Here is a 115,343-nt window from a genome sequence, read left to right as displayed (position 1 = left end):
TTCCCGCCGTCCAGCAGTGTTCTCTTGTTCGGGTTCTCGTACGTTCAGCCCCGTTTTGGGAGTGTAATTGCCGGTAAACTATAGGCTCCCAAGGTCCACATACCGATTTCCTTCTGCCTGAGGTAACTATGGGCGAGAAACTTGCCACACCACCGCGACTAATCGACACTCCCACCTTTAAGGAGTGGTTTGCTGGTAGCAAATTGCAGGATGCTCTGGGTAACCCTCTGGTGCTCTATCATGGCACTCGCCCGGGAACCGATATCACGGAGTTTGAGGCCCGCCACGAAACGGATGGCATTTATTTTACGCCGGACCCATTGTACGCCGAAGGTTTTACCAATGAGTTATTCACGGATGATGAGCGGGCCGGCGCAATCTTTCCCGTGTACCTGTCCATCAAGAATCCAAAGGTTGTGGTTGCCGATGATGGGGATGATGATTGGCTTGCGTTCGTGGATAGGGGCTTTAACCGCCTCGATTTGATTGAGCAAGGATTCGACGGCGCCATCCTGGTAGAAGCTTCCACGGGCATTATTGACCAGGTTCAGGCCTATTACCCCCATCAGATTAAGTCAGCAATCGGGAACAGTGGCACCTTCGACCCGAGCGTGGCCGATATCCGCTATTCACGCCAGGATCCGCGATACTTGTTTGCTGGCCCCCAGGCGGAAACGTCTGATCTATTGATGCTTGATAAAGCCCGCCTCATGGAACAGAACAAAAGGCCGGCCCCATACATTTTCAAGGAAACCGGTTGGCTTAGAGGCCCGGATGGCCAGTGGCGGTATGAGATTTCCGATCACGATGCCCGGCTAAAGATCGGCATTCCCCAAGCGATCAAGGATGATGCATTCAATCGTGTATACCAGGAAGCTGAGTTCGAGCAAGACACTCATGCAATCAAGGCCATCTATCACCGCAACGATTCAGATTACCTGGCAACGTGGGGGCGCACGAAAGAAGAAGCCGCCATCAACCTGGCCGACGCATTAGCCAAGCGCGATTTCACTGGGTATCGCAGCGTTGCTGATGTCGAGAATGAGATTGTCGAGCTTGGCGATATTCTGGACCACCCCCGGCTGTTTGCCGCCTACCCTCGGCTTCGCGACCTGCTGGTTCACTTCGATCCGAACATGAGCGATGCCGAAAAAGGCGAGTTCAGCTGGGGCCGCGGTATCACTGTTAATGCCCGAATGTCAGCTGGCGAGATTCTCTCTACGCTGCTGCATGAAGTGCAACACAGCATCCAGAGTGCGGAAGGTTTTGCCCGTGGCGGCAGCCCAGAAGAGCGGTTTACCGGGAACGTGAAGTCCATGCTCACTGAGCTGAGCACCGAGCACCGCCGACAGGTAGACCAGTGGATAACGTCCAACATTTTTGTTCTGGACGCTCACCAAAAGGCCAGCGATTTGTTGACCTATGGTTTGATGTATCAGTCCGCTCGTCGCCTTAGAGAGTATGCAAATCGGGACCGCCCCAGCGGTGTACTGCGCCTCATCAAAGATGAGTGCTCCTGGGCATACCACGATATGGTCCGCCAGCATCCTGAGGTTCGACGAAAGTTCGATGAGCTGGACCGAAACTGGATGAGCTTGCCAAAAAGGCACCGCCAAGTAGCCAGGAACCTGTTTATTCGAGAGCAATGCAGCGAAGCTGCTGATCTTTTGGACCAGGTGATACCTGCTGAGGTTTTGAAAAATTTCCGTGCCGACGAACGGCAACTGCGAAGTATGATCAAGGCGCTCGAGCGCGAAGCCAGCCGTGCCCGCGAAAAACTCGCCCCCCTGCGCGAACTTGAGAAAGCTGAACGAGCAGCCAAAGCTCTCAAAGAGCGACACGAATACAGCACGGGATTCCAGATCTATAGATCACTGGCCGGCGAGATCGAAGCCCGTAATACCCAGACACGACAAATTATGACCCCGGAGGAACGGAGGCAAACACCACCAGAGCTCACCGCTGACATCAAACGCGATGAAGCCATTGTCGTTATGCGCGGTCGCGAAGGCTCCACCGTTGAGATTCCCCATCAGATGGCGAATGTGACACCGCTGGGCTATCTGAGATCGGCATCAACTGGCGGCAACCGGTTAACGGTGGAGGATGCGCAATACTGGTGTAATCGGCTACTGGGCAGCTGGAAGGGGCGCCCGGACATTCATGTGGTCAGTCGCATTAGCGAACTGCCGACTCCCTTGCAGAAGGATATCTGGACCCAGAGGGCAGCCCGAGATGTTCGAGCGGCTTTCTGGAAAGACAACATCTACATCCTCGCTCCCCGCATTGAAAACCGAAACAAGCTCGAAGAAGTGCTCCTGCATGAGATTGTTGGGCACTACGGACTGCGGGCACTTCTCGGGGATCACCTGGAGCCGACGTTAGAGCGGATTTACCAGGATATGGGTACCGATCCCATTGCCGAGCAAATCAAAGCCATCTATTTTGGCAATCCGCCATTCGATGCGACGAACCCGGAACACCGCCAGCTGGTCGCAGAGGAAATGATGGCCAAGCTCGCTGAAACCGCCGAATACCGGGCGATTTCGGAATGGGAGCGCTTTGAGAGCCAGACACGAAATGGACTCCGCCAAATGGGTTTCCAGCTGCCTTTGCAGAAAGCGGATCTGCTCAATATCCTTTATGGAGCTGAGCAGGTAGTTCGTAATGGTGGCCTATCTCTCCAGTCATCCGACTATATCCCGCAAACCCAAACGCCCGCGTTTCGCCAGTGGTTCGGTCAGAGCAAGGTGGTGGATGAAGCAGGCCTTCCCCTAGTGGTTTACCACGGCACCGGTTCCGATTTTTCGGTATTCAAACCCTCCGAAGGCGGTACTTTAGGCGGCGGCATGTACTTCACGTCAAGCCCGGAGAAGGCTTCCGAGTTTGCCCAGCACAAAGCTGCGCCAGACATCGTGGATACAGACGACGGTGGTTTCGAGTTAGTTGAAACCGATCAGTCCGCCGCCGTCATGCCGGTCTATCTGAAGATGGAAAACCCGATTTACGCCCGGGACATGGCCCTGACAGATGGTATTGCCGAAGTTAAAGCAAAAGGTCACGATGGCATTATTTTCAATGACTACTTCGTGGTCTTTGAACCTGAGCAAGTCAAATCAGCCATCGGGAACAGCGGCAGCTTTCAACCTGACAACCCGGATATCCGGTTCCTACGCACATTCCACGGGTCACCCCACAAATTCGATCGCTTCAGCCTGGCCGCTATTGGCTCCGGCGAAGGCGCTCAAGGCTACGGTTGGGGGCTGTATTTCGCTGGGAACCGCGAGATCGCTGAATATTACAGAGAGGTTCTCAAGGGCCACCCGCAGATTAAAGTCCGTGATCAACTGTATCGTAGTTTTGGCGAGCTTTTCCCTGAGGCATCCGGAATTGCCAAGGGCAAAGCTGCCTCAGCTTTCAAAAGAGCGAACGGTGATATCGATGAGACGCTTCGACTCCTTCACGAGAATTATGAAATTGCCCGGGACCTGGGAACTCCAGAGAGGGTTCAACGGGCAAAGGACATCCTTGATGAAGCCGTAGAGATTGTTGGGAAAGCTCAAGCGATGGGAGCCGAGGTGGTTGCACCCGATTCGTACCTCTATGAAGTCGAGATACCGGATGACAGCGACCTGCTGGACCGGGACGCACCGCTGAGCCAACAGCCGGATTCGGTCAAAGAGAAGCTGGCCACCATCGACTTTCCTCTTACCTCGACAAGCTCGTACGCAGAGCAGATTGGTCTGGGGCTGGACCCATTCGACCCGAACACGATCAATGCCGGAACCGGCGCGGACCTTCAAGCTGCGATCGCGAAGGCCGCCGATGAGCAGACGTTCAACCGGGAAGGGCCTATCTGGGATATGGTAAAGGATGATCCCAATCGCCTGAACTACAACCTGTCGCAACTGACATCCATGTATTTGAACAGTGTCGGGATTCCGGGCCTTCGATACCGCGATGGCGGAAGTCGTACACGCGAAGCAGATGCAACCTTCAACTACGTCATTTGGGATGAATCGGTTGTGTCGGTTCAAGCCGTGAACGACGAAATGTTGCAGGCTGAGCACCAAGCCCGCCATGACGTTGTTCGGTATAGTCGAACAGGCAGTCCTAGCAGCTGGATACCGGAATACGCAGAGCGTCGCATCCAAGAGCTTGCAGATCAGGTCGAATCCGCTTATGCCTCTGGCGACCTGGAACTTGCCGAAACGCTGGATGCAGAGCTGGAAGAATCCTATGACGCCTTGGAACATTATCTCCTGCAGGCCGAAGAGGACGGGGTAGCTGAACTCGCAACCAATTTTGGCCAACAGCACCCTTCCATGGCACGGTGGCTCCATTACACCGGTTCGGTAGACGATGCGGAGGTGAGCTTGTCTGATGTTCTTGCAGACACTTACGAGCAGTTTGTTGATCCTGCGTGCTGGCTTGATCGTGATGCCGCGATCACCAACGGCCGGTCGAATATTGAGTTGTTCGGTGGCTCCACTCAGGGTGTCAGCGATGACCAAGTCCTTGACGCCATGAAAGACGCATACGAGCACTCCGGTGCTCGATTGGCCGCCAAACGTCCATCGGCACAGAGCGCGTTTGGGCGAGATACCAACAGCTTCCTGTCCTCCTTAAAGGTTGGTCACAATTCCGGTTTCCGGGCTACCGACCCCATGGCTAATTCAATCCTTGCTCACATGGACGATACCGAGATTCGTATGATGCTCAAGGAAGAAAAGGGTATCGATGCGGCCGGATTGACTCGGGGGAACCTGGTCATACTTGCTGAACAGCATGGCATTCACACAATCCAGAACGATTTATTCCGCGATCTCATCCAGATTTCGCTGGACCGTTGGGCAGCCGGAAGGGATAGCGCAACGGAGGCGTTGTCGATGATTGAGAGCAAGATCTCCCAAGGTGCCTATGATTACGACGAGCTGGCGGTCGAGAAGCTAAGGCAGGCAGTTAAGCTCCAGCAGGCCCTGGCGAGTCCTGCGATAAATGATCCGGCACATCCATCACCTGAAGCGTGCTTCCGGGCTTTCCTGAATCAAGAGTTGGCCTACCAGGAGTCATGCCTTGAAGTTGCCGTTCAAGACTCCCAGGCCGATATGGTCAGCGCTCGCCGGGAACAAAAAGCCTATAAAGATGAGATTGCGAGTTTACGTCGCCACCTCGGAATGCTGGATGCCGGGATGACAGTTGAACAGATTAGAGTCAATGGCCTTCAGAACGATAGGCGGTCACCGAGCATCAACAGTTCAGCAGTACAAGTTTCACTGATTGAGGATCATCTCAAAAAACAGGCTGCGTATCACTCAGCCATAACACCCGGCGAGGAGGAGTCAGCAGGCCCCCGCAACTCCGGCCCCTGAATAATCAGGGGCTCAACTCTAAAGTCCGATATATCGAACAAGGCACCGCCTACCCCATCCCTATTCGCGCTGGATACCGTATTCTATGTTCAAAATATGGTATCCAATGCGGCAACTATTGCGTTGCCTCATATTGCACGGAGTATGGCTATGACGATTAACTGGGTGTGCGCAAAATCAGGCAAAGATTTAACCAATCAACTTGTCCACCTATACCTTCCAGGCGGACAACGTATCACCGGTATCTTTGATGGCGCTCGGTACCTAATGATTGTCACTGCGCACCGCGCTGGACACTCATCTCATGTAAGCACTCAGATCGCCCCGGAGAAGCTGGCCGTTTGCAGAAAGGCGGGCACCGACTCAATGGACACATTCATGGCCGTTGCTGGCTCGCCCGTAGGAGCAGAGCTCTGGAACACTCGGGAGCTTGCCGAAGGCCTGGTGGGTGAATACAAGGTGGTTCTGGATCGCTTCTTCAGTTCTGGTGACACCTATGCTTCGCTCCAGGCAAGCAACTTGACCCACCTCCCCCTTCAAGTCGCCGCATAGGAGCTATATACATGGGTACCGTCTCCTGGTTGTGCGCAAAATCGCGGAAAAGCATACCGGCTCCGGAAGCGGCGCCGAATCCTATGAAGGACTGCCGGGTTCATCTGTTTTTGCCAAACGAAGTGCGGATTACCGGGCACCTCACCGGATATGGACTTCTTTCAGTAGATCGCGCCTTTAACGAGCAAGGTCACCCGATCCTGATTCCCTACGAAATAAATGTGCCGGAATACATAGCGGAGATTGAGGGTTGCGATCAGGAAGCAGCGTTTGAGCACGTAAAAGTGATTCGCGATGACCAATTTACCGGTTCAGAGAGCTATACGCGGTTGCCCTACAGCCTACCCTGCCCGTATCAGGGCACCTCTTACCCGCCAGCAATCAAAGCTGAACACCTATATAACGGTGACTATTTCGCTGCCTGGGCCGATGAGTTTGGGAGCCCCTGTATCAATAATCAAGAGCGCGCCTACGAGGTCAAACAGCTGGTCATGGAGTTTATTGAGGAACACCTGTCCAGTACCGAGATTCAGAACTTGATCAACGGCGACAGCACTCTGGTAGAGCTCATGGAAGATCACGAAGCTCGACCATTTATCAGTGCACGCTCTGCTGAGTATGCATTCCTGATGTTATTGCACGACAACGACACCGAAATGCGCTTAACCGAGTTAGCCAACAGCGCCGGCCCAGCACTTTAAGGAACAGCCATGACTGTCAATGTGAAAAATCTACAGGACCATGTACGCCGTGTGATGGAAACTCACGTATCTGAGATTGACCAGGTAACCCTGCTGGCCCAGATCGGTATAAGTCAGGAAATAATCAGAGGCCTTAACCTTCCGGTACCGCCAGCTACTGCGGAAATCGCAATCAGAACAGCAGATGATCTTGAAAACCGCTTACTTCAGCTCGACGAGCCTTGGGAAACGCGATACCGGCTAACGCGTCAACTCGATCGACTGCTGGCGCACGCCATCAAGCACCCCGGTGGCATCAAGCGGTGCCACCGGTTGCACAGCAGCCTCATGGATAATGTGAGACGAACAGCCTTGGCTGACACCCATCAGCTCTCTGTCGTTGGGTTTATGGATAGCAAATACGGTCGCGATGCATTGAAACGCTGGGGTAAAGCAGCCAGAGAAGCCCATCCTGACGACCTGGACAGCTTTCACGCAATGGTGTCCAAGGGCCTGGATGAAGCGCGCATCGTTCAGTTTGAGACCTACATTGATAGTCAGTTTCCGCCCCACAGTGAAGCCCCGCCAACACTATCTGAGGCGGACGCAATCACCCTGGCGCGTGAATACTGCATGCTCTGGATGGCCCAAAACGGAAAGGACTCACTTTCCACAATCTCTGATCCCGAGACCCGAATCTTGCAGGTGATGATCAACGGTATGCGAGAGAATCGATGGGAGCTGCCACTTGTCGAGGGCATTTTGACGCCGGATTACTGGCAAGGGGCCATCAATAACGGCCTCAAAGTTGACCTACCCGACCGCCAGTACATTCTTCGGGAACAATGTCCGCTTCAAACGGTACTCGACGCCTATCAACAGCAAACTCTTGCTGGCGGCCTTGGCGCTAACCGAGGTGATGTTGTGGTCCATTATCTGGATGACCACAACGGGCAACAGTTTGAATTTTGTCCCACCGAGCTTATTGGTGGCGCCGGCAATCATATTGCGGTTATGCGAGGGGTCACCGGCCCCGAAATCGTATACCGATTACACCCCGACGTGGATAACTTTCTCGTCGTAACCGCGCCCAATCGAACCATCGGTGTTATGGATGCTGCGCCATACGTGCGAGATCCAGAGGCCTTGAAGGATGCCATCAGTCGGATAGCAAAGAATCTCCCGTATAAGGCCAAACCTGATCAGCTGGCCAACGAAATTGTTTTGCTCCAGGAAGACCTTGTCAACGCGGGTACCACGGCTGACACGTCTGGCGTGAATCGCTTAATCGAGTTGCAAGGGCGAATCATTGAGGCGGCGAAATGTACCAGGCCAAATCAGCCACAAGCCCTCGAACTGGCGAAACTTGCCCTGGTGGCATCCGGTGGCGACAACTTTGAAAGCAAACAGCTGCAATTTGCTGTTGACCCAAATCTAGGAAACCTGATCCAAGAGAATGGCCCACATGCGGAGTTGATTTTGAGCCAAAACAGCGATGGCTCACTCGATGTGATGATTGCAAAAGCGACAGCTCAGGGTGCATCGAGCAAGGCAGATATTCTTGCTGCGCGAAAAGGTATCTTCCAAGCTGAGCTCACCCCTACCGTCAGTGAGCTGATGAACACACTTGGGCTAGGCTCTATTGGCAAACGAACAACCGGCGTACCAGGCATGAGCGTCGTTGCACCTACAGCGGCAGGGAAAATGGTTCGCGTTGGACATTGGCTGGACGCCCCAGAGCGAGCGGAACTCTCTCAACGGTCAGCCGTTGAAATCCTTGCGCATGCACAGAAGACCCAGGGTGACCGCTTCCGAACAGGCAATCCAGATCAAATCATTCGCATCAAGGAAGGGCTCGTGGGTGCCCTGCATGGAAGTCACACCCATCCGGAAGAACTGAACGACATATATGATGAGCTCGACTTTTCCGGTGACCTGATCATGCCTGCCGAGGCCGGCGACAAAGGAGAGTACAAAGCTATCCACCTTAACCCTTATGTATTCACATGCCTTAATGATCAACAAATCCGTGCGGCCGTGAATCTCAAGGTGCTCCAGGCGGGCCTCTCCAACAATGCTACAAAAGAGATAATTAATACCGTGAACACGGCTGACTGGACAGAAAGTGCAGAGCCTTTTATGAGCAACCCTGCCAGCCCTGGCATGGCATAACAGGAACCACGGCATGTATAAGGAACTCCACCGCAGCGTATTTGTCCGGCCGGAACAGCTGATCGGGGAAACGGTAAATCTCACGCCCAATCTGGGTGTTGCGCTTTATATTGACCCCTCCTACCAGAGCAATCCAGTTCTTGAAATAGCTCAGCTACAGTTGAATCGAACGCGAAATGTCGTAAACAGCTTTCAGGAAGACCGAAAACTGGTGACCTGGGACTCCAAGGAACGGGACGACTTTTATGCTGAAGCTATGCGTACCAACTTGCTCTCGAAGTTCCTTGGCGTTCGCAGACAACACTGGGCCCACGTTAACGCCGGAGTGAACCTGATTTTCTATGACGTGGCCAGCAATGTGACGAGCAACCTTCATCAAATGGCCACAACGCCGTCAAACTTTGCAAAAGAAGTGGACGGGTCAATCATCTGGAAAGCAATTTCGACCACATTTAATAATGAGGCATCCATCGCTGAAAATCTCCTGGTCAGCGGCCTAACACCAGAATCCGCATCAGCCGTTATATCCGGCATCTTTAAGGCCGCCGAGGCACTCCCTGAAGTGTATCGCGATCCCCAAAAATTACAGGCGGTTCTCGATTGGGGGCAGGCATACTCAAGGGAGCTCATAAAAACCGGAAAGACCTATGGCGACTACGTGAACAACGTTCGACTGGACACGTTGCAGCTACAAGCAGCCAAAGATTATTTTGGCCCGCGAATGGATGACATTGAGATCATTGCGGTCACCCCTGCCCCGCAAAGTGAGGTCGACATTTTAACAAACGGAGAACGCGACCCAGATGATTTCTCTGGTTATTTTGCTGTTCGCGGGCACTGGTATGAGGGTGAACACTGCAAAGGCATTCTGGCTCCGACAGATGCACGTAGAGAGGGCTTTAACATAGGGCCGGCATACCTTCGCCAATATCAAAACATCCTCAACAGCATGGTTCAGCACGCAGCGCACGGCGCCCGTCCGACGCTAGGGGGAATCACCGAAGACACCAAGTTACCGATATCCATTGATCTGCCGGTCGAGCTGGCGGAACAGCGGCTGGGATATCTCAAACAGTTTAACCGGGCTGATCGATATCCAGATGCATTTCGCGAGCTTCGAGAAATTGTTACCGCCAGCTCCCTTCAGCGCCCAGTTGATCTGTCCCTATTCAGGGATTGCTCACTGAGACACCCCCCTGCTCTGCGATTCGCTGAAAACTATGACCTTGCGGTGATCGAAAAAGCATGTGCCAAAGCGCAGCGCCACCTGGAAAAAGTACAAGGCAATCCGGATTCCACAGAACGAGACATTGCCAAGGCTGAGCTACTAGCAAATTCTTACGAAACCTGGCGGCAGGCACACCCTGACTACGAGCCGGCAGATCATCCTTATCAGAGCCAAGGTTGATGAGCAGCTCCAGATTCTCGCCGTCAGCGATCTGGAGCCAATCAACAAACTGTCTTCGCGAACCATGATTCATAGTTGACACAATAGGTCGTATAGACCTATACTTAAACCGTAAATCGAGCTGGCCACCGCCAGCGATAACAAGGCAACCGCCAACGCGAGGAAACGACAATGTCAGCCATGACTCCCATTCTTGTGCCCCTGACCCCAGACCAAATTTCCGAATTGGTACTGGCTTGTACTTTTATGGACGCTGAGAACGAAGCTTTTGTCAGCGCCGAATCCCTGCTCAATACTCTTAATCAGGAGCCGCTTACCCGCGAGCAAACATACGTCCGTGACAACTATGGAAAATGTCCCGCATGCCAGAGCACCGACATCGTCGGTGACAGCGTCGAGATTAATGGAAACCTTGCACACCAGGGCGTTAACTGCAACGAGTGCGGAGCTGTCTGGTGTGATGAATACCAGCTCACAAGAGTTATCGATGCTGAGGGGTTCGACCCAGGTGAACCGGTAGACACCGAAGATCAATACAGCGTTCTGATCAAGGCAACAGTCACCAGCATCAAATGGGACGCTGACAACCCCGAAGACACTGCCGATCTGGACGACGCCATGACCGTCGAAGTTCAGGTAGCCGGCGACAACGCCCCACCAGATGAAAGCGACATTGAAGACGCTGTCAGCGATGCGATTACCAACCAAACCGGCTTCTGCCACAAAGGCTTCCAGATGACCTACGAGGTCGCCCCGAAAAAATGAATACCAGGCCAGCGGCTGCGTTGACGCTGCTGGCCACGCCCCCTTACAAACGTAGAGGTGAACCATGAAAGCAACTGACTTTGATCAGCACCCTGAATTGGGTGACAACTTCTGGGGTAGCGATCCGCAATTCCCTGTAGCTGACTGGCAGCAGGAAGTGGCCAACGATGACACGCGGCTTGGGTACTGGGACTGGGTACAGGTCCAGCGCGAGCAAGCCGACGACGAACACGAATGAGGAAACTAGGAATGACGGATCTGATCGTAAAGCTCATCCCACAAGTTCCAACAAAGAACCTGAATCCAAACGATCGCGAACTAGCCTGGGAGGCGATTTCGGTATTTGTGAGTGATGACACTCCGACAGAGAGCCTCGAAGACGAAGCTCTCGACGCTTTTCATGACAAAGTCGCCGTAAAGTGCCTTGAAGACTTTCATTACGAAGTTTGGAAAGGAGGTACTTGCCTCACTGATGCAGAACCCCTTGCCCCTCACATTGAGCAGCAAGTGGATGACGCAGCTTCGCTCCAAAAACTGATCGCAGCAGCCAACGAACTCAACACTCGCGGCTGGAGTAAGCACCGTATTTGCGAGTCGATTCGTTCCCAGTTGACCGACACCAGTTACGCCGATCGACTGAAAGCCTGGGACATCAAGCACCTCGAAATCTTCATTGATGTGGTCAGCGGCGTCAGCATGAATGAGATTCGAGAGAAGCACCAAGCGGCATCCGCGCAACGTTCAGCGTCGCTCTACAAAGGTCTGACGAAGATCGCGAAATATTGCGAGATCGACCAACGACTCCGGAAAACGTTTGCGCGCGGAAAAATCCCAGAGAGTGCAAAACCCGAGTGGGTGGCATTGGCAAAAGAAGCCCTGCAACGGGAGAAACAACCAAAGGAAACCTCCTCCGTTTAAACGAACTAGACGGTAGAACGTCCGCCTACGGACGCTGCAGCATGGTAGCAGTTTATAGTGCGCTCAACACAGATCTGTCGGGCGCATTATAGCCACAAATACTTCGTTCCTCGCTCTTGCAAAGCAGGTCTCATAGCCCTATAATTAATACTACATTGAGCTGGCACCCGCCAGCGATACCAAGGCAACCGCCAACGTGAGGAAAACTCTATGAACAACCGTTCCGTATTCTTCCCTGTTTTTCATCCCAAAAGCGAATTACGCAATGGACTGATTACGACCACCGGCCTGTCAGTCGACCTGGTGGAAACCTATGACTTTGACTCCCGCGAGCACACCAAGGCGATTGAGCTGGCAGCCATCAATAGCAAAGGCAGCGTGTCCACAGGCTTCCTACGCATCCCTGCAGAGGAAGCGGTTCTTCGGGAACTGGCCGCTACGTTTCTGACTGCCGCCGACGAAGTGTCTGGCAAAGATGCGTCGAGCCTTGTTCACCAGTTAACTCAGCAACTCGAAGAAGCCACCGATCGCGAATCCGTGCAGGAGAGTCTGGACGATCTGATCTATGAGGTGGAAGCCAACGACAAACGTGCGTCGTCGATCAACAACCAGGGGATCTACCACCAGGTTTTATACTTAATCAAAAAGGGATACCGCCCCCAGCTGGCCATTATGCTTGAGGAACTGACCGGTGAGCCGGCCCAGGTTGCCTGATCGCCAGCAACCCGTCCGCTGCAGGGCCACCCTGGCCCTGCTCTACTCCACTCAAATTCCAATCGGTGACCCCCATGCCCACACCACATTATAATGTAGCCTTGGCAGACCTGCTTGCGAGCCGCATCCAGGCTGAGAGTAAAGCGGAATTGGCTTCAGCCATCGCCACGGCCCTAACCGATGTATTGACTGACCCCAACACCTGTAATCTCCATCTCGTGCTGGACGTTCTCGCAGACTACGAGATGCTGCTGCACAACAGGCGCATTGATGCAACGGGGCGCCACCCTGCATCCGAGGTAACCAAGGCCCGCATCGCTCTCTCTGCGTTGCTAGAGCCGGGAACCAGTAGCTAACGCAATGCTTGTGGCATACTCCTGAGACGAAGCCTATGGCTGAGTCGATGCTGAGCGGTCAGGGCTCTGCCTGACCGTGAAGGAAGGCCGAAGGCCGCCGCAAGGGCCAAAGGCCCGCACGACTCCCCGAAATACGTTAGACTGGGGATAAAGCGACGATGCATAGACAAATGCACATCGCTTCACCCGCTCAAAGAACAAAGGTCTTTACGTGCTTCTGGCACGGACAGCAGGACTCGATATTGCCACGCAAGCTCATCACAGTCATGCATCATGTGGAACAGCAGGCACCAGTAAGTTATGGCAATTATTCTGTATGAAAAAGGGGATTTATCCTCAGGCTTTTACGGCTATCGCGTTGTGGTTGCTATCCGCGGCAAGCATTATCAAAAATGGTTCACATTGAAGCACCCCAACAATGTTCCTTTTGATATCTGGCACCACTATCAACATACCCGTGCTCGGTATTACGAAGCACGTTGGTTAGCACGCAGCGCAGCTTGTCAGTACATTGATTTCATTTCAACAAATGCACCAACAACAAAGCCCCTGCGCGGACTCGGCTTTCACGGTATGACGATTGGGATCGGCCGGGGTAATCGATGCCATCACGATCAATGTTATTTTCACATTAACAAGAAAGGGAGTGCGACTCGAATCTGGATTACAGAAGATCGGACGTTTTCAGCGGCCTGGGAAATGGGCATCCGTTCGTGGGGCAAATTGTATGAGATTCGCGAGAAGGATATTCAGCAGAAGCTCAACAACCCCCCATCACCAGAGATATTCAAGAAGCTGCGCGTTCACATGAACGAGAACGAAGGAAAGGATTTTCCTCCAAGTGTATTGCGGCACGTTTTCGCGGAGAAGCGACTGCAGATTTCGAACAAGCGCGCCCAGTCGGCACTAGACAAGCCAGTTTCAGACGATGAGATTCTAGGCTTCTATTCCAACCTGGAACGTGAAATTGCTGTGTATAAAGAGTCCGCCCAGAAGCAGTAACACCTTGGAATGAATGATGGATGTGCCTGAATTGATGAACACGCGGCAATCCATAAAAAAGCCCTCTTTCGAGGGCTTCTGACCTTAGCTGATCATGGTCCGCTAGAAACGACCAATTAATCCGATCGCAAATCGGTTGGCTGCAGGCTCAAGATCAAAATCCTGATCTACGCCATCAAAGGTTTCTTCGTCAAAGAATGTTCTGGAATACTGGAAGCGGATAGACAGGTTATCTGCAAGACCGGCTTGTAGACCAACGCCAACGGATGGGCCAGCCAAGGTTTCCTCGGAGCGCTTTGCCCCGCCGGCATTCTGATCGAGAACTTCGATATCCAGGTATTGGTAACCAACCAGACCGTAGATCTCGACACTACTGTTCACTTGAGAAAGTTCATGCCCGAACAGGATCGCGCCACCGTAACCCAAGTCTGATTCGACGGTTCGCTTACTGATATTCGATTCAGCCATGTACTCTGCATTGTCCTGGCCAATGGCGCCCTCGAAGGCCACGAAACCACGATTGATATTGAACCGATAGCCTCCGTAGACGCGGTAGCCGAAACCACTCATTTGATTACTTTCTTCAGTTTCGACGACCTGAACACTGTTTACCGTTGTCTGAGTTGTTGTGTCGAGCCCGATATCCGCCCACCCGGCTTCAGCACCCACGTAAACGCTTCCGGATGAGCGATCGTTAACAAACGTGTAGCCCTGGGCAGCAGCCAGCCCGGATGCACCCATCGCAGACACGGCGAGAACTGAAAGAATAGAAGTTTTGAGCATTTTCATATGGTTGACTCCGTTATCAATTATGGAATGTCCGGCAATTAGATACCGGACAACGCACCTTCAAATTCAGCTGTAAGATCAGTCTCGCCAGCCATGAACAAAGTGAGCGTTCCACTGGACACTGTACCGATAGCGTTGAATGTTTGATTTCGCTCTGCTGCGCTGGCCTCGGGACTCGCCCCGCAATTGGCTGCATCAAATCGTGCTTCAATGAGGTTTATGGCAGGATCTGGGATATGCGCTTGACCCAGGAATACACAACCTGTCGTATCGCTACCAGTCAGCGCACCTTCGGAATCAATCGTGAACTCCGTATTGATGCCACCCGCAGCTGTTTCAACATAAGTGCCAGACAAAGCGCTGAACTCAAGCAGACCCCCATCCGGCAGCGAAGCCGTTTCATCCGGAGATAGCTTGTACCGAACCCGCAAATTGCCTTCGGCATCTTCCAGGCTACCGAAAAGAACCGGGGTACCCGAATCATCCCCTGGAATCATTCTAATGACTGAAACCGGATCAATCTGGGTGTCGATGGAAACCTGAGTCTGGGTAACATCGTCAATGAAAGTGTTGGTTTCATTGACGACACCACGGGAAAAGAACCGACGTTTTGGTGTTGCAGCGAATACTCGGCCGGTAGAGCTTACAAATGCCTTGCCAGTTTCGAGCGGTTCCGATCCACCGGTTACTTCAATTGGAAGATCTTCATAGCCAAAAACGCCCACACTCAATCGAGCTACAACCGAGCTTTCTACAGTAAAGTCGGAGGATACGAATTGGTCCGCATCAATGTCGGGCTCCGGTTCCGGTTCCGGTTCCGGCTCTGGTGCATTGATGTCTTCGCCAGCGAAGCGATGTACCACGTCTTCACTGGCGCCAAACAATGCGAGCGTATACAGCTCAGCATCAAAATATCCCAGAGCGTTATAGCTACCGTCGCGCTGTTGCCCGGTTACAGAGGTAGTGCTCCCACAGTTCGACGCAGTGTAAGCTGCCTCAATGAGGTGGCTTTCAGAATCGGGAGCATAGACTTGGCCGGAATATGTGCATCCCGTCGTATCCGTTCCTGACAACCCTCCTTGGTCATCAATAGTAAGCACAGTCACGATGCCTGCTTCATCGGTAAAACGATAGGTCGTCGCAATATCAGCAATGCTGGCGATGGGGGCTGGCTCAGATTGCTTAACCAGGCGATAGGTCTGCTCAAGGCCGCCATCTTCGTTTTCAATGGTACCCACCAAATTTGTCAACGGGTCTGCACCACTCTCTTGATCGCGCTTGCCAAAAATAGAGAACTGACTGACTCCGTCCGGTTTTGTAAAATCAACGTGTACCAGATCACCAGTGAAGGACGCACCGTTATGCTCAACCCGAGAAAACGCCACAACATCCTCAGTTGCAACGATCATGCGTCCCGTTGTGCTAATTAGGGCAACTCCACTACCGACAACTTCAGGATCACCTAAAACTGTTGTCGGTTGGTAGCCATACACGCCCTGGGCATTGTCAGCAACCAGACTCTCATCGAGGGACATATCTCCACTCAGAAAAACCCTTGGCTCGACAGGAGGCGTGGTTGATTCGAGGTTTTTGGCTTCTTCAGAACTACCACCACAGCCTGAAACGGCTGTGGCAGTGACGATGGCAAGGTATAGCGGTAATCGCCTGTTCGGCATCATGACTTCCCCAATTGGACGCTTGTATGAACTGATAAAAATGATACCAGTCGAAACACGCGATAATTGGGGCTGAACACACTTACGGATTAACCAGGAATACTAGCTCATCGCGGCTAATTAAAGTTTCAGGAAGGCCTGAGCGAGATCCCGCAACCAGATATTGACATGTGGGAGTGTCGAACAATCCGAGCTCGCAAAACGCCGGACTATCTCCACAAGCTCGGCGGAATCGACATTACCTATGGTTCTGAGTTGAGCACCAGCTTTTGCCGGCAGCATGCCCTCTACCCGCTGATCGCTGTATACCGTATCCCAGACGGACAGAATCTTCAGTTGGTAAAGCTTCCGGCGCCCCTCGGTGGTACTGCACACCCCAGTACGATCAAGCTGATCGAGCCTGAAGTATCGGTCAGCCGCTTCGATAGCGTTAGCGATCTCCATTTCTGCCCGAGTTGTTTCTGCGATCTGCGCAAGGCGATCCCTTTGATATGCGGTCTCTCCAGGCTCGTGAGCAGCGATTTCAGCTTCCTCACGCTGCCTGTAGTAGCGTTTTCTCAGTTTGTCAGCTCGACGATTCGCAGATTGCGCCTCTTGGGCCGCCACATGGCAAGCATCAATTTCCGCAATAGCACGGTATTGCTCCGGGAACATGCGGCCGATGCCAGCGGCAATCCATTGGGCCAAAGCTGCACCATTTGGCTCCGTGATTGCCACATCGTATTCGTTCTCCAGCGGCATTGGATTTCGACGCATAAGGACAACGTCCAGCTGGTCTGGATTATGCGTCGGGTCTTTTGATTTCTTTCTCACGGCCGGCAACTCACCATCCCGGCCGGGCTGCAGTTCAAACAAACCTGCAAGGTATGGCTCTAAAGCGCCCGCAAGCCTTTGATCGTCACGATGTTGTCGCTCTTTTGTAGGCCTCCGGCCAATCGACAAGGTTTTCTTCATAAATTAATCACTCCAAAAATAAAACTATCGACGTTGCCGCAAAGAGCTGGCTGGAGATTGATCCGACTTCGCAGCTGAATCTCGGAGCGGAGCGGCAGCCTCAAAAGATGGAACTGACGGATTCCGACCCGGGGCTTTTGAATTTGCCCTTTCATAGGCTCGCAGGGCTACATCCTGACAATCCGAGAGAAACTGACCACCCTTCAGATACCGATCTCCGCGAGACGGAGACTGAATAATGAGGTCAACGGTTTTTGTTAACAGATTGCGAAGCTCAAGATCCGGGAACTCCTTGAAGGTTTCGCGCACTACACCTTTAGGCACAGTATTCTGGCCACTTAATCCAGACAGATCGCGAACCATAACCTGGTAACTTTGGCACATCGAATCCGCATAGGCTCGAGCAAAGTCCTCATCAGAGTAGGGAATCTGAGCCATGACACATGAGGATGACAACAGCAAAGTGGCGACGGAAACAGTGAATCGGTTCATTACAAACTCCGGGCTACAAGACTCTGCAGAAAGAGTATCACGACAGATACCACCTTCTTGGCCAAAACAAGCATCTCTGTAACCTACAGGTATCCCCATCAAGGCCACGAAAGGTCAACGCATCCAAAACTGAACCTGAGTGCCAGGCAGGCCAGCGAGGCATCAATCGGTCACCCGGGGTATTACGAGCGTTACGCCACCCCTCCATCCAGCAACCCTGACAGGGATAACGATCGATGATGACGTGTTTGGATCTTGAGCAGTGAACATGAGAAATCCTCTTAGTGGCATTGGCCTGCTGCCGGTGGATACCAGCGATGAAACCATAATAGGGCATTAAGACCTTCGGATCAACGGGGTTAAGAAACTGTATGTCAAAATGATAACCGCGCTGCACGTCAGCAGGCGGCTGCCTGATCATCCGGAGAACTTGGAGCCAGCTCAAGCAAGGAAAGAAAAAACACCCACAAAGAAAACCATTTCAGGGGGTTAACACACAGACCTGACATCCAATGTAAGAAAAAAATGGTGCCCCAAAAACCAATGTAAGGCTATCGTGCCGACAGAAAAACCATTGCCGGCCGCGAACAGCCAATAAAAAGCGACCAAAATGGCCATATACCATTTGATAATGTATATGATGCGATAACAACAGGCACAAATTGTAACAATCACGGGGAACACTAATCCATAAGCCCCAGAATTGGTTTTTACGTTGCTCTATCGATCTGAAGCCTGACTTTCAGTTCGCAATCATGTAGTTGCAAAGACGACCTAGATACACCATAAGCAATGTAAGAAATAACACCCCCCGGAAAAACCATATACCACTCCAAAACGATCAGATTGATCGAGACATTATTGTGTACGTTTTAATAATAATACCCTATGCGATAAACACGGTTATATTTTGCCCAAACAAAGAAAGATCAACACAAAACATGGTTCTTACCTTGATTGAAACAATTCACGATCAATAATGAATCACACCACCTTCACCCGCCACAGACACAGTCAGACCAAGGGCTCAGAGCAAGGTAAGAAAACAATGGTGCACAAAAAACCATTTGCGTGGACAGATTGAGCAAGGAAAGAAAAGACCACCAGCGAAAAAACCAATGAAAGCCCAGAAAGCATCACGGAAAACCATTTGAGGGTCAAAAGCAGGCCTAAAAAGGAGAAAGCATTGAATATAATTTGATAATCTGGGGTGCCATAAGCCTGGACTAAAGCCCCCACCAGTGATGATGGTTCTTACATTGCCTCAAACTCACCAGTAAGAGCGACAACATGGTTCTTACATTGCCCCGGAAGAGACCGTACCAGCTCAACATGGTTCTTACATTGCCTGAAAGCCGAAAAAAACAGCCACCCACAAGGGTTCACAGAAATTCATGTGAGGAACATGGTTCTTACGTTGCTCCAGGAAGGCCCAGGCCTAAACAGATCACCTAGAGCCGAGATCCATGCAACGAAACATGGTTTTTACATTGCCTCAGCAGATCGGGGATGGTTTTTACATTGCTGACAAATGGTTTTTACATTGCTCAGCACCCAAAAAGCATCCAAAAACGAGCAAATACTGAGCAGTTGGAGCCCTCGAATGGTTTTTACAATGCCCGTGGTTGGTTTTTACCTTGCTCAACTTGTGGATAACTCTGGAAGATGGTTTTACCTTGCAAAAAAGTGGTTTTTACCTTGCTTACAATGGTTTTCCTATTGGTTTTTACAATGCCTCTGGTTGGTTCTTACCTTGCAATAGATGGTTTCTTACCTTGCTCAGCAATTTTTTAACCGTTTGAAATAAAAAAGAAAACAAGACAACGAATGAAGCACGTAATTAGTAGAGCTTTAGATTAGAAAGAGTATATAGAGATTTAATTGCTGTGGATAAAATTTCACCCGGCCACCATATACACCCAGATACAAGGAAAGATGACCACACACACCAAAAAACCAATGAAAGATTCAGCGTCCTACAAAAAACCAAGGTAAGCGTATTGACATCCTGAAAAACCAATGCCAGAGTTCGTCACAACGAAAACACGAACCAGGGCTCTGGGCACCAGGAATATGAGCAAGGAACACAACGGACCTAATCAGAGTTTCTTTGAGATCCCCTTCTCCGTCATCAAAAACAGTGACGAAGTTGAACAATACCTCGATTCCCAAGACTACCTTCGAGCGGCTGACCGCCAAACTTTGTCAGTGCTACTCAGCGTCGCATCAAACAGCCCTGTTGACCAAATGGGCTTTGCTATCGTCTCTCTTTCCGAGATCCAAACAGCGCTACAGAACCACGACTTACCTGCTACTCGCGTTACGGTGATCAACAAGGCCAAGAAATTCGCAGAATATGGTCTATTCAACGTAGCGTCGATTGAAACCATGAAAGGCGGCCAGCCTCGACTAAAGTTCACCATGGCTCCGGTACACAAATCGAACTTCAAATCGGCGATTGAAGAAGAGCTGGAACAACGCATCCAGGGGCGACGAATCACCAGGCGCGCCCGAACCAACAGCAAAAAAATCATCAGCTATTTGCAAGAAAGTGATGCCCAATACCTCAAGGCCCTGGAAGCATCTAAACCCCAATCTGAGAATTTCTTTACCGGCATTCTTGATCGCGCCATGCGCTTTAATACTGCCGAGCACATTGAAGGCAATATTATCCAGAACGAAATTACTCATAACGGCACTCGGATTATCGTTCAATCCACTACACAGACAGGACGCAGCTCTCAGATTGCAGCTCTCCCCGATCAACGTGTCATACGCGCCATCGTTAGTGAAATCGCCGGTTACATCGAAGACCAGATCAAAGGTGCACGCATGGATCTGGAGAAGTCACTGTTCTCGGGCCAACCTTCACTTCTTGAAGCAGTTGAGATCGACGGAAACAACGGCACCGTTAGCCGGCAAGGCCTGGCCGATATTCCTGAATCCGAGATCGAAGACTACGTTCGCACCCACATCAAAAACCGCTGGGTATTTGATGTAGTAAAACTTGCGAAGAAAATGGGGTATGCCCAACCAAACAGTGGCTCAACTCGTGCTCTGATCAACCGAGCGCTGCAACGCCTCTATGAAACGAACTTTCGTATTGCCATACGTGATCAGGACACCGATAAAATCCACGAGCTGATGATGAAGTTCGGGCTGTCAGACCGTAAACAGAATTTCAGGTTTATCACTGACTTAAAATCTCAGTATGAGCAGGAGTTTGCTGAGAATAACTCTGTTCGAGGCACGAGCATAAAAGACTTATTTGCGCCCGAAGACGAGAGCAATATGAGTGACGAGGACGTAATCGACCCTTTCTCAGAAAGCGAACTACGACGTGTTCGCTTCTGGCAAATTTCAATTGATGATTACCTGTTCAACCGTCTTCTGGACAAGGAATCCAGGGCCGTGTTCGCGGCACATAACGAGATCATGCGTGAAAGCAGCGGACTTGCTCAAACTCTGTATAACTTCTGCAATCATCGCATTGGCCGAACAAATCAACGCATTCTTGATCAGGAAGAGAGACGCTACACAAACTACCTCAGCGCTCTTCATAACGAATTGTGGGCTACACGAACCTATGAAGGCTTTGAAAAGCATTTCATCGAACTAATGAAGCGACACATGCCCAAAGAGCAAAAGTTTGACCGGAAAGCTCACCAGAATACCGCAAGAATGTTTGGTTATATTTTTGTCTTGGTTCGCAAACCAGAAGGGTTCTGGCTTAACATTTCCCGGGATCGCCAGGATCAACTCAACGGTGATCGCTCTTACCACAACACTTTGCTGGCCAAAAGCCGGAAGGGAATGGGCACAGTCAAAGCCTTAATCAATGGTTCGTGATTCCACGATAAAAGCTATTCTTCCAAATCTTTGCCTGGAGACTCATCAGCCAACGCATCGGTTAAGTCGTGAATTTGTTGTTCTTGAATCGTTATTCGCGTTTCAGCTTCCACTAAACGCAGTCGAAGGCTGTCTCTCTCCTGCTCAAGCACTTTGCTATCAGCGAGCCATCGTTGTTGCTCATCCTCCAGCTTTTGAGCAAGAGTCTCGCGACGACTTTCCAAGGATTCAATTTTACTCTCATAGGATCCCAATTTGACGCTCATTGCTTCTTCGCGCTTGCGAGCAAGCAACAACTCCTCATCAAATCGCTTGCGGTCGCGTCGCCTTTCTTCCTCAACTTGCGCGCAGCGAGTACGCTCTTGATCGACCTGAAGAATCCAGTGGTCAACCTGTTTCTGATTCCGGGCGTGCTCTGATTCTTCTCGCTTCAAGGCCGACGAAACCTCGGTCTTCAGATGCTCTCTCTCCCTGCCCCACTCTGCCCGCTCATGATCAAATTGGCTTTGCTGTTCTGACAACGCTTTCGCATACTCAGAGCGATCACGTTCGATCTGCTGACCAAGTTGCCGGATTTGTGCTTCAAGTTGTTCTGCCAACTTCAACTGATCTTTTAGCCGGCCCTCCTGATTGATCACCTGGCTCTGTAACGATTCAATTTGGCGATCACGCTGATCCAGAATAGAGACGAGCTCTTGCCGCTCTTCAGCCTCTATGGTCAAGCGATTTTTTAGCTCACTCAATTGGCCTTCAACTTGAGCTCGCTCTTCACTCCAAGCTTCACCGCCCTTATGCAAGGCAAGAGCCCATAGCTCATCGACCAGTGGTACCAGTTCTTTCGGGAGCGACTCGGAAAGAACATTCATTCCATTGGCCCGAAACTCATCAAGGCAGCGATCCCGATACTTCTTAATGGTACCGCGGGAGCATGTACCTCCCAGCTCACGATGCAAATCATCGTACGTTGCTGCAGCTTTAGTACCTACCAACCGGATAAATACCCTTCGGAACTCTGCGTAGCTGACACTTGGGTTTCGACCTGCCATGCCATCACCCTCCTAATCTAGTGGTTGTTCGCCTGACATCGGCCGAGAAACTGCTTGAGAAACGACGCTTCGCTTACCGTCGGTTTGAGACCATAGACTTTGCTGACCCGCGCAAATCGAGCCACATACTGACACTGACCACTCGGAGGCAACCATTCTGACGGGGGCTGGTCTGACTTACTCCGATTCAGTGATGACTCAACCGGCCAAAGGTTTACGCGATCATTCGCAAATTGTTCTCGCGCCTCATCAGACCACTGCCAGGCGCCACGTCGCCATGCCCAGGAGAGTGGAACCACGTGGTCGATATCTATATCGCCTGCATTCTGAATAACCCTTCCGGTGAATGGGCTAACCCACCTACCACGGACAACGCGACATCGCTTGCCAGAAGCGAACTGAACGGGGGTTGTAGAGGTTTCGACGAGGGCTTCAGCGCGGCTGTCCTGACAGTCCCCGTCAACATCGCTCCAACCAGCACCGAAGTACCTTCTATCGTAACGAGGAATCGCTGCAGCGGTATACGTTGAGTCTCCATGACTCAGAGTCAACGCAGCACTTTTTGGCAACCGGCCACCAGCGGCCAGACAGGACTCCAGATCACTAAAGCTCGTATATCGTTGAGTTCGATCGTACCAGGGGCTCTCTCTATCATGACAGATTGAGCTACTACTCAGTTTTACCTCAGGGGAGGACGCGAACACCAGGCTAGGGCCACCCACGATCCATGCGATTAGCGCCAGTACCACAAAGCCACACTTAACCTTGATCATTCCTCAAGAAGCTCCCGACTCAATACCACTGTGAAGTCTTCAAGATGCTCGCCGTTGAAACGATAGCGACCCTCTACCGCCATGAAAGGAATAGCGATAAAGTCCGCGAAGGTAGGGTCACTGAGAATGTTATGCTGAAGCGCCTGCCGGAGCGCGCCGACACCCTGAACTTCGGTATACAGTGCCTGGACAAATTCAAGCGGAACATCCTGGCCTGCCCGACTAGAGACGGACTGCTGAAGCAGCTCGAATAGTTTCGCCTCATCCACCTCATAATTAATGCCCAATATGCATGTGCCTCCCGTGAACCGGATGTCACCACCTTGAAGAACCGTCGCCTCATCAAGCTGCATGGGCGCTGCAGCATCAAGCTCGTCAGCAATGACCTGAAGGTTATCGCAGAATGCCACCTGCTCGGCCGGCGTTAACGACTCGATATCCATATCGTACTTCGCGTTAATCTCAGCGACGGTCGGCAACGCCGCAGCGACAGGCCCACTGAGGACCGTAATTGCGGTGAACAAAAACACCGTAGCGATAACACTCTTTCTCATGATGAACCCCTCAAACTAAGGCCTAAGGCCCGCAGATGACCGATACGACATCAGACAGTCGCATCAAAGTAAGGCGTCCATCAGGACGATAAACGCCAGTATCAATACCTACAACATTCTGGTGGCATGTAACCGAATCAAGAACACAATGCCCCACCACTACGACATCAACGCCCTCCACCCGCGGCCCCCGCGCACGGGCGCCGCCGAACCTGGAACGACTCCAGAGATCGTTCACTGGACTGAATCGCCCCCAAACTCCGCTTGAAACATCAGCGTGAACAATTCCAACCGTACGATCGGAACATGGAACCTCAATAGCCAGCGGCAGGTGACGCAGCTTATCCTCTACGATCATCTGGAGATCCCCGGGATCAATATCCAAACCCCACTGACCACCATTTCTGATCCAGTTGAGGCGATCGGCTACATCACCATCAATCGCATCGATCATCAGCTGCTCGTGATTGCCCCGCACAGGAAAGAACCACTGACGCTGACCCTCGGGAACAAACAGAAGATCAAGAACGCCATGACTGTCAGGCCCGCGGTCGATTAGATCGCCAACTGAAAATAAGCGGTCACGCTGGGCGTTGAAACCCGATGAATCCAGGGCGGCCATCAGCTCCGATAGGTGACCATGAATATCGCCTACAACCCAATCAATACCTTGTTGGTTCTCCGGCATAACGCAAAGCATGGCACCCCCAGCAATTCCGCAACTCTTTCCAGTATAGTATCATATCGTATTACGTACTACATAGTATGAAATGCTATCAACATCATCATAATATTAATTATGGAGAGTACCGGTACGGCAAGATAAAATGCGGCTGCGAGCAGTCACCAGAAAGAAGGGGAAAAGTCAGGTAAAACAGAACCATAGAAGTTGGTCGATCGAGTAGTTTGCGAGGCGCCTATGCACGATATTTCTGCGCATTGAGCCACCAAACGGAGTGCCAAGAGCTGCACGCATGCAGTATCAAATGATACCGATGATGGAATTGACGAATGAAAGCGGGACAGATCCTGAAGGCATTGCGATTAATGAGTACACTGGAAGAAGACATCCCAATTGGGACAGTTATGGCCTTTCTATATTTAATGGACAACCCTGGGGCAACCGCCTCGCAAGTAATGACTGTCACCGGGCTTGGGAAGTCCCGAGTTGGTCGTAACCTTGCGAATCTAACCGCTCGCGCCCGACCAGGTAAGGCCGGCGTCGATGTGTGCTACTTTGAGCTGGATCCGAGCGACCACCGGGTAAAGCGCTGGTATCTAAATGAACATGGAAATGAGCTCGCAAAGCAGATTCGAGCTCTAATAGAGGACTGCTGAACTGATGACCACGTACAGAAGCGCCCTCCCCTCCCCTAGCAAAACGTCAGGATTGGTGGACGATGAGGAATTGCCCTGGGGAACGCCCGGCGAGTTTCCACGGCTACCGGTTGCCAAAGGCTACCTCCGCACCGGGGTAACAACGTTATCCGCAAAAACGGACGCAGAAGCAGTTGCAATATGGCTTGCCGAAAAGGCGCGCGGATCCATGCATACTGCCTCCCGCTATCGCCTGGAGGCTGAGCGCTTCCTTCTATGGTGTGCGGACCAGGGCAAAGCGATCAGCATGCTTAACCGCGAGGATTTTCTCCTATTTGCGAGATTCCTGGAGAATCCCCAACCCTCCGAAAGATGGGTTTCGCCACGAAGGCTGCCAAAGGACGATCCCGGCTGGCGTCCGTTCGTTAAGCAGCCGCTGAACAAGCGAAGCCAGCACGGATGCCTCACGATCATCTACGGAATGATGTCGTGGCTTCACTCCACAGGTTGGCTTGCGGCGAACCCCATGCCGAAGCCAAAAGTGAACATAGGCCGGAAGCATACCGGTGAGATCAAGGCGCTGACCGATCGACACCTTGATGCGATCGCCCACGTTGTAGCGGAGAAGAAGAATCCCATTGCCCGGGCGCGCATGCGCTGGATCATGATGCTCGCCGTATTCCTTGGACCCAGAAGCGCCGACTTTCTGGAGCACGACATGTCCTGCTTTATCCGGGTCGACTCAAAAAGCGACATCAAGTGGGGCTGGTCGATGACAGGTAAGGGCGGCGTTGAGGCGCTACTACCGGTCCCTGATCCCGTGATTGAAGCCCTCAAGGACTTCAGGGAGAGCATCAATCTACCGCCCTACCCCACTCCAAATGAACGGGATATTCCCCTGGTACCGAATATTGCCCGACTTCCCCGTTCAAATTTGAACAGGTATGCGGATCTCGCAAAGTATCATGCCCCTTACCTTTCGATATCTCGGAGCGGCCTTTATAGCGCGACAAAAACGTTATTTCGACAAGCAGCAGATTGGCTGGAGCAGCAACCCGACGGCGCGCACGATGCGAGCAGATTGCGAGAGGCGTCAACACACTGGCTGCGTCACACAGCTCTAAAGAATCACTTTGCTGCGCATAAGAACCTGAACCTGACACGGCTTTTGGGGCGCCACGCAAACATCAACACAACAGCGATCTACGCGGCGTCGGACTTTGATGAATTGGCGAATTCCATGGCAATAGACAAGGCGATATCACCCAGGGACTGAGACGGAGACCTACAGGAAGTGTGTCAGAGCGGAAAACTGGCACTTATCGTGGGTTACGATAAATGTTCAAATTTGAACAACGAGAAACTGCAATGAAGCGACACACGATCAGGCTGCCCTTTAGTACGAAGCCCCACTGGATTGCCGGCGCTCCCGCGATATTTCTGTTCGGCATGGCATGGGCCCTTCTGGAGATAGGGCTTGCCGCAGGATTTAAAGGCCAGCATGAAAGCCTGCTGTCAGCCATCACATTGACTATCATCGGGTTCGGCGTTTATGAAGCGCTGAAAACAATGCTCTGGATTCATCGCACCCGCCTCACACTGACGGAGTCAGGCCTCTTGTGGGAGAGCGGCATTATCAAGAAACGGCTTCCGACTAGCGTGGACTACGCCGATATAATCAACGTCAATGCAGTAGTTCACCCAGTAGGACAACTTTTCGATTACGGGTTCTTGCGGGTGGACACTATCGACGGCCGCCCTCTTCCACTTTTTCCAGTGACCAACATTTCCCTTGTAACAGAAATCCTTGAGCACAAACGCTCTGAATCGCGCAAAAGCAAACGTTCAAATTTGAACGAATAGCCTTACCTACTCTTGCCCGCTTTCTTGGGCGCCTTGATTAGCCGGCCATCCTCATCGAACTCCATGGCGCTCAAGTCGAACCCCTCACGGTCCAGCAGCACGAGTAACTGGGGCGCCAGCACTTCGGCCTGAGAAACCGCACGAGCAGACGGCATATGCGGATCAGCCAACTTCTTCCGAATATTAGCTTCAAGCTTCAGGCTTCCACAGCCGATTATCCGAGCGTATACACGATCCGACAGGTCGGGCAAACTTTCACGAGCTTCTTTGTATATGGTACGAGCGACAGTCTGTTCTGTGGCCATTTTGGTCATCCTCAGTTTGGTTGAAACACCAGGGCTTCGCGTTGGCGAAACCGTATCACGAAATCAAGTCTAGGTCACATAGACCTTTACAGGCAAGCAAAATTTTATGCCCTGCAACAACGGAAGTAATAAGGTGGCGTTCAAATTTGAACATTAGGGCTTGCGCGGTAGGGCGGTAAGACCTATAATGATCACATGAATTGAGCTGGCCCCGGCCGGCGATAACAAGGCAAACGCCAACGCGAGGAATCAAATATGACCACAGTAGTAGCTACCCACATTATGGTTCACCGAGGCAAGAACCGGATCTGGCTGCAAGGCCCTCGCTTGCAACGTGCAGGGTTTGAGATGGGTCAGCAATACACAGGCACGATGAAGAAAGGTGCTCTGCACCTGTTCGTAACACCTGATGGCCCAACAAAGGTCTCCGGTCGAAAGGCTACCAAAGAACCAATTCTTGACTGCAAAAGCGACGAAGTTGCCAAGTTCTTCCAGCCCGGCGAGAAGATCATCGCCATCATGCGCAAGGGCCGCATCATCATCAAACGGATGGCACAGGCGTTCCGTAACAAAAGCCGTGTGCAACGCATTCTAGGCAAACTCCAACTAAAGCAAAAGCTCGATGTGGGCTGCATTTTCCACGGCGGCGGAGTCATGGCCAGATCAATTCACGAAGGCCTAGCAGCCCGTGGAATCCGGTCAAGACTCGGCTTGGTTGTTGAGGTTGACGGCCGGTACGTCGACGCCAGCCTGAGAGCCAACGCCAATCTGTTCGATTCTGAATCACTGATCATCAACGCGCCCATTCAGGACGTGATGATCGGCAAGGTGCCGCAGCTGGATTTGCTACACGCAGGAATCCCGTGTACCGGCGCCAGCGTTAGCGGCATGGCTCGCTGCGGAAACGAGTACGCAGAGAGCCATGAAGATGCTGGTGCGATGTTCTTCTATTTGATGCAGTGGATTCAGGCAACTAATCCTGCAGTGATCGTTCTGGAGTGCGTTAAGCAATACCTGAAAACAGCATCGATGGCCGTGATTCGCAACCTTCTAAAAACTTGGGGCTATCGCATCAGCGAGGCGGTACTCAACGGAAACGACTTTGGTGCCTTTGAACGACGCGAACGTATGGTTGTGGTCGCATACAGCGAAGAGCTGGGCGACATGATGGGAGAGTTCAAATTTGAACAGTTACCTGTATTCCACAAGAAGGCGGATGCGCTGGGCGAGCTTCTGGATGATGTGGCCTTCGACTCACCTGACTGGCACGACCACGCTTACCTTGTTGCAAAAGAGCAGGAAGATGCGAAGAAGGGGAATTCATTCAAACGCCAGCTGTTCACCGAGGCTTCGCAGTACATCGGCACCATCACCCGCGGCTACGACAAGAGACGCAGCACCGACTGCCACATCCTGCAGAAGGAGACCGGTAAGACTCGGCTGCTTTCAAACAACGAACATGCTCGGGTTAAGCAAATTCCAACTGAGTGGGTACAGAAGCTAGGCGTTGCGAAGGGTGTTGCGCATCAGATCATGGGTCAAGGGGTTATCTGGAGCAAGTTTATGTCCGTTGCCGGGGGCATTGCGGACTGGCTGAAAGCTGGCTCTATCGCGGTCTCAAACAACGACAACTTCCAAGACTGGATGGTGGCCTAAGGGTCACCGTTCAAATTTGAACAGAGGATTGACTGATGAAACAGAACACCAGGTATTTGCTCACTGCTGGACTGGCCTTTGCGTCTGGGCTTTTCGGGTCAGCCTTTATCGGAAGTGACAGTTTAGAGGGTAGGGGAGGGGAGGGCAGTATCACCGTCTCTGAGGTCGTCCAGAAGACCGATAAATCGCCCACACAGGAGCACCTGAGTGACTTGCCCACTGAAGCTGCTATTCACGAGCTTTCCGAGTCAACGAAGGGCTGGGTTGCGTCATTGAAGGCGTGCTATGAACTTAGTGGCGCCAGCCGCCAGATTGATGCTTGCTTGTCGGATGCCCGCCACGCCATGGCGTCGACGGCCAATGGATTGAGTTTGGAGTCCGCGCAGGCGACGAGGATCTTCCAGACGGTTGAACAATTGAGTAGCTCCCTTGTCACCGGGTCCGAGCCAACAATGCGGACAATGAGACAGTTTCTGGATCCATGGCTCAAGGCACAATAGATCAAGGCGAAGCGCTTGGCTGAGCCGATACTGAGCGGTCAGGCTCTGCCTGACCGTGAAGAAAGGCCGAAGGCCGCTGCAAGGGCCAAAGGCCCGCACGACCCCCCCCCGAGGCGCTGGCCGGTACCACCAGCCCCGACCACCCCACCAAGCTCCACACCCTCTCCCCGTTAAATGCAAAAAAACCGTTCAAATTTGAACAAAAAAAGCCGGCGCTGCCGGCTTATCAATTTGTATATGCGTTGAGATATCGTGCCGCTATACCCTCTTCTGAACAATGAGCGTATACAGCTCGTCCATGCGCCTGGGCTCTGGCAGCTCCCAGCAACCATACCTTACGCCCAGCAGCCATAGATCGGTCCACTCAAGGTTCATTCGTTGAGCGATCACTCTGATGGGAACGAGCCGTTCGCGGTACAGGCGCTGCGCATGCCTTACGGCAACGGTCGCAAGGTGAGGATCTCTGAGGACGAGCTGGTTAATGGGATGGTTCAGCTTTGAATGTGCAGGCTCTTGAATGCCCTTTGCACGAGCGTACTTCGCAAAGTAGGGGGACTCCTGGCAAAGAATCTGACCCACAGCATCAAGCGATACTGGGTGACGATCAAGGAGGCGCTGAACTAACCCCAAGTCGGTTTCACCAGGAGATAGATAGCCGGCGTTGCGAATATAGTTGCTAATGTAGCGGCGATACCCGGTTTGACGCAACTCATCGTAGAAGCGTTCCAACGGGTCGTCAGCGTGATCGCAGGGGTCGTATTCATCATCTACTGGAAGGGAGGAGGTGCGGTTGAGATTGTCTTGCTTCGGTGTCGGCCAGTCATACAAGGTTTGCCAGACGAGCAGTATCGAAGAGTCTATTTGTAGTGTCGCTGCAACGTGCTCAGCAAGATCAGAACATGATATAAAATGTGATAACTGGGATTCCCAAAGAAGAAGCGCCTTTTTACGGATATGATGGGGCTCCGACGTGCGCGGTTGCGCAACTTTGATCCGAGGCGTGTTCAGTGGAACAAGAAGATCAAGTTGTCGTGATGCTGTGGTCATCATGGTGGGCTCTGCCTTTGCAAATAATAGCCTATGTGATAACCGGCGAATGTACGTTATATGAGCAGGCATGTCAAAAGTTTAACCTGGTTGACTGCCTGCGAGCTTGGTCCGATCCGACGACTATCAATCGTTGATTGTCACGCCTTCCTTGTTGCGAAGGTGGTACAGGATGGCGGCTCGAAAAACACCACTTGTCTCCAGATCCTCATGTGGAAACTGCTTGCGGAAGTCTGTGAGCATAGATCGAAGTTGTCTCTGGGAAATTTGCGATAAACGGACCGAGAGATGCGTCAGCTTTCCCGTGCGTAAACGCCCGTCAGCCAGAAGCATAGTGTTGCGTTGTTCAGCGTCACAGGCCGCGAACGAAGCTATTGCATCAGCTATCCATCGTGAGCGGCCTCGTGGTGGGCAAACGGCACCAAGGCGATCCTTTGCCAACTCAGGAACCAAATACTTGGTCAGATAGCCATCCGCTTTGCCGGGAAGATCAATTCGTTTCCGCTCCACAATCACTCCCCATCAACTGACAGGGCAGCTGCCTTTTGGATGAATGCCAGAACCTCATCCGCGGACTGAATTTGCTCCAGGTCGTCAGCCAAACGCTGGTAGTCAGAGCCATTGATGCTATGAGCATCCAGGCATGCCTTGGCAAGCCAGTCACGAATTGTGTCCCAGGAACTTGGCTCTGGGGAAACCGGGGTGTTATTGGGCGCAGAGGGCTCAACCTGAGCGTTCAGCGTGGAAGCGGTGATGCCAGCTTCGTCTTGCTGGGGCTGGCCCTCATCTGTGGTCTGCGCTTTGAACTTTGGTCGGGAAACGTCGCTTTCGGCCTCTCCAGCTTTGGCTTGAGGCTGAACGGGATCCTTTGGGCGTGAAAAAGAGGATGTATTTCCGTCCGTAGGCCTTGATTCAAGCTGGCGCAGCGCCTCGTCAACCGGGGTTTGCGAGGATGCTTGAGCACTGGGTCCCGGGTTGGGCATTTCCGCTGCCTTTAACTCATCAAGAATTTTCTTGATGTGATAGGGCTTGGTCGCTTCCCCGGACTGAATCGCCTTGTGAACCGGATGATCGAGCGGAAGATTCAACGCTTGCTGAACGTAAGAGGCGCCGCCGCGACTGTATGACCCAAGACGCATGACCTGAGTGACCGTAAAGGGCTTCTCCGCTTCTGCCTGCATGGAAATCAGGGTGGTTACGGTGGCACGGAATGACAGGTCGCTTCGCTGAGTGTTTTCAATCAGGGCATGAGCAGATGCCTCAGAGTCGTTTTGAACACGGACAATGGCATGCACCGATTTGAGGTTGCCCAGCCAGGACGCAAGAAATCGGCGCTCCCCGGAAATAAGAGTCGCAACGCTATCACTTGGATCAACCAGGCGAACTGCAACGGGCTGATTAAGCCCATCTTCTGTAATGGAGACAGCAAGACTGAGAAGCTTGTACCACTCTGACTTTGCCTTCTGGTCCAGATGAGAACTGTCGTTAATCCAAGCTTCCACACGGTCGTGAAAGTCCTCAAGCGACTCGCCCTCTCTCCGCATTTGCGCCTTTACCGCATCGAGGGTCAGGCCGTAGCTCTCGAGGTCTTCGCGGCGAGGGTTATATGGATTCGGCCGAATAGAATTCAGGCTGTAGTTCGGCTGCAGCCGCATGTTACCCATGCTGACCAGGCCTGGCTGAGATTCTGGCAGCGACACCTTAATTTGACGGCGCTTCATATTCACTGACCTCCCTCATATTGTTGACCCGGAGCTTCCGAGTCAGGATCAAACGATTGGCCGTTACGAAAGTCGAGGCTCCAGTTTGCAAATTGAGGCACACGCTCAAAAATAGTCCTGCAGAATGCTTCAGCACTTCGGAGCACATGGCTGTGCGTCTTGCTGGGATAATCAAAGATATCTCCCGGCAACGTCGTTTTTGCGTCCGTCTCAGTGAAAGCCGCGAGATGTTTCAGCTCCACAGGCAACATAAACTTCCCGAAGGACGGGTGCGCCAAAAGAGCTTCTTTGTAGCTGGCGTAAATCGTGGCGTTGCTCGACGGAACGTCGTTCGCGACGATCCCAAGGAAGTTCAGGGCAGGGTAGTCGTTACCGGTGCGACTCATCATTTCAGAATCAATGAAATGAAGCATCGCATCCATGCCAGCAATGGGGTGGGGCTCGTACTTCACTGGAACAAATACCTGCGTAGCGGCAGCGAGAGCGGCTTGTGTCATTAGGCCCTTGCTCGGCGGCGTATCGATAAAGACTGCGCAGTATTCCTCCGCAATCTCTGGTTGCTGTAGCCACTGACGAATACCAAGGAGATGGAACTGGTCCGGGTTTTTCGCCAGTTCGTCCATCGCGATCTCTCGAGCGGGCACGATATCAATTTTTGGATTCGGGGTAGCGTAGGGTGCCGGCGCGACTTTCTGCAACCAGATATCGGTGATGTCGGAACGATCCCCCTCCAGCTCCGGATGAATGGGCGGCATCTTTCCCATCAATCGATCGCGAGTCTCTGCCTCCATCGGCAGCCATCGCTCGGATGTATTTGCCTGGGGATCACAATCAACGACGAGCACTTTACGGCGCTCCCCATTAAGTTCGAGAACCCGAACAAGTGCCTGGTACAGCAATCGAAGAGTGAAGCTTTTTCCCACGCCGCCTTTATGGGCTGGAGAGGTAAATACGTCTACAGGCTTTGTCATCACTGACCTCGCAAGCAAAGTTAAATGTAAGTGGCATCATGCAACATGAAAAGTAGCATAATGCAACATGGAGTGGTGTCAAGGCTAAAATTGCTTGATTCTTGTACTTTGGCGTTTAGAATGACATATAACATGTGATAACACCGGGGAAAGTTGATGTCTTCGCGAAAAGAGCATAACTACGAGCAGATCGCCCAAGCTCTGCGAGTGAACTATTTATGCCTCGCTATGTTCGATGCTGTGGGCAAAGAATTTAATGTCAGCAACCGCATGGACATACCAAAAGCGATGGCTCAAGCAGAGACAAGGCTGCAGGAATATTGGAAAACGGGTGCAATTAACTATATCGATATCCAGCCTGTCATGAAAACGGCAGCGCGGGCAGGCCATGAGCTTTGGAGCCCGCAAGCCGACACATTTACTCAGAGAGCATCGGTACACGCAGTTAATATGGACGCAAGGGCTTGGCAGCACGACGCCGTCATTCGTGATGAACCCTACATCAATGAGCCAGATAACGTCGTGGACTTTGACGAAGAATTATTGGCAGCTTATGAAGTTGTCCGTGAACGCTTTGACCTTGGCTCGCCAGACTCTCTGGCCCGCCTGGACCTTAAAGCCATCTCCAATGCGCTGGATGCTCGACAAACATTAGCAACTCTCCAGAACGAAACTCAGCGGATTGAGAATCCCGCACTCAGGAACCATGGATCGCTCTCCGGAATAAATCCAATCACCGCAACCCATTCGTCGGTCTCGGCATGGCTGCATCATCTGGCAGCGCAAGAAGCGTTGCCGTCGGCCAAGACAATTGAACCGCTACTGCGCAGTCAGTTTGGCGATGAGGGAGATGGGGTCGACACCAACCTGGTCAAACGTACTGCAGATGAGTGGAACAACGAGCTGAATTCCGCACCCGAAGGGTGGGCGGAGCAGTCAATTAACAGCTTGGTGGACATCCTGGTTACAGACAAGCTCAGGGACAATTATCGGTCCTCCGTAGAAGCGCTCACAGACATTTTGAGCGAGGCAGCAGCACAGAAGGGCTATAGAGCTGCAGAGTTCAATACGCTTCGGAATGAGATCTCAACCCATCGCCACCTGAAAGCCGAAATGGAGACTGCTCGCAAGGCTGGCGCTGACATTAATTCAGCGATTGAGTTGCTGCGAACCGCGATTCAAAGCGCATCGGCCGTAAGATTTGGACGCAGTTTCGAGACCAATAGCAAAGCCGAGCGGCAAATGGCGAGCGAGCTGGACTTAGTAAAGGAACAGCTGATCAAAAAGCTTGAGAATCTGCCAGAGAGCTTTGATGAGTTGATTACTGACATTGTAGATGCCGGGATTACTCCAGAAGAACAACACCAGGGGTGGGCCGGCGAATTGAAGTTTGGATAGCGACAATAGAAGGGAAGGGGAGGCTTTGCCTCCCCTGGAATTATGAATGCCGGAGAATGTCTCTGGCGGATCGGTCACCATCAACTGCACCAAGGGGCGGCTCATCCAGAAGGTCATCATTCACCTGGCTTACAGAGTTGACAGGAAGAATGACTTCCCGGGCCTTGTGGGCTTTACCATCCTCAATGGCTTGCGCGAGCTCAGCGTCGGTTATCGCTGAGACTTCGGATAGATGATCCGCGGTAACGCAGACTTGATATTCACGAGTTACCAGAAAAACAGGCATAGACGGTCTCCTTCATTTGGATTTACTCAGTCTAACGTCAAATTCACCCGATAAACGCTTGCGGGATTACTTATGGCCAGATTTACAGCAACGCAGGAACAAGAAGCGATCTTTGATGCCAGCAGCAGTGGGCGCAATGTCGTTGTGCAAGCAAGAGCAGGCTCCGGGAAAACATCCACCGTGGAAGAAGACGCCCGGCGCAATAAGCGTGAAGCCCTGTACCTGGTCTATAACACCGCGAACAAGAAAGAGGCGGAGGCAAGGTTCCCGCGCCATGTGAGGCCTGCAACAGGGCACTCATTAGCATTCAGGCCAATCGTGGGGATGAACGCGGACTATCGGAGGAAGTTTGAGGCTGCTCGTGGCGGAAGACGGATTCAGCCATGGGACCTGGCGAGCTCAGCCGGTATTACCAGTTGCTGTGGGGTAGACTCGACTCGCCTGGCTGCTGCGGTTTTGAAGACGGTAGGCGCTTTCCAGAACTCTGCTGACGATAAAGTGCTCCGTCATCATGTAGCAGAAGATGCACTGCCAAAGAAAGTAATGTCTGGCGACGACGAAGGGATGAAGGACGAACTCGTTTCTCAAGTGCATCGTTACGCCCAGAAAGTCTGGGACATGATGGCTGACCCGGGCAATGCCATGCCGATTCTTCACGATAGCTATTTGAAGCTGTACCAACTCTCCCGACCTAAGCTGCGGGACAATCTTATTTATGCCGACGAATTCCAGGACGCCAACCCTGTCATCAGCTCTATCCTCAATAATCAGGATCATGCACAGAAGATTCTGATCGGCGATGAGTTTCAGGCAATCTATGGCTGGCGGGGAGCGGTCAATGCTCTCCAGGACGCAGAAAGGAGTGGTTATGATGTCCGCCACTTGAGCATTTCGTTTCGTTTTGGCAACCACATTGCCGCGCTTGCGAACATAATTCTGGGCATCCGGGGCGAGATGGTGGGTATGCGCGGGGCCGGACCACACATTCAGGAGTTTGACCCCCAGTATAAGCAAACCGTTATTGCTCGAAATAACATGACGTTGTTTGAGCATGCGGTGGAAGCGATCGAAAACAAATCTCCGTTCACCATCGTTGGTGGATCTCAAGACCTGGTGAAACTTATCGAGTCTGGTTACGCCTTATATCGCGATGACCTTTTCAACGTGCGGGATGAAGATCTCAAATTGTATGAGTCGTGGGATCAGCTTAAAGAGCTGACCGAGATTACCGGTGACGCCACGATGAAACGATTGACGCAGTTGATCGAGAAGTATCGCGCTCGCTCTCTGGATTTCATTGACGATCTCCAGGCAGCCGATCGGCGGGAAGAGTCAGAATCCAGCATCATTCTGACCACGGCGCACAAATCGAAAGGACGGCAGTGGCCGCAAGTGCACTTGTGTGAAGATCTCTCTCTGGGGGATGAACTGCTGGCCAAGATTAATGCAAACAAAGAACCCCTTACCGGTACCGAAATTGAGCAATTAAACCTGCTGTACGTTGCAGTGACGCGCCCCGAGATTGCAATCAAGCTGGCGCCGGACGTAAGAACAGACTTGAAGTACCTCAACGCAATACTGAAGGATCGGCGAGCAGAAATGACTGATCATCAATCATCCTCACCCACCATGGCTCCAGGATGAGGTCCACGAGAATGCCAGGAAAGATTGCGAACGCCCTCACAGGGTTGCTTGTAGCGACAATTTTGGTCACTCCGCCAGCGAAAGCGGATGACATCGCTGTAGCGTGGGAGAGGGCCTGTAACGCCTCCAGTCGAGTCCAAAAAATCATTGGGCCCTTACCGTCAGGAGCAATCGATAAGGCCCTTGAGGCGTACCAGAAAGCGGGGCTTGGTGATCGACTTCGGCAGCTTACCCCGTTTGAAGTGTGTACTTCGCTCGCAGCAACCTCAGAAGCAGAGGTTCCCGTATTTGTCATCGATAGATCACCCGAGTCTTTGCCACGGGAGCCGGTGGGCATGCCAGTCCCCGGACTGCCAGAGCTCCCTGTCCAGAAAGCTATAGAAAAAAAACTTCGGAACCTGAATCTCGGGTATCAACGCCTTGCTTCGGAAGACCCTAGCGCTGGCCTGGACATACGCACGCAGCTGCAAAATCAAAGTGTTGAGCAGACCAGCTTTGCACTCCAAGTTAACACCAGAAAGCGTTCGTTCTCAGCTCACTATGATGACTATTGCCTCATCAGTCATGATGATGAGCCACTGGCAACTTATTCGCGCTACACCATCGACCCTGCCTTACTGGATGGGCTGAAACCCGGTGAATGGGAATGGTTGGAACAATACGGCGATGCCATGGAGTTCTGGCATGAGGTTGCGCATTGTGAGTATCCCTTGCGACCCTTGCCGGCTAAACCGGAAAGTGAGGACGGGCTGGTCGGGATGGAAGATGCCTTGAAGGAAACCGGAACACAGACCTGTAATGCAAGTTCGGCGCCGGGCAATGTATACGGACTAACTGAGTCTGACCTGGATCCATTCATCTTAGATGGCGTAATCCTTTACAGGGTGGGTCTTGAGGCCTATGCGGATTACTACGGCATGGGACAATTGGTTAAGCGATTTGGCGTAGGCTCCCCGGGCTGCAGAGGCGATGGCACTGTCGAGTTGACCCCGTGGCTAAAGTATCGGCTCGTACTTTCCGTGTATAACCCCGACTTGAACTACATGACATGGCTTGAACCATTCTTGAGAGGCTATCCCCTGCCAACGCAGGCAGCCAGCCTGGCCGATGCGTGGGATGCCATAAATCGGATAGCCTTCGGCAAATATGCAGGCATATCCCGCCCTCGAATTACTCAGCAGGTCATCTATGGCGACTCTGATCTTTATTCACCGAGCCAAGCCCCGGACACCATCAGATCGGCCCAGTGGCAAGCATGGATTGAAGACAACATTGGCGCTCGTCATGACGGCCAGTGGACGAACAAAGATTGATAGCATGAGTTGAGCGCGCTCATGCAACATGAGCCGAAAGTTGCAGCGCAGCAAGTTGGCGCCCCAGACACCCTATGCGTTAATGGCCCTGACCCTCAGCAAGCATTGTTGCCCAGTCAGCCCACGCTTGATAGATAAACGCATAATCATAGGCAAACCTGAGTGTTGTCATCTGGCCGGGCTCCGCACCCCCAGGAAAGTTGTCATTCCAGACCCGACGCTCCGCAAGAGTATCCGATACTGTCACTAATGGTTGCCGAAGGTCCGGGTCGACCAACCCGAGTCGCTTGTCGTTCATATAACCTAGAATTGGCAGCGAGCGCACCTCGTTTTCGTGCAACGGATTCGCGGAACCAATGACGACCTGATAAGGCAGCTCGTCCTGGCTCATAATCCCCGGAAAGACAGAGACGCGCTGAACATGAGGGAAGGTCGCTTGCATGGCTGACAAAATGCCTGGGGCACCATAATCTGCGCCAAACCGATTATCCATCCAGAAAGCAAAAACGCCATCTGGTCGGAGTACAGATTTTGCTGCTTCAAAAAACTCCCTGGTATAGAGCATGGCCGAAAACTGGTAACCAGCCCCAGTCACCGTGGAAAAAATAATGTCGTACTGTTTACCTTGATGGGCCTGCTCGGCGACGAACGAAAGGGCATCCTGTTGGTGAAGATCCACCATGCCGGCGACCTTGTCGTTTAGAGGCTCGAAATAGTAGAGGTGATCCCCCGTATCGGGGCTTATGTCGACCAGATCTGTATCTGCGAAGTGCTCCGCGATGAGCCGCGCACTAACCCCTGTGCCGGCGCCAAGGACGAGAGCCGTGGAATGACCTGAAGTGAAGAATGCAGGCAATGCGGCCGCCATTGATTCCGCGAACACGGTATGCGCTTTATCGGCCATTTGCAGGCTCTGGAAGCCTCCAATCACCAGGTAATCCCTGCTATCAATCAGCTGGCGGTCGTCGGGGGCATTGGCCCACAGGTTGATCCGCACATGCTCTGTTGCCCATCCATAGGTATTCCAGCTTTTGACAACCTTGAACTCAAGATCAGTTTTGTCGGATCCCGGATATAGCTGGAATTGGGCATCGTGGATAAGGCGATGATGGAGGATTTGGTGGTGAAGTGCCGGATAGAAGGCTCCAAGGGTTGTCATTACTGCTACAAGGCCAACAGGGGCGACGATCCATGCCAGACGCCAGCTTGTCGCCAGAACCGAGACACCGACCATCAGCGCTAATGCGATCGCATCCACGTTGAAACTGGCGGTCAGAATGTTGATCCAATACCCAAGGGCATTACCCACGGAAACGACGAAAAGGGCCAGGGCAGAAGGGACACCAAGCCGGACGGCCGAAGGAATAGAAATCCCGATCAGCGCATAAATCGGAACAATGAAGAGCAGTCCCACCAAGGCATGAATCAACCAAACGGGCCAACCCAGCACGACGACCCACTCAGCAATTATCGGGGTAACGGGGCCGGCAATGAACAGCAAGGCAATCCCAAGCCCAGTCACGGCAATGATCTCACGAAACTGGAAGCGGAAACTTCGTGCAATGATGGCTGCAAGGCTGAGGCCCACAAATACCATTGCTGTTACGACCGTGTAGTTTCGAATATTTGGGCCTACCAGGTAATCAAAGGCCTTGTACGTGATGATGCCGAAATAGCCCGTGGCAATTGATAGGCCAAGTAACCACCAAACTAGGCGCTTCACTGCTTGCTGGCGGATTTCTGATTGGCGAAGGTCGCTGCAGTATGTCTCACCGGAAACACCGACAGCTGACAACCCGTTCATCAATGAGAGTGATCCGAGAATGCAGCCGACCAGAGGCCAGCCAAGAATTGGAAAACCATACTGCTCGATGAATAGAAGCGAGGCAGCTCCACCAACATGGAAGACGATATAAACCGGGAGGAATGACGAGAAATCCGAACGCTCACCAGACATCAAGCTTGTCCGAGTTTGGTGCATTGGAATCAACATGCCGGAAACTATGGCTATCGGAGATACCACAGCCAGAAAGATTGACAGCTTCGTAGTTGCGGATAATGCGCCCGAAGTGGCAACGATTGTATCGATACCCAGGGCGCTCACTGCACCAAATAAAACGATTCCGTAAATACCAAGCAATGACTCCCATAACCCGGTTTGCCCAGGCTCGATACGAGAGCCAATCAGAGCTCCAACACCGGAGAGCGCAACGAAGGCGGTTAGACTTATGGCCACCGAGATTGCATCACCCAGGCCGGAAATGCTGATTAGCTTGAAGCTCACGATCTGATAGGCGAGGGCGGCGAACCCAGCAAAGAAGAACTGGAGCTTGTGCAGATCAGGAAATGAGGGTGCCCAGGACGAAAGGTGCACGCGAAGATGGTTCATGGATGGTACCGCCAATGATAAAATAGTAGGCACTATTCTATCAGCACAATGGCAGCTAATTTCCCGCTGGGAACGGTGGGAAAGAAAGGTTAGAGTGCGCGAATGTAGGCTTTGAACGAGGCAACAGAGTCGCGTATTCGTTGCCAGTCTATGGGACCAACTGGGCAAAGCTGTATTTGTTGGCTGTTAGCCCACCGCTCCCATTGGTCAGGATGATGAGATGGGCACGAAGGATCCGGGCAGGCAGAACCTGGTACCAGGTTACCCTCTGAAAGATCAACTTGTATGCCGCAATCGGTGCAGTGACCAACTGGGCTCAAGACGCCACCCAATATCATTGAAAATTTCATCCTATGTCATAGAAACCCATCAGCGATGAGCGTACAACTTTCATATATCCATAACGGGTATGGTGCTGTCAAGCAAATTATCATATAGTATGCCATAAGATTAAGAAATATGGATTGTAAAACGATGGGTTCGCAGCCGACAAACGCCAGAAAACCTCTGGTTTGGATGCATAAAAGCGAGTATTACGCCGAGAAAATAATCTCCCTTGCCGGCTCCGATCATGTGGATACGGGACGGATATTACGCAGCCTTCGGATCCATCCAGCCTGGGGTGGCGATCCGATACCGTTGCGGATACGGCTCTCTGCAAGTGCCAGTGATCCGCTTGCAAAGATAGCACTTCCGCGAGATGGCTCAGCATTCCTGTGCACAGCTCGAAAGGTGTCTCCGCGTGAAACTGAGTATGCAGTGTTTTGCCTGGTGGGTTACGCCATCATGGGTTACATCCGGCCGGGGCAATCGGTCACGATGCACTGGCATGCCGAGAATCAGGAAGCTATTGACGCCCGATTGTTTGCGGCTCACCTGTCTGCGCGGATCCATGGTGGTTCAGCAAAGTCCTACCTTCCGCCAGCACACCACCTCAAGCTCGTTTAAGCAGAAAGGCCAGGCACTCTAAACAGTTCGGTTCTGGCCAATTTTCCTGCTGGTGAAAAGCTCCCCGAATTAACAGTGCATGGCCTCCGAAGAGAGCCCCAGAAAGCCCGCCGTTTGCGGGTTTTCGTCGTTTTCAGGCACAGAAAAATGTTGCAAAACAGGGCGTAAAGACCTATAATTAAATCATGAATTGAGCTGGCACCCGCCAGCGATAACAAGGCAGACGCCAACGCGAGGAAGACATCATGAGCCAGCAAATCGCCCTGTTCGATATCACAGAACCCGCCACAGTTGCCTTTGGCACTCCCGACCTGGACACGTACGACTTCGTGGTTGTGTTTTTCTCTGGCGGCAAAGATTCCGTTGCGGCGGTCCTGGATCTGCTGGATCGGGGTGTTCCCCGGGACAAGATCGAGCTGCATCACCATCGCGTTGATGGGGCGGAGGGCAGCGACCTGTTTGACTGGCCTGTAACGGATGCCTATGTCGCAGCCTTTGCGAAGGCGTTCGGTTTGAAGCTGTACTTCAGCTGGAAGGAAGGCGGGCTGGAAGGGGAAATGCTGCGCAACAATGAGCTCACCAAGCCGGCCTGGTTCACCACGCCCGATGGCGAGCTGGTCAAAAGTGGCGGAGAGTCCGGCAAGTTGGGTACCCGGCTCAAGTTTCCGGCCGTGACTGCTTCACTCCAGAGCAGGTGGTGTTCCGCGTACGGAAAAATCGATATTGGCAGCAAGGTTATCACTGGTCAGACCCGTTTTTGCGGTAAGAGAACGCTCGTGATTACCGGCGAAAGAGCGCAGGAGAGCGCCGCCAGAGCCAAATACGAAACCTTCATGCCTCACCGTGCCGATCGCCGAAACGGCCGTCTGGCGCGTCATGTGGACCACTGGCGTTCGGTTCACAGCTGGGACGAAACCCGCGTGTGGGAGATCATCGAGAAGTACAAGGTTCGGGCCCACCCGGCTTATTTCCTTGGATTCGGTCGTTGCAGCTGTCAGTTCTGCATTTTCGGCTCCAAAGACCAGTGGGCCACCGTGCGTCACATCAGCCCGAAGCGCTTTGCCCGGATTGCCAATTATGAGCGGATGTTCAATCACACCATCCAGAACGGCAAGAGCGTTATCGAAATGGCCGACCAGGGCACTGTATATGCAGCAGCCACGCCAGAGCGCGCTGAGATCGCCCTGAGCACTGAATACAGCCTGCCAATCATCATGGACACCTGGGAGCAACCCGCAGGCGCATACGGCGAGAACGCCGGCCCCATGTGAGGGCCGGCCCTCCGGCTACCCCAGAACGACGCCGAACAGACGGGAGAAGCACCATGGCCATCGCCGCACTCTGTAGGCCGCTGCGGCCTTACATCGCAGGAGGCAGTCTTGAGGCGAAGCCTGTGGCTGAGCCGTTACTGAGCGGCCAGGCTCCGCCTGGCCGTGAAGGAAGGCCGGAGGCCGCCGCAAGGGCCAAAGGCCCGCACGACTCCCCGCGAGGCGCTGGCCCGTACCGCCAGCCCAGATCGCACCACGAAGCCCCGCGCATTCTCCCCATTCAAAGAATCATTTTTTCGTAGGAGTGGCTTTGAGCTTGGAGGTCGGTGCAGACAGACCTGCCATCATCTTCTCAATCATATCGCGCTGATAAGAAATCGTACGCCTGGCCCGGGTCAAACCGGTATACAGGGTGCTGATCATGGTGCCACGGTTTACAACATCACCGTAATGCCCATAACGCACATCCGATGTAATGAGCACGTGGTCGTATTCCCGATTCTTGGCATGCTCGACGAGACCTACACCCACAGCTCGTTCGTGGTGATCAGACACCGTAGCAACAGCTTTTGTCATGGACTGATTGAAATGCGTTGAGGTAAATCCCCGCGCAAAGAGATTCTCCAATGCGAGAATGGCTGAGCCAGCTTGACGCCGGAGGTTATCCCAGGAGCGATGGTTAATGAGCATTGGGTGGGTAATGAATTCGGAGCTGTCCTTAAAGAGCCTCTCGGCATCGGCGATTAGCAGCTGCAGATCGCCGGCATGGCCGGTGTAGAAGAATGGTATGTCGGCAGCAGCCAGTCGCTGAATGGTTGTAGCCACGGTCCAGATATAACCGGTCAGAATGATCCGAGTACCTTTCCGTCCAACAAAATCCTCAAGGGTGTCTTGATCAAGCCGTTCGTAACGTAGCTCGTTGAGCTTGGTTTGTGGATTCCCTACAAATTCCGTGGTTGGCGCCTGAGGATGATGGATAAGCACATCGTTCAAGAGGTTGCCAACCTGCCTATCTGTCCGCACCGATTGGCGGAATTGGCGAGCCCGGATGTGATTTGCTCTGCGGGGCGCAAAATTTTCACCAAAATACTGAAAGCGGTCACCAAGCGATATAACAGCGGCTGGACTCGCATCAAGAATGGACAACATAGTGGGCGGAATATCGTGCGCTTCGTCGATGAGTATGTGGGAAGCCATCCGCTTTGGTACCGGAATTCGATGGAGATTTAGCCACTTCATAATGTGGTAACCCCTCACCGGCAGGGCATTGCTCGGTGTCGGATCACCTAAGGTAGCCCCCCACAGCTTCTCTGCGAGCCCAACGAGAACGCTGGCCTCCATGGGAGAGAGGGTCGTGCGCAGACTGCGAGGCAATAGGGAGTCCGAGAAAGTTTCGTGTCGCCGGTAGCAAAACTGACGGACGATGGACGTTGCTGCTTGCGCAACCTGGACCGGGGACAGCGAGCCGACTGATTGGTAGCCCATTAGGGTTGCGATCTGTGTATGCGAAAGGGAATAGCCCGCACGAAACCGGGTGCCGAGGTTCCCTTGAGGTAGATTATTAGCCTGCACATAAAGTCGACGGGACAGCTCTGCAAATGTGATCCCGGAGAACCCGGGTACACGACGCTTCAACGCTTCCAGCTGCAATGGTGTCTGAGCCAACAATAAAGTCGTTCTGGGATTGAGGATGTTGGATAACAAGCTGGTGAAGGTTGTCTTTCCTGTTCCCGAGAAGCCCTCAATGCAGAGCGATTCATCGCGTTCCGCAGCCACAATCCGAAGACTCCGTTCATGCTCGCTGGTTACCCTCCATTGGGTTCCGGTACCAGGAATCTCGGCCTCATAAAGCGTCGGTGGCTGACTAATATCATCAAGCTCAGCGAATAACCCATGAACCCTCCCATTATGAACCAGAAGCTCCAGATCCATTTCATGCAGGACAGCAGTTGCTGCCTCGCGGGCCTCTACGGGATTCTTGGAGAGTTGAGATTTGAGCTGGTTGTAAACTCGGCCGGCAGCTGACAGGGCCGAAGTCGACCAGTGTTGCTGGTGCAGGGAGGCCAAAAGAAGAATAGCGACAGCATCATCGAATGATAGGGATATCTCATCCGGTTTCTTGATGAACCGTAGGAGCCTGTTGTGGTCGATTGGTAGAGACATCAATGACTCCCCCGCGAGTTCAGGTTGGTTGCTCAATAAGTCGACAACGGCATCGGTGCCGGTTTGGAATCAGACTCATTAAAAGTCAGTCTGTGCCAGAGATTCTGCGGTGTGGGATGCTCAGTAATGATAAGCATATCTCTGTGTAGGGGCACCCTGCGAGTCATGGCCTGGCGAATGGTGTCAATGATCATCGCCTGTTGATTCAAAGCCTGGCCGTGGGACACATTGATGACAAGCCAATTCCGAGCAGCAAAATACATTTCCCGTATGCGGTCATCGTGATGATCGTCAAGGCTTTTGCCGTGATGGGTCCAGCCCTGAATTTCCACGGAGATAAGGTACCGGGGAAAACAGAGATCAGCTCTGTACCGATTCTCAGAAAATGGCATTAGCTCTCTAACAAGCTCGCCACCCTGCTTCCAGCATCCGAATTCACGCAGCAGCGCAACATTCAGAGCTTCCTCTCCTTCAGAACCAAGTTGCCTTACTACGGATGCCAGTTGGCGAGCTGCAGGAGCACCCTTGTGCTTTTTTGTCCTGGCCTGCTTCTGTGCAGATTCCAGGGCATGCTCAAGCTGCGCCGATACTCGAGGTGAGATCGACTGCTGTTTCTGGAGCTGCTTCAGTTGGGCTTGGTTTTTGATATGCACGATTAATCGAACTTTATTGCGTCGAAAGATGCTCTCGAAAAGGTGTATACTTGTCAACAGTATATACTATGCGAAAACCGAGGTTTTACGATGTCCACATTCCCTTCGTTCTGGCCGCGCATTGAAAATGAGAGTTGGAAACTTCGATTGTTACGAAACGGCGATCGCTGGCTGAGTTTATTGCAGCATGTAGGTGAGGGGGTATCGGACCCGAATATTGAAGTCAGCTTATTCCGGATGGGCTTCCAAAAAGGATCGTCTGGTCGCTACTTCTTGCCGGCGCTCTTGAGCGAGTCACAATCAAAGGCCATCTGCCGGATTTTTGGTGCGGAAATGGACGTGCTGGACCCTCAGAATGTCGTTTATCTGGAGGGGGCGGAGCGAGTTGAGCCCGCTATCCCTTTTGAACTCCGTGACGGCATAGCCTGGTGGTGGGCCAACAATCGAAAGGCCTTGATCAACGAAATCCGCCTCTCGATCGCGACCGGCCAAAGCGATGAGTACCAGCTTTGGCGAGAAAAGCTGACGGAAGAACAGTGGCGAAATCCTGACCGTCTCAAAGGGTGGGTAGATGAGGCCCTGAGCGGAGAGGTTTCCCCTGTAACGGAACCAATACTTGGGCTTGGCCTTGCCCACGCACAGAAGCCATACACTGACGGACTTCCTTCGGACCTGCAGGAATGGGCAGATCGGCTGGCAGATTTCCGTGGTGATTCGCCAGAACTTGAGCCGGTTGATGCGATCAGATCGGTAATACCGGATTCAAAGCCGGATCAACGCCCCAGAGTAGGTGAGCGCATTCAGTGGACCACTGAGACTGGAAGCCATGAGTCGGGGGTGGTAACCACGCTTTCAAGTGAGGACCGTGAAGTATTGTGGGCCGTCCCGGATAAGCCGACCTACATTGAGGGCATTGTGGCCCCGTCACGTCAGCGGGTGCACGTTACCCAGTTGGCCGGGTACAAGGCACCGGACCACACCTATCTGGAGACAAAGGCCTATATTGCCCCATCCAGCCAGAGCAAATGGGTTAAGCATGAGGTCACCGTTGACGATATCGACAATGATGAGATTCGGAACTTCCAATCTAATGGCTACCTGAACGACGCCGCTCGCCGAATGATACGTGGCTTGTATAAGTCCGGAAAGCTGGGGGGAGTGCACCCTTTATCAGCCAGGGCTCCGTATATCTCTGCCAGTCAGTTTGTTTCTCACTGGCCATTCATGCAGTCGGTTCTCAATGTCGACATGATGGGTGAGACCCCAGAAGTCCACGATGCTCGCGCCTTTACTCGGGATATGTTGTTGGCGGAATTCAACGAAGCGCAGCCGGAGTGGCCTGAAGGTGTTGAACCCATGCTGGCGGTTATTCCGGTCTCACAGAGTAATCCTGTTCCCGGCTCCATGATGACGAGTACAGAGGTCCAGGAGCGGCTGGACAAGGAAACTGTTTTCGGCATTGGCTTCCATCCGCAATTTATTCAGAAGCTTGATGATTGGATTTCAGATTTGTTCGATGAGATCCCCGAGGGTAGCGCTACCATTTACAAACAGGCGCTGAAATCATTTATCCAGCCCCTAACCCAATCGCAGATCAGCCTTTCCAACCATATTCCGGGAGCAGACTACATCCCGGTGAGAAAGCTTCGCATTGAGATGGGTCAGGCCGAACGCGATGAGTTCAGTGAAATCGTGCGGAGACTGTCTGGCGGACAACTGTTTGCAACCGCAGAGGAAGCACAGGCAGCTTTGCGCGATCGCTTCATGCTGGGCAAGGGTGCGCCCCAGGAAATACTGGCTGACAACCAGGAAATTTATACCTCATTGGCCGAGCTATCTGGACAGTCTCTGCAATATCTGGATCGGCTGAAACACCCACTTTGCTTGCTACTTGATGAGTTGGTTAAAGCCGGCGGTGCGCCGTCTATGACTAAACCAGAGCTCTTCGCATGCATGGGCATCAATCTCAAACAACTGCCCGTGTTGACCGGGCAGCTCGGCGCATTAGCCGGCCTGGAACTGCCCCTATTTGAATCCAATACCTTCATGGCCGAACAGGCGAACGGGGAAAGGACCATAGGTGAAGCGTCCTGCGGAATCCTTCGCAATCTGGATGGAGAGAGAGCTTTCTCCTTTGGTTCGTTGATCTCGAATCTTGATGAACACGCAAGGGGCGGCCCGTACATGCAGCGAATGGCGCTAATGACGGACGACGCCAACTCAGTGTTTTACGCGTCAGGTATCGGGCTTCTGGTTGAGCTGAATGCCATGAAGCGCTTGCCCCTCACTTCGGAGGTGGTCAACACGGTACTTAAAGAAAGCCACCTGAATGAGCTGGAACCTCTTTGGTTCGGAGGTTCAGCGAAAACACGCGGGCAAGATTTCGGCTTCAACATTAAGCGTGGTGTGACTGAGGCGGGAATGATCCCAGCCAGTAGCCTTGCGGAGATCACTGATCAACAAGCGGTGGTGAAAGCGGCAATGGAGTCAGCTGGAAAAGCTCAGCTGGGCGTCATACATAAAGCTGATCAACGCTGGGACCGAGACCAGGATGCCGAAAATCTGGTCCGAGCTGCCATCAAGGTTTTGGTGGCCGGCAACAAGGTGCTCAAGAACCTGGCGAACTCCGATCGAGTGGAGACTGGTCTTTTAGGAACGCTGAAGGAAACCCGGCCGGAAATGCTGGTGGTCATTGCAAAGAATCGGGGTCGGTCCATTGCATGGAAAGCGTATCCGGTTACTCAGAAGGAGCTGGCCGAAGCCAATTACGACAGAACCGCCGCTGCAGAAATGGTCATCTATAAGGCAAAGGAGCGCAACGGAAGGGGATGGGTACCCAGTGTTCTCGATATGCTTTCGATTACCCGGCCTGAAGCCCTGGCCTATCTTAATGAGACCAAAGATCAGGAAGAGCGAAGCGCCAAGCTTGAGGCCGTCAAGGAAACCAATAAACGCGGAGCCAGGCAGAGTCGCGGCGTTGTTGCCGGGTTATCCGCTAAAGATCTTCGGGGAAAGGCGTCCGATGTCATTGCAAATCTGACAAACGCCACGCTGGCGGACCAGGCCAAAGTTGTTAGCAAAACTAAGCTTTGGGAGGCCCCAGACTGGGCTACCCTGCGTTCGCCGGAGGATGGCAGCACGGCAATGGAGCCAGTCGTAGCAGCGTGGTTTGCCGAAGTCCGGAAAAAACTCCCAGGTAAACCGCCAGCAAACATTGAAGGGCTGAACGTTCTCTTTGCGCAAACCATGCTCGCACTTCGAGATGGTATCTCTACAGTTCGTACAATGGACCAGCTTGAAGAGTTCATACAGACGGATTTTCTGCCTCAGCTACAAACAGTCATCCGGGAATGTGATCAGTATAGTGTGACTCCCAAGGCCATTATTGGCGACTTTTCTTGGGCGCCAGACTATATCCTGAATACGGTTATGCAGAAAGCAAACCGACTGTCGTATAAGAATACCCTCTGGCCAAACTCTATTGGAAACAGCAGGGCCGCCGCGAAGCGCACAGAGCGGGATGAAACAGGCGCAATGCCTATGCTGACTCGACTGGAGAGAATTGGAGGCGATGATTACCGAAAAGGTTTCGATATCGATGAGGAAACCCTTATCAAGACTTTCGGATTCTCAGGCGTTGAGTATGGGGAGTCCATGCCCCAAAAGGAACGAACCGAATATCTGAACTATGCCTACGATGGCTTTATGGACCTATCCCGTGCGCTCGGGGTGTCTCCCCAAACTTTGAGCTTGGGCGGAACACTCGGGTTGGCTTTTGGTTCCCGAGGGCGGGGCGGCCGTAATCCAGCTTTGGCTCATTTTGAACCCGGTAACAATGCGATCAACCTGACGCGGATGCGCGGCGCCGGCTCTATGGCCCATGAGTTCGGGCATGCGTTGGCAAACTATTTTGCTCGCCAGGTTACCGGGGCCGCTCGCGGCCCGGGTGATCTCTCAGAGACAGTAAGTGCTGGCGGTAGAATAGCGGAACTCAACGCTGAGAAACTTGGAGGCCTTAGGAAAGAAGTGTACGACAGCTTCTCCCTGATTATGGGTACGCTCAAGTATGAGTCGAAGAAAATGGCTGAAGCCGAGCTGCCAGGGTTCGATGATTTCGTCGAGTCCTACAAGCTTCGCAACACAACTTTCCTGCAGGGAGCAAAGCAGGCGGACGGACGAAAGAAGGAACCTTATTGGAGCACCCCAGCTGAATTATTTGCTCGCGCTTTTGAGACCTGGGTAAATGAGGCCCTGAAATCTAAGGATCCGACATACCGTAATGACTTCCTGGTTCGCCCCGACAAGCTCAAAGCATGGGGGAAGTCGGCAGAACAGCAGGATCAGGAAAGCAAAACTGCAGGATCCAGAGCAACACACCGGGCTCAGCTGTATCCGTCTGGTACACACCTATTAAGGGTGAGCAAAGCGTTCCGGAATTTATTCGATACCGTTTTGGAGGGTACAAAGACAGTCCGCCATGAGCACCTTGGCGATGTTGAAATGCCGTATCTGTACTCTCATGACGTGGGGATTCAGCGCCTTTCTGTAGAAGACATGCGCCCTCTAGCACAGTGCGTTCTGGGCGAGGTAGCACGCATGTGCGGAGACCAGGTTGATGTGCTCTGGAAGAAGGAACTCCGAGATAGCGAAGGGCACGACGCTGCCGCCCGCTTCTCTGTCATTGAAGGGACACCCGATGCACCTGGTCGCGGTATCCGTGGGCTCATTGAAATTGCCTACAATGCAAACCTGACGGCTGTGTACCACGAGGCGTTCCACTATGCTCAGGAGATCCTGTTTACCGAAGACGAACGAGCACGACTTGACCGTGATTTTCAGCCTGGGACAGAACTGCACGAGCGGTTGATTCGCTGCCTCATGAATCAGGGCAAAAGTCATCTGATTGAGCACTGCTCCCATCCCCGGGAAGCTCAGGCTTACGCATACCAGGAATGGGTTAAAGGGAATCTGGATCTGCGAATTGAGGAAGAGCCTCGGTCTTTGTTCGGACAGCTCAAGAACTTCTTCGGCAAACTTTTTGGTGTTGGGAGAGAGGTTGGGTTCACAACACCTGAAAGCCTGTTCCAAGCCTTCTATGACGGCAGGCTGGCAGCCCGAGCGAATCTATATGAGGCTCAGGCAGAAGCTGAGACTATGGCCGAACAGCAGGCGATGAAAGGGGAAGATGACACCGATAGGATGCCATCAAGCTCTACTTCGTCGGCGCCGGCCGAGGAAGATCTCGCCGAGGACCACACGGAAACGTTGAAGACAACCTGAAAGTTCGGGCTTCCGAACAATCGGCGCGACGATGAATTATTGGGCCCACAAGCTGGTATTGTAGGCGGGTCGATAGAGTAGAGCAGAGTGATGAAACAGACCAGCAAGCCGAGATTTTTGTGGGTTGATAACCGAAAACAGCTGATGCAAAGCATCGTCCTTTGTATTCGGTTTCCTTTGCTCGACCCATTGAGTCGACATCAAGGCCCAAAATTTACAGCACAACTCCGTAAGATGATCGAGCGCCGGGTTGCAAAGGTCACCGAAGATACAACGGTGTTTTGGTCAGACTCATGCGTGATCGTGCCAGTCGCAAAATCTGTCAGTCGCTCCATGCTGGATACGATGCTTGAGGGACTATACGAGCGTTTGATTGCCCCGTTCGTCATTCAGCAAGGCAAGGACCGGATTGGGCCAACGGATTGGTACCTGACTCCATTTATTGGAGTGAAGTTCCCACCTCACTTGGATTATGACGACGCGATTCGGTGCTCAAAGGCAGCAGCCCATAGAGCAACAGCGGAAGACATGGCTACTGCATGCCTCTATGATCCCTTGCTGGAATCGCAGGAAGCGATGGAACTCCTTCAGCATCAATTTTTGCTAAAGGCAATTCGGGAAGAGAGGCTCGGTTTCCACTACCAACCTCAGATCGAAATGGAAACAGGAATCCTGCGCGGCTTTGAAGTGCTCATCCGGCCGGCGCCAACCAGAGATCCACGCCTGGCCTCAATGTCAGCAAAACAAATGATCAATCTGGCTGCTGAATCCAATCTTTTGATTCCATTGACGGAATTTGTCGTGCGCTCTGCACTTCGGACTGCCGAACAGTGGAGTGCCTTAACCCAAGGCACTTTCCGGCTTTCGATCAATATTGATCCCTATACTCTCTTGGCCGGATGGGAAAGACTCAAAGAGATCTTGATGGGCTCACCATTTCGGCATTCCCTGGTTATTGAGATCACCGAGATTGCCCGAGGTGGTAGTAGTTACGATATGGTTGGCCTCAAAGACAGGTTAAGGCAGCTTCAGATGATGGACATCGAGGTATCCATAGACGACTTCGGTTCCGGTCTTGCCAACCTGGATCGGATAGCTGAACTTCCGTTTGATGAGCTGAAGCTAGACAGACAAATTGTTCAGCGAGCCCCAACGAACTCTATTGATGCAGCCGTTGTTCAGGCGGTTGTTGCCACGAATCAAATGAAAGGTTGTCGAGTGGTTGCCGAGGGAATAGAAACACCTGAGCAGTGGGACTTCTGCAAATCGATCGGGTGCGATATTGGCCAGGGCTACCTTCTTGGTAGGCCCCAGCCCGGATACCAGGCTCTTCAGATTCTCCAGCGTCAAGTGCAACGAGAACATAGAGCCTGGGAGTCCGTTGATGCTTGGATGGCCGAGCAAAAAATTTAAGACCTTATGTTCAGAATATTGTAGTGCACGCGACAATTTAGGGAGTGAGCTATATGTCCGTTCAATCGCTGTTTGCCACGATCAATGAGGCAGCTAAAACCGAAGAATACGAAGAGGATCTGGATGATCTCGCAGAACTGTCCGAGCCGGATCAACCCACTGCGGAGCAGAAAGACGAGGAAAGCTCCGCCACGTCGCCGCAAGAAACCGCGGACTCTGTGGCCGTCGCACCATATCGCCCGGTCATCATTGGTAAAGACGCAGAATTGCTGACAGTAAACTCAGATTCAGGCGCCATCGAACCAAAGCCTGGCTCTGAAATTGCCGTCATCGGACTAAAAGACCAACTCGACGCCTACGTGCTAGTTCCAGGAGCGAACTTTGCTCGCCAGCTGTCGTGGGATCCTGCGTCCAACAAGATTCGCGAGCAGAGAGAAGGAAAGCAGATCTCAATTGCGCCAGCAAATGATGCAGAAATTGATTTCAGTAAGCTGACTATCGTAAAGCCTGCCGACAACCTAGACCGGGTCAAGCGTATTACTGCAATGCCGAAAGAGCCCGAGGTGCAAGACGATCCTACGCCAAAGAAGGCAGAGCAGGTATCGGATGACGAGCCTGGCCCGATCCCCGAACTGAATAATGACGACGACGCGACGGAAGATTCTGTCGACACTGCAAACCGTCAAGGGGCTGCAGGATTTCCACCAGAGATGGATCCCGGGCACGCAGGGCCCACCGGAATGACTCGGCGGGGGGAACTACTAAGCCAATATGGGCCCGGAGGCGCAGTTGCCATGGGGCTTATTGGTGGTGCAATTGATGGCACCATGTACGCGGCCGATCGTACTGTGCGTCTTGCAGGTAAACTGACCAGTGATGGGGTTAAGGGAACCATTAAGACCTGCCAAGAGGTGATCGATCAGCTCAAAGCGCGTTCCCAGCGGCTTAACGAAGTGACTCAGGCGAACCAGTCCAAGATTACGGATCTTAATCTGAAATCCGGTCCGTCTTTGGCAGATCTGGACGGCCCCGGAGAACTGTCGTCGGTGGTGAACAAAGTTGTTGATGGCTCGGACATGCAAGAGCGGGTTAGTGAGCTGCAGATTGCTGATACCAGCAGTCAGGCGTGGCTATCTAACATTAAGGAAGGGTTTGGCAAAGCCTTTAACAGTCAGCTAGACATTGTCCACAAGGCTATGAACCTGGATGACATCAATGCCCCGAGTTCTCCTGAGGAATTCGATGCAGCACTGGCTGAGCTGCCTGATGAGCACCGTGAGGCGGTAACTGGCGCCATTGATAAGATGAAGAAGAACTGCGAAAAACTGGGCGAGCAGCTGGGCGATTGGCTGAACGACAAGAAAGGCAGTAAGTTCAGTACGATGACGCTGGAAGACCGGAAAGAAGCTGTCGAAACCATTGAAGAGTGGACACAAGACCCATCGAAGCTCGCAGATCCGAAGTACAAGGATCTTATTGACAACCTTGGAACGGAAGGAAAGACCTTCAAAGACCAAATTTCCGGTGTCTTCGATGGCTTGCGTTCCATGATTGACCGGATTATGACCAAGCTGAAAACGTTGATAGGCGTGCAGGAACAAGCACACGAAGTTCACCAGGAAGAAAGCCAGAATACCGGCATGCGAATGGGCTAAGGACCGGAGATTGGATGTGGCAAAAATTGATAGCGGCATGCTGAAAGAACGATTTGATAGAGCGTCCGACATTTACTGGAACAGAAACCGCGTTCCTGGTGGGTTTTCAGGAAGGACAGCCCTTTTGCTTGCTAACGATGTAAGTGAGTCTTCACCTGAGCATGCGGTTACCACCAATATGTTTCGAGGTGGTCTTGGCTCCCAGGATGAGGTGGGCGGCCGTCGCTTGGTAAATGCTGTCAAAGAGGATCGCGACAGTATTCTTGCCAGTCCGGCACCCTGGATTGCAATCACAGCACCAAAAGGCGATCTGTTAAATTCGCTTCCCCATCCGCTTGCTGCTGATAAGAGCCCCGAGGCTCTATTGCCACACACCAATACATGGGCTCAATCGCTGTACTTGGCTACGGTATTCCGACTCAATCAACTGAGAGACTGGACGGAGGCGCACTATCCAGAATGGCTCGACGAAAACGGAAATATCAGCCCGTACTCAATGGCAGAACCGCTTGAAGACGCCGATGCTGACCAGCAAAGACATTGGTTGCTCGCAGAACTGAGCTTTCTAAGAGACCTGGAAAAACATGGGCAGCTCTTTATAGACCACCACTCGTCTGGTAGGGGAGCTTTCGTGTTCTCCGGTATCGGAGACAACCTTCAGCTCTCAGATCATCCGACGAGCGCCCAGATTAATTATTGGCAGCGCACAAGTGCTGGAGAGGCTGAACTCTTTCGGACCCCGGTACCGGGTGGAAACTCCGGAAATGATCAAAGACTCTATACCCAGCAAACTCAGGTTTTGGCTTGGCTGGCGGATTTGAAGAAGATTTCCATGGAGCAGGCGTTGTATCAAGATTCGGACAACTCCGAGCGCAACCTTTTGCTCTTCCGTAGTGATTGGGTTACCGCTGAGCGGGTTCTTCTTCTTGATCGGTTGCTAACACGGTATGTAGTCGACGGAGGACTGAGGAAAGATGTTGATTGTTACACGGGGATGCGTGGAGACAGCGAGATGTCCAGTTCGCCACAATCGATCGCTGAGCCCTCTACAATTAAGGCGGTGATTGAAGCCGGATTGGCCCAGGCCAACATCGTATTGCAACACCTTGGACGACACGTTAAAGGTAAACCGGCAACGGACCTAGCCTATCATTATCTGTTAAGTGAAAGGCAGGGGGTAACCTCCATCGTTCCTGTGAGAAATGCCGTTACCCAGGTGGAGAGGTTTGGGCTGTCGGTGAACCCAAACCGCATTGAGGCAGGTCTGGCGCAAAAGTTATCTGAGATTACGGTCTCACGCAACAAACTTACATTGAACCGTGGTTATCAGCCTTGGTCTCAGGCTGAGATTAGAAAAGTCGCAGTTGAGCAAGGGCATCTCAGTAATGCAGTAGGTAAGGAAATCGGATTAACGGTAACCGATAAGATTCGGAAACAGGAAGAGCTTATCCATAATGTTCAACGGACTTCGATCGAACAGACGAAAGAGCTAGAAAAACTGAACGCATCCATTCAGGATCTCAGGCTGCGGGAGCAAGAGATTCGGAACTACGCTCAGCGCATGGAGCAGTGGTCCGAATCAGCAAAGAGCCAGAATCAACAGCTACGACGTGAGATTTTTGAGAAGCGCGTAATGATTGGTCTGCTATCCGATATGCTTACCGAGTCTCGCCTCCTATTTAATCAACAGGCCGCTGACTTCATGGGGGAGAAAATCTCCCAGAGCCCGGAGAAGAGTCACTTGGCCGAAGTGTTGCTGCAAGAGGGCTTCGATGTGGACCCAAACTCGATGTTGATTACAGGAATGCCTACTTCTGAAGAATCATTTGGGCGAATGGAGAGCCAGAGAGAGCAGCAAGTTGAACAAGTGCTGGCGATGGCTGCGCAGGCTGGCTCAATATCCCAGGACTTCGCCAAAGGAGCCATTGGGGCTACCAAGAGCATGATGGATGATTTGATGATCGGTAAGAAGAAGCCTGGCTTTTTCCGTTCGCTGTTCACGGGTGACGACGAATCGGATTCCAGTAGAGCTACACCAAGGTTTATGTGAACAGAAAAGGGCGCATCTAATCGGCGCCCTTTTGCTAGCGGTCGAAATAGGTGACCGTCAATGTGACTCTTTGACGTTCGCAATGTAGCCGCGAGGCGGAATGCCATCTTCAATCACGAGCCTGCCTTCCGTATTTTCATAGATGATCAATGGCGTTTCCGGAATCGCCATAGTCATAACGGCAGTATTCTTGACGACATCGGGAATAAACTCCCGGAAATCGTTGCCAGCTTGGTCCAACTCGGCATAAAGCATATCGGCCTGACCATGAGTACGCATGACGCGACCGAGGGCGGTGAGCGCCGCCATATCTTCTCCCCGCCTGACCAGATCAATCAGGTGAGCGCTGACAGCAATACCCGAAGTTTGGCTGGGCAGCACCACAGAGGGGATCCAGTGCACGGTGACCTGACCAGCCAGCACATCCGCAGCTAATTGCTGATAATAGTTGTGGCACGCCGGACAGTTGGGGTCGAAGAATACATACAAATGGCGAGAGCCCTGGCCCTGGCTAACGGCCGGCAAAGCACGAACCAGGTTGAGAAACGCTTTCTGCTGACCCTCAGGTTCCTGGATTACTCGAACGGCTTCGATATCAGTGTCGTTGTTCCGGGCATCTTTGATTAGCTGCGTAAATTCTTTCTCATTGGGCAAAAGGGACATCCGATCCGCCTGCGCAACCGGAGTAGCCGCTTTTGGTTCATTGGCCAAATTGACTGGGTCTGGCTCGGCATATTCCGTCACCCTTTCCGTACCCAGTACGGGCTGCGGAATTGAAGCGGTAGACTGCGTTGGCACAGGGGGTGGAGGCAGCTCAACGTTTGTCCTTGGAAGCTGGGGCGCAACCGGTGCTGTGGTCGCCGGCTCAACCTTAGGAGCTTCTACAGCGGCTTGAGCTGGCGGAGCAATACTCTTCTGTTGACCGCGAAGCATCGCAAGCAGTGCTTCCTTATCCTGGCGCGGGGCCGAAATATCAAGAGATGGATTGCCTGTTGGATAGGTTATTTGCCCACCCGGAACGGCGGTTGCCTGGAGCTTTGGCAGCACAAAGCCTGAGAGGACGGTCTGACCATCCGAGAGCACATAAACCGACTGCATGTTCATCACACCGGGAATCTGGATAAACACCTCAGTTGTGCCGGCAGGGCCATCTTTTTGCCCGAGAATGGCTACCTGAGGCAAGTGGGAAAGAACCGCTTCTGCCGCAGAGCCGGGCCTATATTCCTCGCTGGACGCGAAGCCATCTGTTTGGCTGGAGGGCGACGAAAAGTGTAGATATCCAAGTAAGGGGATCGTAACACCTACCGCCAGTCCCGCTGCTTGCAGAGCCAATTCTGCAAAGGGCTTTTTCTGCACGTTATCTCTCCAATCTCAAGTTATCACATGGGATATACTTTAACACACAAACTTTGGGAAATTTAGTGATGAACCGGGTCACCTTTGGAGGATGGTGCAAGACGGTACAAGGCCAAATTTGGGGTTGTGTCAGGGGTAAAATGGCCACTAAACATCACCGGACCCATGCCTGAAAGGTTGTTGAATTAAGGAAGCATCCAGGAATGACTGAGAAAAAAGCGCCACCCAAACCGGCCCTGCGGCCGTCGACTCAACAAGGACGGCCGGCGCCACAGAAGAAATCTGAAGGGGCGCGCCCGACGAAACCTGCAGCCCAGCCGAATGGCAAGCAGAGCCTTCATGGCGCCGAGGCCGTTGCAGCGCTCGTGGTTGTTAGCACGAATTTTTCGCGCTTCAAGAATTGGATGATCCTGCTTTTGGTTGCCGTAACTCTGTTCTCGTTGGCATGGAACTCGGTTCAGTTCGCAACTCAGCCAGAGCCGAAGCTTTTGGGAATGACATCGGATGGTCGAATCCAGGAGCTGCCACTGCTGGATGCGCCAATTGATAGCAGATCCGTCATTATCGAGTGGGCGGGGAGAAACATACCGAAGCTGTATGACTTCAACTATGTCAATTACCGAGGACAGCTGAATAAGTCCCTGGAATTCACGGCACAGAACACACTCCTCAGCTTCCAGCGAATGCTGGATCAGTCCGGAATTTTGCCCAAAGTGAGAGATGAGTTTCTTATTCTGCGTGCAGTGGTTGAAAACGAGCCAGTTGTCCTTGGGGAAGACGTAATCAAAGGCGTGCGCGTTTGGCTTGTAGAGCTGCCAATCAATCTCATCTATGACTCGGGTGCGACTGAAGCGGACAACAAGCGTCGCCGGCAAATCACACAAAAGATCATTTTCCGTGCATGGATAGCGCGGGCCAGCCCTCTTGAGTATGACGGCGGCCTAATGCTTGCCAAGTTCGTTGTTCAGCCGAGAAAGGATTAAGTGATGAGACACCAATTATTCATGTTGGCACTCTGGTTGCCCGTCATTGCTTTTGTGCCTGCTGCCACGGCCAATGATGCTTCTGCGGCTGATAGAGACGCGGTTACTGTAAGAGAGCCGACAGTCATTGATCTAAGGGAGTTGCCGTCGGACCTTGATGCGCTATTCCCGATCACGCCGAAGGAGAGAGTGCTGATACGGGAGCGCCAGCTCAGAGACCAGAATGCTACTTACCAGCCTCTCAGAGAAGTCACGCCCATCAGAAACATGGACCGAATGTCGAAGCAGGCTGAAATTATCCCCGAAATCTATGTAACGCCAGACTATCCGACATCGGTTGTCTTTACGGACCTAATGGGGAATCCCTGGCCGATACAGTTCATAGGTCAAACGGGAAGTCTCGCAGACGTAGAGCAGCCAGAAGGCTCGGTCAGTAGTTTTGTGCTGCACGCCAAGAATGGTGCCGGAAAGAAGAGCCTTGCAGTCTACCTGAAGGATATGTTGATCCCGGTGACAATTACAGTGGTGGGGCAGAACGATAAATACCATGCGCTCAAGCACATCCGGATTGAAGAGCGAGGCCCGATCTCCAAGCAAGAGAACGCCACGGCCACAAGCAACCTGTCTCGCCAGGTTGCATCCTCTGTTGAAACTGCATCGGGAATTTCGCTCGACGATGTAATCAATAAGCTCGCCTACAAGGTGACCCCGGAAGGGTTTGCGAAGATCAAGGTGAATGATCCCGCTGTTGATGCCTGGATTGACCGACAGGATCCCGAAACCATGTATGTAATGACAGATTACACGATCGTATCACCAGCACCGATTAATGGCGGTCGCTCAGTGATGGCGTTACAAGATGGTGTGCGGGTCTATGTTATTCCGCGGATTAACCCAGTGATGGCATTGGATAAGAGCGGACAACGCATCTACTTAGCCTTTCAGGAGTGACGCAAGCCATGAGCGATAGCATGAGCACTAAAGAGTTTCTTTTATCGAAGGAGTCGCGCCCACTGCTGATTGGCATTTTGGTACTTCTTCTTTTCTTTGGCGGCATCTTCTACTGGGCAATATCTTCTCTGTTCAGCTCTCCAGAACGCCCGGACCCGGACTCGCTGGCAACTGGAGGTGGTAGCACTATTGAGGCCCCGCGAAAAGAGCAGGGTGGCTCATCAAATCTGACTTCGGATTCCTTAAATGATGAGGCGCAACAAGCTGCAAGAGATTACAACGAGCTAACAGCGTCTGACGACTCGCTGCACCCTGTACCGCTGTTTGATGATGTAGCTTACATCCCGATTGGCGACAACGACGATGAGACTGATCAGAATAGTGCTTTGGAATTGCCATCAGGCATTCCGGAGCAACGATACACTTACACACCACCTGCAATCCCAGAGGGAGCAACAAGCAACAGAAGCCGGGATCTTGAGCGAGAGCGCAGAGAGCGGGAGGCTCGACTCAAAGCCCGTGAGGATGCGGCACGAGCAATCATGCAGACTTACGATGCCGCGCCTGCAATCGCGAGCTTCACAATGAAACCCCTGAAAACTGGGGAAGCTGATGCCCAGGGTGATCTGAGCCGTGTGGGGGTTGATGGAAATAATGGCGGTCGTCCGTCGTTTGTTGAGGGGAATGAAAATGCCGCAGAAGGGCAGTGCAAGGCGCCGCTGGTTAAAGGTGGGCAAATTGCCTATGCCAACAACGACATTGCGCTAAACACAGACTTTGCAGGCCCTGTCCGCGCAACATTTCTTGGTGGCGAGCTTAACGGCTGGACCGGCATGGGGACATTTGAGCTGAATGAGTTTGGCGCAAAAATGAAGCCAATGCTGAATAAACTGATTTCGCCGGCAGGGACAGAGTATACGGTTCGGGGATACGTGCTGGATCCCGACACCACCCTTTGGGCGATCCGATCGGATGTCGACTACCACATTATTTACCGTTACGGAGGTTTCGGGTTGGCAACGATTTTGTCTGGCTTTCAAGAGCTGGCCGAAGCAAGGTCTGTTATCTCTGAGCGCACTGGCATCAATGGTGAAACAACCAATGAGTATCGTGAGCCGGATGGCAAGCAGATCACCTGGACGTTATTGGGTGCATTCAGCGAACTGTGGAGGGAAGCATTTGCCGACAACATAAACCGCCCAATCACTGTAACGCTCGATCCAAATGTGCAGGTTGGGGTTCTCTTTGAGTCCACTGTCTGCAAGGTGGAATCCGAAACTGAAAAAGCCTGGGCCGAAAACGAGGCTAAGCGCCAGGCAGGATTCATCGACCCTGTGAAGAAGTCAACCTGACCCATCACAAAACAAGATGGGACAGCACCGAAAACCAATGATCGCACAATATATAATGTGTCAAACAGCTCACGTTAGTCAGGAATAAAATCACATGAGTAGAGACGACGACGATCTGATCAAGGGGGGAGATGGTGAAGACTTTTCCTTCGAGGAAAGCGAAGAATTCTCCATTCCCGAGACGCCCTATGCAGATGACGAAGATGGCATTGAGAGCGAACTGCCCATGGATGACATGGAATTCTCGGTGGATGCCACGGCTGCCGCTGGGGAAGACTTTGAAATTCCTGACATTGAGCTGGAGGGCGAAGAATACGTCGGCGAGCAGACCTATGGTCACGAAGAAGGGTATCAGGAGCAATTCTCCGGAGAAGTCGCATCGGGGCCTGAGGGTTACGAGCCAAATGTGAACGAGCCTTCTGAGGATGAGGAAAAGGCCAAGCCTGGCTGGATGCTCTGGGCTGGCTTTGGCGCGTTTCTGCTCGTATCGATTGGTGCAATGGTGTTCTTCGTGCTGCCTATGTTCGGTGGCGGCAACTCCGGCGCCCCAAAGCCAGATGCAATGGCAAACATGCCAATGGCGCAACAGTCGACCTCTCAGACCGAAACCAACTCCGTCGGCGGCTTTGGTGGAGATGGATCCGGAGAGGGCAGTGGCTATGGTGGAAGCGGCGGTGCGCCCAACGATGGGGCTCCGGTACAAGTAAGCGCATTCCCTGTAGATGATGGAGCGGATGCCCAGGAAGGTTGGGTCGCCGAGCCAACGATGAATGAAACTGCATCAGCACCGATTCCGGATCCACAAGCTGACGTCGCGCAACCAGAGGGGCGATTTAATTATGACGAGACTCGAACCCAGTTGCTGAGCGATCGGGCAGCAGAAGAGCTGGAAGGCAAGCTTGTTGCAAAGTCCGAGTTTCAAGGCTTGAAGCAGTCTGTTCGGGAGAATCTTGAGCAGCTGGACAGCTTGGCGGTGACAGTTGGCAAAACCGAGAAGGATATTGCAGATCTTGATCGCAGGGTCAGCGTTCTTGAAAGGAAGGTAGAGAGCGGTTACCCGGGCACCAAGACAGCAGCGCATGCCAAAGGCGAGAAGCACCCTATTCTGTCAGAACCAGAAAAAGTAAAAGACATGCAGCGGAAACTGGCAGAAAAAAACTACCGCCCCGGCAATATCGACGGGATTTTTGGAACGCAAACGCAATGGGCGATCAAGCGTGCGCAAAAAGAGCATGGTCTTGAGGTCACTGGCAGACTTGATGATGCAACGATCAAAATGCTGGACGACTTGAAACTCTATACCGGTTCCTATCCAAAGGCAGAGCGCAACCGTCCAGCCATGGCAAAGAATCACTCGAAAGGTACAGTCGCTGCTAATGGATGGTTTCTCCGCGGGCTTACTGCAGAACGAGCCATTGTCTATCGCAAGAGTGGAGAATCGTATCCGGTTTCGGTCGGTACCGAAGTTCCTGGAATGGGCCAAGTTCTGGCGCTGCACCCAGACAAGCATGAGGTTGTCACAGCCCATGGAATCATAAGGCGGCAATAATATGCTCGACACCAATATCGTCATTGATGCCATAACGAGCGGCGCAACCGGCATGCTGGAGTACCTCATTAATTTTGGGGGAGAACTCCAGGTTATTGAGACCGTCCTGATTTTTATTATTGCTCCGGCGATCGGGATCCTGATTTCAATATGGGGTGTCTGGGATCTGATTCAGCTGAAGAAACGGAATTCTGGCAGCAACGCGACGGGGCTGGGGATCGTAATTAAGTTCTGCGTTGGTCCCGCGACAATACAGTTGGTGCTGCTGATGAAGGCGATCTCAGAGTCGATCTTCGGTGAGCGCCACATACGAATCCATGAAGGACTGGCAACTAGCTACGTGGATGCTGCTCAAGGGCAGCAGGGTGACCCGGTAGCGGCAGGCCTTTTGATCATTGTCGCATTCCTGGTGATTGTTGGATGGATATCGGCGCTGCGATCAATGATGGCATTCGCTCGGATGGGCAACCCACAGGAGAATGGATACCAGCTTTTTCGGGCAGGTTCTGCGCGCCTCATCGCGGCAACCTTCTTGTGTATGTTCCAGTTTTTCATGGACGACATGTTCGAGACGGCTAGTGGGCAGGCTGGCCAGTTCTCAAGCAGCTTGAATCTGCCAAATTCTTAATCAAAACCTGCATAGTGAGAGTAGTACCGATGAAAAAAATTAAAGCGCGTCTGGACAACACTGTAGAGAAGAAAATTCTGCCATTTCTCTTTGCTGTCTTTCCGTTTCTTTTTATACCGAATATGGCACATGCGAAGATTAGTGACTGGGTAGCCAATATTGGGAGCGAGGTGTCGATCATCGTAGGCTGGATCGTCATCATCCTGGGGGCATTTGGCATCGCCCTTAGTGGGTTTGGTGTCATTAGCGCGGTATTTGCGAAAAAGAACCGCGAACCACTCAGCTACCAGACATGGTTCATTTTGGGCGGCGTTGTTTGCGTTTTGCTGATTCCCCTGGTTATTGCACTGGGTTCCTCCGTGTCTGGTGCCGATCCCACCAGTACCGTCAACGGCCTGCTTGAGCAGTCGTAATTCCTGTCGGGAGGCAAGAGGTCAGCCGATGCAGCGTCCACGCTTTTTCTCACACCCGCAAGAGCAGGCCTTGCTGCCAGAAGTGATGGGCGTGGAACGCTTTGCCCTGCAGGCTGCGCCTCTGATCAAACACAGAAAATACAAGTGTGAGATCAGCGGGTTTCAGAGCTTTGGAGGTCAAATGAATCGTTCGGCCTCCGGGTTTATGCTGTTAGAGTTTCGTGACCCGAGACTGCAAGGACCGGATGCCAGAAAGTCCGGAAATCTCCGAGTCGTTGATGAGCTTTACTACTGGTCGCGACACGTTGACCTGGCAATAAAACATAAAAAGGGCGATCTGATATTTGCGCCTTGGTTTTCCCAAGCAGAAATTATCAGCCTCTTCAGAATAGGTGCCGTGATTCAAGAGCAGAGCGCAGACGAATCAGAGTCAAAACAGTTTGCCAATAGTGTCCTGGATGTTCTGAACAGTCTGCGCAACGGTGAACTTATGGTCAGCGCTCTTGGACTGGAGGGTGAAGTTGCGAATTGGGACCAGGCTCAATGGCTAAAGAGCCTTCAAATGATGCAGCCAAAGCAAAAGAAGCAATACATGGAGCTGTTCGGATGCAACCTGCGATTTCTTCCATCGGTACCAGCATTCCGGGAAGCTATAATTCATTGGGGTTCTGAAACCCCAGACAGTTCACTGTTTCGGATTAAAGCGGCAAGCATTCTTGCCAAATTCAAGAAGCACCAATCTGTAGCGGCATAGGCCAACCGGCAATGGCGAATAGGGTATGCATTGTGGTGGACGCCAAGGATGCATCGAACCAGGGGCTTCAGGTTGCTTATTCAAGCAAAACTCCGATGACCCCCGGCATCAAGTCCGCCAGATTCTTTGGAACAACCCCCCAACAGCTCGGTCAAGAGCTCGGAATCTCACGCGAGACACCAGCCAAACAGGCGTCCTTACTTTCCGATATCTATACATCAGCCATGCACATTGCCGCGAAGCTGACTCCGTTCCAAACAAATAGTGTTTGTGCTGAGAATGTCGTCCGGCTGGATAGCTTTCAGTCTTCCAGCGTCAATACTCCCGCTCCTTGCCCACTGACATGTGGACTGAATAGCACTCGCTATCTGAAGCTCGACTCCCTCAATCCGGGTGAGACGATAGTTACCTTTCAGGTCGACCGAAACGATTGGTTTCAGCAGATCCTTAACACCGGTATTCCCCAGGGACGGGTGATTTCCCTTGACGCAGCCGTAATGCATGGTGATGTCCAGGAACGATGGGAATGGGTTCAAGGGCTTGGTGTACCCTTTTCGGTCAAAGGAAATGCGCGCCTGAAGCAAGGCTCCTTGAATGAATGGGGCAGAGGGTGCCAAAGATTCTCTCATCATGAATGCAAGCTACTTGCCAGCGCGGGCGATCACCTGGATATCAAAGAACTGCAGATGGCAGACAGTATATGGATGCGCCCACAATGGGCTACCCCGACATATAGTTCACTGAGCGTTGCCTGGGGTGTGGCTCTTGAAGCGATCTATGGTATGGCAACGGCTTGCCCGCGATCAGGCCAGTGGAGCATTAACGTTGGTCTTGTCGGCGCTCTAAAAGCAGCGAACCTCCTACGTGAGCGAGGATGTAAGCTAATTGGGGCTGGGCATGGCAAGGTACACATAGGAACCCCCTCTCCAAACGAAATGCCAGCGATTATCGTCTGCGAAGGCATTACTTGGCGACGTGTCGGAGCCAATCATCACGACACCTTGTTACAAAAGAAAATTGGCGAACAAGACTACATGGCGATACTAAGCGCTGACCAAATGGTAGTCACCGAACTTAATAGTTAAAAATATATTGCACATTATGATAATCGGCGTATACTTATAGGTGTGAGATAACTTCTGGGAGATCAAAAATGACATTCAAAAAACTAACTTTGGCCGCACTTGTTTCTGCTTTCGCGCTGTCCGGATGTGGCGGTGGCGGTGGCGGCGGCACCGATGACACTACCGTAAAGCCTCCTGTAACACCTGAGGTTGAGAAAGCGCCCAACGAAGACGCCAAAGCACTCATCAATGCATCAAATGCTCTATCGGCCACCAACGTAGTGATTGCTGTAGCCGATGCGGGGGTCAATACAGACCACACTGAGTTTGAAAGCACAGCCATTGACGGCCGCAGCGCATCATTCTCCAGTGAACTGCTGCTGGATGGCTCCAACAATCTGAATTACGAGCTTCAAGCTAACCTGAGCGACGACCACTACCCGGACTATGATGCCAACCGGGACTATGCTGAGGCGTCACATGGGACGTACGTTGCCTCTCTGATCTTTGGTAAAGACGTGGGATTGCTGACAGATGGGACTTTGCTTGCGCTTGACGTGGTCTATTCTGGCTCCGTCGATGGCGGCACATTTGACCCAATCGGCCGGTTGCCCGACAACTTGGCAAGCATCATGGCCACCACTGAAATGGCAGCAACCAATGCCGTGGACTTCTTGAACATGTCCATGGAAGGTGCGGCAACGTACTTCAAGGCGACCCAGGATGGGGGCCTACAGGCGGACGTATACTCCGCAATCGAAGGGTCTGGAGTTGGTGTAATTGCTGCAGCCGGAAACCTTGCTCTGGATTATTCAGAGATTTATGCCAGTAGCACGCCAGCCTGTACGGATGAAGAAATGAACGCGGCGACTGGTTTTGCCTACGAGCGCTGCTATGCGCTGAAATACGATCGTAATGAGCTAGACCTGGTGCCATATCACAACGATACGTTGCGCAATGACTTTATTCTGGTTGTAGCGATTGACGACAACAAACAGGTCGCCTCGTTCTCCAACGTCCCTGGTGCGGAGCCCAAGATTCAACAGCGTTTCATTGCTGCCCCGGGGGTTGGCCTGGACGTAGCAGATCACAAGGACAACGCTGACTACACAACCGCCAGCGGTACCTCATTCGCTGCCCCTCTGGTTACAGCAGCGGCCGGTGGCGTAAAAGCCAAGTTCTCAGGACTATCCAGTGCAGCGGTTCTCCAGATCCTTCTGGACACCGCCGACTCCAACTTCGCTGGTTATGATCCGAAACTGCACGGTGTTGGTATCCTGGATGTTGAAGCGGCCCTGAACGTCAACCCGAATGACTACATCGGCCTCTGAGCCCCGAGAAATGATTGGCTGACCCCAATCCCAGAAGAAAGCTCCATGAGCTTTCTCACCTTTGCCCGGCAATGTCCGGGCTTTTTTGTGCCCTCTGACTCACCCACATGAAAGACGAAGCCTTTGGCTGAGTCGATACTGAACGGTCAGGCTTTGCCTGGCCGTGAAGAAAGGCCGCAGGCCGCGGCAAGGGCCAAAGGCCCGCACGACTCCCCTCGCAACGCTGGACATGGCATTGCCCAGACGCAAGTATTGCAGAGCTACAACACCTTCTCCCCTTACAGGAAAGGTTTTTAAGCACAGCGCCTATGCAGTTGCGGTAAAGACTGGAACTCCGTCCTTGTCGTCGATGTATTTGTTACCACAAGAGGGATCATCTGTTTGATGCACCCAAAACCAACTGGAGTTCTTCCGGCTGTATTTTCGGACAATGGTTTCCCCACATTGCAAGCATGTTGAGCTTTTGGGCTTTTCTGGTAAGGATGGGGCTCCGTCCACGTCGTTCAAAAACGTTATCCCGCACGCAGTAGCCTCTGATCTGTCAGCGTGTACCCAAAACACGTTGCTGTTTTTTGACTTCTGGTGCACTTCATTACCACACCCCGGGCACTGAGCTGATACCTTCGGTGCAGGCTTGACTGGGACCCCGTTTTGATCAGGCACAAATGTGATACAGGATTCACCGTCAGCGTCTGACTTGTGGACCCAGAACATAGAGGATGCTTTCCCTCTTTTAGATTTTTGTACCAATGGTTTGCTGCAGAGTGGGCAGTCGGCAGTTTTCACCAGAGACTTACCGGAAAGGTGCGTGGCGAGATCCGCCTCCAACTTTTGGTATACAGGTCGCACGATATTGACGTAGCCCATTTGCCCCTTTGCAATTTTGTCGAAAGACGCCTCTACCTGCTGGGTGTATTTGTAGTTCATGAACCCCATGCCTGTTAGGGCATCCACAACGTAATAGCCAAGGTCTCCGGGCTCAAACTGAGCTTCTTTCTTTTTGCCTTTGACCGGCAAAGGCCTGATATACCCACGCCCGGTGATATTTTTGATGATGGCGGAGTAGGTGCTGGGGCGACCAATACCGGCGGCCTCGAGGGTTTTAATCAGACTGCCTTCAGTATAGCGGCCCGGTGGCTGGGTTTTCTTGTTTTCGATATCGACGTGCGCTTGAAACTGCGCTCCAGGCGTAAGGGCCGGCAGCAGGGAGTCCTCGGCCTTGATAGGCTCGACTTTAGCGTGGGCGCGCCAACCAAGCTCCCGGACTACCTTTCCATTGGCGATATAAGCTGGGTGAGCTAGCTGCCCAGAGAGCGCTTTGAGTTTTTTGGAGGATTGAAAAACCATCATCGTTACATCGTCCTGACCGGGGGGCATGGCCATGAGCAGGGCGCGCTCTCGGATGAGCGAATAGACTTGACGCTCCACCTCGGAGTCGCCAACGGTTTCGATTGCAATATCGGTAGGCCGGATAGCTTCGTGTGCTTCTTGAGCATCTGCTTTGGAGGGAAACGAAGGTTTTGTTGTGGAGTAGGGCAACCCCTGAGAGGATAAATAGGACTGTATCTTCTCGAAGCCCTCGTCAGAAAGGTTTGGGTTATCGGTGCGATGGTAGGTGATATGGCCTTTCTCAAACAGGGACTGCGCAGCCTTCATGATGGCGTCTGAGGACAGTCCAAAAATCTTGCCACCGGCACTCTGCATTTCTACGGTAGTCAGCGGGGCTCGCGGCTTAACTACCTTTGGTTTTGTCTCTACTTTTGCAAGAGTGGCCGACTGGGGACCACAGAAACTCTCTGCATAGCTTCTATCCCAGATATGTTTCTCATCCTCGGCCCAGGGTTTGAGATGAAGTGCGGCCTTGACGGCCTTGTGATCGGAGAGTGTCATCACCAGCCCATAGAAGGGTTCTGGCTTGAAGTTCTGGATTTGCCGTTCGCGCTCAACGACAAAACGTACGGCTACAGATTGGACACGGCCGGCACTTAGGGCTTTACCGGCCTGCTGAGAAAGGGCTGGTGAGACCACATAGCCAATGAGACGATCGAGAACGCGTCGAGCTTCTTGCGCAGAGACTCGATTCATATCGATGTCCCTTGGCTGACTCAGAGCTTCAAGCAGTGCGGATCTGGTTATCTCGCCGTAAACCACCCGTTTATAGGTGCCTGGCTGCAGCCCGAGAGTAACCTTTAGATGCCAGGCAATAGCCTCCCCTTCACGATCAAGGTCGGTTGCAAGAAGAATTTGTCTGTGAATCTTTGCTAGCCGCTTCAGACTATTTACGGTTTCCTTTTTCCCAGGGGAAACCTCGTAGTGAGGCTTCATCGAGTCGAGATCTACACCAAGCGATTTCTCGGGCAGATCGCGAATGTGTCCAACTGACGCCTTTACGGTGTAATCACCGCCGAGCAGTTGACCGATTTTTTTTGCTTTCGCTGGCGATTCAACGATGACCAGTGTGTGAGGCATAGAAGCGTGTCCAACCAAAATTTTTAACTATCACATGTTGTATGATATGCGAAATAAAGCCTGAATTTGGTCTGTGAACATCTGGAGAAATCAATGGGTAAGCCCAAACCGAAACTTGAAAGTCGCTTTCGGGGCAGAAAATTGGCTGCAGCATGCAGCCTTAGTCTTGCCTTGGTGGCCGCCGTGAGTGCGCCGGCAGGGGTGCAAGCTGCGTTTTTGCTCGAAGCGCCAGAGCCCGAAGAAATTGCAACACCTTCCCCGCTGTTCGATCAGGCTGAATACATGGTGTGGGTAGACCATACCTACAGTGCAATCGTTGAGTACGGTTCCAGAGGGCACATTGCTGAGGCACCAACATACGGTGACCCGATGCCGCTTGAGGATGCCTTGACTTTGTTGGTTCCGAATAACTGGGTCGTGTTGCGATCCCGGGATCTGACGGCAGATGGTCGTCTTGAGGTGCGCTGGGACATTAAGCGAGGCGACTGGATTGATGTGCTCCGAAATCTGGGCGAGAGGCACGGCCTTCGTTTCCATGTAGACCACGCCAAGCGAGAGATTTTTATTCAGAACGGCCGGAAGCTCCTGTTTGACCGACCAATGCATGCATCAGGTAATGCCGGCCAGGAAGTCGTTCTCGACGACAAGCAAGCGGGCGGTAAACCGAACAGTTCCCCTGTAGCGAGCAAGCCAATGACTGCGGCCACGTTCTCAGTAAACCAAGGTGATGATGGCGAAAGCGTCATGCGTGACCTTAGCCTGATGCTCGGGTACCCGCAAATGTATTGGTTGATGCCAACGTTGACTGTTGATGAAAGGCAGACCTGGCGAGGTGAGCCGATTGATGTGCTCAAACAGGCTGCGAATTCGTTTAACGGCCGAATCTGTCTCTATCAGGATCAGGTTGTAGCCATTGTTAGCCGTTCCATGGAGTGCCCACGATGACACGTAAATTCTCACGTTTTTTGATCGCCAGTGCTGCACTTCTTGCGGCCTCTCAAGCCACCGCTAACGGACCCGTAGAAAAGGTTAATGGGAGCTTTCCGGTACACGCGACTACTGCAAGCGGCATTGGTGGCGGAATCCTCAAGGATGTCCCATCTCTCACGGTTAACGAAGTCGCTGAGTATGAGATTCGCAAAGGCGAAAAAATGCGCGCAGCAATGGATCGCTGGACTCGTATGGTTGGCTATACGTTGGTTTGGCAACCAGAGCCAGAGGATGGAGACATTGAGTTTGCCGCCTCGATGACTTTCCGGGACACCTTCACAGAAGCAACCAAACAGTTCTTCGATATTGTGAAGACACAAAGCAAATTCGATGCACAGTTGCATAACAACGGCGTGCTTCGGGTTTTCATTGCCAACCAGAACCGGTGATCAGCGGAGCGCGACACAGATGAAAAAAGCAATCCAAAAAGTAGCCGCTTTGGTTTTGGCAAGCACGGCCTTGTCAGCCTGCTCAACGTTTTTCCCTAATACCGATGCGACGCCAGACCCAAAATCGGAAGAGCGATACGCACAATTGATGCGGACGCTTCAGGAGGCAAGAGCGGAACAGGGTAAAGGGCGCTCATTTCACGCTTCAACCCCCTGGATCGTCGGCAGTGAGGTTGTTGAGTTGGCTCGATACCCTGAGCTTGAAGACAAATGGATTACGATCGGCGAATTCAATAAAACATTAGCCGCGATCGCACCTCGGTTAACCAAGCTCGCAGGGGTAGGCGTTCACCTTGCTCCGGATCTCTATCAGCTTGATACAGAAGATACCGCTAGCGGGAGTGGTGCAAGCCAAACGGCCACGGACTCCGCAGGCGGTAGCGCCCTCAGCATTCTCACGAACAGTGCTGTTGGTGGAGTGAGCTCGGGGCCCGAAGAGGTTCTGAGCAAACGTATTTCCGTTGAAGTAGATGGACCGGTTACTGAAGCGTTTGATTCAATCAGCGCCCAACTCGGAATCTCTTGGGAATACGACAAAACTCGCAATCGAGTGACCTTTTATCGACTGACCACCGAAACTTTCCAAGTGTTTTTTCCGGGTGAGTCAAAAACGGATGTGGGTACCGGTGGCTCAGGCGAGAGTGACGACGCGGTAATCACCCAACAGTCAGAGTTCCAGTTTGAGGGTGGTACTTGGGATGAGGTTGCCCAGGGCATTGAGGCGCTTCTGAGTCCGTGGGGCAAGTCAACGGTAGTGAAGTCTACCGGTAATGTGGTGGTCAAAGACACGCCAGATGCAGTCCGTCGCGTCGGAGAGTATATAGAGCGGATTAACGATATATACGGGCGCCAAGTGTATCTGGAAATCAAAACTGCGTCGGTGACTATGGAAGATACCAATGAGTTTAACCTGGCATGGCGAGAAATCCTCAACGCCGTCAATGGTGGAAACTTTGACATTGGACTAAATGCTCCAGGCATTCCCGTTGGGGCGTCAGCTACGAATCTGAACGTTATCCGATCGTCAAATGGGGCGTCACTGGCACTGCAGCTTCTTGCGACCAAGGCGCAAGCGACGGAAACAAATGACCAGGCAGTAACAACCGTCAGTAATCAGCCGGCTGCACTGAAAGTGCTGACGGAGAATGGATACATCAAGTCAATCTCGCAGCAAGCGGGAGCGGCCGAGGCAGAGAATATAGTGAGCGAAGTTGAAACCGATACGATCCAAACCGGTTTTGACGCAACACTGATTCCTCGCGTGGTTAACAAAAACTCAATTCAGCTACAGGTGGCGATGGAGCTGAGCGGCAATCTTCAATTGGTGAATTTTGATACGACTATCGTGCAGACACCTACGCGAGATCGTAACGCGGTTGTTCAGCGGGCCTGGCTCAAATCCGGTGAAACCTGGGTGATTGCCGCCTTTAATTCGGACAAATCCTCCAATGAAGAACGCGGCGCCGGGTCATCTGGGTTCTGGGGCCTCGGTGGCGGCAAGTCGGCTAACAAATCGAGCCAGATTCTGCTGGTTATGGTGACTCCGCACATTCAGGATGGGGCGTATAAGCGATGAGTCTTGAGATTTCGGGTGACGCGCTGGCGGTTACTGGTCTCGACTGGAACACCACCACGCCAGCAGAGTGGAAGAAACAAAGGAAAGCCCTGCGATCTGAAGGGCTTCTAACAACATTCTTTCAGGTAAACGATCCACAATCTGGCGAGAGCGTCATCAACTATGGCGCCATTTCTCGTGATTCTGCGGAACTTACCGGAAATCAAGCGAAGGTGTCCCTTGCGGGTCTTTTAGCATTATCGCTAAAGGAAGGGCACATTGTTGCCATTGAACGTCTGCCAGGTGAATCAGAGGAAGAAGCAGAGCGTTATTGGTTCTGCGCTATCAACAATGGTCAAGTGATCACGGGAACGGATGTCGTTGGCGAATTCAATGATATCCAGCCGCTGGTTCGAGATCACCGAGAGCTCTTTGGTGGCGATGGCATTCGGATTATCGGTAATGCGGCCGATACAGAGGATCTGGGCGCGCCGACAGACTCTGTCGCGCATTACCTAGACGAAACGCTGGCGCCACAAGCAACCATACTTCGCAAGCGCAGCTCTAAGGGTTTTGTGTGGATCTTGATGGCCGGCATTACAACCATTGTGGTGGGCGCTGGAAGTGTCTTTATGTTCACGGGCAAGGAAGAACCTAAGCGCCCTCAAATGACACCTGAAGAGATTCTGGCACAGCAGCAAGAAATTGCGCGGTCTCAGCTGGCCGCGAAAGAAGCCGAGTTGATGGCGGCGACTGAACTGAGAACACACCTTGCATACTTGCTGGACGGGCCGGTAGGAGCGCTTCCGGCGAAAGCGGGTGGATGGCAGCTTACTTCAACATCCTGTGACAGTTCAGCCTGCATCTCAGAGTACACCAATACGGACCTCACCCCCCCAGCAGTTCTGGAACGAGCCGGAGCTGAGGCATGCGCAACAATAATTGTGGGCGCGCTAGGTGAGTCCGCCAGTTGTGTGTCGATTGTTCAGGCGCACCCCCTTTCGGAATACCCGGCTGTGAGCAACTGGAAACTCACGCAAAGCGATCAACGCGGATTGCTGGATAGCTTTATGAGCATGGCAAGAGCTTTCCCGGGTGATATTGCTTATCGCACAGGGGAGCCGCAGCCGGTGGCGTTCCCCGGCCGTGAAGCGCTAACGGCAGAAGAACTGTTTGGTATCGGGGCATTTACGCTTCAAATCCGTTCAGACATCTCGGAACTTGTTGTGAAGAAAATCTATGACCAAAAGCCGCTGATAATGGATGCCGTCAGCTTTAACTGGTCTGAAAACGTTACGGAAATCGAAGGTCGGTTCATTTCAGTGGGAGAATCCGAATGAACAAACACATTGCGGTGGCATTTACTTTGGCGGCGACTGTAACTACGGGCTTGCCGGCCCAGGCAGAAAGCCGAGCGGTCACGGTTGAGGATCTTCTGAGTCAGAAGAATGAGATCGAATCTCTTGAACGCACAGTCCAGAAGCTAAAGCTCCAGCTGGAACAGAAGGAGCTCGAAAACAAGATTGAGAATGTTGGGAAAGAGCAAGAGAACCCAGATGGTGAGCTGGACTCCACATCCATGTATCCGGGCATGCCGGAGTTTCTCAATCCTATGGCCACAACCGGCCCATCAACCGAAGATGAAGAACGCCGGAGGCAAGAGCGGCTTGATGCGGCTTTGGATAATGCAGTGGTGAGCTCTGTGTTTCGCGACACAGCCAAGGAAATGCGAGCAACTCTAACCCTCCCGTCCGGCAACCTTCCGATTCGCGTTGGAAGGAAAGTCGGTAATTGGGAAATCAAGGATATTCGCTTAAATGGCGTCTTGGTGGAGCACGTCTCAAACGGTGAAGAAAAGCTGATTCCAACCGCAACCGAAGCAGCTGGCGCCTGATACTTGATCGATAACAAGGTAGCGAAATGAGCATTGATCAGAACCCGAATCGCCGCACGATAGGCTCTATTCTCCTGGAGAAAGGCTGGATTAAGCAGTCGGTTCTGGAACAGGCAATCAAAGTCCAGGAAAAGCAGCGCAGTGCGGGTAAGTCAGTCCCGAAACTGGGTGACATATTGGTTTACAACAATGTGATCACGAGCGAGCAGCTCAGACAAGCATTGCAGATTCAGAAGAATGCTCAGTATTCCGCCAATCATCAAATAACAACCCGGATCGAACTGGAAGAACGGTATGGGACACTGACCAGGCAGAATACCAACCGGTTAAAGCAATCAGACTTTGTGTCAGGCGCAGCATCAAAACACATGATGGTTGCTGAAGATCGATCAGGCAATCCACTTATTCTCATCAGTGCGGCCGCCAAAAGCGCCCATGTCAATGCATTTACCCAATTGAACAAGGATGTTCGAGAGGCTTATGCGGATTCTGGCGAGGAAGGAAAGAGTAGTCGCCCAACCATTGTCCATGTGTCAGAAGATATCATCTCGCTTTTCTCCGAAACGGATGCGAGCGATCAGACCAAGGAAGAAGATCAGACCGCTTTTGAAAAAGAGTTTGATGAGCTTCTGAAGAAGGCCTACGAATCAAAAGCTGTCGATGTCCACTTCTTCAGAGGGCATGACAACTGCCGGGTAAGGTTTCGTATCTATGGGGCTCTTCGAGATCATACCGAATGGAAGATAGATAAGGCCGACCGCATTATCTCGGTAGGCTTCAGCTCCCGTGGGGTTGGAGGCAAGGAAGCTTACTGGCAAAAGACCGTCATGCAGAGACGCCGCCTCAAGGTTGATTATAACCATCATGTAAAACTGGACTGCCGTTATGAGCATGCCCCAGGCGATGATGGTGCCTATCATGCGTGTATCCGGATACTGGCAAACGATAAGCGAGAAGTGAAAGAGCTTATTGATCTGGAGAAGCTGGGATTTACTCGCGCCCAAACGCGACTGCTACAGGCGGGAGCATCAAAAGCATCAGGACTGGTCATTTTGTCGGGGCCAACAGGCTCTGGTAAATCGACAACGCTAGCAGCAATCATCAAGTGGCTTAACAGGAATGACGATGTAAACATTCTGACAGTTGAAAGCCCTATTGAGCGTGAACTGCCAGCTTTCCAAACGTCCGTGAGTGATAACAGTGAAAATCCACAGGAATTTGCGGAGGCGATCAAAAGCACCCTGCGCCGAGATCCAGATATCTTGATGGTGGGTGAGATCCGAGACAAATACTCTGCTCAAGCAGCAGTTTCAGGCGTTCAAACGGGCCATACACTGCTTACGACGGTCCACGCCCAGAGCGGCATTGAAATCGTGGAACGTCTTGCCAGTCCTGTCCTGCAGGTGCCAGCGCAAACGATTGGCAGTCCCAGTCTGATCAATGCCCTGGTGTTTCAGATGCTGCTGCCGAAGCTGGATGATAAAAGCAAGATCAGATTGACACCAGAAAACATGTACGACCACCTTGATCGTGACCTAGTTAACCGGCTTTCGCACGTCTGTCCAGATATCACAAAGGCTAATATATGCGTAAGGGGGCAGAGTACCGAGTACCCCGAAGGTGTCTCTGGTATGACGATTTGTGCTGAAGTGATCGCACCAGATTTGGTGATGCGGAAACATTTCGCCAAGCTGGAATTGACAGAAGCCTTAATGCATTGGCGTAAAAGCGGACAGACAGAGAAGGCCGCTAAAAAGGACTACAACGAGCGTGTTGTTGGTTTCACAGCATTGGATCACGCCATCGCGAAAATGCTGCGCGGGGAGATCGATCCACGCGATGTTGAGAACTACTTCGGCATGCTCAACATGCAGGACATCCTCAAAGACGGAATCATGGATGAGGACGAAATGCCGGAGTTGTTTACTGAAAGCAAAGGCACCGAGGACGATGATGATGGCTTTGTTGCTGAGAATTCCGGGGAAATCCCATCCATTCCCATCTTGAACTAACTGGTGAGGGCGCTACAGCGTGAGCTTCAAGGACATTGTTGATCCCAACAAGGCAAAAATACCCGTCAATGAACGGGTGGATTTTTACAGTTTTATGGTGACCCTTCTGGCGAACGCGGGGAGTCTTCAGGAAGCTTCACTCAAAGTTGCCGAGGTGCTGAATGAGCAGGCAAATAAAGCACCGCTTGGTAAGCGCAAATTAAGGAAAGCAGCAGGGTTGTACCGCTATGTGGCCAGTAGTCTGCGAGAAGGTAAGACGCTGCATGAGGCGCTCGCAGGAAGGATACCGGATAGCGAAGCTATGCTTCTGCTGGCGGGCGATCGGGGTAACCTTAAAGACGGCCTGAATGCTGCAATAGGACAGGCCAAGAGTGAAGCAGAAATGAGGAGCACCTTGATAAAGGGTCTGCTGTATCCAACTGGGCTCTTTGTGGTTGTTGTCGTGGCCATGAACTGGATTGGAAACAACCTGTTTCCAACTTTGGCGATGCTCAAGCCAGTGGTGGAATGGACGCCTGGCCAGCAAACGGTCTACTGGTGGACATCCAATGTAGGAACCTGGTTCCCCATGGCTTTGGGCACGTTGATCCTGCTGGGAGTTCTGATCACCCTTGCCAACCGGAAGGTGATCGGGGAGAGCCGTCAGTTTGTCGATCTATTGCCCCCTTTCAACGTTATCCGTCGCATTACTGGCGCCAGCCTGCTGACCACCATGGCGAGCTTAATCTTGGCCGGAGACACAACTAAGGATGCGTTGGAGCGCATTCTTGGGGGATCTAAATCGGCCTACATGAAGGCCAATGTTCGGAAGATAATAGGCAATATGCGAACTGGTGAAGCCGCAAAGGGGCCTGGTCGCGCTATGGGTGTTCCGCTATTTACCCCATGGATCATGGTAAAGCTGGAGATCTACGGTCAAGGCAGCATTAAGGAGTTCGCCAAGAAAATGGAGGAAATCGCGGAGGATGCCCGGAATGAGGCAATGCGCAGCATTAATGGACTGTCAAAGCTGCTCAACCTCTTAATGCTATTGACGGTTGGCGTGGTCATCGGTGCAACGGTAGTCACGATGTATTCAATCACAGGCTCTTTGAAAGGGTAGTACCTGGCAATCTGACTGTGTCCAAGCCCAAATCTGGCCAACTCTCTGTTATAGAATAGGCCCTGTTGTTCTACAGTAACGAGGAAAGCTCAATGAAAGTTCTGAAATCCACACGTAAAGCTGGCGGTTTTGTTCTCACAGAACTGCTGATCGGTTTGGCCATTATTGCTGCGGTCCTGGGCACGATTGCTGCTACTGCCGCATATCTGAACTCTAGTAACTCCGCACAAGATCAGGCACGCCTGGTAGAGTCGATTGGCCAAGATCTTCGTATGAAGTATCAGCGTGCTAATAATTTTTCTGGGTTGACCAATACCGTTGCCATTAACCTTGGGGTTTTCCCGGACCAAATGGTTAACGGGACGACAGTTCTAAACACCTGGAACGGCACGGTAACCATTGCTCCAGCTGCAGACCTGAACGGTGTTGCAAACCGCGCTTTCCTGGTTTCCTGGCCAAATGTTCCTGAAGACGAGTGTGTAACTCTGTCTACTACCGCAATTGCCGCCAACCGTATCCGGGTCGGTACGACTGTAATCCAACAGGACGGCCAGGCGATTAACGTGGCGGCTGCTGGTACTGCATGCTCCGGAACCACGAATACTGTGGATTTCCTGTTCCACAAGAACTCTTGATGTATGACCGGGAGGGCTCTTGAATTAAGAGCCCTTTGGTTCTCACCTGAGGCACTCCTGTCGTGACTCCTGCCACAGCCTTATCAGAACAACGGTTTGCTCACGTTTCGGATTGGACGATTCCTGCCGATTCCGACAAGCCTGCGATTGCATACCCAAATGGTGAATCCGTTGTGGAGTCGCAAACGGTGAACCATCTTCGATCTGCGTGCAATGAGGCCTATAAGAGACTTGGCGAGGATGAGTTCAGGATATCCGCGCTTGGCAGATCGTTTCGAGTCCGAAGAGAAAGCACCCACTCGGGTACCCAGTATTTTCTTCGGAATTGTGGCGCGGCGCAGCCGTTAACTCCCGGCCGAGTTCCTCACCACATAATCCGTCAGCTGATGTCGGAATCACTCTGTTCGGGAGGCCTGGTACTGGTGTCAGGAGCTACCGGAGTCGGGAAGACAACGACGACCTCCAGCGCCGTCGTGAGCCGGCTCCATAGCTTTGGCGGGGTCGCCTGGGCCATTGAAGACCCTTCCGAATACGATATGGAAGGTCAGCACGGTGACCGTCACGGTATCTGTTGGCAAAAATCGGTCACTCAAGGTGGCTTTGCTCAGGCCATGCGCAATGTCATGCGATGTTATCCGGCCGGAGCTTACGGCATTCTCATGGTTGGCGAAGTTCGAGATAAGGAAACTGCCGATCAGTGTATACGGGCTGCAATGAACGGCTTATTGGTGATCGCGACAATTCATTCCAACAGCATTATTGGAACCATCGATCGCCTAATCGGCATGAGCTCAGAAAGAGATCGCGGAGTTGCCAGGCAGATTCTTTCAATGAGCCTGCGTCTGATTGTGCATCAAGCAAGAAGGCCGGGCGAGCAGTCCAAGATAGTTTTTCGTTCGTTGTGGGTAAATCAGGATTCCCAAGTGAGCTCTGCCATCCGGGATGGTGATGCCACAACACTCAAAGAACAGATCCAGTATCAGTCCAACAAAATTCGGATGGGTGCCCCCCTATGTTAATGAAGCCTATCAAGCGCCAAAAAGGTTACCTGCTCTTTGAAGTTGCCATGGCTGGCGTCGCTGCAGCTGGCATCATTGCAGGGTTGGCTTTTTACTTAAAGGCAGACAGTGATAGCAAAGTAGCTAATCTCTACGGTCAATGGATGGCAGCATACGTCAATGGCGTTGCATCGTTCATGGCGCAGCAGGGCACAACGGCGCCAGCATTTGCCAGCCGAACAGGTACGAACTGGCTCAAGTCAACTGCCTGTGGTGGACCACTCCCGCCTGATGAGGCCCTGCTCTCGTGCAGTGTGCCAACGAACTTCAATACCCCGTTCGGTTTGGCCGCACCAACGGTGACATTCAACTTTACAGGTTCACCCCGGGCAGACATTTCCTTTGGTATTGTGCGTGATGGGGCAAATCAACCTGATGTTACGATGGCAGCCATGCTGAGCGAGGAAATTAATCGCCGGCTCGATTACTTCGGATATCAACACGTAAGTGCGTTCCACGCACTACCGGATTCTTCAGACATCACCAGCGCCAACCTCCGAGCGGTGGTAGACAATCAGATCCAGGGCACCGTGTTTCTGAGGCTGGACGGCAACTCAACCATGAGTGCGCCCGTAGTCAGCAACTCATCTACCTGGGCCTTGATTGCCCGGGATCAGGCTGGCAATGAAAACTCGGCGCCCCAGGATCCCGAGGCCAGTGCCAACGTTAATGATGTCTATCTGCGATCCAGTAATGCTTGGCTCTCCGAGACTCACACTCTGGCGGAGGAAGCTTATCGCTTGGCTGCTCGGTCCCCACAGTTCATGACGGAGGTGGCCAGCAATACGACTGTGCCAAAACCTGTTTGCCCGGCAGGCCTAACGCCGCAGATCTTCACCTACCCGGTCATCTTTGTGGGTGGCGCGAACACATCCAATACACGGTTTGTAGCCGGCGTAAGGACGCCTGTTGAGAACGTAAACGCAACCACGTGGCGCGTTCGACTATTTATTCTCTACGAACAGAGCGCCGGTTGGCAGGAGGCGCCCGCAACCATGGGGCGCGTAAGCGTTACAACCCGCTGTTCGTAACACCTAGCATCCGATCACCGGAGACGCCTTCTGGATTGCCCAGAATCCTCTTCGGCCTCAGTTTCCGTGTTTGATCGCGGGTTATCGACGGTACCGCGTGATTTCGCGATGCCACGGGAGATCAGTTAACCTGCATACACAGCAACGAAACTCAGGAAGATCAACGTGGAAGATGCCATTCAGAATTATGGGTTAGAGAATATCGTTCTACACCATTCTTTTCGCCAGGTTGCGGGCAGAACAATAAAGATACCTTGCTCTGATCGGACACACCTTGGGGGCGTTAATGGCGCCGGGAAAACGTCAGTCCTCCAGTTAATTCCAGCTTTCTACGGCGAGGAGCCCGAGCGGATCGTCACCCGCGCTGCGGATAAAGACTCCTTTCTTGATTATTTCCTGCCAACCCTACAGTCATTGATTATTTTCGAGTATCGCCGGCATACAGGTCTTTGCTGCTCTGTAATGATGAGACATCCGTCTGGCAAGCTCATTTACCGGTTTGTCGAGGGGGGCTTGAACGAAACATTCTTCGACCCCTCTATTCGGGAGCTGCTGGCAAAGGGCTCGACCAATGATGAGATCTTCCAGGCATTCAGAGACCTGGGCATTCGGTTTTCACAGATTATCGACATCATCAAAGATTATCGGGCGGTCATTCAGCAGAATGCTAAGCTTTTAAAGCGCCAGCCATCCGAGGTCCGGCGTCTGCGGGCTCTCGCAAATGACTATGGCCTTGGTGGTCCCACGACCAGTCTCCAACACATCGACCGTTTGACGCATGTGGTTCTGAACAAGGACCGCATGCTATCCAGCTTCAAAACGATGATCTGCGAGACGATGTTCGATATTCACCTGAACAAGCGCCCAACGATCCTTCATGAGCGTGACCTGGTAAACGACATACGCAGCATTAAGGCCTTCGCAGAAAAAGAACCCACAATTCGTCACTGCTTATTGAAAGAGGCAGAGCGGCAGGCGCTCAAAGAGCAAACCGTCAAGTTGGTTGCCAAGCTGTGTATCACCATTGAGAGCGAAGAAGAGATCCGAAAGGATCTGCTGAGGCAGGTTGACGAGCTTCAAGAGAAACTTGAGGGCGAGCAGGCGACTTTTAACAGTAAAGATTCCGAGCTAGGCGAATTGATTGCGGATTACTCTCACCGGATCAATCAGCTGAACAAGCATATAGACAAGCTCTACGAGCAGAGGGACCAGTTTGAAGAGCAGGGCTTACCAGAGCTCGACCTGCAACTGACGAATTTGCAGGAGTACCGGACTCAATTGGCGGATGCGGAAAGAGATTATGAAGCCTTGTCTGGGAAGTTCCAGGCGTTGGAGTCGGAGCATGATCGTCAAATCTCTGAGATCAAAGCCAAGTTTGAGCATGATCAGAAGCAACGGGAATTGAAGGTGCAGACTCTGGAGCGAAAGCTTCAGGAAGCTGAACACGCACATAAGGAGTCCCTTTCCAAGCTCGAAATGGCTCATGGGCGCGAAGTGTCGGAGTATCGCGAATCCAGACACCCCAAGCGAGCCGAGATTGATAGGAAAATAGCCCGACTGGAGATTCAGCGGGACCATCCGAGCCCCAGCGAAGAAGAGCGAAACCAGATCTTGGAGGCCGAAGAAGCCGTTTCGGAGCGCGAAGGGATCCTGAAAGATGTTCGCGCAGAGCATACAGACGCCTCGGAAAAGCTGGAGCAGGCCCGATATGACCGGGCTACGGCACACAAGCGGATTGAGCAAGCGCAAGCAAACAGCGAAAAAATCGAGCTTGAATTTGAGCACCTTCAGAGGCAGCTGACTCCAGACCCGGATAGCTGGCTTGCTCACTTGAGGCGGGAAGATCCGGAATGGTCTCAAGGTTTGGCAAAAGTCATTAATCCAGAGCTTCTGGAGCTACCGGGACTGCAGCCCGTTCTGATCGACCCTGGTTCAACCACAATTATGGGTTGGGACATCCAGCTATCCGATCTGCCGGTACCGGACAGTGCACTTTCTGAGGATGAGATTCAGGCCAAGTTACAGGCAAAAGACGCCGAACGCGTTGAAAGCCGCCAGCACCTGAAGCGCGCTGAAGACTACGCCGGTCGTGCCAATGATATCTTCAGTGAGAGGGAGCGTGAGTGCGAGCGCTTGAAGAGCCTGATTGGTATCCATGAAGGACAGCTGCAAGGGGCTAGAACCAACCTTTCCTCTGTTCGGTCGTCTGTGGATGCCGCCATAAGTACCCGGACGGATGAGATTGTCGAAGAGCTCAAGCTGACACAAGAACAACTGAAGCGGTTTGATGAGGATACACAACAGACCATTGACGAGCTGGGCACCCAATACCAGAAACGCCGACTGGAGCTATTAGGGCAATGGTCGGACGAGCAGGCATCCTTTACCGAGGAAATTGAGAATGCTCAGGGACTGCTTGAAGAGGCCCTCGAAGAACACAAGGCGAGATTGGAGCGTCTGAAGCAAGCATACGAGCAACGGCTGAGCGATGAGGGTATAGATCCGGAAGAAGTGCGCAAAGCGCGGAGCAAGCGGGATACGCTGAGGGAGAAGGTGACCGGAATTGAGTCGTCCCGGGAAGATGTTCTCGTTTACCGAAGTTGGCGCACCCGAGAGTGGTCGCAGCTGGATAGTTTGCAGACGGATTGCAACAAACAGACGAAGGAATATTCTGCGTATGACCGGGAGCGAAAAGAGCGGAAAACCGCATTTGAAGACTCGAAAAAGGCCCTGACCGGCCAGATCATTAATCATCGAGGTCGTGCGGGCTCCATTGGACGCCAACTCGAAGCTGCGATTGCAATCAGAGACAAGTTTGATGAGCCCGTAGCCTTTGCTAATGAGATGCCGGGCAATCTGGGGCTGTTAACCGAGCAACTGCAGGATGCACACAAAAACCTGGATCAACTCAGAATGGAAGTTCTGAGGGCCATGAAGCACTCGGTTGCAGTTATCAACGCATATGAGAACACCCAGGTCTATGCCGCGTGGCGAAAGCTGAAGGAATATCGCATCAGCCAACTGACCAACCCTGGAGACCAGTACACCGATGAGTTTGAGTTGGCCCAGGTGGACAATCTGAGGCTGCTGCTGGAGCAAGATCTGCCGCATCTTAGGATGTCCCTTATCGCTCAATTCGCCAGCGCCGCGGGAGAGCTTCGTGATTACTTTGATGGGCTGCAGCTTCTATCCCGTGAAGTACGGCGGGTTTCCAACACACTCAGAAGCGCGATCAACGATGACCAGCGCATAGAGGCGATCGGAGAGATTGAAGTCGTCTTGCACCCGCGAATTCATGATGATGAAAGCTGGGTTCCACTGAAGAATTTTGTGGAGAATTGGCGGACCTGGATGCTGTCGCACCGTGGAGAAATACCCAGCGACGATCTGATCAGAGACTTTCATCAGGTGGTCACCACGTTGCGCAGTGCGAGGATCAATCATCAGATTGAATCCATGGTGGACATGAAGTTGGTTATGGTTGAAAACGGTCGCCGCGTAGAGATTCGTTCGGACAATGATCTCAAGCACGCGAGCTCCACAGGCCTGTCTTACTTGGCGATCATGATCGTCTTTATCAGCATGACTCGCTATCTGGCGCCGGACACCAATACCAGAATCATCTGGCCGATCGATGAGTTGGAAACGCTCTCCGGGAACAATATTTCCAGCCTGGCAACCATGCTCGATGAGAAGAACATAACGATGATCTCTGCGTGCCCAGGACTCAATCACTGGCTACGAAAGTTCTTCGAGAACAAGCTCAGCCTCAAAGATGGCCAGATCAATATATTTGGAAAGCGGGAGGACGCACTAGGTGCGGACTCCAAAGCTGTGTTTGCCCGGGCCATGGATAAGTTGTCTGAAACGGAGGTGTCCGGAAATGCTGAATAACCCGTTATTTGAGCGCACAGTGACCGCGTTGATGGCAGGCGAGGTAATCTGCGAATACCGATACGAAGATCTCTACACGTACTTGCTGCAGGAGTCCAATCAACAGCGTGTGCGGGACTTCCTGGAGCAGATCAATCGAGTAGTCCGTCAAACTGGCAGCCGGGACGCATGGGTGTGCGCCTACTACGATTTGAACAGTCCTGACGCGAAAGAGGGCGTCCGCCAGCAATTCCGTGAAGTCGCGAACCATCTTGAGGCTCTGGTTCAGTTTCTGCGCCTGGTAATGAGCGTTGAAACCAGTGATCGGCCGGTGTCACCTGGGGAAAAGCTGACAGAGGGTAGGCTGATTGAGCAGATTTCGGGGGTGCCATCGCTGGAAGAGCGCTTACGCTCACTCACAGAGAAGCGATTGTTTGCCACCAAGAAGCAGGATGTACCGGGTCGCATACGCAGCATCATGGAATCTCTTGTGGCCAAAGGTTATCTGGTGCGTTTTGGCAGCTCCGGGGCCGAGTACCAGGCTACCGGAAAATGGTCATGGCTGTATGACGTGATGGACTTCATCCAGGCCCATGAGGGGATCCCTGTTGAGTCTGGAGACGATGACAATCAGCTGAGGTTGACCTGATGGCCAGGCTCAATGATGCACAGAAGGCTCTAAAGGTTCTGGCGGCCAACAGCGAGGCGATTCTTGAGGCCCACCTGAATCGTGGGAATCGAATTCCCGAGACCCCCGAGAACCAGGGGCTACTGGACACGCTCAAGCATCACCGGTTGATTCTGAGCATTGGTGACGAAGAGCCTCAGCTACGAAAAGTGTTGGTGCAGTTGCTCGGGCACATTTCAGAGTCCGATCGCCGTCGCTGGGCAAGCCAGCATGTCGACAAGTTATGGGATGAACTGGTCGATCTCTTTGAGCAATATCGTCAGGCCAAAGCGAAAGCGGCCACGGCGGACCAGGAACGTCTTGAAGACGACATTAAGGACGTGCTGTCGGGCTTGATTGAGGATATACGTACAGCCACAGACACGTTTGCAGGCCATATCAACAGTGGCTTTTCCTATGTGACCGATCTTGAGTTGCGGATTCGCGAGAATGAACGAGTGATCGAAAGAGCGGGGCGCCTCATCGCCCTGTTTGATTCATTCAATATCATGGAGCTGGCGGAACATGCGGGTAGCGATCCATTTCTGAGGCGCTTGCTTCTGAACTATTTGCCCGCAACGCTGGAGGAAGGCCGCAAGAACCTCTCCTATGCCCTTAATCAGCTCCGGCTTCTGCTAGTAAGGCTTCGGGAAGATCAGCGCCTGAACAAGCTCATAGGCAGCTTTGAGGCGCATTTCCTTAATAACCCTGGGTTTGAGCCTTCTATCGATCATCTGGACCTTGAGGCCTGCCCCAGCGTGTTGAACACGGTGGCACCGTTCCGGATGATGGCATCGCCGGATGTCTATGACCCGATCGATGATGAACCGTTGATTGAGCTGGCCGCTCATGCCAGGGCGATACCGCTGGATACGCCCAGGGCAACCAAGCCAAACCTGCGGGTGGATTCGGTTCAGTTCGATGTGGATGGCGTGGTCGTTGAGGAACCTGTAGACCCGGTATCAGCCATGGTTGAGAACTTGATCCAGTATATCCTTGATGGTGACATTGGCATCGGAGAAATCAGGGCACTGGATGTGTTGGAGGAAAGTGACCTGGAAATAGGGCCTGAAGATTGGCTGGCTACCCTTTCAGTCGGCTTATCAACCCTCACAACTCGCGATCGGGAGCTGATTGACGTGCAACATCACTCGGTACCGGATCCAGTGTTCGTTGATAACTTACTGGTTTACGACATCACTCTGAGGGCTGCGGCCGATGTCAGCAGATGAGTTTGGCGCGATTCGCCGTCTCTTGCAGTCCGGCCGCAAGACGGCACGGCGGAACCAGGTGTGGACTCGAATTCACAACGAAACCGGCGCCGGCGTTCTGGATGCCCGGGAGATTCATTTCACGATGGACGATCTGTGGCGACTGCGGGAGTACGGACGGCAGATAACGGGGCTGGATCCGCAGTTTGATACGACGGCCGGCAGTCGCGTGGAATTGGCCCAGAAGACGTCGAATGAGAAGCTGGCGGCGGATTCGGTCTTTGGTGATCTGCTGGTGATGGCCACGGCCGGCAATACAGAGCTGAAAGTGAGTGGCCAGCCCGTCCGGACGCCACCTGGCAGCGTACTATCTGTCCATGTAAACGCGCTGGACTACGATGCCCTGGCGAAACAGCGACTGGTCATGATCGAAAACGGGGGGCTGATGACGCACTGGCAGGACATCCGGCTACCAGAAGGCTGGAAGGACTGCATACTGGTCTATCGTGGTCATCGTGAGAACGTGCGTCACGCGCGGAGACTGGTACAAGCACAACCATCTGATCAGCTGGGTCTGTATTACGACTTCGATCCCCAAGGCTTGTATATGGCACTGGCAACCGGCAAAGGACACGCCTTCGTACCGGCGCAATGGGAAGCGTGGTCGAGGGATGGCCCACTACCCTCAGGGGTGAATCAAAGAGATGCCTTTCGGCGCCAGCAAGGGGCAATGTCCCGCCTAAGGTCCCGGGCAGCCACATTGATGCAGCCGTGGATACAAGTGATCAATGCTGTTGATAAAGGAGAGTGGGCGATCATGCAAGAGCACATGGCTGCTCGGGGCTGGGAACTGACGACAATGCCGGTACCCGAACACCCCTGAGACGAAGCCACTGGCTGAGTCGATGCTGAACGGTCAGGCTCCGCCTGGCCGTGAAGGAAGGCCGAAGGCCGCCGCAAGGGCCAAAGGCCCGCACGACTCCCCGTACTAATCTATAACCAATCACTGCAGCCGGACAGGCTGACAAACGCCGTTTATATCCCCCCGCTAAAAGCCAAAACGTACTGGAGCGACTTGTTATTCTTCAGGTGGAAGATCGAATTTCACCCGCACTTTATGAACGGTATTGGCTTCGATGTCCCGGATTTTGTCGAGCTTGAACACGGTGACAAGCCGGGCATTACCAACCTTGGTTTTAATGGGGTAGGCAATGGCCGTTAGCTTGTCGTAAGGCTCCTGCTTGACCAGCTCATCGAGCAGATACATGTAAGGGCTCTGCTTGCGGGGGAACTCGTCAATGGGGTGCCCATGCTTGGTAAGCAGGATCTTCCAGCGCTTGGCAATGTCATCGAGGGTTTCGGCCCGAACACGGCCTGGCAGATTCAAAAAACCAAACTCATCGAAATTGCCGAGTTTCTGTTTATCCAGACTCCAGTTGCCAACGTCAGCCTGAGCTGACACAACACACAGCTCTTTGCCTGATTCCATTGATCTGCGCATAGCATGCCCCAAAACGGCCTGTGCGCCACGGAAGCCGTAGAGGAAAGTGAGCCCGGTTTTCGGGAGTATCAGATCGTCAGGAAGAAAAAAATCAGGAGAAATGATTTTTACATCGCGTGGAGGGGTCCTTCCTTCGTACTCAAAAAACGACTTGAGCCCAATAGATGATTCGGACATTTAAGCTTCTCGCATCGGTAGAGCGCTACCTGTTAAAAGATCGAAAATTATTTTGTCGTAGAGCATATATTAAATGATAGCCAGTTTCTCGACTACCGCCTGCGAAAGCTATTAAAAGAATGCAAAATTAGAGTACACTTAATAAAGTGGTGGTCTATATGATAAGATAAGGGCAACATCCAAGAACGAGTATTCTATGCCAAGCCTGACCGAACCTGTAAGCGGAAAAGACGTAAAAGCCCTCCAGATGCTCCTGGAGGTGGAATATCCTGGTCTCGTAGATCTAGATCTGGCGATGATTTTGAACATACCTCCCATGCGTATCAATGAGATTAAATACGCATTACCCGGCGTGCCGTCGGAGGATGAAGCCGAAGAGGGAGACGACGATACCGACGGTAAAGCCGGTGGAAAGCATCGGCGCCGCATTAAGCCATATCACGCCATCCTCGTAAGGTTGTTATCGAAGCACCCGGAATATTGTCCGCTGGTACCGAAGCCTTCAAGCCTGGAAGTTTGGGAGCAGATCATCCCGTTTATGCCAAAGCCAGTGCGACCGAGCCGTGAGCCTAACAGTGCAAATCGCAGAGGATTCGCCCCACTGTTTGGTCGGTCTAACGTGTCGAGCTACAAACTGCTCAGTGAAGATGCGGAAACAGCGACTGAAAGCCCGGGCGGTAGTGTCAGCCGGCTATATATGCTGGTAATGGGTAAAATGGGGCAGATTCTGAGAGAGAACCTTCTGAATATTGTCCGCAGGTCAGCACCGTCGTCTGCAGAGAATGAACTGCGGAAACGGATGGCAAAAGATTGGCGCATCCTGCAGCAAGAAGCCGAACTCATTCAGACGTGGGTGCCGGCATCTGAGAGAGCAACGTTTAAGCAGGAAGTCTTTGATCAACGCCGTGCCTGGTTCGACCTATACATGAATGTACTCCACGATGAGGCTGTATCAAGAAGGGTGGAGCCGGATGTGGTTATTGCCAAGGGTAACTGGACAAACAAGGAGCCGGTCACGGATCGTGACTTGAGGATGTACGAGCCTCGGCAGCGCCCCATCCTTGGAATGGGATCCCCCGAACTGGATGACTTCAAGGATCGATTTTTTTTAACCAGTTCGGAATTTTTCTGGGTGCTGGGGCTTCAAATCCGAGCCTACTACAAAGCCCGGAATGCAGAAAATCGGAACAAGCGGATTGATGCGGCAACCTCTATATTGCTTCGCTATCTTTACCGCTATCCGAAGGATATCAGCCTTTTTCTGTACCCAACGATGCAGGGTGAGGAAATGCTGGAGCGGATCAAAGAACTGGACCCGAATTTTAAGGTCTCCCAGCTTGGCCCGCTGTTTGGAGGTGCCTATGTTGCGTCGTACTATTTCCGAAAGGGAGACCAGGTGCCGTATTACGCTCGTCGTATGAGTTCGATAATGGCAATGTGGATCGATACGCATCCAGAGCTGTATCAACATATCCGGGAATGCGCGGAGGAAGAAGCCTATGCTCGCGGAGTCAACCCAAGTAGCCTCTGGAAAGAAGCACGCTGGGCCCCTGCTGAATAACGATGTGCGTCAGCTTGGGCTTGGCCTGGAACTAGATTGCTTGCGCTATGAGCCCATCAGGGTGCCCGATTATTGGCTATCGCCAGTGGATCTGGAAGCGCTGCCGGATGAGCCCGATGATTTGACTCCTGAACAGCGTAAGGACTACTGCGCCACGCTGTTGGGGCAAACCGTGGTTCATTACAAGGCCATGAGGCGTCACATGGGAAGGATCATCGAGCTGGTAGAGCAGGACGGTAATGCCGGCCTTCCCGCCAAGATGCTTGGTGACTTCACCCTCGAGGGCATGGAGGCGCGACAACGGGCTTTGTATGGCGTAGCACAGTGGACCTTTGAGGACGGTCAGGATCCGAACGAAACGCCAGTGTATATGGGCGCGATTGGCTCATCGCTACTGACGGTTGAGGCGATCGAGCAGCTGAACAAGATGAAAGAGGTCTTTTCGGAGCTTGTGCGTCGGCTGCGCCTGGCTACAGAAACCCAGTCCGTTCTGCGGGGCGACGTATACGCTTTATTGAATCTGGTCATGGACGCCGAACCAAAAATGGTGCGCAGCAAAATGATTGGGGAAATGCTTCGACAGGTGCTTCATCCGCGTTTGAACGTGCGTCTTCTCACGCGCTCAATTCCAGCACTGCCAGAACAGCCGGAATCCATTCGCTGGCGCTGGCATCAGTTTTCGTCCAGTCGCCGACTGTCGAGAGATCAGGTATTGGCACTTCTGGAGAAGAAGTCCGATAAACCGTTAGTCATGCAGGATATTGAAAAAATCCATACGGATTGCCGTGATGAATACTTCGTATTAAAGAAGCCGCCGCAATGGGATCTGAGGATGCACATCACTGTGGCCAGATCGGTTGAAAAGAAGCGCGTGCCGGTAGACTTCAAAACCCGAATGCCCTTGTTCTATTGGGCTGGAGAGCCGTCTGTTGGCATTCAGGAGCCAAAAATGAGCGTAGCTCCGGAGAACGCTATACAGTTTCAGCGCAAGAAGAAGATTGAGACAGAGCCCTATCTGACTACGTTGCCCATTTATCGATATGTGAGAGACTGATGGACATTCTGCCCGACGTTCCCGATCTGTTGCAGAACGGTCGCCCCTTTCCAGAAATCGGTAAGCTTGAGCACCTGGGGTATGCCTGGCGAATGGTGTGCCCCGGATGCCAGGGTCGCGTGAGAGCAAAGGACTGCTGGGTAAAGGATGCGTCAGCTGAGGATTGCAGCATCCTTGTTTGGTGTCGTTCTTGCAAACGATTCACCCCGATTCATTTATCCCGGCTGGCGGCCGGAGGGTTCCGATTCCGAGTAGGGTGGAAATCGGAGATTAACCCTCGGTCTTTTGTTCGCAGAACACTGAAAAGCTATCTGCTGCCAAAGCAGGGTCTACGCCAACCCTAGAGCTTGTGACTCATCCTCCAATTCTTGCTCGTCATGCATGGCGTCGGGGGATCGAATAAATTGGGCTCGGGTACGCAAAATCAGATCGGCAGCCGGGCCATCGATTCCCCACAAAGCCATTCGATCGGCGTCCCATTTGGCGACTAATTCTGGCTGTGTCCTCAGGATATCAGTCGCCAGATCGATTTCTTCTGACAGCAGTAGCCGATCAAAGGCGTTCAGGCGATCTCGGTTATCGTTATCGAGAATGTCAGGCTTGGCGCCGGCTGCCAGCAATCGCTCAATCATCGCTTTGCATTCGTCTCCATAGCGGTGAAGTTCAGTGGCGGCAATAAGGGCATTCTCACCCTGGGCGTTTCGGGAGTTGATATGGACAGCGGCATCGAAGTGTTTTTCGATGGCCTTGTCGTTTTTGGCTTTGATGGCCTCGATTAGTTTGATTTCGGGACTTGTTACCCTGGTCAGCTTGGTTTGCATAGTGCCATCACGCTCTTCCCAACCTTTGACAGTTCCTTGAATACGATAATGGTCTCCCTCAAAAAAGGCAGCCCGCCCAGAGTTAAACCAGACAGCGCGAGCATTGGTTTCCAGATCACGCATCAGGCAAATCAGGGTTACGCCAAACCGCGTCGCCTTGGGAATTATCTTATCAATGACAACGTCGAGATCGATTTTTTTGTCATACTCTCCCAGTCGGATATTGGGAATAGAAGACTTCGTAGCCGTTGCGGCTGTGAGCGTCTGTTCCCGGTTCCAAGCAGCTACCGCAGAGGCGAGCAAAGGAACGTTGTGTTGGGAAATGAAATCCTGCTGGGCTAACACCTGCAGATTATGACGGTAAACCTGTCCCTGGTTGTCGAAATCATCAGATCCAAGCCACTGAAGAATCTGCGCCGCGGTTTCTCGATCGCCACCTGTCACCATCTGATCGAAATCCTTGGGGGTGGCCAGCAAGTGTTCGACTTCCCCGGAGCTGCCAAGCCCCCAATCGTCTTCTGCGCGAGGAATCCAGCGGCCTGCCTTGCGAACTACGGCTGCCGAGGCGGCAAGTATATCCTCCGTGGCGAAGGCCATTTTTCGGGGGGATGTGCCGGACACGTCCTCCGAATCCGAAGACAGCTCATGAATGATTTCGGGCCAAGCCTGGGCCAAGGATGCAACCAGCATCGGGTCAGTATGTCCCGAGAAATCCGCTACACAGGTACTCCCAACCTGCATAACATCGCCAGAATCCTGGTTCAGAAAGAAGAATGTTGTATTGCGCTGGCGGCGTGTGTTGCAGTGATCGCAATCCGATGGGCATTCAGTCATCCGCTGAAACAATGACGCACCGCCGATGCGCTCCAGATCCTCTTGGGTTCCAGAGAACCCGCGAACAACATTACCGTCTGAAGTGTGCTCGATTTTTGCGAAGAACTGCCACCCTTGCAATTTTGGCACTCCGCCAGTGACTGTCAGTTGGCGATAATGATCGTGTTGCCGGGGGTTGACTGGCGAGCGCCGGTATTCCGATTCACCGAGGATGATACGAAATGGAGGTAGTCCGAGCTTTTGTGCCCGGGCACTCAGCTGTTCGAGCTTTTTAACGGTTTGCTCGCTTCGCTCCGCTAAAATCATGAACTTATGAGTTGAGTAATCGGCCTGGAGATGAGGTGTTACGGTAGTCATGGTGGACCCCATAAAGTGGAATATTTACTGATAGTATAGTACCCCATGTTATGAACAAAAAGGCGAGAGCAATGCGAGATCATTCGGCGAAAGCCGCGGCTGTGAGACGAGGCGGATTTCGTACTATCGTGAACGAAAGAGAATGCCAGGTAGAGATTAAGGACGGTGCAATCTGCTTTCTTCGCCTTTCCGGGCCAGAGGCCCTGTGTTTTATCGAATCGGTCGCAAAGTTGAAGAAAAGCCGGTTGGCATCAACGGTCGCGGCCGATTGCGTTGCTTACGACTATATCCAGCGTGGCCTACAAGTGGATTTTGCGGAGCATGACCCGAGTTTCAGAGTTGGCGCCTTGAGTATTGGCATATAATACCCTATGTGATAATCTAGCCGGGCTTTATGACGTGGATGAGAATCGTCAAGCATTGAAATGTCCAGAACAACCTATTTGCGCCGCTCCTAATCCACGAGCGGCTTTTTTTTGCCTGAACAATAGGACTATCAAATGAGAATTGAAGAACTGGTAACGGCGGGGAACTGCCGTTATCTCGAAATGATGCGCCATGCCGCTATTTACGAGGACATCGCTCAGAAGGTAGGTCTTGCACTGGAAGATTTTGATCACCCACAGAACATCGGTCCCGGTGAGAACGAACTCTCGATTGAGTTGAGCTACGAAGCTGATGAAGTATGCCAGGTGGAACGGTGGGACTATCAGTTTCGCCCGAATAGCGTCGAGATTCTTGGTTGCAGAGTTTCAGCCAAAGAGAGCATCGGACCGGGCCCTGGGGCATAGCAGGCTGCGGAGAGCAAGTAGTGCCAGTGTCATTATTTATATGAAGAGGGTAGTGCCACATGTCGATAAAAGATGACTTTATTTCCGAAGACAGCTTCATGGACGATTATTGTCCGATCACGCTTGGCAAAGATGGCGACCAGATCGTGCAGTCATATGGTCAGGCGCAGCTGGCGGCTCAAGAGCGAGGGCTCTCGGATCAGCATATATGGGCGATCGTCGAAAGTGGCGATGATGAAAACCTATATGCATCGCCGGGATTTCATGCTGTGAACACGATCGGCTTCGTCGTTACTGAACAACCCTGGAAATCCGAAATTGTTGATGCGATCTGGTATAACGCATCGGAGGATTTGGACGAAGGCGAATGTCAGTTGCCAGGGCTTTGCTAGACGCCTGGTAATAGGGACTGCTGCACTTAACACATCCGGCTCCAATCGTGTGGCGAGTTAGTATCCAAAAAACACAGTTACTCGCCGAATTGATAAGTTGTGGTGTCATACCATGGTGGTCGCTGTAATTTTGCAGCGATATCGGAGAAATGTTGTGTTAAGGAATCGTCTTGATTTAGTTAAGTATGCTGAAGATGACTCAGGCCTGATTATAGGTTTTGTAGAGCGAGTATCCGGAGAAATTGTTTATCACGTCGGGGTCATCTCGATCGACGGACTTCAGGCGAAAGACGCCAATGCGATTGCGACGGTGGTGATTGATGGCAAGACGGAGGAAGAGGAAATCTTTCCTCGCGTATCCAGTATGGCCACAGCTATAGGGGTAGGGATAACCGACGAAGAACTAAGTTATTGCCTCGATAGACTGGGCTCCTCAGAAACCAATTATTAGATCGCTAAAGGTAGCGCTCAGCTGAGCCGTATCGTCGTCGCGGTTGGGCTGAGCGTTGGGAGATATAGAATGGTTCCCATAGGAAATCAGTTTTATTTGGTAATGGCCGGTGTCAGTTTAGTGGCATGGACCTATTTTTTCGCGGTTGGTCGTAATGATGGCAATGAAGTTGCGGATGCCGTTTTAGCGAAACTGGCCAGCGAAAAGCATCCGGCTCACCAGGTGGGACTCCCAAATGGAAATTCGGTAAGAGTTTCGTTCAGGCCAGAGAACCCAGATATTGCTATGGCTTCATTTTTGTTCACGGATCAAGAGGTTTGCATTAAAGCTCTGAACATCTTGAGTCGGACTTCTAAAGAGCACGTTGGTTTTGTGATGGAATCGATGACGACACCAGAGCTGGCTGTAGATCACTTACATACAGAAGATGATCTGGTTGAGCGTTATCGTTCGATCGAAGCGTTTTGCGAGGGTTCTGTCGGTGAGAGGGTCTCAATTGATGTGCGGTTTGCACGACTCTAGTGCATAGCCTGCAAAGCGTTATGCAGCATGGCCAAGCGATGCCGCGCAAGTTGCTGGTAGTGCCGGAGCCTTTTCAGCTTTTTTAAAATGTCAAATACTTAGCAGTATTTGACATCGCAAGCATTCTACCTCACTATTCTGAACTGGGATGTTTGCGCCCTGCCGCTTTGGCAACTTGTGGCGCATCGAATCGTTTTAATGGCTTGCAGCTATAGGTGGCTTTCGACATGCAATTTGGAACTCGAGTAAAGCAGATTCGTGAGATTCGTAAAATCTCTCAGGGCTTTCTTGCCCAGCAGGTCGGGCTAACCCAGGCAACAATCAGCCGTATTGAGAGCGGGATTCCGGAAGCGACCGCATCTTTGCTCGATATGGCACGCGCGTTAAAGGTTGATCCGTTCTGGTTACAAACTGGCGAAGGTTCTCCTGACAGTGCTCCCGAATGGCTGGTGAGCAATTTTCTACGCTACCGAATTTCTCCAAATGATTTGGCCACTGTAATTGACCGCTTAGAAAAGAAGGACGAAATAGGTCGACCTTTTCTGAATGATCTCTTGCGCATTATGGAAGGTCCGTCAAGCTGCCCAAAGCCTTCTCCTGAAGACCTCTGCGGGCCTGACGAAGTTGAACTCCAGAAGCAAGATGTTTCTCAGCTCACCTCCGAACATTTCCGCTTACAGTTGTGCGATCTGATTGCAAAATATCGTGAGAAGATCGACGCCTGCGATACCGACCTTGAGCGGTTGCGCACACAGAATCGAGCGCTATCCACTAATGTCGATTCATGTGACGCCAAAGGGCGGGAGGTATTGTTGACTGACATTCGCAGGTTGAGCGCTCAGAGGCAGGTGTATCTTGAGGCTGAGGCTGATATTCAGCTTATTGCAGATGAGCTTGGTTGTTGATGGTATCCGGTAGTTTGGGGCTAACGCTGGTGTAAGCGTGCATGTCTATTCTTTTGAGGGGATGTTTAATGAATGGTGATGACATTGAGCGGGACTTTAATCGCCAGAAATGGATTGGCATCATTATCGGTGCCTTGATTGTTGCTGCAGCGGGGCTGGCGTCGAGTCTTGCTTTTCAGCACGACACTCCTCGGGTGTCTGATGAGGTCACGACAATGACGCCTGCATCATTAAACGAGCTTTCAGAGATAGGTGAGCTCGAAGGGCGTCGTGTCTACCGTTTTGAGCTTGATGACGGTACTCGCTGCCTGGCGATTTCCGGCCACACCGCCGGCGGTGGCTTGGATTGTGATTGGGCTTCGCGGTTGGTAGCTCCCGAATGAGTCATCGTCATTACTTCCGCTCTCGCTGCGATATTGGTTCAGGCAGGTTTGGCTGTTGGGGGTGTCACGATAGCGGGTTGTCAGAAACATTTGGTAAAGAAGCTTTTTTGTGAGTCGCTTCCCGGGTTTCCCCATTTTTGACGCAGCCAGTCAGCTAGACGATCAGCTTGACGAGCAAGGTTATGCGTCCGTTCGTGAAGCCATCATGGCGTTGTCTGTTGATCAGGATAAGGCTTTCCGCGATCTGGATGCCAGCCTCCGGTACCTGACGGACTACGCCAATGTCTCGGGCACCTACAACCGCTTTCGGAGCGAAGTGCAGCGGTTTTTGAATTACCTATGGGTTGTGGCCAGCCGGACGCTCGATCAGGTGGATGCAGAGGTTGTTTCCAGCTACTTCAGGTTCCTCAAGAATCCGCCAGCCGCCTGGGTGGCTCCCAATATTCATTCGGGGTTCCTGGATGAACAGGGACAGCGGATTATTAATCCCCGCTGGCGCCCCTTCACCAGTCAGCGCTCCAAGGGCGAGCGTTACACCGCCAGCCCCGCCAGCCTGAAATCATCACGGACTGCCCTCGCCTCGTACTTTCGGTTTCTCCGCCAGCGCAAGATTATGGCGGAAGACCCGTTTTTAGAAGTTCGTCGCCGGGACACCAAAGCAAAATCCAATGCCTTATTGGAGCGCCAGGAGGCCTCGGTGCGCCGATACACCGACTGGCAATGGTCATTCATTCGGGAGGCCATCGAGCAGGCGGCTGACCAGGACCCGGAGTATGAGCGCCACCTGTTCATCATCGTCACCATGAAATCCCTGTTTTTGCGGATCAGCGAGCTGGCCGTTCGGAAGGTTGATGGTGAGCCACGGATTCCAGCGTTTTCGGACTTCCAGAAGCAAGTGGTCGGTGGTGAGGCCTTCTGGACGTACTACGTCTTTGGCAAGGGCGACAAGGGGCGCACCATTACCTGCCCTGAGGCGTACCTTCCCTACCTGAAACGCTGGCGGGCCTATCTGGAATGTGATTCTCCCCTGCCCTTGCCCAACGAATCCAGGCCTATCCTACCGTCCGCTCGTGGTGGCGGTCTGGGTACCCGACAGATTCAGCGAATTTGCGAAGATGGTCTGATGCTGGCAGTCCAGAAGATGAAGGATGAAGGTTTTGTCGATGAGGCGGCCCAGTTGGAGGCCATTGCCTCGGAAACCCATTACCTGCGTCACACCGGGGCCAGCCAGGCCATCGAGGCCGGCGCGGATATCCGGCACATTTCCGAAGAGCTTGGGCATGCGAGTGCGGCGTTCACCGAGCAGATTTACGTTAATGCGGATCAGGCTCGCCGTCGCCTTTCCGGGCGTGGCCGATCTGTTTAAGGAGATCAAAACAATGACTGCCCCTACCGAACTTTACGTGACCTATCTCATTCGCCCTCGGGGCTCTCGGGTGGCCGGGGAATCCTCTATCCCTCAATCTACGACCGTTACGCTGCCAAACACCCTGGTAGCCAAGCGCATCCCGGATTTTGTTCGGGAGCGGATTCGCCCGACGCGGGCGGCCGATCCAAGTGACAATTATGCCGGCCAGTCGCCAGATGAAGTGGTGATCCTCAATATGATTCGATTGGAGTCTTTGATATGACGGTTGAGCTTGAGTTTGTGGGTGCTGGCGGTGCCCACAGCGAGGATCTAGGTAATGCATGCGCTTTACTCCGTTTCGAGGGGCGCAGTGGGATGCTCATCGATCTTGGGCCGGAAGCGTTCTTTTCCGTTCGGGCGATGGACTATCCGTTTGATTCCGTGTTTGTGACACACCCTCATCTTGATCACATCGGCGGCTTGGAACGATTGTTCTTTGCTCGTGCTTTTTCCGAGCTTCCGCTTATTAAACTTTATGTTCCTGTTGATATTGTTTTTCGTTTACATCAGGTTCTCGCCTCATCGGGCACTCAGGTTGCCGAGGGCGGCAAGAATTTCTGGGACTGTTTTCAGCTTATTCCGGTTGGCCGCCATTTCTATCACCAGGGGTTCCGCTTCAACGTCTTTCCAGTTCGGCACCACTATCCCGATGAAGCATTTGGGTTGGCAATGCCCGGAAAGTTTGTTTTTACCGGTGATACCCGCCCTATTCCGGAACAATTGGTGGCCCACGCAGGCCGTGGCGAGGTTATCTTTCACGACGCCACGATGACCCCCAACCCTTCACACTCGGGTGTCGAGGATTTGCAGCGCGAATATGCTTATCACGACATTCTTGATCGTCTTGTGCTGTACCACTTCAATTCTGAGGTTGAGCGCAAGCGTGCGGAGTCTCAAGGTTGGCAAACTGCTTGTCCAGGAAGCCTGTATCGTTTTCCGTCAACCGGTAATGATGTTGGTATCGCCAAACAAACATCTGGCACTGCTGCTGGCACCATTGCTGGCACTATTGTTAATCCTTAACGGGGTGCCAAGAGCAGCTAAGGATTTATTATGTCGTTAAACAAAAAATCCATTCTGGCCCGCCTTGACGAGCTTTCTCCGCAGGAGCTCAAGCGGTATCTGGTGCAGGAGCTAACCCACAAGAGGCTCGGGCTAACCTGGGAGGCGGACCTGATCGAGCGCGATAAGGCGCTGAACTCGGACTTGGTGTTCCCAAAGGTTGATCCCGATGTATCACATTGGCCAGAACAATCCGCCAGCAACAATCTGATCATCGAGGGGGATAACTTTGATTCCCTTCGTTTGTTGCGATCAACTCATCGTGGGCGCATTCGGGTTATCTACATCGACCCACCGTACAACACCGGATCAAAAGACTGGGTTTACAACGACCACTATCTAAAAAAGGATGACCGCTGGAAGCACAGCAAGTGGCTGGAGTTCATGTACCAACGGTTGTCTATTGCTCGGGATTTGCTGACCCCAGATGGGGTGATCATGGTGTCCATCAACGATGAAAACCGCTCCAAGCTCGAATTGCTGATGGATGAGGTGATGCCGAGTATGCGGCTGGGCTCAATGGTCTGGCGGACACGGCAAGGCTCGAATGCTGACCAGGGCTGCTTCATGAGCTCTGATCATGAGCACATACTAATTTATGGAAATCCGGGGTTTCAGTTCAGGGGCTACGAAAAATCATTTGAAATGTACTCCAATCCGGATAATGATCCTCGCGGAGATTGGCGGATTGATAACATAACTCTCGGTTTTTCGTATAAGGAGCGCCCCAACCTTTATTACCCTCTTCGTGACCCGAAAACGGGGATCGTCTACCCGCCGAACCCGGATCGGGTGTGGGTTTATGCATCGGAGGCTAATCTAAAGGCTGGTCAGCGATTGCAATCCAAGTCTATGGAAGAGTTTATCCGCCTTGGTCAAATCGTGTTCCCGGATTCGACCCAGGAGGTGCGCGTCTGGGAGACAATGGATGACCTGCTTGAAGCGATCAGGTCAGGTGATGTCCCCAAAAGCGGGCGCAAGCCTTTATTGAGTGCGGATCTCCCGAATTTGGAGTGGTGGGTTGGAGTTCCCGTGGGGTTTGGCCGCCCTCAGTTCAAGCGGTACAAGGCTGACCTAAAGAATCAATATCAGCCTGTGTCCAGCTGGATTGTTCCTAAGTTTGAAGACGGTCAATATGACGCGCCTGGCAGTTTTGTTTCCACCACAAACCATGAGGGCGCCACAGGTGTGGCCAATATTTTCGGAAGTCGCGTTTTCAACTACGCTAAGCCCGCCACGCTGATTCGCCAGCTTTTGGATCAGGCGACCCGCCCCGGGGACATTGTTCTGGATTTCTTCGCCGGCAGTGGCACCACGGCTCAAGCGGTTCTTGAGCTCAATGCCAAAGACGGTGGCAATCGTCGCTTCATCATGTGCAGCAGCACCGAAGCAACCGCGAAGGAGCCGGATAAGAACCTGTGCAGGGATATCTGCGCTGAGCGTGTGCGCCGAGTCATGGCCGGTTACGGTGACACAGCGGGCCTCGGCGGTGACTTCACCTACGTCACGCTGGATAAAGTCGAAGAGGCTGACCTGATGTTTGAGGCAGAGCCCCGTCACGCCTTCGGCTTACTCAGTCTCCGTGAAACGGGTTACCTCTCCGAACCGCCAGCCGATCAACCGGTGTGGGTTGTCGCTCAAACCGCCAGCAGCGCGATTGTCTTGTGTCCGAGGCTGTCCGATGAGGCGATTGCAGCCCTTGAATCTCTGCCGGTGAGCCAGTTGATCGTCTACACCGATCGTCCGGACTCCCTTCAGGAAGCCCTGGCCGGCGACAAGTCGGTGACCTGTTATTCCATTGAGAGCGCCCTACGGTATGCCCAGGGTGGCAATCAGGCGTCAGGCCCTCGGGAATCGTCTGCCGGAGACCCTGAGCCGGAACAGGAGGTGTCCCAATGACCTCGCTTACCCTGAATGTCTCGACCCCTCAACACAATGTCGCGATCCCTGAACCATTCCAGACAACGCTGATCACAAATCTTACCGAGCGTCTGACTCGTGAGAACAGCCCCCCTTGCCTTCTGCGAGCACCCACCGGTTCGGGCAAAACCTTTGTACTGGCCAAAACGCTATCCAATGTCACCGCCCAGAAAAAGGTGGTTTGGTTCTGGTTTGTCCCGTTCACCAATCTGGTTAACCAAACCCTGGATGATCTGGTGACCAACGCCACCGACCTGACACCGGTTCAGTTTACCCAGGGCATTAACCAGGAACCGCAAGCCGGTCAGGTGTTGATTTCCACCGTGCAGGGGGTTTCCCGGCGAGCGTGGAGGCTGGCGGACTATGACGCCGGCGGTGGTGAACAGCTACGCACGCCGGCCGATTTTATCGCGCTGGTGAAGTCTCAGGAGCTTGAAGTAGGCGTCGTTGTGGATGAGGCCCACATTGCGCTGGATGAGGCAACCGAATTTGGCGCGTTCGTGCGCTGGCTGAATCCGTCGTGCCTGGCGCTGGCCACAGCTACCCCAAAGAGTGCCCGGATTAACAACTTTCTTGCCAGTGCCGGACTGAGCTCTTTTGAAGGGTTCAATGTTGCCCGGGATGATGTGGTGCAGGCACGCCTGAACAAGAAGTACATTGAGGCCGTGGTGTATCAGCTCAAGGATACCACGGCAGCAGTGGCCGACCTGAACCGTACCGTCTTGAGGCAGGCTTGGTTGCGCAATCAATACCTCGCAACCCAGCTTCAGGGGCTGGGCATTGATCTGACGCCCCTGCTACTGGTGCAGGTGGACAATGGTAAAGACACCATTGAGGACGCTGAGCGCGCCTTGATTGATCTGGGGATTCCCATGCCGGCGATCGGCAAGCATTCATCGGATGAGCCGAACCCGGAACTGATGGATGCCATCGCCAATGATTCATCCAAAAAGGTGCTGATCTTCAAGCAATCGGCCGGTACCGGCTTTAACGCCCCCCGGGCCTTTGTGCTGGCTTCCCTGAAATCGGTCACCGACACCGACTTTGCCATGCAATTCATCGGACGGGTCATGCGCGTCCCTCGGCAGATTCGTAACCAGTACACCCAGGCGGACGCCATACCGGCTGACTTGAATACCGCCTATGTGTACCTCGCCAATGCCGATGCCCAGAAAGGCTATCAAAGCGCCGTCGAGATCACCGGGCAGGTTCGCAGTGCGCTGGAAGGCGAATCCGAAAAGCTGTACCGGCGAAAAACCCAATCGGGCGCTCCAGTGTTCACCAACCGGCCGGTGTCAACGCCGGAGCTTGACCCACGAACCCCCTTTCCCGGTACCGAACAGTCAGACACCGATGAGCTGGACACGGCAACCACCGGTACGAATGGCGGAATAGTGGGTGGCCCTGGCGCGCCCCTGCCCCCGATACCTCATCCTGTGAATGACGAGTCCACAACCGGGGAAACCGGCAGTCTCTTTGATGATCTCGACGAGGTGGACGAGGAATCCGCTGATGAAGAACCGAAAAAGCCTGACCCGCAGACCGCCGCCAGCATGGAGGAATGGCAAGCGATCATGGCGGAGCGTGGCATTCGGGTGTATCCCGTTAACCACGATGCGCGGGAAGTGCCGGTGGCCCTGGAGCGCGAGGTTCGCCCCACCGGCCTGAATATGGGTGAAATTGCCGAGCGAGTGGCTACCCGGGTGATCATTACCGACCGCCAGAAGCGGGAAGCCGCGCTGGCGGCCCGAAACCGGCTTCGGGAAAAAGAGCGGCATACCGAGCTGACCACCGGGGTTGTCAAAAGCGTTCAGGATGCCTTTATCGTGGTTGACCGGAACGTAGTAGCCAGGGAGGCCCGTGCCGCTCTTGATCGGCTTCCCCAGATCGAGCCGGCCGATCATAAGGTCATCGTGCAAACCCTCGCCAAGCGCGTTGAGGGTACGCTGAATGAGCAGATCATGGATGCCGGTGAATCTGTTGCCCCGGATGAGCTGACTCGAATGAGTCGCACCGCAGCGTACTGGCTTGTCCGCCAGCTTACGGGTGACCTTGAGGAAGCCTTGTATGCCGAGATTGCCAAGGAAGCCGTGACCGAGCCGGCCGGGCCATTACCCGCCGCCATGTTGTTCCCATCGAGCATTGCGTTGGAGCCCAGTCATAAGAACCTGTATCGGGTGCTTCCGCCCTCAACCGACGATCTGGCGACCGTTGAGCAAACGTTGGTGATCGAAGACCGGGAGCTTTTGCGGGATACCCAGTGGCAGGTTGGCAATGAGCGGTTTATGACCGGCCGGTTTGATTCAACCTTCTCGCTGAACAGCGACGAACGAGCGTTTGCCGATGCGTTGGATCAGGCCAGCTTTGTCGCCTGGTGGTTCCGCAATCCAGATCGGAAGTCCTATTCCGTTCAACTGGTTCGCGGGGAGCATCGAAATTACTTCTTCCCAGACTTCGTGGTGTGTGTGGAGCATGTGGACGGCCAGACGCCCATGGCCCGACTGATCGAAACAAAGCATGACGTGAAGGATGCCCGACGAAAGGCCAAGCACATTCCCCAACATTACGGAAAGGTGTTGTTCCTGACGCGAGATAGCGGAAAGCTGCATGTGGTCAACGATGACGGTGGCCTGGGGCCAGAGGTGGATTTGGGCGACCTGGAGACCTTGCGGTCTGAATTACAGAAAACGGCGCCTTGATTGTTATAAACGCTAAGTGAGGCCTGATGGCCGGCAACGGCCGCTCGACCTTATCGCTGCATAGGAGGTTTGCATGATGTTCCATAATCTCTTGTTGTGAGGTGACCTATGTACGAAAAATTCAGAGCGCTCCTTGGCCTCAAGCCAGTTGACCCGCTGGCTCACTATTATGACGAGGCCCGGCTGCCTGGGCCCTTTGATGGCTTGTCTGGATCTGAGCGGAAGGCACATGAAATTGCCCATAGTCTTTTGAGTGTGCCTGTTCGTCAGATTTTCGTGGTGACCGGCGCTAATGGTTTATCGGCACAGATTGCCGAGGCAAACGGAGACCCTGAACCACCGCGAGATGGTTGGCTGGGAGACTTGCGGCTTTTGATTGAACTCACAGAGGCTACCGGTAATCACTTTGTGGATTGGGCAGCCACACAGCCAGGGTTAGTCGTTTTTGATCAGTGGAATGGCAGATTGCGGCGAGCGGTCATAGATCTTTCCCATTATCTCAGCCCTGAAAAGGTATAGAGGTCTGAGCACCCATGCCAAAGGCGTCTAATGAGAAACTGAGGCACTACTGGGGCATCTTCAGGGATGCCCGTTTCACTCCGGCTGATCTTTGGCGTTGGTTCCGAGGTGCCTATTACCATGCTGGCGGGCAAGACAGCTGGCCACGAGATGATTTTCTCAACTGGCTGGCCCTGGATCGGAAGTCGTGGATTGAATCGGCCCCCGGTCCGCGCGGTGGTCAAGGCTGGCGGATTGCGGCTGATGCAGTTGAGGTTTGTCTTGCCGAAGAAGCCTTTATCGAGCGTACCCGGAAGGAAGCTCTTGAGGCTATTTCGGCAGTATCGGTTCGTATTGGCTTTCTGGATGTCGAGCAACGGTTACCTCATCCCCGGTTTTGGGAAATCGCTTGGTGTTTTGAGCCGCCGATACCAATTCAAGGTCCAAACGTAAATGGGGTTCCTCGGCACAATACGACTGCCCCATTTTCATTTCGTGTGCGTTCCACGGTTGGTCAATCCGACCTGCAGAAACAGGTGGTTTGCGCCCAGGAGCACGTATCGGGCTTGATCGTTGAAGCAATCGACAGCCACAAACAGTGTATTCACCAACTATCCGGATTACTGAACAATGTCGAGCAATGAGAATAATCGCAAAGAGATGCGGGACCGAATGGCAGCCAGGCTCGCAGCTCAGAGAATGTTTATAGAAACCGAGCTGCCAGTGATCCGCCAGCGGGGCCAGGCGGCCCTATTTCGCCTGCTTCCGGTGGCCCTCAGTGATACGGGCCAGTCTTCCGTTGTCGCTCGCTTCCTGCTCGGCCTGTATAACGGCAAGCGTTTTCCGATGGATATGACCGAGCTGCGGAGGCTGGATCGCACGTTGCTGGTGGATTGCCTGGCGGTATTGGAGATGGATCACCAACCTGAAATGGAGATTCACCTGTATGTCGAAAATGGCGGAACTCTATTTGAAGAACTGGCTGACAGGTTTCAATAATGGATCATCCATTTAATCGAGACCTACAGAACGTTCTGGATGCCGATGAAGCCTACGATTTTCTACCGGAGGGTTCCTGGCTTTCCGGTGGATGCGGTTTGCTGGCGGAAAGCCTGCACAGACTGATATCTGGTTCTGAGATCTATCTGGTGGGTCGACTGGACCAGGGCATTCCTGATCATGTGGTTGTCCGGCTCGTGTATGGGAATGAGGCCATCTATCTGGACTACTCGGGAGTACAGACCGAGCGCGAGTTAATTGCCGCATGGCAAGCGGAGCTTCCGGGCGTACCAGTTCGGCTTTGTTCGCTTTCGGATGCGCTTGCCGCAGGGCTGGATACAGGTGAGGTATTGCACCAACAAAGGTTGGTTGCGCCTTTTTGCCGTTACCTGGTCAATGAACTTGGTGTGGTCGATGCCGAGCGGTGCAATCCAGATTGGGAAGAAGATTGCGAGGAATGCGGGCCCTCGCCCTGTTAACTTGCGCTTAGTGCCGTCGCCACGAGCTACTTAACCCCGGCAAAGGATAATTGCCATTCTTAACAGGGGCCAAACATGGAAAGTGTGTCTTCATCGTTCTGATGGTCTAACCATTCCTCGATGATGCTGAGATCATCAAATAACCGGCCGTTAAGTATGGGGTCACCCTCATACGCGCTGGCATAGCGTTCCATTAGGTGGGTTGGATCGCTGAAGAACTCTTCAAGCTGCGCTACCAGTTCCGGGGGGAGATCTGCTGAATACCGACTCGCAATGAATGCCAGGTCATGCAGATCGCGAGCCGTTGTTCGGTAAGGCATGGCTGGGTCTTCCCGTGCCGCCAATAGCTTCAGGTGCGCGATTTGGCTGATGGAGTACATCTGTATGCCGTTGATCACGCATATACTGGCTGGGTCAGGCGTGGTCCGCGAAGAAATCTCAATTTTGATGGGGATCGGTGGTTCACCCTCGCCGGTTGCGAACATTGGCCGGCAGCGGTGGGTTGTTCCAGTTTTCTTGGGCTCATTGAAACTTGAGAGGCTAACCTTGATTCCCTTTCCGGCCAGCTTTTTGATGGCGCTGTTGCAGATCCTCTCTATGTTTAGGTGTCCCTGCTGTGGGATCGTAATAAAGTCGGTAACAACATAATAAAGTTGGTAACTTACTAATAGAGTTGGTAACTCGTTTCCGGTGTCCGCTTGGTCAAACCGCTCATCAAAAAATGAAGAGAGTAACCGGATCAACGAATGCCGCTTCATGGGATTCGATGCTGGTATGCCTTTGGAGTCGGCTCGACAAAAAATAACTTTATAAGTACGCACTGTTACACAGAAGCTGAAATCCTCTCCTAGTATTTTACCCACGACGGCACTGCTTCAACGCCTTTCAGAAGGTGGTAGCCGTTAGGGACTAAACGAAAACACGGAGGCTTTAAATGCTAAGACTATTTGTCTTATTCGCGTCTTTATTATCCATTGCACTCATATCCATCCAGACACATGCGAGCAACAACGGAACTGCTGCTTGTGAGACTCTTCCAGAACCTTTTCGTCAGCTTGCAACAATGACGTTAGACCCAGCCGTGGGGAATCCCCCTCAAACTGGGCTCTGCCACCGTGTTGCTAATGCTGAAAAGCACTACGCAAAAGAGGCTGACGATAAGGCGATTCAAGAGCTGGAAAAATATATCGCAGGCGTTAGTAAGAGAAGCGGAAAATTTATTGGGGAGAGTTACGCGGCTGCATTGATATCTGAAGCCGAGAGAGTCGTTTCCATTATTTCTGGTAACTTTGAACCAGAGACATTGGCTATAAATGGCGGTGTGTTCGGCTTCAACGATAAGGCACCTATCGGCGGCGCAATCGTTAACGTTAGCTTTATCGAGTCGGGATCTACGTTCACAGCCACCACCGATAGCAATGGTCTGTTTTCAATCTCAGATCTAACGGAAGCTGGAGTTTACGTTGTAGACGTAACAACTCAGGATGGAAGAACAGGCAGCGCTCAAGGCAGTTTGCTTGAAACCGAAAACACATCTTCTGTACTCGTTACTGTTGACCCCGCAGGTAGCAGTGCCATCTACGGAACTGTTTATGATGAATCTGGGCTGCCTGCTCCCGCCGCTCTGGTAACAGCTATCTTTCCCGATACTGACCGAAAATACTCAACAATCTCGTCAAGCGATGGATCTTTTGCACTGACGAATGTCCATGGAGATGGAACTCTGATTCTCGTTGGCTTCAAAAACGATACTGGTGCTAGCGGATCCACCACTGGAGTCCTGTCGAGTTACTCCTCCCAGATCACGCGCAACCTGACAATAACTGCGCCTCAGACTGTAAATGCCGAGTTCCTGAATAGCAATTTCGAGAATGGCCTAGAAGGATGGTCTACGGAAGGCTCAGTCACCCTCATTGACCGAAACCTTGTTTTCACCACACCGGACTCAGGCAACTAAGGGAGATTGAGTAATATGGATATCATGAAGAAAGTGGCGCCAAAGTTAAGCGTCGTGATCCCTTGCACAGCAGTGATGCTTCTCGCCGGTGCGCAAAGCGCAGCTGCAGCTGGCTGTCCGGTAACCCAAGCGGCTGTTGTCAGCAATGCTGGCTCGCAATCAGCAAAGGGTACCTTGAGTCAGGCGTTTGTTGTTCCACCTGCTTACGAGCAAGTCTCTGGCCGTCTTCGGTTTCTTTCTAACGAGTGGCCGCAATACTACGGTACAGAGTATAATGACACTTATCTCGCACGTTTAACTGCGCCCGGTAAGGTCGAAATCATAGCGAACGGAAACGTCAACAGTTCTACCTGGTCATCAGGTCTGCTTGGGTATAACGGGGCTACGCCTGAGATCAATTACAACACGGATCTTTCCGGGCTGGTAGGCACGACGGTACAGCTAGCGTATGAAGTACAGGATGTAGGGGATACGATCGTAGACTCGGCCCTGGCCGTGGACGCCGTGCAGGTCCTCCGTACAGAGCAATTTGTGCCCGTCGAAGGACAAGGTGGTGCATTGACCGGCGATGCTACGATCAGTGGATCATTTGGCCAGGCGGTTAAACTGACATTCACTAACCAGAACCTTCTTGGCACGACAATATCTGTCAAGGATACTGACCCGCTTGGACAAACGAAGGAGTCGATTATTCTGCCTCAGCAGAGCGTCACCTTCACTTTTGTAAACGGTGGGGACGAGCCTATGGGATGGAATTTTGAGGTATCGACCAATTCCGATGCATTCATAGTTTCATATGGCATCGAATCTACCTGGACTGACGGGATGCCACCCAATCCATGCTTCTAAGACTGTTTGTTTTGACTCTCGTCATTATCGGATCGGCTTGTAGTACTCAGTCGCAGCAAGCACATGCTCAAGAGAGCGATGCGGTCACAATCAATTTGACTGGGGACGCGATTGAGGCAGCCGTTCTTTCGGAAGGAACACTTTGGCTGAAACTCACACCAAGTGGAAGAAACCAATTGGCCACCGCGACGAAGGATAACCTGGGTAACCGAGTAACGATCCACGTTCTTGACCATCAAGCGTTATCGCTAATGGTCGTTCACGAACTCCCAATGGAGAAGCTGGTAATCAAGGCTCCATCACCAGAGCTAAAAGCCGCAATAGAACCCTATCTGGTAAAAACGAGATAGAAACTTTAAACGGGGGCAATTTCTGCCCCCGAACTCCACTTGCAGTTCCAAAGATTTTTGAAAGGTTGAGATCAAACCACTAGATCTTTGGAGACACTCGTGCAGACATAAGTCACTCAAATGCGTCATCCCCAATATTTCCTTCAGCCCTTCAGCTATGGATCACACGTGGAACATGCCTTCATGATGGAAAGGAACGGAGGCGAGCAATAAGACTCAGCTGAGAGGCAAAAACGGAATAGGATTGGAATTTGGTGCCAGTCAGGCTTTTAATAGTTACTGACTTTATTATTATGCAGGGGGCAGCCATTCTAGTTAAACCTACCTCAAAGTTACCGACTTTATTTCCATCGCATCGGTTCTGAGGGGAAAATACGCCCCCTGGAGAGACTTTTAGTTACCAACTTTTTTACGATCCTACACCTGCAATGAAGTTGTAAGGTCGAAATCCAGATCTTCGCTGAACCGTTGCAAATCGTATCCCAGAAGTAATGCAGTCCCCCCTTTCAAAACCAAGGGTTTGCCTTCGTCATGGATGATCTCGCAGATCGCCTGCATGATTTGTCGATGGGTTTGTTGTTGTTTTGTCAAGTTCACTGGTGACCTCCATTTAGCCAATCCTCAATGCCCTCTCGGGCTGTGTCTGCCAGGAAGGGCTCACATTGCGCTACCCACTCTCTCACTTGTTCCAGGTTGACCACATCATCAATATCGGTAACCTGCACATTAGGTACTCTGCACTGGCGGATTTCGCAGCTGTCTATCAGCAGGTCGAATACCGCGCGTTCTGGATTGGCGGCCCAAATACAGGGCGCCACCACGCCGTACTGTGCAATCGTGTCAGTAGCATTCCATAAGCCTGCCACCCCGAGAAGTGCGCCTGTATGTGCTGTGTGCTTCCCGGCAATCCGCCAGCTTGAGGGGTTGCTCAAGCTGCTTGTGTACCAGAGTGCTGGCGGTCTACCATCAGCCGGTGGTAGACATAGTGCTGTCATGCCAGACAAATAGTATTTCGGTGTCCCAAGGGCTTCATCGCTGGTATCACGGCCAAAAACGTCGAACATCCATTCAAGGCCCAGCTCGCAGGCAACGGTTTTGTATCTTCCCAAGGCTACCGCTCCGTCGCCTTGCTCAATTTTGACAATCGTGCGGAGTGATAGCCCGGTTGCTTCTGCGAGCTTTTCGCCAGACAGTCCTGCAGCCTTCCTCGCGTAACGAATGGCGAGGCCGATGGGTGCCCCAGGTTCTTGTGATGGTCTATGGGTCATTGGTGCGTCAATTGCCAGCATTGTGGGTTGTCCTCCTGGTGCCCACTTTCGTTTCATTGTGCATTATACTGCACAGTGCACCTTAATACACTGAGGCGTATATCCATGGCAATGCTGATATTTGCTTTATCTCAATCACATGAAAGCCGAATACTTTGGGTTCTACAGAGAAACGGTGCGCTAACGCTTGCTTATCAAGGGCAACTGCAATGATTCAGCTTTTCTACAATGCTACGGGCGAATTGGGGGCCGCATGACCTTACTCAAAAAGAATCCTCCTGAAATTGGTGCTGATACCGCCGTTAGTCATGTGCCTACTGATTACGAGGGGCCGTGTGCCGTCGTCCAGTCGCAGTCCTCTGCAAATGTTATTGCAGTGCTGCCCTCTGTTATGGAAGCAAGCCGCGTGGCCGGATATGCCATATCGCCGTCTGGCGGGTATGGATCTGTTTATGTCGAGCCTACAGACCTTGCTGTAACCTGCCTAGCACTTGAGGAATGGCTTTGAGGGTTCAATGCAACAGTGCGTGAGAAAAAGCTTCCTATAGCCGCTAGGCATTGGGCGCTTGGCGGCAGTGCCGCTGGCGGGCCTTTGGCCCTTTCCTGATTTCGGGGCGGGCGCCTGCCCTTCCCTCAAGTGCCTGGTCGCCGCCGGGCGGCTTCCATGCTTCAGCTGCTCGCATTTCGATATTCTTCTTGGCTAAATGCTTCGGTTTTTGCCATGTTATACGCCCGCACTTAGATTTATAGGAACTCCGAGCGCTTCATGAAATCCTGTCCGTCCCAACACAAAGGTTATGGCGGTCCAAATAATCGGGATCCGCTGCTCGACACTGGTGTTCCCGGTGTAATCGTATCCAGGGCGATCAAAAAAGACCAAAAGCGCGTTGTGGTGTCTGCAGCGTTCCAGGTGGGGCAACCCGGTGGAAAGCCGAAGCCAGTCATGCGCTATGTTGGCAGTCTGTTTGAGGGTGCGCTGGCGGATGATCCTCTTGATGCTTGTCGACGATTCTCCGGCTTTTTGCGCAAGGCCATGGCCATACGCCGCTACGCTGAAAGCTTTTACGAGCGTGGTGAGTATCCAGCTTCACGGTTACATTATGACGATGTGCCAGGTTCTATTGTTGAGATGGTTCCCGAGCCGCCAGTTATGGACTTGAGGGCCATCATGGATTCCTTTGAGAGTGATCATGCATCTGGTGAATCTGAGGCGGACCTGGATAGGCTCGCATTGACCCTGCAAGGGTATACGCTGCTGAGCCGAAGGCCTCCGATGGTTTTTAACGGTCACCGCCTGACCTTTCATTGCCTGGTGGCTGAGGGTGTCAGAGTTTTTGTTCCGGAGCAGATGGGGCGCGGTCGGGATCATTGGTGGTTAACCGTTGTTACTGAGGATGGTCAAATCCTTGATGAGATCTACGATGGTGACCATGGTGGGGGTAGCCAAACCTCTCTTCGAGAGGCGTGGCTTTATCTGGTTTCTCTCCTGCGAGCGTATCGGGCTCGCTAGAGAGGGTTAACGTCGGCTACATCCATCCAGAAGATAGTAATCGTAGACGAAGCCCCAGATAACTTGCCGACTGTGTTTAGGGGGTGTCGACCGTCCGCGGTTATCGCGCCAAACTTTCACAAGAACAGGTTTGGTTCGATTCGGGTGAAAGATGATCAGGCTGCGATCACGCTCTCGGATTGCTTCGTACCCCTCGTGGGGGTCAATGTCGACGGGTAAACCGTTGTGATAGATCCATACTTCATTCATAGAATTTTCCTTCTGGTTAATTATTGAGCCCGAAAAATCATCTCCGGGTATCTTATTTATGCCGAAGGATTGGTTACTCTCGCTGCCTCGCATAAGTAGTTATACGTACCCCATCGTTCACCTCGTTGTTGGGCGCCCTTTTGTGCCTTCCTCCAATATTCCCATGAATTGGGTGCCGGCCTGCTCAGCGGGTTCGATTCCTTGAGAAACACTCGCTCAAAATGTCACATATCAGCTTATAACCTGTATTGCACACACTGGGTTCGCGTGATATTGTATGTCACATATCCGGTTATAACCTGATTTGAGCAGCATAGATGCCCATTGAGAGACTGTTTAACGAGAGCGATGTGCAACGCCTCATCGACATGAATTCAGCACCGCCATTCGGAAAGCGCAATGCCGCGTTGATCATGGGGGCGCTTTACTGGGGGCTTACGCCTTCCGAGGCCAGCTTGCTCCGTCTTGAGGATGTGATGGACCAGTCCGGCGATTTCTTCCGGATCTGGACCCTACCGGACAGCACAGCCTATAACGGCGAGGCTCGGGAGCTTCACACTGAAGATCACGTTCTGCCCTTTTTCGAGGCCTACATGGACTGGAGGCTGGGGGAGGAGCTTTGCTTGAGCAATCAGTCTTGGTACCGGGGCTCGGACCCGAAAAGCGCCTTCTTTCTGAATGATCGTGGTGAGCCTTACAAGCTCTCTCCACGCAAGAAAGGATCGACGGACTACCAGCCCAGGGCAATGTCAGCCAAGCTAAAGTCTTTCATTGAGAAGGCGGGCATCGAGGGCGCTACGGTAGCGACTTTCCGTGATTCATGGGTAAAGGCTATGTATGAAGCGGGGTGCCATCACAAGGATCTGATGCGAGTCTCAGGAATCAAGCAGAAAGAGACGATCGACCGGAAGACACGCCCGGCGATCCAAGATCTGGAAAAGGTGTTCAAAGACATTTATAGCCGCGTTCGCGTGGCAGAATAGGAATCCGGAGAGTAGTCCATGATTGCAGACGAATTTCAATTCGAAGACGGCACAGTAGAAATCCATCTCGAAGAACGGGTGGATGAGCGTCAGAACGAAGCGTTTGTCGTTCTACCTCGCTGGAAAGGCGGCGGGCTGGTGAATGGGTTCGAATATCGCGTGGACAAGATCACCCAAGTTGACGCGAGTATGGCTTCAACAATCGATACTATTAAAGCATTGGTCCAGACCTGCCGCGAAGATGTCTTAGATCGCAAGTGGGAGCAGTACGAGAAAGCCCTTGCAGCGCTAAAGAACCAGTAATAACAGGATGGGAATTCGAGATGCCTAGCACGATTGAACAGTTAAAACGGGCATGGCGGCAAGAGGCGGCCCAGAGGATTAAGCTTACATTGCTCAATCAAAGCCCGCGCAAGAAACGAAAGTGGCGTGAAATGGCAGGCAACGAGCCCTTGTGTCATCTTTCTGCACTGACGGAACACGTAGTGTTCTGTGATATGCCTCGGACGGCGAAGAAGCTGACCTTTTGCAACGAAAAGGCCTTTGCAGATCGAATGGACCGCCTGTTTGCTGAACGCGCAGATTAATTTGATAGCAATTGGAAACCACGGATAAAGGCCTCTCAATGATCGCAGATATGATTGTTCACCCCTACTTCATAATAGGTGTTGTGTTTGGGACGCTCGTCATGGGACTTATGCACTTCATTCAGTCTGCAATTTTGGGGCGAGGCGTTTTTTCACGACAAAAGTACGTTATGTCACTTTCTGACAAACTACAGGATAGTGACATCATTGCATTTATACCGCATAGCTTGAAGACAAAAGAACTGGCCATTCGATCTTCGTTGACCGAGGACGAGGCAAACGTATTGCTGGTTGATCGAGTAATTGTATTTAATAAACAAGGCGAACTTCTCAATCAGCTCACACCCTTGACGCAAATTGCAGACCTAAACCGAAACAAAGTGCAAATCGGGAAACATCGAGCGCAAGGTAATGGACTGGTTTAATAACGCTGAGGGTCTAGTTGGAATGAGCGAAAAATGGTCAATGCACCTAAAATGGCAAATGAACAGGCTTCATAAAGCGATCCTGTGCCCTTTAGGGAAACATGATGATACACACCTAAACGGAGAAAAGAGTAATTTTTGTGGCGCTTGCGGCAAACAGATGAACCCATACGCCTTTAAAGACTTCGAGGTGCATTTAGTCGGTGGCGAGGTAAAAAGAGTTAAAGCGGTGAGCGCACAGGATGCTGCGTCCCGCGTTATTTTTGAAGGGAAAGAATACAGGTTTGATATTCGAAGCGGGGAGCCTATAGGCGAGTTTACTGTTCATCCAGAAAATATCGTGAGAGTTAAAGAAGCTGAGATCTGACATTGGAATTCGGTCGATGAAGTCGAGAGAGAAAGCGTCACTACTTCTGAGGGGTCTGCTTATCGTTATTGTGCTGCCCCTTCTGCTAGCTTTTTTCCCGTTTCTGATGGCGCTTTCAGGCGGTGCAACAGCTGGGGAATCGTGGAGCTATTATACCGAGCGCGAGCTGATGACTCCCTCACTAATTCTATCCACGCTCTCTTTTGGCCTCTTTGGTTGGTCATGGCTGAGCCTTTGGAGTGAGAGGGTCAGAAAAGCCGCTTTCAACCAACGTTTAGAGGCTATTCGTCTTGATCTCTCAGAACTTGGGCAGCAAAAGCAGCAGATTCTGGATGACGATAACATCTCTCCCGCTTCTGCCAGGGCTAAGCTGAAATGGCTTAATGAGGGCAAACGTCTGAGCGCGTTGAAAGCGGAAGCCTCAAAGTTAGCTAGTGAGGCAGAAGGTCGCTACAAACGCTTATAACTCTACATGGGAAATCGGATGGTGGGCATGAAACACGCGACGATACTGGTTTTGGCACTGGCTACAGGCGGATGTGACCTTACTAGCCAGAGCGAATCGATCCAGAAGGAATTTGACCTCGAACAGCCAGAGGCATGGATGATCCGGGACGGCCAAAAAGTAGATATTGGTGATGAGGTCGTGGAAATTGTTGGTTCCGATAGTTGCAACACAGGCTTTGGCGACTCTTACCCATGCTGGATATTTTCGCTGAAGCCAGGTGCAACGACACCGGTGACCTTATCCAATGGGATTCGCGAAGTCTGGACAACACAGAAAGCTGGCGAGGTGCGAGTGCAACTTGTTCGCCCAGATGGCCAGTTAGTCTCCGCAGTTGAATGATGGGAATTCGATTCCTGGAAGTTGATTTGGAAAAGTGCCTTAAAAATAGTGTGACAGTTGGCATGGTAACAAAACGAGGCCACCAGCGGATTTAAGGCAGTGCCTTATCAAAACAGCCCACGTACAGGCATAACTGCTCAGGCCCTAGTCATGAGCGCTGTGGCGGGAATAGGTTATGAAAGACGAATTATCGGGCACTGTTTGTGCGAGCTAAGTGCCCTACTCGGTAGGAATCACGGCCGAATCATTAACAACATCAGTTGGTTCGGGTGCCACTCACGCATGCAGTTTATGGATTTGGGTATCAGATACTCGGGGATAGGCATGTTTACCAGCAAGCATGAATCGCAAATAGCGCTTGAGAAGGAACGGACAGCGAGGGAGCTTTCACTGGCGATGATCGAAAAGAGCGATCCCTCGACGATTCGAACCGTCACCACTGCATCGAACGAAAAGGCTGTGGTTCACCTCAGCATTATTAAGAGCGTCATCCAAGAGGAAAAGGGTTGGTATTACAACGATCCTGAGCGAGACACGATATTGATTCGCTATCTCGATGGTACCTGGGACCGGCTCGAAATGACTGTTGAGGATTTCTCAAGCCAAACTGGCCTCACTTTCTGATTGGAATCCGACAGGTGAGTAAATGAGAATGAAGCCATGTTTGACGCGGGCTGCCATAAAGATCTCATGGCCGTCTCTGGCATCAGGCAAAAGGAGACGATTGATCGCAAGGTCAGGCCAGCGATCCAAGACCTGGATCAGGTATTCAAGGCAATTTATTCTCGGGTTAAGGTCAACTACTAGAGGTGCTGCATGGATTCTCAAACGCGAAAAGCGATCAGGCAGTTTTCAGACAAGGTGAGCGAGAAATTCGATGTATCCCGGTTGGTCTTGTTTGGTAGTAGGGCTCGGGGGGATAACCGTGAAGACAGCGATGCTGACGTAGCTGTTTTCCTTCGAGGCGCTTCCGGTGATTTTGTGGAAGTGAAATTGGCCATGGCTGGCATTGCATTCGATGTGCTTGTAGACACTGGCATTAGAATCCAGCCGCTTCCCGTGTGGAATGGAGAGTGGGAGCATCCTGAAAGCTACTCAAACCCTTATCTACTTCAAAACATTGCCAAAGATGGAGTTTCTGTATGAGTGCTTTGCTGCATAAAGCCCAGCGAGCCTTGGATTCCGCAAAGCTGCTGCTTTCTGCTGGGGATATGGATGGAGCTGTCAATCGGGCCTATTACTCAATGTTTGATGCGGCCAAGGCTGCATTGACTGAGGGTGACGAGCCGATGATTTCCCAGCCCATAAAATCACATAACGGGCTGATAACACTTTTCTCGCAGCACCTGGTTAAAACGGGGCATGTTTCGAATGATCTGGGGAAACATCTAAACGAAGTTGAGGAATTGCGACTGATTGCCGACTACAAGGCAGAGGACATGATAACCAGTGAACGAGCTGCTTGGGCGGTTGAGGCAGCTGAGGGCTTTGTCGGCGCGATGGATGATTTAATCGATGATCTGAATCAACCATCACCAGGTCCTTCCATGTGAGGGAATCCAGAAAACTATTGGAAATCGTGGAGTCAGTCTAAATGGCAAAATTCGATCTGAGCATAGAGGATCTTCCTGGCGGTGAAGCCGGAGTCAGGCTGACGATCGACGACGCAGGAGCGTTGTCCAACATGGCCGAGAACTCCCTCACCCAGAACGCGGCCATTGCAATTGCACAGCAGCTTCAGAACCTTGGCTTTAATGTGGTCATGCCCGTCGCTGAAATTGAAAGCAAAGAATAGTTGGAAACCGGGAGGGCGCTATGAAATTTCCTGAGAATCTACCGGGAGGCTGGGAGTTCACAGAACCGTTTAAGCCCAGTGCCCTCGCTAAAGGTCAGGTATG

Annotated in this window: 104 protein-coding genes; 80 read left to right on the top strand and 24 right to left on the bottom strand. The window is 52.4% G+C overall.

Annotation, left to right across the window (positions count from 1 at the left end):
* Positions 1–128 precede the first annotated feature (128 nt).
* The 11 genes from ACSSVV_RS07765 to ACSSVV_RS07715 all read left to right on the top strand — a co-directional run bounded on the left by ACSSVV_RS07765 (position 129) and on the right by ACSSVV_RS07715 (position 13,939).
* A complete protein-coding gene (locus ACSSVV_RS07765; protein ID WP_454105915.1) occupies positions 129–5,372 on the top strand; it encodes an ADP-ribosyltransferase-containing protein in 5,244 nt (1,747 codons plus the stop codon).
* Between the two features lie 150 nt (positions 5,373–5,522).
* The gene (locus tag ACSSVV_RS07760; RefSeq protein ID WP_454105914.1) at positions 5,523–5,924 is read left to right on the top strand and encodes a hypothetical protein; all 402 of its coding nucleotides are present in this window, start codon (positions 5,523–5,525) and stop codon (positions 5,922–5,924) included.
* Between the two features lie 11 nt (positions 5,925–5,935).
* Positions 5,936–6,625, top strand: a complete 690-nt coding sequence (locus ACSSVV_RS07755) for a hypothetical protein (RefSeq protein WP_454105913.1) — start codon at positions 5,936–5,938, stop codon at positions 6,623–6,625.
* Between the two features lie 9 nt (positions 6,626–6,634).
* Complete coding sequence (locus ACSSVV_RS07750; RefSeq protein ID WP_454105912.1) at positions 6,635–8,776, top strand: hypothetical protein; 2,142 nt, start codon at positions 6,635–6,637, stop codon at positions 8,774–8,776.
* Positions 8,777–8,789: 13 nt separating this feature from the next.
* Positions 8,790–10,184: a hypothetical protein gene (locus ACSSVV_RS07745; protein ID WP_454105911.1), complete on the top strand. Its 1,395-nt coding sequence runs from the start codon at positions 8,790–8,792 to the stop codon at positions 10,182–10,184.
* A gap of 171 nt (positions 10,185–10,355) precedes the next feature.
* The gene (locus tag ACSSVV_RS07740) at positions 10,356–10,949 is read left to right on the top strand and encodes a hypothetical protein (protein ID WP_454105910.1); all 594 of its coding nucleotides are present in this window, start codon (positions 10,356–10,358) and stop codon (positions 10,947–10,949) included.
* 64 nt (positions 10,950–11,013) lie between these two features.
* A complete protein-coding gene (locus tag ACSSVV_RS07735; RefSeq protein ID WP_454105908.1) occupies positions 11,014–11,187 on the top strand; it encodes a hypothetical protein in 174 nt (57 codons plus the stop codon).
* An 11-nt stretch (positions 11,188–11,198) separates the two neighbouring features.
* The gene (locus ACSSVV_RS07730) at positions 11,199–11,867 is read left to right on the top strand and encodes a hypothetical protein (protein WP_454105906.1); all 669 of its coding nucleotides are present in this window, start codon (positions 11,199–11,201) and stop codon (positions 11,865–11,867) included.
* A gap of 210 nt (positions 11,868–12,077) precedes the next feature.
* Complete coding sequence (locus ACSSVV_RS07725) at positions 12,078–12,581, top strand: hypothetical protein (protein WP_454105904.1); 504 nt, start codon at positions 12,078–12,080, stop codon at positions 12,579–12,581.
* A 74-nt stretch (positions 12,582–12,655) separates the two neighbouring features.
* Positions 12,656–12,937, top strand: a complete 282-nt coding sequence (locus ACSSVV_RS07720) for a hypothetical protein (RefSeq protein ID WP_454105903.1) — start codon at positions 12,656–12,658, stop codon at positions 12,935–12,937.
* Between the two features lie 300 nt (positions 12,938–13,237).
* A complete protein-coding gene (locus ACSSVV_RS07715) occupies positions 13,238–13,939 on the top strand; it encodes a hypothetical protein (RefSeq protein ID WP_454105901.1) in 702 nt (233 codons plus the stop codon).
* A 102-nt stretch (positions 13,940–14,041) separates the two neighbouring features.
* Here the strand turns inward: ACSSVV_RS07715 and ACSSVV_RS07710 are convergent, their stop codons facing one another.
* The 3 genes from ACSSVV_RS07710 to ACSSVV_RS07700 all read right to left on the bottom strand — a co-directional run bounded on the left by ACSSVV_RS07710 (position 14,042) and on the right by ACSSVV_RS07700 (position 17,358).
* Positions 14,042–14,728 (bottom strand): outer membrane protein, encoded by a 687-nt coding sequence (locus tag ACSSVV_RS07710; RefSeq protein WP_454105899.1) that lies wholly within the window; start codon positions 14,726–14,728, stop codon positions 14,042–14,044.
* A 38-nt stretch (positions 14,729–14,766) separates the two neighbouring features.
* On the bottom strand, positions 14,767–16,407 hold the full coding sequence (locus ACSSVV_RS07705; protein ID WP_454105898.1) for a hypothetical protein: 1,641 nt from the start codon (positions 16,405–16,407) through the stop codon (positions 14,767–14,769).
* A gap of 117 nt (positions 16,408–16,524) precedes the next feature.
* The gene (locus ACSSVV_RS07700; RefSeq protein ID WP_454105897.1) at positions 16,525–17,358 is read right to left on the bottom strand and encodes a hypothetical protein; all 834 of its coding nucleotides are present in this window, start codon (positions 17,356–17,358) and stop codon (positions 16,525–16,527) included.
* A gap of 2,565 nt (positions 17,359–19,923) precedes the next feature.
* On the opposite strand from ACSSVV_RS07700, the gene ACSSVV_RS07695 reads away from it, so the two are divergent.
* Positions 19,924–21,699 carry a hypothetical protein gene (locus tag ACSSVV_RS07695; RefSeq protein ID WP_454105895.1) on the top strand — a complete coding sequence of 592 codons (1,776 nt, stop codon included), beginning with the start codon at positions 19,924–19,926 and terminating at the stop codon, positions 21,697–21,699.
* Between the two features lie 14 nt (positions 21,700–21,713).
* Here the strand turns inward: ACSSVV_RS07695 and ACSSVV_RS07690 are convergent, their stop codons facing one another.
* From ACSSVV_RS07690 to ACSSVV_RS07675, 4 genes are read right to left on the bottom strand one after another with little or no spacing between them, the layout of a single operon-like run.
* The gene (locus ACSSVV_RS07690; protein ID WP_454105894.1) at positions 21,714–22,745 is read right to left on the bottom strand and encodes a hypothetical protein; all 1,032 of its coding nucleotides are present in this window, start codon (positions 22,743–22,745) and stop codon (positions 21,714–21,716) included.
* Between the two features lie 17 nt (positions 22,746–22,762).
* Positions 22,763–23,518 (bottom strand): HNH endonuclease family protein, encoded by a 756-nt coding sequence (locus ACSSVV_RS07685; protein ID WP_454105893.1) that lies wholly within the window; start codon positions 23,516–23,518, stop codon positions 22,763–22,765.
* Positions 23,515–24,072, bottom strand: coding sequence for a hypothetical protein (locus tag ACSSVV_RS07680; RefSeq protein ID WP_454105892.1), 558 nt, complete (start codon positions 24,070–24,072; stop codon positions 23,515–23,517). Before ACSSVV_RS07680 ends, ACSSVV_RS07685 begins: the two co-directional genes overlap by 4 nt.
* A gap of 22 nt (positions 24,073–24,094) precedes the next feature.
* The gene (locus ACSSVV_RS07675; RefSeq protein WP_454105891.1) at positions 24,095–24,760 is read right to left on the bottom strand and encodes a metallophosphoesterase; all 666 of its coding nucleotides are present in this window, start codon (positions 24,758–24,760) and stop codon (positions 24,095–24,097) included.
* A 654-nt stretch (positions 24,761–25,414) separates the two neighbouring features.
* Here ACSSVV_RS07675 and ACSSVV_RS07670 point away from each other — a divergent pair.
* On the top strand, positions 25,415–26,665 hold the full coding sequence (locus ACSSVV_RS07670; protein WP_454105889.1) for a tyrosine-type recombinase/integrase: 1,251 nt from the start codon (positions 25,415–25,417) through the stop codon (positions 26,663–26,665).
* A gap of 62 nt (positions 26,666–26,727) precedes the next feature.
* Positions 26,728–27,252 carry a PH domain-containing protein gene (locus ACSSVV_RS07665; protein WP_454105887.1) on the top strand — a complete coding sequence of 175 codons (525 nt, stop codon included), beginning with the start codon at positions 26,728–26,730 and terminating at the stop codon, positions 27,250–27,252.
* A 2-nt stretch (positions 27,253–27,254) separates the two neighbouring features.
* On the opposite strand, the gene ACSSVV_RS07660 is transcribed toward ACSSVV_RS07665, so the two are convergent.
* Entirely contained in the window at positions 27,255–27,557 is a 303-nt protein-coding gene (locus tag ACSSVV_RS07660; protein WP_454105885.1) for a hypothetical protein, read from the bottom strand.
* A gap of 255 nt (positions 27,558–27,812) precedes the next feature.
* Between ACSSVV_RS07660 and ACSSVV_RS07655 the strand changes: the two genes are divergently transcribed.
* The gene (locus ACSSVV_RS07655; RefSeq protein WP_454105884.1) at positions 27,813–29,213 is read left to right on the top strand and encodes a DNA cytosine methyltransferase; all 1,401 of its coding nucleotides are present in this window, start codon (positions 27,813–27,815) and stop codon (positions 29,211–29,213) included.
* Between the two features lie 35 nt (positions 29,214–29,248).
* Positions 29,249–29,713: a hypothetical protein gene (locus ACSSVV_RS07650; protein ID WP_454105882.1), complete on the top strand. Its 465-nt coding sequence runs from the start codon at positions 29,249–29,251 to the stop codon at positions 29,711–29,713.
* A 258-nt stretch (positions 29,714–29,971) separates the two neighbouring features.
* Here the strand turns inward: ACSSVV_RS07650 and ACSSVV_RS07645 are convergent, their stop codons facing one another.
* The 4 genes from ACSSVV_RS07645 to ACSSVV_RS07630 form a co-directional block, all read right to left on the bottom strand.
* On the bottom strand, positions 29,972–30,763 hold the full coding sequence (locus ACSSVV_RS07645) for a hypothetical protein (protein ID WP_454105880.1): 792 nt from the start codon (positions 30,761–30,763) through the stop codon (positions 29,972–29,974).
* Positions 30,764–30,886: 123 nt separating this feature from the next.
* Positions 30,887–31,270 carry a hypothetical protein gene (locus tag ACSSVV_RS07640; protein WP_454105879.1) on the bottom strand — a complete coding sequence of 128 codons (384 nt, stop codon included), beginning with the start codon at positions 31,268–31,270 and terminating at the stop codon, positions 30,887–30,889.
* Between the two features lie 2 nt (positions 31,271–31,272).
* Entirely contained in the window at positions 31,273–32,481 is a 1,209-nt protein-coding gene (locus tag ACSSVV_RS07635) for a ParB/RepB/Spo0J family partition protein (RefSeq protein ID WP_454105877.1), read from the bottom strand.
* A gap of 2 nt (positions 32,482–32,483) precedes the next feature.
* Positions 32,484–33,452 (bottom strand): ParA family protein, encoded by a 969-nt coding sequence (locus ACSSVV_RS07630; RefSeq protein ID WP_454105876.1) that lies wholly within the window; start codon positions 33,450–33,452, stop codon positions 32,484–32,486.
* A 156-nt stretch (positions 33,453–33,608) separates the two neighbouring features.
* Here ACSSVV_RS07630 and ACSSVV_RS07625 point away from each other — a divergent pair, with 156 nt between their 5' ends.
* The gene (locus tag ACSSVV_RS07625) at positions 33,609–34,850 is read left to right on the top strand and encodes a hypothetical protein (RefSeq protein ID WP_454105875.1); all 1,242 of its coding nucleotides are present in this window, start codon (positions 33,609–33,611) and stop codon (positions 34,848–34,850) included.
* Between the two features lie 40 nt (positions 34,851–34,890).
* Here ACSSVV_RS07625 and ACSSVV_RS07620 read toward each other — a convergent pair whose 3' ends face one another.
* The gene (locus ACSSVV_RS07620; protein WP_454105874.1) at positions 34,891–35,136 is read right to left on the bottom strand and encodes a hypothetical protein; all 246 of its coding nucleotides are present in this window, start codon (positions 35,134–35,136) and stop codon (positions 34,891–34,893) included.
* A 72-nt stretch (positions 35,137–35,208) separates the two neighbouring features.
* Between ACSSVV_RS07620 and ACSSVV_RS07615 the strand changes: the two genes are divergently transcribed.
* Positions 35,209–36,780, top strand: coding sequence for a UvrD-helicase domain-containing protein (locus tag ACSSVV_RS07615; RefSeq protein ID WP_454105873.1), 1,572 nt, complete (start codon positions 35,209–35,211; stop codon positions 36,778–36,780).
* A 335-nt stretch (positions 36,781–37,115) separates the two neighbouring features.
* Positions 37,116–38,093, top strand: coding sequence for a hypothetical protein (locus tag ACSSVV_RS07610; protein WP_454105872.1), 978 nt, complete (start codon positions 37,116–37,118; stop codon positions 38,091–38,093).
* Between the two features lie 79 nt (positions 38,094–38,172).
* Here ACSSVV_RS07610 and ACSSVV_RS07605 read toward each other — a convergent pair whose 3' ends face one another.
* Positions 38,173–40,482 (bottom strand): spermine/spermidine synthase domain-containing protein, encoded by a 2,310-nt coding sequence (locus ACSSVV_RS07605; protein ID WP_454105871.1) that lies wholly within the window; start codon positions 40,480–40,482, stop codon positions 38,173–38,175.
* Between the two features lie 1,193 nt (positions 40,483–41,675).
* Between ACSSVV_RS07605 and ACSSVV_RS07600 the strand changes: the two genes are divergently transcribed.
* A complete protein-coding gene (locus tag ACSSVV_RS07600; protein WP_454105870.1) occupies positions 41,676–42,701 on the top strand; it encodes a phosphoadenosine phosphosulfate reductase domain-containing protein in 1,026 nt (341 codons plus the stop codon).
* Positions 42,702–42,986: 285 nt separating this feature from the next.
* Here the strand turns inward: ACSSVV_RS07600 and ACSSVV_RS07595 are convergent, their stop codons facing one another.
* The gene (locus tag ACSSVV_RS07595) at positions 42,987–44,861 is read right to left on the bottom strand and encodes a hypothetical protein (protein WP_454105868.1); all 1,875 of its coding nucleotides are present in this window, start codon (positions 44,859–44,861) and stop codon (positions 42,987–42,989) included.
* A 32-nt stretch (positions 44,862–44,893) separates the two neighbouring features.
* Positions 44,894–45,514, bottom strand: coding sequence for a hypothetical protein (locus ACSSVV_RS07590; RefSeq protein ID WP_454105867.1), 621 nt, complete (start codon positions 45,512–45,514; stop codon positions 44,894–44,896).
* Between the two features lie 90 nt (positions 45,515–45,604).
* On the opposite strand from ACSSVV_RS07590, the gene ACSSVV_RS07585 reads away from it, so the two are divergent.
* The 4 genes from ACSSVV_RS07585 to ACSSVV_RS07570 all read left to right on the top strand — a co-directional run bounded on the left by ACSSVV_RS07585 (position 45,605) and on the right by ACSSVV_RS07570 (position 55,912).
* Positions 45,605–50,794 (top strand): LPD1 domain-containing protein, encoded by a 5,190-nt coding sequence (locus ACSSVV_RS07585; RefSeq protein ID WP_454105865.1) that lies wholly within the window; start codon positions 45,605–45,607, stop codon positions 50,792–50,794.
* Positions 50,795–50,884: 90 nt separating this feature from the next.
* Positions 50,885–52,207: an EAL domain-containing protein gene (locus tag ACSSVV_RS07580; RefSeq protein WP_454105864.1), complete on the top strand. Its 1,323-nt coding sequence runs from the start codon at positions 50,885–50,887 to the stop codon at positions 52,205–52,207.
* A gap of 53 nt (positions 52,208–52,260) precedes the next feature.
* Positions 52,261–53,862 (top strand): hypothetical protein, encoded by a 1,602-nt coding sequence (locus ACSSVV_RS07575; protein ID WP_454105863.1) that lies wholly within the window; start codon positions 52,261–52,263, stop codon positions 53,860–53,862.
* A gap of 16 nt (positions 53,863–53,878) precedes the next feature.
* Entirely contained in the window at positions 53,879–55,912 is a 2,034-nt protein-coding gene (locus ACSSVV_RS07570) for a hypothetical protein (RefSeq protein WP_454105862.1), read from the top strand.
* A gap of 57 nt (positions 55,913–55,969) precedes the next feature.
* Here the strand turns inward: ACSSVV_RS07570 and ACSSVV_RS07565 are convergent, their stop codons facing one another.
* Positions 55,970–57,268 carry a hypothetical protein gene (locus ACSSVV_RS07565; RefSeq protein ID WP_454105861.1) on the bottom strand — a complete coding sequence of 433 codons (1,299 nt, stop codon included), beginning with the start codon at positions 57,266–57,268 and terminating at the stop codon, positions 55,970–55,972.
* Between the two features lie 203 nt (positions 57,269–57,471).
* Here ACSSVV_RS07565 and ACSSVV_RS07560 point away from each other — a divergent pair, with 203 nt between their 5' ends.
* The 9 genes from ACSSVV_RS07560 to ACSSVV_RS07520 all read left to right on the top strand — a co-directional run bounded on the left by ACSSVV_RS07560 (position 57,472) and on the right by ACSSVV_RS07520 (position 66,293).
* The gene (locus ACSSVV_RS07560) at positions 57,472–58,251 is read left to right on the top strand and encodes a DotI/IcmL family type IV secretion protein (protein WP_454105860.1); all 780 of its coding nucleotides are present in this window, start codon (positions 57,472–57,474) and stop codon (positions 58,249–58,251) included.
* A gap of 3 nt (positions 58,252–58,254) precedes the next feature.
* Positions 58,255–59,202, top strand: a complete 948-nt coding sequence (locus ACSSVV_RS07555; protein WP_454105859.1) for a DotH/IcmK family type IV secretion protein — start codon at positions 58,255–58,257, stop codon at positions 59,200–59,202.
* Positions 59,203–59,210: 8 nt separating this feature from the next.
* Complete coding sequence (locus tag ACSSVV_RS07550) at positions 59,211–60,554, top strand: DotG/IcmE/VirB10 family protein (RefSeq protein WP_454105857.1); 1,344 nt, start codon at positions 59,211–59,213, stop codon at positions 60,552–60,554.
* A 94-nt stretch (positions 60,555–60,648) separates the two neighbouring features.
* A complete protein-coding gene (locus ACSSVV_RS07545) occupies positions 60,649–62,103 on the top strand; it encodes a peptidoglycan-binding domain-containing protein (protein WP_454105856.1) in 1,455 nt (484 codons plus the stop codon).
* A gap of 1 nt (position 62,104) precedes the next feature.
* On the top strand, positions 62,105–62,731 hold the full coding sequence (locus ACSSVV_RS07540; protein ID WP_454105854.1) for a hypothetical protein: 627 nt from the start codon (positions 62,105–62,107) through the stop codon (positions 62,729–62,731).
* A 29-nt stretch (positions 62,732–62,760) separates the two neighbouring features.
* The gene (locus ACSSVV_RS07535) at positions 62,761–63,144 is read left to right on the top strand and encodes a hypothetical protein (protein ID WP_454105853.1); all 384 of its coding nucleotides are present in this window, start codon (positions 62,761–62,763) and stop codon (positions 63,142–63,144) included.
* 28 nt (positions 63,145–63,172) lie between these two features.
* A complete protein-coding gene (locus ACSSVV_RS07530; RefSeq protein ID WP_454105852.1) occupies positions 63,173–63,898 on the top strand; it encodes a hypothetical protein in 726 nt (241 codons plus the stop codon).
* 32 nt (positions 63,899–63,930) lie between these two features.
* Complete coding sequence (locus tag ACSSVV_RS07525; RefSeq protein WP_454105850.1) at positions 63,931–64,983, top strand: hypothetical protein; 1,053 nt, start codon at positions 63,931–63,933, stop codon at positions 64,981–64,983.
* Between the two features lie 68 nt (positions 64,984–65,051).
* Positions 65,052–66,293, top strand: a complete 1,242-nt coding sequence (locus tag ACSSVV_RS07520) for a S8 family serine peptidase (protein WP_454105848.1) — start codon at positions 65,052–65,054, stop codon at positions 66,291–66,293.
* Between the two features lie 306 nt (positions 66,294–66,599).
* Here ACSSVV_RS07520 and topA read toward each other — a convergent pair whose 3' ends face one another.
* Positions 66,600–68,762, bottom strand: coding sequence for a type I DNA topoisomerase (topA, locus tag ACSSVV_RS07515; protein WP_454105847.1), 2,163 nt, complete (start codon positions 68,760–68,762; stop codon positions 66,600–66,602).
* A gap of 93 nt (positions 68,763–68,855) precedes the next feature.
* Here topA and ACSSVV_RS07510 point away from each other — a divergent pair, with 93 nt between their 5' ends.
* The 14 genes from ACSSVV_RS07510 to ACSSVV_RS07445 all read left to right on the top strand — a co-directional run bounded on the left by ACSSVV_RS07510 (position 68,856) and on the right by ACSSVV_RS07445 (position 86,122).
* A complete protein-coding gene (locus ACSSVV_RS07510) occupies positions 68,856–69,707 on the top strand; it encodes a hypothetical protein (protein ID WP_454105846.1) in 852 nt (283 codons plus the stop codon).
* Positions 69,704–70,141: a TcpQ domain-containing protein gene (locus ACSSVV_RS07505; RefSeq protein WP_454105845.1), complete on the top strand. Its 438-nt coding sequence runs from the start codon at positions 69,704–69,706 to the stop codon at positions 70,139–70,141. The genes ACSSVV_RS07510 and ACSSVV_RS07505 overlap by 4 nt, the downstream gene beginning before the upstream one ends.
* A 19-nt stretch (positions 70,142–70,160) precedes the next feature.
* On the top strand, positions 70,161–71,777 hold the full coding sequence (locus ACSSVV_RS07500) for a type II secretory pathway protein (RefSeq protein WP_454105843.1): 1,617 nt from the start codon (positions 70,161–70,163) through the stop codon (positions 71,775–71,777).
* Positions 71,774–73,096 (top strand): type 4b pilus protein PilO2, encoded by a 1,323-nt coding sequence (gene pilO2, locus ACSSVV_RS07495; RefSeq protein ID WP_454105841.1) that lies wholly within the window; start codon positions 71,774–71,776, stop codon positions 73,094–73,096. Before ACSSVV_RS07500 ends, pilO2 begins: the two co-directional genes overlap by 4 nt.
* Positions 73,093–73,650, top strand: a complete 558-nt coding sequence (locus ACSSVV_RS07490) for a hypothetical protein (RefSeq protein ID WP_454105840.1) — start codon at positions 73,093–73,095, stop codon at positions 73,648–73,650. Before pilO2 ends, ACSSVV_RS07490 begins: the two co-directional genes overlap by 4 nt.
* Positions 73,651–73,676: 26 nt before the next feature.
* Positions 73,677–75,662, top strand: a complete 1,986-nt coding sequence (locus ACSSVV_RS07485) for a GspE/PulE family protein (protein WP_454105838.1) — start codon at positions 73,677–73,679, stop codon at positions 75,660–75,662.
* A gap of 19 nt (positions 75,663–75,681) precedes the next feature.
* Complete coding sequence (locus ACSSVV_RS07480; protein ID WP_454105836.1) at positions 75,682–76,764, top strand: type II secretion system F family protein; 1,083 nt, start codon at positions 75,682–75,684, stop codon at positions 76,762–76,764.
* Between the two features lie 92 nt (positions 76,765–76,856).
* Positions 76,857–77,399: a type 4 pilus major pilin gene (locus tag ACSSVV_RS07475; RefSeq protein ID WP_454105834.1), complete on the top strand. Its 543-nt coding sequence runs from the start codon at positions 76,857–76,859 to the stop codon at positions 77,397–77,399.
* Between the two features lie 386 nt (positions 77,400–77,785).
* The gene (locus ACSSVV_RS07470; RefSeq protein WP_454105833.1) at positions 77,786–78,418 is read left to right on the top strand and encodes an ATPase, T2SS/T4P/T4SS family; all 633 of its coding nucleotides are present in this window, start codon (positions 77,786–77,788) and stop codon (positions 78,416–78,418) included.
* Positions 78,418–79,488: a hypothetical protein gene (locus ACSSVV_RS07465; RefSeq protein ID WP_454105832.1), complete on the top strand. Its 1,071-nt coding sequence runs from the start codon at positions 78,418–78,420 to the stop codon at positions 79,486–79,488. Before ACSSVV_RS07470 ends, ACSSVV_RS07465 begins: the two co-directional genes overlap by 1 nt.
* Before the next feature lie 165 nt (positions 79,489–79,653).
* Positions 79,654–83,382 (top strand): ATP-binding protein, encoded by a 3,729-nt coding sequence (locus ACSSVV_RS07460; RefSeq protein ID WP_454105831.1) that lies wholly within the window; start codon positions 79,654–79,656, stop codon positions 83,380–83,382.
* Entirely contained in the window at positions 83,372–84,010 is a 639-nt protein-coding gene (locus tag ACSSVV_RS07455) for a condensin complex protein MksE (protein WP_454105830.1), read from the top strand. The genes ACSSVV_RS07460 and ACSSVV_RS07455 overlap by 11 nt, the downstream gene beginning before the upstream one ends.
* Positions 84,010–85,260 carry a hypothetical protein gene (locus ACSSVV_RS07450; protein ID WP_454105829.1) on the top strand — a complete coding sequence of 417 codons (1,251 nt, stop codon included), beginning with the start codon at positions 84,010–84,012 and terminating at the stop codon, positions 85,258–85,260. The genes ACSSVV_RS07455 and ACSSVV_RS07450 overlap by 1 nt, the downstream gene beginning before the upstream one ends.
* Positions 85,247–86,122, top strand: a complete 876-nt coding sequence (locus ACSSVV_RS07445) for a DUF7281 domain-containing protein (protein WP_454105828.1) — start codon at positions 85,247–85,249, stop codon at positions 86,120–86,122. Before ACSSVV_RS07450 ends, ACSSVV_RS07445 begins: the two co-directional genes overlap by 14 nt.
* A gap of 195 nt (positions 86,123–86,317) precedes the next feature.
* Here the strand turns inward: ACSSVV_RS07445 and ACSSVV_RS07440 are convergent, their stop codons facing one another.
* Entirely contained in the window at positions 86,318–86,740 is a 423-nt protein-coding gene (locus tag ACSSVV_RS07440) for a hypothetical protein (RefSeq protein ID WP_454105827.1), read from the bottom strand.
* A gap of 373 nt (positions 86,741–87,113) precedes the next feature.
* Here ACSSVV_RS07440 and ACSSVV_RS07435 point away from each other — a divergent pair, with 373 nt between their 5' ends.
* Both ACSSVV_RS07435 and ACSSVV_RS07430 read left to right on the top strand, forming a co-directional pair.
* Positions 87,114–88,478, top strand: coding sequence for a hypothetical protein (locus ACSSVV_RS07435; RefSeq protein WP_454105826.1), 1,365 nt, complete (start codon positions 87,114–87,116; stop codon positions 88,476–88,478).
* Positions 88,417–89,532, top strand: coding sequence for a hypothetical protein (locus ACSSVV_RS07430; RefSeq protein WP_454105825.1), 1,116 nt, complete (start codon positions 88,417–88,419; stop codon positions 89,530–89,532). Before ACSSVV_RS07435 ends, ACSSVV_RS07430 begins: the two co-directional genes overlap by 62 nt.
* Before the next feature lie 329 nt (positions 89,533–89,861).
* Here the strand turns inward: ACSSVV_RS07430 and ACSSVV_RS07425 are convergent, their stop codons facing one another.
* A complete protein-coding gene (locus ACSSVV_RS07425; RefSeq protein ID WP_454105824.1) occupies positions 89,862–91,544 on the bottom strand; it encodes a hypothetical protein in 1,683 nt (560 codons plus the stop codon).
* A gap of 500 nt (positions 91,545–92,044) precedes the next feature.
* On the opposite strand from ACSSVV_RS07425, the gene ACSSVV_RS07420 reads away from it, so the two are divergent.
* From ACSSVV_RS07420 to ACSSVV_RS07350, 15 genes are all read left to right on the top strand, one after another.
* The gene (locus tag ACSSVV_RS07420) at positions 92,045–92,335 is read left to right on the top strand and encodes a hypothetical protein (RefSeq protein ID WP_454105823.1); all 291 of its coding nucleotides are present in this window, start codon (positions 92,045–92,047) and stop codon (positions 92,333–92,335) included.
* A gap of 59 nt (positions 92,336–92,394) precedes the next feature.
* A complete protein-coding gene (locus ACSSVV_RS07415) occupies positions 92,395–92,727 on the top strand; it encodes a hypothetical protein (RefSeq protein WP_454105822.1) in 333 nt (110 codons plus the stop codon).
* A gap of 112 nt (positions 92,728–92,839) precedes the next feature.
* Entirely contained in the window at positions 92,840–93,178 is a 339-nt protein-coding gene (locus tag ACSSVV_RS07410; protein WP_454105821.1) for a hypothetical protein, read from the top strand.
* 69 nt (positions 93,179–93,247) lie between these two features.
* A complete protein-coding gene (locus ACSSVV_RS07405; RefSeq protein ID WP_454105820.1) occupies positions 93,248–93,700 on the top strand; it encodes a hypothetical protein in 453 nt (150 codons plus the stop codon).
* Between the two features lie 227 nt (positions 93,701–93,927).
* The gene (locus tag ACSSVV_RS07400) at positions 93,928–94,605 is read left to right on the top strand and encodes a helix-turn-helix domain-containing protein (protein ID WP_454105819.1); all 678 of its coding nucleotides are present in this window, start codon (positions 93,928–93,930) and stop codon (positions 94,603–94,605) included.
* A gap of 68 nt (positions 94,606–94,673) precedes the next feature.
* Positions 94,674–94,988, top strand: coding sequence for a hypothetical protein (locus tag ACSSVV_RS07395; RefSeq protein WP_454105818.1), 315 nt, complete (start codon positions 94,674–94,676; stop codon positions 94,986–94,988).
* A gap of 109 nt (positions 94,989–95,097) precedes the next feature.
* On the top strand, positions 95,098–96,354 hold the full coding sequence (locus tag ACSSVV_RS07390; RefSeq protein WP_454105817.1) for a tyrosine-type recombinase/integrase: 1,257 nt from the start codon (positions 95,098–95,100) through the stop codon (positions 96,352–96,354).
* A 13-nt stretch (positions 96,355–96,367) separates the two neighbouring features.
* Positions 96,368–96,619, top strand: a complete 252-nt coding sequence (locus ACSSVV_RS07385) for a hypothetical protein (protein WP_454105816.1) — start codon at positions 96,368–96,370, stop codon at positions 96,617–96,619.
* Complete coding sequence (locus ACSSVV_RS07380) at positions 96,616–97,419, top strand: MBL fold metallo-hydrolase (protein ID WP_454105814.1); 804 nt, start codon at positions 96,616–96,618, stop codon at positions 97,417–97,419. Before ACSSVV_RS07385 ends, ACSSVV_RS07380 begins: the two co-directional genes overlap by 4 nt.
* Positions 97,420–97,449: 30 nt before the next feature.
* Complete coding sequence (locus tag ACSSVV_RS07375) at positions 97,450–99,357, top strand: site-specific DNA-methyltransferase (protein ID WP_454105813.1); 1,908 nt, start codon at positions 97,450–97,452, stop codon at positions 99,355–99,357.
* Positions 99,354–102,077 carry a DEAD/DEAH box helicase gene (locus ACSSVV_RS07370; RefSeq protein WP_454105812.1) on the top strand — a complete coding sequence of 908 codons (2,724 nt, stop codon included), beginning with the start codon at positions 99,354–99,356 and terminating at the stop codon, positions 102,075–102,077. The genes ACSSVV_RS07375 and ACSSVV_RS07370 overlap by 4 nt, the downstream gene beginning before the upstream one ends.
* Before the next feature lie 108 nt (positions 102,078–102,185).
* A complete protein-coding gene (locus tag ACSSVV_RS07365; protein ID WP_011783264.1) occupies positions 102,186–102,596 on the top strand; it encodes a hypothetical protein in 411 nt (136 codons plus the stop codon).
* 14 nt (positions 102,597–102,610) lie between these two features.
* Positions 102,611–103,219 carry a hypothetical protein gene (locus tag ACSSVV_RS07360; protein ID WP_454105810.1) on the top strand — a complete coding sequence of 203 codons (609 nt, stop codon included), beginning with the start codon at positions 102,611–102,613 and terminating at the stop codon, positions 103,217–103,219.
* Complete coding sequence (locus tag ACSSVV_RS07355; RefSeq protein WP_454105809.1) at positions 103,206–103,574, top strand: DUF7673 family protein; 369 nt, start codon at positions 103,206–103,208, stop codon at positions 103,572–103,574. The genes ACSSVV_RS07360 and ACSSVV_RS07355 overlap by 14 nt, the downstream gene beginning before the upstream one ends.
* Positions 103,574–104,053: a hypothetical protein gene (locus ACSSVV_RS07350; RefSeq protein ID WP_454105807.1), complete on the top strand. Its 480-nt coding sequence runs from the start codon at positions 103,574–103,576 to the stop codon at positions 104,051–104,053. Before ACSSVV_RS07355 ends, ACSSVV_RS07350 begins: the two co-directional genes overlap by 1 nt.
* Positions 104,054–104,112: 59 nt before the next feature.
* Here ACSSVV_RS07350 and ACSSVV_RS07345 read toward each other — a convergent pair whose 3' ends face one another.
* A complete protein-coding gene (locus tag ACSSVV_RS07345) occupies positions 104,113–104,916 on the bottom strand; it encodes a nucleotidyl transferase AbiEii/AbiGii toxin family protein (RefSeq protein WP_454105805.1) in 804 nt (267 codons plus the stop codon).
* Between the two features lie 71 nt (positions 104,917–104,987).
* On the opposite strand from ACSSVV_RS07345, the gene ACSSVV_RS07340 reads away from it, so the two are divergent.
* From ACSSVV_RS07340 to ACSSVV_RS07330, 3 genes are read left to right on the top strand one after another with little or no spacing between them, the layout of a single operon-like run.
* Entirely contained in the window at positions 104,988–106,010 is a 1,023-nt protein-coding gene (locus ACSSVV_RS07340; protein WP_058091914.1) for a carboxypeptidase-like regulatory domain-containing protein, read from the top strand.
* 15 nt (positions 106,011–106,025) lie between these two features.
* Positions 106,026–106,859: a hypothetical protein gene (locus tag ACSSVV_RS07335; RefSeq protein ID WP_058091915.1), complete on the top strand. Its 834-nt coding sequence runs from the start codon at positions 106,026–106,028 to the stop codon at positions 106,857–106,859.
* On the top strand, positions 106,850–107,209 hold the full coding sequence (locus ACSSVV_RS07330) for a hypothetical protein (protein WP_058091916.1): 360 nt from the start codon (positions 106,850–106,852) through the stop codon (positions 107,207–107,209). Before ACSSVV_RS07335 ends, ACSSVV_RS07330 begins: the two co-directional genes overlap by 10 nt.
* Positions 107,210–107,626: 417 nt before the next feature.
* Here ACSSVV_RS07330 and ACSSVV_RS07325 read toward each other — a convergent pair whose 3' ends face one another.
* Positions 107,627–107,806 carry a nucleotidyl transferase AbiEii/AbiGii toxin family protein gene (locus ACSSVV_RS07325; protein WP_454105803.1) on the bottom strand — a complete coding sequence of 60 codons (180 nt, stop codon included), beginning with the start codon at positions 107,804–107,806 and terminating at the stop codon, positions 107,627–107,629.
* Positions 107,803–108,498 (bottom strand): helix-turn-helix domain-containing protein, encoded by a 696-nt coding sequence (locus tag ACSSVV_RS07320; RefSeq protein WP_454105802.1) that lies wholly within the window; start codon positions 108,496–108,498, stop codon positions 107,803–107,805. The genes ACSSVV_RS07325 and ACSSVV_RS07320 overlap by 4 nt, the downstream gene beginning before the upstream one ends.
* Positions 108,499–108,730: 232 nt before the next feature.
* On the opposite strand from ACSSVV_RS07320, the gene ACSSVV_RS07315 reads away from it, so the two are divergent.
* A complete protein-coding gene (locus ACSSVV_RS07315) occupies positions 108,731–108,985 on the top strand; it encodes a hypothetical protein (protein WP_454105800.1) in 255 nt (84 codons plus the stop codon).
* 258 nt (positions 108,986–109,243) lie between these two features.
* Positions 109,244–109,987: a hypothetical protein gene (locus tag ACSSVV_RS07310; RefSeq protein WP_454105798.1), complete on the top strand. Its 744-nt coding sequence runs from the start codon at positions 109,244–109,246 to the stop codon at positions 109,985–109,987.
* A gap of 6 nt (positions 109,988–109,993) precedes the next feature.
* On the opposite strand, the gene ACSSVV_RS07305 is transcribed toward ACSSVV_RS07310, so the two are convergent.
* A complete protein-coding gene (locus ACSSVV_RS07305; protein ID WP_454105797.1) occupies positions 109,994–110,236 on the bottom strand; it encodes a hypothetical protein in 243 nt (80 codons plus the stop codon).
* A gap of 317 nt (positions 110,237–110,553) precedes the next feature.
* Here ACSSVV_RS07305 and ACSSVV_RS07300 point away from each other — a divergent pair, with 317 nt between their 5' ends.
* The 11 genes from ACSSVV_RS07300 to ACSSVV_RS07250 all read left to right on the top strand — a co-directional run bounded on the left by ACSSVV_RS07300 (position 110,554) and on the right by ACSSVV_RS07250 (position 115,240).
* The gene (locus ACSSVV_RS07300) at positions 110,554–111,219 is read left to right on the top strand and encodes a site-specific integrase (protein ID WP_454105795.1); all 666 of its coding nucleotides are present in this window, start codon (positions 110,554–110,556) and stop codon (positions 111,217–111,219) included.
* A gap of 18 nt (positions 111,220–111,237) precedes the next feature.
* The gene (locus ACSSVV_RS07295) at positions 111,238–111,522 is read left to right on the top strand and encodes a hypothetical protein (RefSeq protein ID WP_454105794.1); all 285 of its coding nucleotides are present in this window, start codon (positions 111,238–111,240) and stop codon (positions 111,520–111,522) included.
* A 20-nt stretch (positions 111,523–111,542) separates the two neighbouring features.
* Positions 111,543–111,806 carry a hypothetical protein gene (locus ACSSVV_RS07290; protein ID WP_454105793.1) on the top strand — a complete coding sequence of 88 codons (264 nt, stop codon included), beginning with the start codon at positions 111,543–111,545 and terminating at the stop codon, positions 111,804–111,806.
* A 38-nt stretch (positions 111,807–111,844) separates the two neighbouring features.
* Positions 111,845–112,231, top strand: a complete 387-nt coding sequence (locus ACSSVV_RS07285) for a hypothetical protein (protein WP_454105791.1) — start codon at positions 111,845–111,847, stop codon at positions 112,229–112,231.
* Between the two features lie 22 nt (positions 112,232–112,253).
* Positions 112,254–112,598: a hypothetical protein gene (locus ACSSVV_RS07280; RefSeq protein WP_454105789.1), complete on the top strand. Its 345-nt coding sequence runs from the start codon at positions 112,254–112,256 to the stop codon at positions 112,596–112,598.
* Positions 112,599–112,614: 16 nt separating this feature from the next.
* Entirely contained in the window at positions 112,615–113,064 is a 450-nt protein-coding gene (locus ACSSVV_RS07275; protein ID WP_454105788.1) for a hypothetical protein, read from the top strand.
* 27 nt (positions 113,065–113,091) lie between these two features.
* Positions 113,092–113,445, top strand: a complete 354-nt coding sequence (locus ACSSVV_RS07270; RefSeq protein WP_454105786.1) for a hypothetical protein — start codon at positions 113,092–113,094, stop codon at positions 113,443–113,445.
* Between the two features lie 324 nt (positions 113,446–113,769).
* Positions 113,770–114,069, top strand: coding sequence for a hypothetical protein (locus tag ACSSVV_RS07265; RefSeq protein WP_454105785.1), 300 nt, complete (start codon positions 113,770–113,772; stop codon positions 114,067–114,069).
* Positions 114,070–114,261: 192 nt separating this feature from the next.
* Positions 114,262–114,591 carry a nucleotidyltransferase family protein gene (locus ACSSVV_RS07260; RefSeq protein ID WP_114435186.1) on the top strand — a complete coding sequence of 110 codons (330 nt, stop codon included), beginning with the start codon at positions 114,262–114,264 and terminating at the stop codon, positions 114,589–114,591.
* The gene (locus ACSSVV_RS07255; protein WP_114435185.1) at positions 114,588–114,998 is read left to right on the top strand and encodes a HEPN domain-containing protein; all 411 of its coding nucleotides are present in this window, start codon (positions 114,588–114,590) and stop codon (positions 114,996–114,998) included. The genes ACSSVV_RS07260 and ACSSVV_RS07255 overlap by 4 nt, the downstream gene beginning before the upstream one ends.
* A 41-nt stretch (positions 114,999–115,039) precedes the next feature.
* Positions 115,040–115,240 (top strand): hypothetical protein, encoded by a 201-nt coding sequence (locus tag ACSSVV_RS07250; protein WP_114435184.1) that lies wholly within the window; start codon positions 115,040–115,042, stop codon positions 115,238–115,240.
* Positions 115,241–115,343 lie beyond the last annotated feature (103 nt).

This window comes from Marinobacter sp. MBR-105 (assembly GCF_053628895.1).
Note: the sequence above shows the minus strand (reverse complement) of the source record. Positions and strands in the feature narration are given on the sequence as shown.

Coding starts and splice junctions, on each gene's coding strand:
- ACSSVV_RS07765 (WP_454105915.1), top strand. CDS start 129: ATGGGCGAGAAACTTGCCACACCACCGCGACTAATCGACACTCCCACC.
- ACSSVV_RS07760 (WP_454105914.1), top strand. CDS start 5,523: ATGACGATTAACTGGGTGTGCGCAAAATCAGGCAAAGATTTAACCAAT.
- ACSSVV_RS07755 (WP_454105913.1), top strand. CDS start 5,936: ATGGGTACCGTCTCCTGGTTGTGCGCAAAATCGCGGAAAAGCATACCG.
- ACSSVV_RS07750 (WP_454105912.1), top strand. CDS start 6,635: ATGACTGTCAATGTGAAAAATCTACAGGACCATGTACGCCGTGTGATG.
- ACSSVV_RS07745 (WP_454105911.1), top strand. CDS start 8,790: ATGTATAAGGAACTCCACCGCAGCGTATTTGTCCGGCCGGAACAGCTG.
- ACSSVV_RS07740 (WP_454105910.1), top strand. CDS start 10,356: ATGTCAGCCATGACTCCCATTCTTGTGCCCCTGACCCCAGACCAAATT.
- ACSSVV_RS07735 (WP_454105908.1), top strand. CDS start 11,014: ATGAAAGCAACTGACTTTGATCAGCACCCTGAATTGGGTGACAACTTC.
- ACSSVV_RS07730 (WP_454105906.1), top strand. CDS start 11,199: ATGACGGATCTGATCGTAAAGCTCATCCCACAAGTTCCAACAAAGAAC.
- ACSSVV_RS07725 (WP_454105904.1), top strand. CDS start 12,078: ATGAACAACCGTTCCGTATTCTTCCCTGTTTTTCATCCCAAAAGCGAA.
- ACSSVV_RS07720 (WP_454105903.1), top strand. CDS start 12,656: ATGCCCACACCACATTATAATGTAGCCTTGGCAGACCTGCTTGCGAGC.
- ACSSVV_RS07715 (WP_454105901.1), top strand. CDS start 13,238: ATGGCAATTATTCTGTATGAAAAAGGGGATTTATCCTCAGGCTTTTAC.
- ACSSVV_RS07710 (WP_454105899.1), bottom strand. CDS start 14,728: ATGAAAATGCTCAAAACTTCTATTCTTTCAGTTCTCGCCGTGTCTGCG.
- ACSSVV_RS07705 (WP_454105898.1), bottom strand. CDS start 16,407: ATGATGCCGAACAGGCGATTACCGCTATACCTTGCCATCGTCACTGCC.
- ACSSVV_RS07700 (WP_454105897.1), bottom strand. CDS start 17,358: ATGAAGAAAACCTTGTCGATTGGCCGGAGGCCTACAAAAGAGCGACAA.
- ACSSVV_RS07695 (WP_454105895.1), top strand. CDS start 19,924: ATGAGCAAGGAACACAACGGACCTAATCAGAGTTTCTTTGAGATCCCC.
- ACSSVV_RS07690 (WP_454105894.1), bottom strand. CDS start 22,745: ATGGCAGGTCGAAACCCAAGTGTCAGCTACGCAGAGTTCCGAAGGGTA.
- ACSSVV_RS07685 (WP_454105893.1), bottom strand. CDS start 23,518: ATGATCAAGGTTAAGTGTGGCTTTGTGGTACTGGCGCTAATCGCATGG.
- ACSSVV_RS07680 (WP_454105892.1), bottom strand. CDS start 24,072: ATGAGAAAGAGTGTTATCGCTACGGTGTTTTTGTTCACCGCAATTACG.
- ACSSVV_RS07675 (WP_454105891.1), bottom strand. CDS start 24,760: ATGCCGGAGAACCAACAAGGTATTGATTGGGTTGTAGGCGATATTCAT.
- ACSSVV_RS07670 (WP_454105889.1), top strand. CDS start 25,415: ATGACCACGTACAGAAGCGCCCTCCCCTCCCCTAGCAAAACGTCAGGA.
- ACSSVV_RS07665 (WP_454105887.1), top strand. CDS start 26,728: ATGTTCAAATTTGAACAACGAGAAACTGCAATGAAGCGACACACGATC.
- ACSSVV_RS07660 (WP_454105885.1), bottom strand. CDS start 27,557: ATGGCCACAGAACAGACTGTCGCTCGTACCATATACAAAGAAGCTCGT.
- ACSSVV_RS07655 (WP_454105884.1), top strand. CDS start 27,813: ATGACCACAGTAGTAGCTACCCACATTATGGTTCACCGAGGCAAGAAC.
- ACSSVV_RS07650 (WP_454105882.1), top strand. CDS start 29,249: ATGAAACAGAACACCAGGTATTTGCTCACTGCTGGACTGGCCTTTGCG.
- ACSSVV_RS07645 (WP_454105880.1), bottom strand. CDS start 30,763: ATGATGACCACAGCATCACGACAACTTGATCTTCTTGTTCCACTGAAC.
- ACSSVV_RS07635 (WP_454105877.1), bottom strand. CDS start 32,481: ATGAAGCGCCGTCAAATTAAGGTGTCGCTGCCAGAATCTCAGCCAGGC.
- ACSSVV_RS07630 (WP_454105876.1), bottom strand. CDS start 33,452: ATGACAAAGCCTGTAGACGTATTTACCTCTCCAGCCCATAAAGGCGGC.
- ACSSVV_RS07625 (WP_454105875.1), top strand. CDS start 33,609: ATGTCTTCGCGAAAAGAGCATAACTACGAGCAGATCGCCCAAGCTCTG.
- ACSSVV_RS07620 (WP_454105874.1), bottom strand. CDS start 35,136: ATGCCTGTTTTTCTGGTAACTCGTGAATATCAAGTCTGCGTTACCGCG.
- ACSSVV_RS07615 (WP_454105873.1), top strand. CDS start 35,209: ATGGCCAGATTTACAGCAACGCAGGAACAAGAAGCGATCTTTGATGCC.
- ACSSVV_RS07610 (WP_454105872.1), top strand. CDS start 37,116: ATGCCAGTCCCCGGACTGCCAGAGCTCCCTGTCCAGAAAGCTATAGAA.
- ACSSVV_RS07605 (WP_454105871.1), bottom strand. CDS start 40,482: ATGAACCATCTTCGCGTGCACCTTTCGTCCTGGGCACCCTCATTTCCT.
- ACSSVV_RS07600 (WP_454105870.1), top strand. CDS start 41,676: ATGAGCCAGCAAATCGCCCTGTTCGATATCACAGAACCCGCCACAGTT.
- ACSSVV_RS07595 (WP_454105868.1), bottom strand. CDS start 44,861: ATGTCTCTACCAATCGACCACAACAGGCTCCTACGGTTCATCAAGAAA.
- ACSSVV_RS07585 (WP_454105865.1), top strand. CDS start 45,605: ATGTCCACATTCCCTTCGTTCTGGCCGCGCATTGAAAATGAGAGTTGG.
- ACSSVV_RS07580 (WP_454105864.1), top strand. CDS start 50,885: ATGAAACAGACCAGCAAGCCGAGATTTTTGTGGGTTGATAACCGAAAA.
- ACSSVV_RS07575 (WP_454105863.1), top strand. CDS start 52,261: ATGTCCGTTCAATCGCTGTTTGCCACGATCAATGAGGCAGCTAAAACC.
- ACSSVV_RS07560 (WP_454105860.1), top strand. CDS start 57,472: ATGACTGAGAAAAAAGCGCCACCCAAACCGGCCCTGCGGCCGTCGACT.
- ACSSVV_RS07555 (WP_454105859.1), top strand. CDS start 58,255: ATGAGACACCAATTATTCATGTTGGCACTCTGGTTGCCCGTCATTGCT.
- ACSSVV_RS07550 (WP_454105857.1), top strand. CDS start 59,211: ATGAGCGATAGCATGAGCACTAAAGAGTTTCTTTTATCGAAGGAGTCG.
- ACSSVV_RS07545 (WP_454105856.1), top strand. CDS start 60,649: ATGAGTAGAGACGACGACGATCTGATCAAGGGGGGAGATGGTGAAGAC.
- ACSSVV_RS07540 (WP_454105854.1), top strand. CDS start 62,105: ATGCTCGACACCAATATCGTCATTGATGCCATAACGAGCGGCGCAACC.
- ACSSVV_RS07535 (WP_454105853.1), top strand. CDS start 62,761: ATGAAAAAAATTAAAGCGCGTCTGGACAACACTGTAGAGAAGAAAATT.
- ACSSVV_RS07530 (WP_454105852.1), top strand. CDS start 63,173: ATGCAGCGTCCACGCTTTTTCTCACACCCGCAAGAGCAGGCCTTGCTG.
- ACSSVV_RS07520 (WP_454105848.1), top strand. CDS start 65,052: ATGACATTCAAAAAACTAACTTTGGCCGCACTTGTTTCTGCTTTCGCG.
- topA (WP_454105847.1), bottom strand. CDS start 68,762: ATGCCTCACACACTGGTCATCGTTGAATCGCCAGCGAAAGCAAAAAAA.
- ACSSVV_RS07510 (WP_454105846.1), top strand. CDS start 68,856: ATGGGTAAGCCCAAACCGAAACTTGAAAGTCGCTTTCGGGGCAGAAAA.
- ACSSVV_RS07505 (WP_454105845.1), top strand. CDS start 69,704: ATGACACGTAAATTCTCACGTTTTTTGATCGCCAGTGCTGCACTTCTT.
- ACSSVV_RS07500 (WP_454105843.1), top strand. CDS start 70,161: ATGAAAAAAGCAATCCAAAAAGTAGCCGCTTTGGTTTTGGCAAGCACG.
- pilO2 (WP_454105841.1), top strand. CDS start 71,774: ATGAGTCTTGAGATTTCGGGTGACGCGCTGGCGGTTACTGGTCTCGAC.
- ACSSVV_RS07490 (WP_454105840.1), top strand. CDS start 73,093: ATGAACAAACACATTGCGGTGGCATTTACTTTGGCGGCGACTGTAACT.
- ACSSVV_RS07485 (WP_454105838.1), top strand. CDS start 73,677: ATGAGCATTGATCAGAACCCGAATCGCCGCACGATAGGCTCTATTCTC.
- ACSSVV_RS07475 (WP_454105834.1), top strand. CDS start 76,857: ATGAAAGTTCTGAAATCCACACGTAAAGCTGGCGGTTTTGTTCTCACA.
- ACSSVV_RS07470 (WP_454105833.1), top strand. CDS start 77,786: ATGTCGGAATCACTCTGTTCGGGAGGCCTGGTACTGGTGTCAGGAGCT.
- ACSSVV_RS07465 (WP_454105832.1), top strand. CDS start 78,418: ATGAAGCCTATCAAGCGCCAAAAAGGTTACCTGCTCTTTGAAGTTGCC.
- ACSSVV_RS07455 (WP_454105830.1), top strand. CDS start 83,372: ATGCTGAATAACCCGTTATTTGAGCGCACAGTGACCGCGTTGATGGCA.
- ACSSVV_RS07450 (WP_454105829.1), top strand. CDS start 84,010: ATGGCCAGGCTCAATGATGCACAGAAGGCTCTAAAGGTTCTGGCGGCC.
- ACSSVV_RS07445 (WP_454105828.1), top strand. CDS start 85,247: ATGTCAGCAGATGAGTTTGGCGCGATTCGCCGTCTCTTGCAGTCCGGC.
- ACSSVV_RS07440 (WP_454105827.1), bottom strand. CDS start 86,740: ATGCGCAGATCAATGGAATCAGGCAAAGAGCTGTGTGTTGTGTCAGCT.
- ACSSVV_RS07435 (WP_454105826.1), top strand. CDS start 87,114: ATGCCAAGCCTGACCGAACCTGTAAGCGGAAAAGACGTAAAAGCCCTC.
- ACSSVV_RS07430 (WP_454105825.1), top strand. CDS start 88,417: ATGCTCGCGGAGTCAACCCAAGTAGCCTCTGGAAAGAAGCACGCTGGG.
- ACSSVV_RS07425 (WP_454105824.1), bottom strand. CDS start 91,544: ATGACTACCGTAACACCTCATCTCCAGGCCGATTACTCAACTCATAAG.
- ACSSVV_RS07420 (WP_454105823.1), top strand. CDS start 92,045: ATGAGAATTGAAGAACTGGTAACGGCGGGGAACTGCCGTTATCTCGAA.
- ACSSVV_RS07415 (WP_454105822.1), top strand. CDS start 92,395: ATGTCGATAAAAGATGACTTTATTTCCGAAGACAGCTTCATGGACGAT.
- ACSSVV_RS07410 (WP_454105821.1), top strand. CDS start 92,840: ATGGTGGTCGCTGTAATTTTGCAGCGATATCGGAGAAATGTTGTGTTA.
- ACSSVV_RS07405 (WP_454105820.1), top strand. CDS start 93,248: ATGGTTCCCATAGGAAATCAGTTTTATTTGGTAATGGCCGGTGTCAGT.
- ACSSVV_RS07400 (WP_454105819.1), top strand. CDS start 93,928: ATGCAATTTGGAACTCGAGTAAAGCAGATTCGTGAGATTCGTAAAATC.
- ACSSVV_RS07395 (WP_454105818.1), top strand. CDS start 94,674: ATGAATGGTGATGACATTGAGCGGGACTTTAATCGCCAGAAATGGATT.
- ACSSVV_RS07385 (WP_454105816.1), top strand. CDS start 96,368: ATGACTGCCCCTACCGAACTTTACGTGACCTATCTCATTCGCCCTCGG.
- ACSSVV_RS07380 (WP_454105814.1), top strand. CDS start 96,616: ATGACGGTTGAGCTTGAGTTTGTGGGTGCTGGCGGTGCCCACAGCGAG.
- ACSSVV_RS07375 (WP_454105813.1), top strand. CDS start 97,450: ATGTCGTTAAACAAAAAATCCATTCTGGCCCGCCTTGACGAGCTTTCT.
- ACSSVV_RS07370 (WP_454105812.1), top strand. CDS start 99,354: ATGACCTCGCTTACCCTGAATGTCTCGACCCCTCAACACAATGTCGCG.
- ACSSVV_RS07365 (WP_011783264.1), top strand. CDS start 102,186: ATGTACGAAAAATTCAGAGCGCTCCTTGGCCTCAAGCCAGTTGACCCG.
- ACSSVV_RS07360 (WP_454105810.1), top strand. CDS start 102,611: ATGCCAAAGGCGTCTAATGAGAAACTGAGGCACTACTGGGGCATCTTC.
- ACSSVV_RS07355 (WP_454105809.1), top strand. CDS start 103,206: ATGTCGAGCAATGAGAATAATCGCAAAGAGATGCGGGACCGAATGGCA.
- ACSSVV_RS07350 (WP_454105807.1), top strand. CDS start 103,574: ATGGATCATCCATTTAATCGAGACCTACAGAACGTTCTGGATGCCGAT.
- ACSSVV_RS07340 (WP_058091914.1), top strand. CDS start 104,988: ATGCTAAGACTATTTGTCTTATTCGCGTCTTTATTATCCATTGCACTC.
- ACSSVV_RS07335 (WP_058091915.1), top strand. CDS start 106,026: ATGGATATCATGAAGAAAGTGGCGCCAAAGTTAAGCGTCGTGATCCCT.
- ACSSVV_RS07330 (WP_058091916.1), top strand. CDS start 106,850: ATGCTTCTAAGACTGTTTGTTTTGACTCTCGTCATTATCGGATCGGCT.
- ACSSVV_RS07320 (WP_454105802.1), bottom strand. CDS start 108,498: ATGCTGGCAATTGACGCACCAATGACCCATAGACCATCACAAGAACCT.
- ACSSVV_RS07315 (WP_454105800.1), top strand. CDS start 108,731: ATGACCTTACTCAAAAAGAATCCTCCTGAAATTGGTGCTGATACCGCC.
- ACSSVV_RS07310 (WP_454105798.1), top strand. CDS start 109,244: ATGAAATCCTGTCCGTCCCAACACAAAGGTTATGGCGGTCCAAATAAT.
- ACSSVV_RS07305 (WP_454105797.1), bottom strand. CDS start 110,236: ATGAATGAAGTATGGATCTATCACAACGGTTTACCCGTCGACATTGAC.
- ACSSVV_RS07300 (WP_454105795.1), top strand. CDS start 110,554: ATGCCCATTGAGAGACTGTTTAACGAGAGCGATGTGCAACGCCTCATC.
- ACSSVV_RS07295 (WP_454105794.1), top strand. CDS start 111,238: ATGATTGCAGACGAATTTCAATTCGAAGACGGCACAGTAGAAATCCAT.
- ACSSVV_RS07290 (WP_454105793.1), top strand. CDS start 111,543: ATGCCTAGCACGATTGAACAGTTAAAACGGGCATGGCGGCAAGAGGCG.
- ACSSVV_RS07285 (WP_454105791.1), top strand. CDS start 111,845: ATGATCGCAGATATGATTGTTCACCCCTACTTCATAATAGGTGTTGTG.
- ACSSVV_RS07280 (WP_454105789.1), top strand. CDS start 112,254: ATGAGCGAAAAATGGTCAATGCACCTAAAATGGCAAATGAACAGGCTT.
- ACSSVV_RS07275 (WP_454105788.1), top strand. CDS start 112,615: ATGAAGTCGAGAGAGAAAGCGTCACTACTTCTGAGGGGTCTGCTTATC.
- ACSSVV_RS07270 (WP_454105786.1), top strand. CDS start 113,092: ATGAAACACGCGACGATACTGGTTTTGGCACTGGCTACAGGCGGATGT.
- ACSSVV_RS07265 (WP_454105785.1), top strand. CDS start 113,770: ATGTTTACCAGCAAGCATGAATCGCAAATAGCGCTTGAGAAGGAACGG.
- ACSSVV_RS07260 (WP_114435186.1), top strand. CDS start 114,262: ATGGATTCTCAAACGCGAAAAGCGATCAGGCAGTTTTCAGACAAGGTG.
- ACSSVV_RS07255 (WP_114435185.1), top strand. CDS start 114,588: ATGAGTGCTTTGCTGCATAAAGCCCAGCGAGCCTTGGATTCCGCAAAG.
- ACSSVV_RS07250 (WP_114435184.1), top strand. CDS start 115,040: ATGGCAAAATTCGATCTGAGCATAGAGGATCTTCCTGGCGGTGAAGCC.